General features: G+C 60.3%; 114 protein-coding genes, 2 tRNA genes and 1 riboswitch (2 of these 117 running past the window's edge). Of the genes, 54 read left to right on the top strand and 62 right to left on the bottom strand.

Annotation, left to right across the window (positions count from 1 at the left end; translation table 11 throughout):
• Positions 1–377: the 5' portion of a GNAT family N-acetyltransferase gene (locus I3J13_RS10065; protein ID WP_196378718.1), read on the bottom strand. 106 nt of this gene lie to the left of the window's left edge; only the first 377 of its 483 coding nucleotides appear in the window; the start codon lies at positions 375–377; its stop codon lies off the left edge, out of view.
• A 229-nt stretch (positions 378–606) separates the two neighbouring features.
• Between I3J13_RS10065 and I3J13_RS10060 the strand changes: the two genes are divergently transcribed.
• Positions 607–1608, top strand: a complete 1002-nt coding sequence (locus I3J13_RS10060) for a serine hydrolase domain-containing protein (protein ID WP_196378717.1) — start codon at positions 607–609, stop codon at positions 1606–1608.
• Positions 1609–1629: 21 nt separating this feature from the next.
• On the opposite strand, the gene I3J13_RS10055 is transcribed toward I3J13_RS10060, so the two are convergent.
• From I3J13_RS10055 to I3J13_RS10045, 3 genes are read right to left on the bottom strand one after another with little or no spacing between them, the layout of a single operon-like run.
• Positions 1630–2064: a hypothetical protein gene (locus I3J13_RS10055; protein WP_196378716.1), complete on the bottom strand. Its 435-nt coding sequence runs from the start codon at positions 2062–2064 to the stop codon at positions 1630–1632.
• Between the two features lie 25 nt (positions 2065–2089).
• Complete coding sequence (locus tag I3J13_RS10050) at positions 2090–2545, bottom strand: MarR family winged helix-turn-helix transcriptional regulator (RefSeq protein ID WP_196378715.1); 456 nt, start codon at positions 2543–2545, stop codon at positions 2090–2092.
• A 48-nt stretch (positions 2546–2593) separates the two neighbouring features.
• Positions 2594–2944 (bottom strand): lysozyme inhibitor LprI family protein, encoded by a 351-nt coding sequence (locus tag I3J13_RS10045; RefSeq protein ID WP_196378714.1) that lies wholly within the window; start codon positions 2942–2944, stop codon positions 2594–2596.
• 174 nt (positions 2945–3118) lie between these two features.
• Between I3J13_RS10045 and I3J13_RS10040 the strand changes: the two genes are divergently transcribed.
• Together I3J13_RS10040 and I3J13_RS10035 are read left to right on the top strand one after the other, a co-directional pair.
• Positions 3119–4525 (top strand): DegQ family serine endoprotease, encoded by a 1407-nt coding sequence (locus I3J13_RS10040; RefSeq protein ID WP_065655902.1) that lies wholly within the window; start codon positions 3119–3121, stop codon positions 4523–4525.
• The gene (locus tag I3J13_RS10035; RefSeq protein ID WP_196378713.1) at positions 4522–5838 is read left to right on the top strand and encodes a replication-associated recombination protein A; all 1317 of its coding nucleotides are present in this window, start codon (positions 4522–4524) and stop codon (positions 5836–5838) included. Before I3J13_RS10040 ends, I3J13_RS10035 begins: the two co-directional genes overlap by 4 nt.
• Before the next feature lie 113 nt (positions 5839–5951).
• On the opposite strand, the gene I3J13_RS10030 is transcribed toward I3J13_RS10035, so the two are convergent.
• Positions 5952–6266 (bottom strand): DUF1883 domain-containing protein, encoded by a 315-nt coding sequence (locus I3J13_RS10030; protein WP_003520391.1) that lies wholly within the window; start codon positions 6264–6266, stop codon positions 5952–5954.
• Between the two features lie 242 nt (positions 6267–6508).
• On the opposite strand from I3J13_RS10030, the gene I3J13_RS10025 reads away from it, so the two are divergent.
• The 5 genes from I3J13_RS10025 to I3J13_RS10005 all read left to right on the top strand — a co-directional run bounded on the left by I3J13_RS10025 (position 6509) and on the right by I3J13_RS10005 (position 12956).
• Entirely contained in the window at positions 6509–8323 is a 1815-nt protein-coding gene (locus I3J13_RS10025; RefSeq protein ID WP_196378712.1) for a methyl-accepting chemotaxis protein, read from the top strand.
• Positions 8324–8561: 238 nt separating this feature from the next.
• Positions 8562–9860 carry an extensin-like domain-containing protein gene (locus I3J13_RS10020; RefSeq protein WP_196378711.1) on the top strand — a complete coding sequence of 433 codons (1299 nt, stop codon included), beginning with the start codon at positions 8562–8564 and terminating at the stop codon, positions 9858–9860.
• A 485-nt stretch (positions 9861–10345) separates the two neighbouring features.
• On the top strand, positions 10346–11167 hold the full coding sequence (locus tag I3J13_RS10015) for a sulfite exporter TauE/SafE family protein (protein ID WP_035261319.1): 822 nt from the start codon (positions 10346–10348) through the stop codon (positions 11165–11167).
• A 104-nt stretch (positions 11168–11271) separates the two neighbouring features.
• Positions 11272–12198, top strand: a complete 927-nt coding sequence (locus I3J13_RS10010) for an ABC transporter ATP-binding protein (RefSeq protein ID WP_003520395.1) — start codon at positions 11272–11274, stop codon at positions 12196–12198.
• Positions 12195–12956, top strand: coding sequence for an ABC transporter permease (locus I3J13_RS10005; RefSeq protein WP_003520396.1), 762 nt, complete (start codon positions 12195–12197; stop codon positions 12954–12956). Before I3J13_RS10010 ends, I3J13_RS10005 begins: the two co-directional genes overlap by 4 nt.
• A 171-nt stretch (positions 12957–13127) precedes the next feature.
• Here I3J13_RS10005 and I3J13_RS10000 read toward each other — a convergent pair whose 3' ends face one another.
• The 5 genes from I3J13_RS10000 to I3J13_RS09980 form a co-directional block, all read right to left on the bottom strand.
• Positions 13128–13913, bottom strand: a complete 786-nt coding sequence (locus I3J13_RS10000; protein WP_196378710.1) for an SDR family oxidoreductase — start codon at positions 13911–13913, stop codon at positions 13128–13130.
• Between the two features lie 24 nt (positions 13914–13937).
• Positions 13938–14897: a sugar-binding transcriptional regulator gene (locus I3J13_RS09995; RefSeq protein WP_196378709.1), complete on the bottom strand. Its 960-nt coding sequence runs from the start codon at positions 14895–14897 to the stop codon at positions 13938–13940.
• 20 nt (positions 14898–14917) lie between these two features.
• Complete coding sequence (locus I3J13_RS09990; RefSeq protein WP_196378708.1) at positions 14918–16387, bottom strand: FGGY family carbohydrate kinase; 1470 nt, start codon at positions 16385–16387, stop codon at positions 14918–14920.
• 116 nt (positions 16388–16503) lie between these two features.
• Complete coding sequence (locus tag I3J13_RS09985) at positions 16504–17460, bottom strand: transketolase family protein (RefSeq protein ID WP_196378707.1); 957 nt, start codon at positions 17458–17460, stop codon at positions 16504–16506.
• On the bottom strand, positions 17460–18269 hold the full coding sequence (locus I3J13_RS09980; protein WP_196378706.1) for a transketolase: 810 nt from the start codon (positions 18267–18269) through the stop codon (positions 17460–17462). The genes I3J13_RS09985 and I3J13_RS09980 overlap by 1 nt, the downstream gene beginning before the upstream one ends.
• Positions 18270–18708: 439 nt before the next feature.
• Between I3J13_RS09980 and I3J13_RS09975 the strand changes: the two genes are divergently transcribed.
• From I3J13_RS09975 to I3J13_RS09960, 4 genes are all read left to right on the top strand, one after another.
• Entirely contained in the window at positions 18709–19689 is a 981-nt protein-coding gene (locus tag I3J13_RS09975; RefSeq protein ID WP_065655910.1) for an ABC transporter permease, read from the top strand.
• A gap of 133 nt (positions 19690–19822) precedes the next feature.
• The gene (locus tag I3J13_RS09970; protein WP_035262239.1) at positions 19823–20752 is read left to right on the top strand and encodes a sugar ABC transporter substrate-binding protein; all 930 of its coding nucleotides are present in this window, start codon (positions 19823–19825) and stop codon (positions 20750–20752) included.
• 118 nt (positions 20753–20870) lie between these two features.
• Positions 20871–22349: a sugar ABC transporter ATP-binding protein gene (locus I3J13_RS09965; protein ID WP_196378705.1), complete on the top strand. Its 1479-nt coding sequence runs from the start codon at positions 20871–20873 to the stop codon at positions 22347–22349.
• A gap of 14 nt (positions 22350–22363) precedes the next feature.
• The gene (locus tag I3J13_RS09960; RefSeq protein WP_196378704.1) at positions 22364–23152 is read left to right on the top strand and encodes an SDR family oxidoreductase; all 789 of its coding nucleotides are present in this window, start codon (positions 22364–22366) and stop codon (positions 23150–23152) included.
• A gap of 241 nt (positions 23153–23393) precedes the next feature.
• Here I3J13_RS09960 and ribB read toward each other — a convergent pair whose 3' ends face one another.
• The 4 genes from ribB to I3J13_RS09940 form a co-directional block, all read right to left on the bottom strand.
• Positions 23394–24035 (bottom strand): 3,4-dihydroxy-2-butanone-4-phosphate synthase, encoded by a 642-nt coding sequence (gene ribB / locus I3J13_RS09955; protein ID WP_196378703.1) that lies wholly within the window; start codon positions 24033–24035, stop codon positions 23394–23396.
• Between the two features lie 120 nt (positions 24036–24155).
• Positions 24156–24306: riboswitch (FMN riboswitch) on the bottom strand.
• Positions 24307–24465: 159 nt separating this feature from the next.
• Positions 24466–25173: a TIGR02281 family clan AA aspartic protease gene (locus I3J13_RS09950; RefSeq protein WP_196378702.1), complete on the bottom strand. Its 708-nt coding sequence runs from the start codon at positions 25171–25173 to the stop codon at positions 24466–24468.
• Positions 25170–25361: a DUF1289 domain-containing protein gene (locus tag I3J13_RS09945; RefSeq protein WP_196378701.1), complete on the bottom strand. Its 192-nt coding sequence runs from the start codon at positions 25359–25361 to the stop codon at positions 25170–25172. The genes I3J13_RS09950 and I3J13_RS09945 overlap by 4 nt, the downstream gene beginning before the upstream one ends.
• 19 nt (positions 25362–25380) lie before the next feature.
• A complete protein-coding gene (locus tag I3J13_RS09940) occupies positions 25381–26166 on the bottom strand; it encodes an adenosylcobinamide-GDP ribazoletransferase (RefSeq protein WP_338081636.1) in 786 nt (261 codons plus the stop codon).
• 152 nt (positions 26167–26318) lie between these two features.
• Between I3J13_RS09940 and cobT the strand changes: the two genes are divergently transcribed.
• Both cobT and I3J13_RS09930 read left to right on the top strand, forming a co-directional pair.
• Positions 26319–27353 (top strand): nicotinate-nucleotide--dimethylbenzimidazole phosphoribosyltransferase, encoded by a 1035-nt coding sequence (gene cobT, locus I3J13_RS09935; protein WP_003522166.1) that lies wholly within the window; start codon positions 26319–26321, stop codon positions 27351–27353.
• Positions 27354–27361: 8 nt separating this feature from the next.
• Positions 27362–27766: a diacylglycerol kinase gene (locus I3J13_RS09930; protein ID WP_196378699.1), complete on the top strand. Its 405-nt coding sequence runs from the start codon at positions 27362–27364 to the stop codon at positions 27764–27766.
• A 61-nt stretch (positions 27767–27827) separates the two neighbouring features.
• Here I3J13_RS09930 and pdhS2 read toward each other — a convergent pair whose 3' ends face one another.
• Positions 27828–29363: a two-component system sensor histidine kinase PdhS2 gene (gene pdhS2, locus I3J13_RS09925; RefSeq protein WP_035262217.1), complete on the bottom strand. Its 1536-nt coding sequence runs from the start codon at positions 29361–29363 to the stop codon at positions 27828–27830.
• A gap of 108 nt (positions 29364–29471) precedes the next feature.
• Between pdhS2 and I3J13_RS09920 the strand changes: the two genes are divergently transcribed.
• The 4 genes from I3J13_RS09920 (at position 29472) to I3J13_RS09905 (ending at position 32512) form a co-directional block, all read left to right on the top strand.
• On the top strand, positions 29472–30065 hold the full coding sequence (locus I3J13_RS09920; RefSeq protein WP_196378698.1) for a thermonuclease family protein: 594 nt from the start codon (positions 29472–29474) through the stop codon (positions 30063–30065).
• Positions 30058–30702: a uracil-DNA glycosylase family protein gene (locus I3J13_RS09915; RefSeq protein ID WP_196378697.1), complete on the top strand. Its 645-nt coding sequence runs from the start codon at positions 30058–30060 to the stop codon at positions 30700–30702. The genes I3J13_RS09920 and I3J13_RS09915 overlap by 8 nt, the downstream gene beginning before the upstream one ends.
• 70 nt (positions 30703–30772) lie before the next feature.
• Positions 30773–31261, top strand: a complete 489-nt coding sequence (locus tag I3J13_RS09910) for an Lrp/AsnC family transcriptional regulator (protein ID WP_003507846.1) — start codon at positions 30773–30775, stop codon at positions 31259–31261.
• A 285-nt stretch (positions 31262–31546) separates the two neighbouring features.
• Positions 31547–32512, top strand: a complete 966-nt coding sequence (locus I3J13_RS09905) for an aliphatic sulfonate ABC transporter substrate-binding protein (RefSeq protein WP_196378696.1) — start codon at positions 31547–31549, stop codon at positions 32510–32512.
• Positions 32513–32770: 258 nt separating this feature from the next.
• Here the strand turns inward: I3J13_RS09905 and I3J13_RS09900 are convergent, their stop codons facing one another.
• From I3J13_RS09900 to I3J13_RS09875, 6 genes are all read right to left on the bottom strand, one after another.
• A complete protein-coding gene (locus tag I3J13_RS09900; RefSeq protein ID WP_065655920.1) occupies positions 32771–33595 on the bottom strand; it encodes a class I SAM-dependent methyltransferase in 825 nt (274 codons plus the stop codon).
• Positions 33596–33679: 84 nt separating this feature from the next.
• Complete coding sequence (locus I3J13_RS09895) at positions 33680–33946, bottom strand: usg protein (RefSeq protein ID WP_003522173.1); 267 nt, start codon at positions 33944–33946, stop codon at positions 33680–33682.
• Positions 33947–34114: 168 nt separating this feature from the next.
• Positions 34115–34945: an ABC transporter permease gene (locus I3J13_RS09890; protein WP_196378695.1), complete on the bottom strand. Its 831-nt coding sequence runs from the start codon at positions 34943–34945 to the stop codon at positions 34115–34117.
• Positions 34942–35745: an ABC transporter permease gene (locus I3J13_RS09885; protein WP_059760406.1), complete on the bottom strand. Its 804-nt coding sequence runs from the start codon at positions 35743–35745 to the stop codon at positions 34942–34944. The genes I3J13_RS09890 and I3J13_RS09885 overlap by 4 nt, the downstream gene beginning before the upstream one ends.
• Before the next feature lie 112 nt (positions 35746–35857).
• Positions 35858–36631: an ABC transporter substrate-binding protein gene (locus I3J13_RS09880; RefSeq protein ID WP_003525132.1), complete on the bottom strand. Its 774-nt coding sequence runs from the start codon at positions 36629–36631 to the stop codon at positions 35858–35860.
• 113 nt (positions 36632–36744) lie between these two features.
• Complete coding sequence (locus I3J13_RS09875; protein ID WP_196378694.1) at positions 36745–36984, bottom strand: hypothetical protein; 240 nt, start codon at positions 36982–36984, stop codon at positions 36745–36747.
• Here I3J13_RS09875 and I3J13_RS09870 point away from each other — a divergent pair.
• Positions 36968–39232 carry an OmpA family protein gene (locus I3J13_RS09870; RefSeq protein ID WP_196378693.1) on the top strand — a complete coding sequence of 755 codons (2265 nt, stop codon included), beginning with the start codon at positions 36968–36970 and terminating at the stop codon, positions 39230–39232. The genes I3J13_RS09875 and I3J13_RS09870 overlap by 17 nt on opposite strands.
• A 286-nt stretch (positions 39233–39518) precedes the next feature.
• Here the strand turns inward: I3J13_RS09870 and I3J13_RS09865 are convergent, their stop codons facing one another.
• Positions 39519–40442 (bottom strand): pseudouridine-5'-phosphate glycosidase, encoded by a 924-nt coding sequence (locus I3J13_RS09865; protein ID WP_003525163.1) that lies wholly within the window; start codon positions 40440–40442, stop codon positions 39519–39521.
• 29 nt (positions 40443–40471) lie between these two features.
• Positions 40472–41413, bottom strand: coding sequence for a carbohydrate kinase family protein (locus I3J13_RS09860; protein ID WP_196378692.1), 942 nt, complete (start codon positions 41411–41413; stop codon positions 40472–40474).
• A gap of 246 nt (positions 41414–41659) precedes the next feature.
• On the opposite strand from I3J13_RS09860, the gene recA reads away from it, so the two are divergent.
• The 3 genes from recA to I3J13_RS09845 all read left to right on the top strand — a co-directional run bounded on the left by recA (position 41660) and on the right by I3J13_RS09845 (position 46129).
• Positions 41660–42751: a recombinase RecA gene (gene recA, locus I3J13_RS09855; RefSeq protein WP_059760399.1), complete on the top strand. Its 1092-nt coding sequence runs from the start codon at positions 41660–41662 to the stop codon at positions 42749–42751.
• A 231-nt stretch (positions 42752–42982) separates the two neighbouring features.
• Positions 42983–45646, top strand: a complete 2664-nt coding sequence (gene alaS, locus I3J13_RS09850; protein WP_196378691.1) for an alanine--tRNA ligase — start codon at positions 42983–42985, stop codon at positions 45644–45646.
• A gap of 99 nt (positions 45647–45745) precedes the next feature.
• A complete protein-coding gene (locus I3J13_RS09845; protein WP_174056990.1) occupies positions 45746–46129 on the top strand; it encodes a VOC family protein in 384 nt (127 codons plus the stop codon).
• Positions 46130–46205: 76 nt separating this feature from the next.
• On the opposite strand, the gene I3J13_RS09840 is transcribed toward I3J13_RS09845, so the two are convergent.
• Positions 46206–46832 (bottom strand): glutathione S-transferase family protein, encoded by a 627-nt coding sequence (locus tag I3J13_RS09840; protein WP_059760392.1) that lies wholly within the window; start codon positions 46830–46832, stop codon positions 46206–46208.
• A 371-nt stretch (positions 46833–47203) separates the two neighbouring features.
• Positions 47204–47767, bottom strand: coding sequence for an anthrone oxygenase family protein (locus I3J13_RS09835; protein ID WP_196378690.1), 564 nt, complete (start codon positions 47765–47767; stop codon positions 47204–47206).
• 53 nt (positions 47768–47820) lie between these two features.
• Here I3J13_RS09835 and I3J13_RS09830 point away from each other — a divergent pair, with 53 nt between their 5' ends.
• Positions 47821–48444: a TetR/AcrR family transcriptional regulator gene (locus tag I3J13_RS09830; protein WP_196378689.1), complete on the top strand. Its 624-nt coding sequence runs from the start codon at positions 47821–47823 to the stop codon at positions 48442–48444.
• A 19-nt stretch (positions 48445–48463) separates the two neighbouring features.
• On the opposite strand, the gene I3J13_RS09825 is transcribed toward I3J13_RS09830, so the two are convergent.
• On the bottom strand, positions 48464–49678 hold the full coding sequence (locus I3J13_RS09825) for an NADP-dependent isocitrate dehydrogenase (RefSeq protein ID WP_059760390.1): 1215 nt from the start codon (positions 49676–49678) through the stop codon (positions 48464–48466).
• A 215-nt stretch (positions 49679–49893) separates the two neighbouring features.
• Between I3J13_RS09825 and I3J13_RS09820 the strand changes: the two genes are divergently transcribed.
• The 7 genes from I3J13_RS09820 to I3J13_RS09790 all read left to right on the top strand — a co-directional run bounded on the left by I3J13_RS09820 (position 49894) and on the right by I3J13_RS09790 (position 56213).
• Positions 49894–50427: a hypothetical protein gene (locus I3J13_RS09820; RefSeq protein WP_196378688.1), complete on the top strand. Its 534-nt coding sequence runs from the start codon at positions 49894–49896 to the stop codon at positions 50425–50427.
• 139 nt (positions 50428–50566) lie between these two features.
• Complete coding sequence (locus tag I3J13_RS09815; protein WP_003520414.1) at positions 50567–51400, top strand: RNA methyltransferase; 834 nt, start codon at positions 50567–50569, stop codon at positions 51398–51400.
• On the top strand, positions 51384–52205 hold the full coding sequence (murI, locus tag I3J13_RS09810) for a glutamate racemase (RefSeq protein ID WP_196378687.1): 822 nt from the start codon (positions 51384–51386) through the stop codon (positions 52203–52205). Before I3J13_RS09815 ends, murI begins: the two co-directional genes overlap by 17 nt.
• Before the next feature lie 378 nt (positions 52206–52583).
• Positions 52584–52823 carry a hypothetical protein gene (locus tag I3J13_RS09805; RefSeq protein WP_196378686.1) on the top strand — a complete coding sequence of 80 codons (240 nt, stop codon included), beginning with the start codon at positions 52584–52586 and terminating at the stop codon, positions 52821–52823.
• Between the two features lie 169 nt (positions 52824–52992).
• Complete coding sequence (locus I3J13_RS09800; protein WP_142779394.1) at positions 52993–53631, top strand: LysE family translocator; 639 nt, start codon at positions 52993–52995, stop codon at positions 53629–53631.
• Positions 53632–53682: 51 nt separating this feature from the next.
• Positions 53683–54570, top strand: coding sequence for an EamA family transporter (locus tag I3J13_RS09795; protein ID WP_196378685.1), 888 nt, complete (start codon positions 53683–53685; stop codon positions 54568–54570).
• Positions 54571–54698: 128 nt separating this feature from the next.
• Positions 54699–56213 carry a helicase HerA domain-containing protein gene (locus tag I3J13_RS09790; RefSeq protein ID WP_196378785.1) on the top strand — a complete coding sequence of 505 codons (1515 nt, stop codon included), beginning with the start codon at positions 54699–54701 and terminating at the stop codon, positions 56211–56213.
• A 234-nt stretch (positions 56214–56447) separates the two neighbouring features.
• Here I3J13_RS09790 and I3J13_RS09785 read toward each other — a convergent pair whose 3' ends face one another.
• Positions 56448–57431 carry a TerC family protein gene (locus I3J13_RS09785; protein WP_196378684.1) on the bottom strand — a complete coding sequence of 328 codons (984 nt, stop codon included), beginning with the start codon at positions 57429–57431 and terminating at the stop codon, positions 56448–56450.
• 452 nt (positions 57432–57883) lie between these two features.
• On the opposite strand from I3J13_RS09785, the gene rpsD reads away from it, so the two are divergent.
• The 5 genes from rpsD to I3J13_RS09760 all read left to right on the top strand — a co-directional run bounded on the left by rpsD (position 57884) and on the right by I3J13_RS09760 (position 62200).
• A complete protein-coding gene (gene rpsD, locus I3J13_RS09780) occupies positions 57884–58501 on the top strand; it encodes a 30S ribosomal protein S4 (protein ID WP_003520423.1) in 618 nt (205 codons plus the stop codon).
• 68 nt (positions 58502–58569) lie between these two features.
• Positions 58570–59499 carry a glutaminase gene (locus I3J13_RS09775; RefSeq protein WP_003520424.1) on the top strand — a complete coding sequence of 310 codons (930 nt, stop codon included), beginning with the start codon at positions 58570–58572 and terminating at the stop codon, positions 59497–59499.
• A 61-nt stretch (positions 59500–59560) separates the two neighbouring features.
• Positions 59561–60499: a tRNA 2-thiocytidine(32) synthetase TtcA gene (ttcA, locus tag I3J13_RS09770; protein ID WP_196378683.1), complete on the top strand. Its 939-nt coding sequence runs from the start codon at positions 59561–59563 to the stop codon at positions 60497–60499.
• Positions 60500–60518: 19 nt separating this feature from the next.
• Positions 60519–61346 (top strand): inositol monophosphatase family protein, encoded by an 828-nt coding sequence (locus I3J13_RS09765; protein WP_196378682.1) that lies wholly within the window; start codon positions 60519–60521, stop codon positions 61344–61346.
• 29 nt (positions 61347–61375) lie between these two features.
• Positions 61376–62200, top strand: coding sequence for an inositol monophosphatase family protein (locus I3J13_RS09760; RefSeq protein WP_196378681.1), 825 nt, complete (start codon positions 61376–61378; stop codon positions 62198–62200).
• A gap of 89 nt (positions 62201–62289) precedes the next feature.
• On the opposite strand, the gene I3J13_RS09755 is transcribed toward I3J13_RS09760, so the two are convergent.
• The 4 genes from I3J13_RS09755 to I3J13_RS09740 form a co-directional block, all read right to left on the bottom strand.
• Positions 62290–63498 carry a multidrug effflux MFS transporter gene (locus I3J13_RS09755; protein WP_142780179.1) on the bottom strand — a complete coding sequence of 403 codons (1209 nt, stop codon included), beginning with the start codon at positions 63496–63498 and terminating at the stop codon, positions 62290–62292.
• A 137-nt stretch (positions 63499–63635) separates the two neighbouring features.
• Positions 63636–63971, bottom strand: a complete 336-nt coding sequence (gene grxD / locus I3J13_RS09750; protein ID WP_003520429.1) for a Grx4 family monothiol glutaredoxin — start codon at positions 63969–63971, stop codon at positions 63636–63638.
• Positions 63972–64108: 137 nt separating this feature from the next.
• Positions 64109–64540 (bottom strand): hypothetical protein, encoded by a 432-nt coding sequence (locus I3J13_RS09745; protein ID WP_196378680.1) that lies wholly within the window; start codon positions 64538–64540, stop codon positions 64109–64111.
• On the bottom strand, positions 64537–64785 hold the full coding sequence (locus I3J13_RS09740; RefSeq protein WP_059760363.1) for a hypothetical protein: 249 nt from the start codon (positions 64783–64785) through the stop codon (positions 64537–64539). Before I3J13_RS09740 ends, I3J13_RS09745 begins: the two co-directional genes overlap by 4 nt.
• Positions 64786–64996: 211 nt before the next feature.
• On the opposite strand from I3J13_RS09740, the gene I3J13_RS09735 reads away from it, so the two are divergent.
• Positions 64997–66145, top strand: coding sequence for a hypothetical protein (locus I3J13_RS09735; protein ID WP_196378679.1), 1149 nt, complete (start codon positions 64997–64999; stop codon positions 66143–66145).
• Between the two features lie 140 nt (positions 66146–66285).
• Here I3J13_RS09735 and I3J13_RS09730 read toward each other — a convergent pair whose 3' ends face one another.
• The 3 genes from I3J13_RS09730 to I3J13_RS09720 form a co-directional block, all read right to left on the bottom strand.
• Positions 66286–66519 (bottom strand): BolA/IbaG family iron-sulfur metabolism protein, encoded by a 234-nt coding sequence (locus I3J13_RS09730; protein ID WP_003507909.1) that lies wholly within the window; start codon positions 66517–66519, stop codon positions 66286–66288.
• A 16-nt stretch (positions 66520–66535) separates the two neighbouring features.
• Positions 66536–68770: a phosphoribosylformylglycinamidine synthase subunit PurL gene (gene purL, locus I3J13_RS09725; protein WP_196378678.1), complete on the bottom strand. Its 2235-nt coding sequence runs from the start codon at positions 68768–68770 to the stop codon at positions 66536–66538.
• Positions 68771–68924: 154 nt separating this feature from the next.
• Positions 68925–70343 (bottom strand): aminotransferase-like domain-containing protein, encoded by a 1419-nt coding sequence (locus tag I3J13_RS09720; RefSeq protein WP_196378677.1) that lies wholly within the window; start codon positions 70341–70343, stop codon positions 68925–68927.
• Between the two features lie 93 nt (positions 70344–70436).
• Between I3J13_RS09720 and I3J13_RS09715 the strand changes: the two genes are divergently transcribed.
• Positions 70437–70742: a DUF1127 domain-containing protein gene (locus I3J13_RS09715; protein WP_196378676.1), complete on the top strand. Its 306-nt coding sequence runs from the start codon at positions 70437–70439 to the stop codon at positions 70740–70742.
• A gap of 133 nt (positions 70743–70875) precedes the next feature.
• Here I3J13_RS09715 and I3J13_RS09710 read toward each other — a convergent pair whose 3' ends face one another.
• From I3J13_RS09710 to I3J13_RS09645, 14 genes are all read right to left on the bottom strand, one after another.
• Complete coding sequence (locus tag I3J13_RS09710) at positions 70876–71325, bottom strand: hypothetical protein (protein ID WP_420867941.1); 450 nt, start codon at positions 71323–71325, stop codon at positions 70876–70878.
• Positions 71326–71358: 33 nt separating this feature from the next.
• Positions 71359–72030, bottom strand: a complete 672-nt coding sequence (purQ, locus tag I3J13_RS09705; protein WP_003520438.1) for a phosphoribosylformylglycinamidine synthase subunit PurQ — start codon at positions 72028–72030, stop codon at positions 71359–71361.
• An 18-nt stretch (positions 72031–72048) separates the two neighbouring features.
• Positions 72049–72291 carry a phosphoribosylformylglycinamidine synthase subunit PurS gene (gene purS, locus I3J13_RS09700; RefSeq protein ID WP_003507918.1) on the bottom strand — a complete coding sequence of 81 codons (243 nt, stop codon included), beginning with the start codon at positions 72289–72291 and terminating at the stop codon, positions 72049–72051.
• Positions 72292–72346: 55 nt separating this feature from the next.
• The gene (purC, locus tag I3J13_RS09695; RefSeq protein ID WP_003520440.1) at positions 72347–73111 is read right to left on the bottom strand and encodes a phosphoribosylaminoimidazolesuccinocarboxamide synthase; all 765 of its coding nucleotides are present in this window, start codon (positions 73109–73111) and stop codon (positions 72347–72349) included.
• Positions 73112–73314: 203 nt separating this feature from the next.
• The gene (locus tag I3J13_RS09690) at positions 73315–73878 is read right to left on the bottom strand and encodes an alpha/beta hydrolase (protein ID WP_003520442.1); all 564 of its coding nucleotides are present in this window, start codon (positions 73876–73878) and stop codon (positions 73315–73317) included.
• A gap of 81 nt (positions 73879–73959) precedes the next feature.
• The gene (purB, locus tag I3J13_RS09685) at positions 73960–75267 is read right to left on the bottom strand and encodes an adenylosuccinate lyase (RefSeq protein ID WP_196378675.1); all 1308 of its coding nucleotides are present in this window, start codon (positions 75265–75267) and stop codon (positions 73960–73962) included.
• A gap of 90 nt (positions 75268–75357) precedes the next feature.
• Positions 75358–75855, bottom strand: coding sequence for a hypothetical protein (locus tag I3J13_RS09680; protein WP_196378674.1), 498 nt, complete (start codon positions 75853–75855; stop codon positions 75358–75360).
• Between the two features lie 45 nt (positions 75856–75900).
• Entirely contained in the window at positions 75901–76578 is a 678-nt protein-coding gene (gene rpe / locus I3J13_RS09675) for a ribulose-phosphate 3-epimerase (protein WP_003520447.1), read from the bottom strand.
• Positions 76579–76710: 132 nt separating this feature from the next.
• Complete coding sequence (locus tag I3J13_RS09670) at positions 76711–77892, bottom strand: ABC transporter substrate-binding protein (RefSeq protein WP_059760351.1); 1182 nt, start codon at positions 77890–77892, stop codon at positions 76711–76713.
• Between the two features lie 772 nt (positions 77893–78664).
• Positions 78665–79090, bottom strand: coding sequence for an NUDIX domain-containing protein (locus I3J13_RS09665; protein ID WP_020810923.1), 426 nt, complete (start codon positions 79088–79090; stop codon positions 78665–78667).
• A gap of 8 nt (positions 79091–79098) precedes the next feature.
• Entirely contained in the window at positions 79099–80595 is a 1497-nt protein-coding gene (locus I3J13_RS09660) for a DEAD/DEAH box helicase (RefSeq protein ID WP_003520451.1), read from the bottom strand.
• A gap of 219 nt (positions 80596–80814) precedes the next feature.
• Positions 80815–82113, bottom strand: coding sequence for a peptidoglycan DD-metalloendopeptidase family protein (locus I3J13_RS09655; protein ID WP_196378673.1), 1299 nt, complete (start codon positions 82111–82113; stop codon positions 80815–80817).
• A gap of 92 nt (positions 82114–82205) precedes the next feature.
• Positions 82206–83030 (bottom strand): DUF455 family protein, encoded by an 825-nt coding sequence (locus I3J13_RS09650; protein ID WP_196378672.1) that lies wholly within the window; start codon positions 83028–83030, stop codon positions 82206–82208.
• A 14-nt stretch (positions 83031–83044) separates the two neighbouring features.
• Positions 83045–83512, bottom strand: a complete 468-nt coding sequence (locus tag I3J13_RS09645) for a peroxiredoxin (RefSeq protein WP_020810868.1) — start codon at positions 83510–83512, stop codon at positions 83045–83047.
• Positions 83513–83746: 234 nt separating this feature from the next.
• Here I3J13_RS09645 and I3J13_RS09640 point away from each other — a divergent pair, with 234 nt between their 5' ends.
• Positions 83747–87130 carry a YhdP family protein gene (locus I3J13_RS09640; protein WP_196378671.1) on the top strand — a complete coding sequence of 1128 codons (3384 nt, stop codon included), beginning with the start codon at positions 83747–83749 and terminating at the stop codon, positions 87128–87130.
• A 249-nt stretch (positions 87131–87379) separates the two neighbouring features.
• Here the strand turns inward: I3J13_RS09640 and tyrS are convergent, their stop codons facing one another.
• The gene (tyrS, locus tag I3J13_RS09635) at positions 87380–88633 is read right to left on the bottom strand and encodes a tyrosine--tRNA ligase (protein ID WP_196378670.1); all 1254 of its coding nucleotides are present in this window, start codon (positions 88631–88633) and stop codon (positions 87380–87382) included.
• 148 nt (positions 88634–88781) lie between these two features.
• Between tyrS and I3J13_RS09630 the strand changes: the two genes are divergently transcribed.
• A complete protein-coding gene (locus I3J13_RS09630; RefSeq protein WP_196378669.1) occupies positions 88782–89903 on the top strand; it encodes an anhydro-N-acetylmuramic acid kinase in 1122 nt (373 codons plus the stop codon).
• A gap of 240 nt (positions 89904–90143) precedes the next feature.
• Here the strand turns inward: I3J13_RS09630 and I3J13_RS09625 are convergent, their stop codons facing one another.
• Positions 90144–90821, bottom strand: coding sequence for an alpha/beta hydrolase (locus I3J13_RS09625; protein ID WP_035263309.1), 678 nt, complete (start codon positions 90819–90821; stop codon positions 90144–90146).
• A gap of 211 nt (positions 90822–91032) precedes the next feature.
• Here I3J13_RS09625 and I3J13_RS09620 point away from each other — a divergent pair, with 211 nt between their 5' ends.
• The 7 genes from I3J13_RS09620 (at position 91033) to sufA (ending at position 98152) form a co-directional block, all read left to right on the top strand.
• On the top strand, positions 91033–92202 hold the full coding sequence (locus I3J13_RS09620) for a cysteine desulfurase family protein (RefSeq protein ID WP_196378668.1): 1170 nt from the start codon (positions 91033–91035) through the stop codon (positions 92200–92202).
• A gap of 197 nt (positions 92203–92399) precedes the next feature.
• Positions 92400–93869 carry a Fe-S cluster assembly protein SufB gene (gene sufB, locus I3J13_RS09615; RefSeq protein WP_020809911.1) on the top strand — a complete coding sequence of 490 codons (1470 nt, stop codon included), beginning with the start codon at positions 92400–92402 and terminating at the stop codon, positions 93867–93869.
• A gap of 72 nt (positions 93870–93941) precedes the next feature.
• Complete coding sequence (gene sufC, locus I3J13_RS09610; protein ID WP_003522658.1) at positions 93942–94697, top strand: Fe-S cluster assembly ATPase SufC; 756 nt, start codon at positions 93942–93944, stop codon at positions 94695–94697.
• Between the two features lie 24 nt (positions 94698–94721).
• The gene (gene sufD / locus I3J13_RS09605) at positions 94722–95993 is read left to right on the top strand and encodes a Fe-S cluster assembly protein SufD (RefSeq protein ID WP_196378667.1); all 1272 of its coding nucleotides are present in this window, start codon (positions 94722–94724) and stop codon (positions 95991–95993) included.
• On the top strand, positions 95986–97236 hold the full coding sequence (locus tag I3J13_RS09600; RefSeq protein WP_080834821.1) for a cysteine desulfurase: 1251 nt from the start codon (positions 95986–95988) through the stop codon (positions 97234–97236). Before sufD ends, I3J13_RS09600 begins: the two co-directional genes overlap by 8 nt.
• 36 nt (positions 97237–97272) lie before the next feature.
• On the top strand, positions 97273–97656 hold the full coding sequence (locus I3J13_RS09595) for an SUF system Fe-S cluster assembly protein (protein WP_003522655.1): 384 nt from the start codon (positions 97273–97275) through the stop codon (positions 97654–97656).
• Between the two features lie 106 nt (positions 97657–97762).
• Positions 97763–98152, top strand: coding sequence for a Fe-S cluster assembly scaffold SufA (sufA, locus tag I3J13_RS09590; protein ID WP_196378666.1), 390 nt, complete (start codon positions 97763–97765; stop codon positions 98150–98152).
• Between the two features lie 217 nt (positions 98153–98369).
• Here sufA and I3J13_RS09585 read toward each other — a convergent pair whose 3' ends face one another.
• Complete coding sequence (locus tag I3J13_RS09585) at positions 98370–98645, bottom strand: hypothetical protein (protein WP_196378665.1); 276 nt, start codon at positions 98643–98645, stop codon at positions 98370–98372.
• A gap of 175 nt (positions 98646–98820) precedes the next feature.
• Here I3J13_RS09585 and I3J13_RS09580 point away from each other — a divergent pair, with 175 nt between their 5' ends.
• The gene (locus tag I3J13_RS09580) at positions 98821–99054 is read left to right on the top strand and encodes a hypothetical protein (protein ID WP_020809907.1); all 234 of its coding nucleotides are present in this window, start codon (positions 98821–98823) and stop codon (positions 99052–99054) included.
• A complete protein-coding gene (locus I3J13_RS09575) occupies positions 99023–99550 on the top strand; it encodes a DUF6714 family protein (protein ID WP_236000866.1) in 528 nt (175 codons plus the stop codon). The genes I3J13_RS09580 and I3J13_RS09575 overlap by 32 nt, the downstream gene beginning before the upstream one ends.
• 66 nt (positions 99551–99616) lie before the next feature.
• Here I3J13_RS09575 and I3J13_RS09570 read toward each other — a convergent pair whose 3' ends face one another.
• Genes I3J13_RS09570 through I3J13_RS09560 form a run of 3 tightly spaced genes read right to left on the bottom strand, consistent with a single transcriptional unit; the run spans position 99617 to position 102850 of the window.
• On the bottom strand, positions 99617–100825 hold the full coding sequence (locus I3J13_RS09570; protein ID WP_196378664.1) for an ABC transporter permease: 1209 nt from the start codon (positions 100823–100825) through the stop codon (positions 99617–99619).
• A complete protein-coding gene (locus I3J13_RS09565; protein WP_020809904.1) occupies positions 100815–101534 on the bottom strand; it encodes an ABC transporter ATP-binding protein in 720 nt (239 codons plus the stop codon). Before I3J13_RS09565 ends, I3J13_RS09570 begins: the two co-directional genes overlap by 11 nt.
• Positions 101535–101548: 14 nt before the next feature.
• A complete protein-coding gene (locus I3J13_RS09560) occupies positions 101549–102850 on the bottom strand; it encodes an efflux RND transporter periplasmic adaptor subunit (protein ID WP_196378663.1) in 1302 nt (433 codons plus the stop codon).
• Positions 102851–103087: 237 nt separating this feature from the next.
• Between I3J13_RS09560 and I3J13_RS09555 the strand changes: the two genes are divergently transcribed.
• Positions 103088–103237, top strand: a complete 150-nt coding sequence (locus tag I3J13_RS09555; RefSeq protein ID WP_112952646.1) for a hypothetical protein — start codon at positions 103088–103090, stop codon at positions 103235–103237.
• Positions 103238–103540: 303 nt separating this feature from the next.
• Here I3J13_RS09555 and I3J13_RS09550 read toward each other — a convergent pair whose 3' ends face one another.
• The 3 genes from I3J13_RS09550 to I3J13_RS09540 all read right to left on the bottom strand — a co-directional run bounded on the left by I3J13_RS09550 (position 103541) and on the right by I3J13_RS09540 (position 105094).
• Positions 103541–104425, bottom strand: coding sequence for a hypothetical protein (locus I3J13_RS09550; protein WP_196378662.1), 885 nt, complete (start codon positions 104423–104425; stop codon positions 103541–103543).
• Positions 104426–104663: 238 nt separating this feature from the next.
• Positions 104664–104740 (bottom strand) — tRNA-Arg (locus I3J13_RS09545).
• 48 nt (positions 104741–104788) lie between these two features.
• Entirely contained in the window at positions 104789–105094 is a 306-nt protein-coding gene (locus I3J13_RS09540; protein ID WP_003507982.1) for an ETC complex I subunit, read from the bottom strand.
• A 266-nt stretch (positions 105095–105360) separates the two neighbouring features.
• Here I3J13_RS09540 and I3J13_RS09535 point away from each other — a divergent pair.
• Positions 105361–105437, top strand: a tRNA-Pro gene (locus tag I3J13_RS09535).
• 53 nt (positions 105438–105490) lie between these two features.
• Here the strand turns inward: I3J13_RS09535 and I3J13_RS09530 are convergent.
• Together I3J13_RS09530 and I3J13_RS09525 are read right to left on the bottom strand one after the other, a co-directional pair.
• Entirely contained in the window at positions 105491–106633 is a 1143-nt protein-coding gene (locus tag I3J13_RS09530) for a ceramide glucosyltransferase (RefSeq protein ID WP_196378783.1), read from the bottom strand.
• 213 nt (positions 106634–106846) lie between these two features.
• Entirely contained in the window at positions 106847–107116 is a 270-nt protein-coding gene (locus I3J13_RS09525; RefSeq protein ID WP_003522644.1) for a DUF982 domain-containing protein, read from the bottom strand.
• A 213-nt stretch (positions 107117–107329) separates the two neighbouring features.
• Between I3J13_RS09525 and I3J13_RS09520 the strand changes: the two genes are divergently transcribed.
• On the top strand, positions 107330–107578 hold the full coding sequence (locus I3J13_RS09520; RefSeq protein WP_003522642.1) for a BON domain-containing protein: 249 nt from the start codon (positions 107330–107332) through the stop codon (positions 107576–107578).
• 60 nt (positions 107579–107638) lie between these two features.
• Here I3J13_RS09520 and I3J13_RS09515 read toward each other — a convergent pair whose 3' ends face one another.
• Together I3J13_RS09515 and I3J13_RS09510 are read right to left on the bottom strand one after the other, a co-directional pair.
• Entirely contained in the window at positions 107639–108121 is a 483-nt protein-coding gene (locus I3J13_RS09515; RefSeq protein ID WP_196378661.1) for a DUF192 domain-containing protein, read from the bottom strand.
• A complete protein-coding gene (locus tag I3J13_RS09510) occupies positions 108121–108699 on the bottom strand; it encodes a cold-shock protein (RefSeq protein WP_004442353.1) in 579 nt (192 codons plus the stop codon). Before I3J13_RS09510 ends, I3J13_RS09515 begins: the two co-directional genes overlap by 1 nt.
• Before the next feature lie 192 nt (positions 108700–108891).
• Here I3J13_RS09510 and I3J13_RS09505 point away from each other — a divergent pair, with 192 nt between their 5' ends.
• Both I3J13_RS09505 and I3J13_RS09500 read left to right on the top strand, forming a co-directional pair.
• Positions 108892–109332, top strand: coding sequence for a VOC family protein (locus tag I3J13_RS09505; protein WP_065655178.1), 441 nt, complete (start codon positions 108892–108894; stop codon positions 109330–109332).
• Between the two features lie 156 nt (positions 109333–109488).
• Complete coding sequence (locus I3J13_RS09500) at positions 109489–110763, top strand: YcbK family protein (RefSeq protein WP_196378660.1); 1275 nt, start codon at positions 109489–109491, stop codon at positions 110761–110763.
• A gap of 25 nt (positions 110764–110788) precedes the next feature.
• Here I3J13_RS09500 and I3J13_RS09495 read toward each other — a convergent pair.
• Positions 110789–111555, bottom strand: a protein-coding gene (locus I3J13_RS09495; protein ID WP_196378659.1) for an IS5 family transposase whose coding sequence is annotated in 2 segments (ribosomal slippage) — positions 110789–111048 and positions 111048–111555 — 768 coding nt in all. Because the reading frame shifts where the segments join, the coding sequence is not laid out codon by codon here.
• 53 nt (positions 111556–111608) lie between these two features.
• Here I3J13_RS09495 and I3J13_RS09490 point away from each other — a divergent pair.
• On the top strand, positions 111609–112001 hold the 5' portion of the coding sequence (locus I3J13_RS09490; RefSeq protein WP_196378658.1) for a hypothetical protein. 27 nt of this gene lie beyond the right edge of the window; the window shows 393 of its 420 coding nt (coding positions 1–393); it begins with the start codon at positions 111609–111611; its stop codon lies off the right edge, out of view.

Here is a 112001-nt window from a genome sequence, read left to right as displayed (position 1 = left end):
CGGTGCGACGCCCTGTTGTCAAACAGGGGATTGGCATGCAGGGTTCTGATGCCCAAGTGCTGAAAGGCATAATCGATGACGAGGCGTCCGGCTTCTTCTCCATAGCCCTTTCCCCAGACACGACGATCAAGCCAAAGGCCGAATTCGCCTGAAAGGCCGATGAGACCGACCAGCCTGCCATCATCCACCGCCCACACCGGCAGCCGACGCTCAGCAATGCGCCTGATCAGATGCCGTGCATCATCGGGTTCGAAAGGGTAGGCCGTGCGCAGCAGATTGCGCAAAATGAGCGGGTCGTTCGTCAGCCGGGCGAGTGGCGAGGCGTCCGTCATTTTAAAAGGCCGCAGGACAAGGCGTGATGATTTCAGTTGCGGCATCGTTTCCCGTCTTTTGCATTTGCGGCAGGGCAATAGTCCTCAAGATCAGAAACTGATTCAAGCGCTTTGCATCTCGATTCCGGAATGCAGGCCAACGCCCTGTTTTCATAGAGATTTCGCGAGGCCATCGAATTGGGGTGTGGAAATCCGGTGCTTGAAATCAGGTCACATTGGAGTGATTGGCGGCGTTTCCTCTTTTCATCGCCGTATGGCTTCCTAGCTCAGTGACATGAAAAGACGAACCGCACTCGCCCTTATCGCTTCCCTGCCTTTCGCCCCGCTTGCCCGCGCGCAAAGCACCGGCAATGGCATCCGTTTCGATCCGTTGCTGCGGGAGGCGGATGCGCTTTCCAGCCTCAAGGCGGTCATCGTCAGCATCGATGGCGAAGAGGTCGCGAGCCGCGCCTATCACGGCGCCGGTTTGAACGGCTCCACCAATATCAAGTCGGCCTCGAAATCGATCATCTCGGCGCTGGTGGGCATGGCCATCGATCGCAAGATTCTCGAAGGCGCCGACCAGCCGATCGCGACTGTTCTGCGCGGCGATTTTCCGCAAAATCCCGATCCCCGGCTGGAACGGATCACCGTTGGTAACCTGCTGTCGATGCAATCCGGTCTGGAGCGCATGTCCGGCCCTAATTACGGCCGCTGGGTCGCCAGCCGCAACTGGGTGCGGATGGCGCTGGGTTCCGGTTTTGCTGGGGAGCCGGGCGGCGGTATGCTCTATTCCACCGGCTCCACTCATCTGCTCTCGGCGATCCTGACAAAAGCTTCCGGCCGTTCGACGCTGTCGCTTGCGCGCGACTGGCTCCGTCCGCTCGAGGGATTTTCCATCGGCGGCTGGGAGCGCGATCCGCAGGGCATCTATCTCGGCGGCAACCAGATGGCGATGACGGCGCGGTCGTTGCTGGCCTTCGGTGAGCTTTACCGCCTGGGTGGTGTGACACCTGGTGGTGAGCGGTTGATTTCGCAGGGCTGGATCGAGCAATCGTGGCGGCAGCGCACCAATTCCGTCTTCAACGGCGACGGCTATGGCTATTGCTGGTTCATCAAAGAAATGGCGAGCGAGACGGTCTATTACGCCTGGGGTTATGGCGGGCAGATGCTCTATATCGTACCCGCCAGACGGCTATCGGTCGTGATGACCTCTCGCGAGGACGCACCTTCCGCCCGAACCGGTTATCGCGACCAGTTGCATGGCCTTATGGAGACCATCATCCGGGCGGTATAATCTCATGCGCAAAACGCCGAACTAGGCGGCCAGACGGTGTTTTAGCTGAAGGCCATTGCGGAGGCTTTTTGCGAGAAGGGTGATATTGAGCGCCCCGGCGCAAAGCTCCAACGCCTGAACGGCGTAGAAGACCCGGCCGTAATCGTTTGAGAGGGCGAAATGCCGAAGCACAAGCGCGCAGGGGACGAGGATCAGCAGCCCGTTCAGTGCGATGAGCGGCATACGTTTCTTCTTGGCTGCGACCAGCGGATGTTTCCATTTCGCGCCCATGCGGAAGCCGCTGAAACCCGTGACCGCAAGCGCGGGTGCGAGCACCAGAAACCCCCAGGGAATGGCTAGCTTGACGGTACGGATCGCTTCGCTGGAACCGGAGATTTCGGTGAGCGCGGTGGATAACCAAAAGGCGAGTATGATCGCCAGCGCCAGCGTGCCGGCGACGGGATGAAGGGTTCTCATCGATATAGTCCTTTAGAAGATCGGATCAGCCTTGCGGCGGATCGGCGTCCAGCCCGGCGAAAAGCTGGTTCAGGCAGTCTACGGCGTTACTCAGTTGCTCCGCCTGCATATCCGTGGCTAAACGGCCGGCGAGTTCATTCCATTGCTGCATGGTGGCGGCATAGGCATTCTCGCCCTTTTCGGTAAGGCGAATGAGCTTGGCCCGCTTGTGGTGCGGATTGTTTTCGAAGCAGACAATGTCCTGTCGTTCCATCTCATCGATGAGGCGTTGTACACCCTGCCGGGTCTGGCCCATGTTCCGTGCGATCTGCGCCACGGTCAAAGGCTGGCCGGCAAGCGCCACCGCGCCCAGAACCTGCCAGCGTGCACTGGAGAGACCGAAGGGTGCAGACAGGGCGTCGCCCGCGGCGATCAACGCGCCATTGGTTCGAAAGATGGCCACCGCCAGGGCGGAAAGAATGTGTGTGTTGTCCGTTTTCATGACAACACATTGCCATTTTGACAATATGTTGTCAATATCGGATTTGCGCTACAGCGGCCGGTTGATGCTCTGGAAGGCTTCGCCCAGACGTTTCATGCGTTCTTCATAGGCGCCGGTGAGGCAGGCGACGTCCGCTGCGCATTCCTGGCGTTTCTTCAGCCACTGGCTCTGCTCGTCGCGCAGCGTGTCGCGTGCGCCCATGGCCATCAGCTGGGTGAGGATGTCGAAGGTGGTGGCCATCTTCACATCCTGATCGTTCAGCATGCGGTTGTCGCAGATCGCCTTTTCATCCGCGGCCAGATCGGTCTTTGCGCAATCGAAGCTCGCCGCGCTGGCCAGAGAAATGAAGGAGGGGGCAAGCAGGATGCCGCAGGCAAGGAGGATCGGTTTCAGATGCATGAGTCGTCTCTTTTTAAGGACAGTCAGGTGGCGGTGAAACCGAAAAGGGGCGCTGTTGGTTCCAATGTCGCCCACCGATCCATGCCTGGAAAAGGACGGCCATCATCTTGCCGCTCTTTGCTTTACAGGCTTTGGCGTTATAACTCCATCATACTGATGACGATGAGGAATCACATGCGAAGCGTGTTGAAGTATCTGTCCACCGGCTTTCTCGCCGCACTCATTCTCCTGCCCTTGGGTGCTGCGGCGCAGGATAACAGGACCGTGCCGTCGAGCCACACGGAAATGCAGCTTTCCTTCGCGCCGCTGGTCAAGCGCACCGCGGGCGCGGTGGTGAATGTCTATGCCGAACGCGTCGTGCAGCGGCGTCTGTCGCCCTTTGCCGGTGATCCTTTCTTCGAACAGTTCTTCGGCCAGCAGATGCCGAACCGCACGGAAAAGCAATCGTCGCTCGGCTCTGGCGTCATCGTGACCGCTGGCGGCCTTGTGGTGACCAACAATCACGTCATCGACGGTGCCGATGACATTAAGGTAGCGCTGGCGGATGGGCGTGAATTTTCCTCCAAGGTGTTGCTGAAGGATGACCGCGTCGACCTCGCCATTCTGCAGATCGATGCGAAGGAGCAATTCCCGGTGCTGTCGCTCGGCAATTCCGATGCGATTGAAGTGGGTGATCTGGTGCTGGCCATCGGCAACCCCTTCGGTGTCGGCCAGACGGTGACGAGCGGCATCGTCTCTGGTCTGGCGCGCAACCAGGTGACGCAGGGCGATTTCGGCTTCTTCATCCAGACCGACGCTTCCATCAATCCCGGCAATTCCGGCGGCGCATTGATGAATATGGCGGGTGAGCTGATCGGCATCAATACGGCCATCTTCTCCAAGGGCGGCGGCTCGAACGGTATCGGTTTTGCCATTCCCGCCAATCTGGTCCGGGTTTTCGTCGCTGCCGCCGAACGTGGCGATGCAAGCTTCGAGCGGCCCTATATCGGTGCGACCTTCGATCCGGTGACATCGGATGTCGCCGAGGCGCTTGGTCTGCATCGCGCCCGCGGCGCGCTGGTCGTCAGCGTCGTCAAGGGTGGGCCGGCCGAAAAGGCGGGCATCGAACCCGGACAGGTGGTTACCGCCGTCAATGGCTTCGAGGTGGAGCATCCGGATGCGCTGGGTTATCGCCTGACGACCGCCGGCATCGGCAAATCCGCCGAACTGACCGTCATGGACAAGGGCAAAGAGAAAAAGGTGACCATCGCGCTCGATACCGCGCCGGAAACCGCACCGCGGGATGAACGGCTGATCGAGGGCCGCAATCCCTTCGCCGGCGCGACTGTCGCCAATCTTTCGCCAAAGCTTGCCGATGAACTGCGCATGCCGTCGCAGGTGACCGGCGTTGTCATTACCGATGTGAAGCGCGGTTCGCCGGCCTATCGTGTCGGTTTCCAGCCGAAAGACGTGATCCTGTCGCTGAACGGCGCGGATATCGGCACCACCGCCGCTGTCGAGAAGGCGCTGGACGACAATCCCGGCTTCTGGCGGGTGGAAATCCTGCGTGACGGGCAGCGCATCCGGCAGTTCCTGCGATGAGCGACGATCTCTTCGCCCCGCAAGTGCCCGTGGAGGTCGCCAACCGGCGGCCTCTTGCCGATCGTCTGCGTCCGAAAACGCTGGCGGAGGTGAGCGGGCAGCCGCATCTGACGGGCGAGGAGGGCGTGCTGCGCCGCATGATCGATAGCGGCTCACTGGGGTCGATGATCTTCTGGGGGCCGCCCGGCACCGGCAAGACCACGGTTGCCCGCCTGCTTTCCGGCGAGGCGGGTTTGGCTTTCGAGCAGATATCGGCGATCTTTTCCGGTGTCGCCGATCTCAAGAAGGTTTTCGAGGCGGCGCGCACACGGCGGATGAATGGCCGGCAGACGCTGCTTTTCGTAGACGAGATTCATCGCTTCAACCGCGCCCAGCAGGACAGCTTCCTGCCGGTGATGGAAGACGGCACCATTATTCTGGTGGGCGCCACCACCGAAAACCCGTCCTTTGAACTCAATGCCGCTCTGTTGTCGCGCGCGCGTGTGTTGACATTCCGCTCGCATGACGAGGAGAGCCTGAGCGAGCTTCTGAAGCGTGCCGAGGAGGCGGAGGGCAAGCCCCTGCCGCTGACGGAAGAGGCGCGGGCCAGCCTGATCCGCATGGCCGATGGCGATGGCCGCGCCGTGCTGACCCTTGCCGAGGAAGTCTGGCGTGCGGCGCGCAAGGATGAGACCTTCGATACCGAAGGGCTGACGCGCATCGTGCAGCGCCGTGCGCCCGTCTACGACAAGAGCCAGGACGGCCATTACAATCTCATTTCCGCGCTGCATAAGTCGGTGCGCGGTTCGGATCCGGATGCCGCGCTTTATTATCTTGCCCGCATGTTCGATGCCGGTGAAGACCCGCTCTATATCGGCCGGCGGCTGGTGCGCATGGCGGTGGAGGATATCGGCCTTGCCGATCCGCAGGCGCTCGCCGTCTGCAATGCCGCCAAGGATGCCTATGATTATCTCGGTTCACCCGAGGGGGAGCTGGCGCTGGCGCAGGCCTGCGTCTATCTCGCGACCGCGCCGAAATCGAACGCCGTCTATACGGCCTTCAAGTCGGCGATGCGGGCGGCCAAGGAAAACGGCTCGCTGGTGCCGCCGAAACATATTCTGAATGCGCCGACCAAGCTCATGAAGGGTGAGGGTTATGGCGACGGTTACCGTTACGACCATGACGAGCCGGATGCCTTTTCCGGGCAGGATTATTTCCCGGAGAAAATGGGGCGCACGACCTTTTACGATCCGCCTGATCGGGGGTTCGAAAGGGAAATCCGCAAGCGTCTGGAATGGTGGGCGAAGCTGCGTCGCGAGCGTGGATCGCGCTAGGATTTTACGCGGTTGCGCCGAAAGCCGTATCGCGGCCGATCTTAAGAAAAAGATTCAGGCTGCTGGCAAAAAGAGTCGCGAAACCGCGACAACTCGCTGTTTTTTAAGGAAGATCAGGATGCCTTGCGATGCGGTGCCGCCTGCGGCTGCGCGGGCAGCATCTTGACCGAGGATTCTGCCAGGCCGCTATGGCCTTCGGCATCGATCACCAGATGCCAGTGCAATGTCTCGGGAATGGCGATGCGGATCGGCGATTTTTTCGCGACGCCGCCGAGATATTTGAAATCGAGCAGCTCGGTGAAACGCTGGAAATTCGCGCCCGTCATCAGCCGGACATTGTTGACGGCTGACAGGGATATTTCAAGGGTAGTTCCTGCCCGCAATTCCTTCAGGTCATAATGCGTATAGCGAAAATTCGGCCGGGCCATCCACGCCCTCCCTGTAAAGTAATTTCGGTCAAAGAGGATAGGGGCCGCACGGTTAACGGTGTCTTTAAATGCCGCCGGCCGGTTTGAAAATTCACGCTTGCTGTGCCTGTCTGGCATGGTGGCGCCAAGGAGTATGAGAATATAAGAATAATACCAACGTATAATATGTGTATTTAATAATAATAAATTTTTTGCCTTTAACATCGGCTGGTCGAAGTGCATCAGCGACGTTGAGGGGGAACATGAAAAACGTAACAATATCTACGCGCCTTTATGCGCTCGTCGCATTGTTTCTGGCAATACTGGCCGCGGCCCTGACATTCAGCCTGTTTGAAAGCTACCACGAAATGGAGCGCGAACGGAAAGCCGGGCTTGCGGCAATGAACGAAACCGCTGTTGCCATTCTCGATCAATATTACCGGCTGGAGCAGGGCGGGAGCCTGACGCGGGAGGCGGCGCAACAGCAGGCCAAGACGACCATTGCGGCAATGCGCTACGGCAATGGCAGCGGCTATTTCTGGATCAACGACATGCATCCCAAAATGGTGATGCATCCGATCAAACCCGAAATGAACGGCACGGACCTTACCGCCAACAAGGACCCGAACGGCAAGGCGCTGTTCGTTGAGTTCGTGAATACGGTCAAGGCGGGCGGCAAGGGCTTTGTCGATTATTACTGGCCGAAGCCCGGCGCGCCGGAGCCGGTCGAGAAATTTTCCCATGTCGCCGGCTTCGCCCCCTGGGGCTGGATTGTCGGCACCGGTGTTTATGTTGACGATCTTGAAGCGGTATTCTGGCGCGACGTTTATTTTAATGGCGGTCTCTGCATCGCCGCCGGTCTTCTGGTTGTCGGCGTGGCCGCAGCCGTCGTGCGCAGCGTGACGCGGCCGATCGATCTTATCCGCCAGAGCATGCGGCGGATTGCCGACGGTGACGGCGCGGCAGATATACAGTTCGCCGAGCGTCGCAATGAAATCGGCGCGATTGCCAAGACGCTGCTGGTACTGCGCGACAGCGTCAATGAGCGCAGCGCGCTGCAGGCCCGCGAGGCGGATCAGCAGCGGGTACTGGAGCAGGAGCGGCACGGTAACGAGATGGTTCTGCGTTCCGCATCCGAGCGGCAGGCCCATGCCATGGAGCGCCTTGGCAATGCGCTTGAGGCGCTTGCCAATGGCGACCTGACCGTTTCGCTTGCGGATATCGGCGCGGACTATGAAAAGCTGCGCATGGACTTCAACCGTGCCGTCGGCGCCTTGCACGGCGCGATCGAGGCGATTGCCAGAACCGGCCATGTGGTCAATGACAGCGCCTCCGACATCAGCGGTGCTACCGGCAATCTTTCCCGCCGGACCGAACAGCAGGCAGCGGCGCTGGAGGAGACGGCGGCGGCTCTGGACGAGATCACCGCCACGGTGCGCACCGCTTCCGAGCGTGCCAACGAGGCCCGGCAGATGGTGCAGGACACGAAAACCAGCGCCGGCCGCTCGGGCGAGATCGTGCGCAATGCCGTCGACGCCATGGGCCGCATCGAGGAGTCGTCGAAGCGCATCGGCCAGATCATCTCGGTCATCGACGAAATCGCCTTCCAGACCAATCTTCTGGCGCTGAATGCCGGTGTTGAGGCGGCGCGTGCGGGCGAAGCCGGGCGTGGTTTTGCCGTGGTGGCGCAGGAGGTTCGCGAACTGGCGCAACGTTCCGCCAATGCGGCCAAGGAAATCAAGACCCTCATCAACCGTTCGGCCGAAGAAGTCGGCGGCGGCGTCGCACTGGTGCGTTCGACGGGCGATGCGCTGGAGGAGATCGTGGCGCTGGTCAATCGTGTCGATGGGCATGTGAACTCCATCGCCACGGCGGCGCGCGAGCAGGCGACCGGCCTGCAGGAGATCAACACCTCCGTCAACCACATGGACCAGATGACACAACAGAACGCCGCCATGGTGGAAGAAACGACGGCGGCAAGCCAGACGCTCGCCGAGGAAAGCCGCCAGCTGCGCTCGCTGCTGTCGCGTTTCGAGCTTGGACATGGTGCCGGGCGCGAGGTTTCGCGGGCTGCTTGATTTCAGGTGTTTCAGGAAAGTTAAAGGGCGCGGCTTTGGCCGCGCCCTTTTGTTATGGGCAGGACTTTATCCGCCGGCGTCGTCATCGGACGCGATTGTCGCGGTCTTGTGTGGATGGGACTGCGCCAAACACATCATTCGTTATTTCCCGCAACCAATAAGGTTTCGTTTACCTCATTTCTTTAAAATTTATCCTGTATTGCCGCGAATAGCGGCCGCTGAAGGTACAGGTTCTCGTATGGCGTATGTTTCCCTTCCGCGTCGTCTTGTGACGTTGCTGATGATTTCCACGGTCATGGTGTCGTGTTCGGCGGAGGGCCTCGTGCCACCGGCGGAGGTGGACGGCACCACACGCGTCAGCGCCATCCGCTCCTCGCGGCAGCAGGGTTACAGCGCGCCGGCGGGTGCGGTGTATCAGGCCGAGCAGGCCGGGCAGGGCGCCGATTATCCGGCAGCCGTTTCACAGCCGATGCCGGAGCCTTACGCCTCGCAGGATCCCCTGCTGCAATCGCCGCAGGGCGGACAGGGTTATTCGACACTCGATTCCCAGCATCAGGCGCGCATGGCGGCAAGCGGCCATAGCAATATGCCGGCACAGACAATGCAGGGCCAGACGATGCAGGGGCAGACCATGCCCGCGCAGCAGATGACCAGCAACCAGATCGCCGAAGGCGAAGGCGGCGTGAACATGGATTCCATGCTGGGCGTGGAGCCGGTTCGCGGACTTGCCGAAGAACAGGATGCGGATATTGCCGAAGGTGCTTCGGCGCAGCCGGTGGTGGATGGTATCGGCACCGATAATCCCGTGGCCCTTCCTCCGGCCCGCCAGCCGCAACGGGCCAGCCAATCGCGGCTCATCCCGCCGCCGCCGCTCGGCGCCTCCTCCCGTCGTCAGCCGGTGGAAGAGGTGGCGATGGTGATGCCGAACGATCCGATGGCTGGCGGCGGGCTGCAAAGCAACCGCTCGATGCCGCCCGGCGTCATGCCATCTTCCGAAGTTGCCTGCCGCTCCGAACTTCGCCGCCTTGGCGTCGCTTTCCGGGATGTCGCGCGTATTGCCGACGGTCCGACCTGCGGTATCGACTATCCGATCGAGCTCAGCGGTCTCGCCAGCGGCGTCGCCATCCGGCCGGCGGTGAAGCTCAATTGCCAGGTCACGCTTGCCTTCGCCAAATGGGTGAAGTTCGAGCTCGTGCCATCCTCGCGCTTCCGTTATCTCTCCGGCGTCGGCCGCATCACGCCGATGGGCGGTTATTCCTGCCGCAAGATGAATTCACGCTCCAGCAATCCGTGGTCCGAACATGCACGCGGCAACGCCATCGATATCGGCACCATCACGCTGAAGAACGGCAAGGAAATCGACGTGCGCAGCAAGAGCTTCTTCGCCTTCCGCGAAAAAGCGCTGCTGAAGGCGGTGAGGTCCGACAGCTGCAAATATTTCTCCACCGTTCTCGGACCGGGCAGCGATCCCAATCACTGGAACCATTTTCACTTCGACCTGCGCACCCGCAAGTCAGGTTACAGGCATTGTGACTAGGGGGATTGAGACGCGAACGGCGTGATTGGGCAGGGCTATAGTCGGGCGGCGTTTTAGACGCTCGCTGTAATGCGTCATGTTTGCAACTTCCGTCATTCCGGCCTTGAGCCGGAATCCAGCCGACGCGCGTCAGCGCGACGGGAAGACTCCTTTCAGCTCAAGGACTTGAGCTGGCTGGATTCCGGCTCAAGGCCGGAATGACGGAAGTGCGGATTCACTTGTCGGAATTCCAACTCCTCTGTCACACCCCACAAAAAAAGACCGGCCCGAAGGCCGGTTGAAGAAGACAGCCTTATCGGGGGGATATCGGCGTCTTTGCAAGGGCATGCAATGGGAAACGATCCCATGGAGTGGTCCATCCGGCGCGGATGTGCGGCAAAAGACATCGCGCCGTACTGACCTGCGGCCAACATGGCTTGCCGCGTTCTTCTGATACGCTATGAGGGTCACATGTTTGTGACAACGGCCCTCGGGAGCCTGCCTTTATGCCCCCAGTTTCAGAGCTGATGGTCTTTGCTGCGGCGCTTGCGGCAGCGGGTGTGGTCGCCGGTCTTCTGGCGGGGTTGTTCGGCATCGGTGGCGGTGCTGTGCTGGTGCCCGTCTTCTACCAGGTCTTCGGGCTGCTGGATGTGCCGGAGGCGGTGCGCATGCATCTTTCGCTCGGCACGTCGCTCGCCATTATCGTGCCCACTTCCATCCGCTCGTTCCTGACGCATCGTCAGAAGGGTGCGGTCGATATCGATCTGCTGAAGGGCTGGATCGTCGCCGTGCCGCTCGGCACCATCCTCGCATCCGTGGTTGCAGCCCATGCCTCGAGCGTTGCGCTGCGGCTGATCTTCGCCTTCATCGCGCTGGCGCTTGCCTTCCGGATGATCTTCAACCGGGCAAGCTGGCATCTCGGTTCCGACCTGCCGCAAAACCCGGGCCGTTTTCTGGTGGGCACCGGCATCGGGCTTTTTTCGGGCCTGATGGGCGTGGGCGGCGGGGTGATGAACAACACCTTCATGACGCTTTACGGGCGCACCATTCATCAGGCGGTCGCCACGTCTTCCGGCGTCGGTGTGCTGATTTCGCTGCCGGGGCTCCTCGGATATATCTGGGCCGGCTGGGGCGATGCGGGCCTGCCGCCATTTTCCACCGGCTTCATCAACTGGATCGCCGTGGTGCTGCTGATCCCCATCACGCTTGTCGTTGCGCCCTATGGCGCGCGACTGGCGCACGCGCTCAGCAAGAAGCAGCTGGAGCGCGCCTTCGGACTGTTTCTGGTCTTCGTTGCGGCGCAGTTTTTCTATAGCGTTTACGGCTGATTTTCCCTCTTCGCCGAACGCAGTGTTCAGCCCGTCGGACTGGCATTTGCGCCTTTCCCGGCCTATATGGCGTGCATCTTACTCGGTTTTTCGAAAGATTCGCCATGAATGCCATTGTTTCGATACGGAATCTGACAAAATCCTACGCAAACGGCTTTCAGGCGCTCAAAGGTGTCAGCCTCGATATCAAAGAGGGGGAAATCCTTGCTCTTCTCGGTCCGAACGGTGCTGGCAAGACGACGCTGATCTCGATTGTCTGCGGTCTCGTCAATCCGGGTGAAGGTTCGGTGCTTGTCGGCGGGCACGATGTGGTGAAGGATTTTCGCCAGACCCGCGCCCTGATCGGCCTCGTGCCGCAGGAACTGACCACAGACCAGTTCGAGACGGTGTGGAACACCGTCAGCTTCTCGCGCGGCCTGCACGGGCAAAAGAAGAACCCGGAACTGATCGAGCGCATCCTGAAATCCCTGTCGCTCTGGAACAAGAAGGACAATATGCTGCGGGAGCTTTCCGGCGGCATGAAACGGCGTGTGCTGATCGCCAAGGCGCTGGCGCATGAGCCGAAGGTTCTGTTCCTTGACGAGCCGACGGCCGGCGTGGATGTGGCGCTGCGCCGAGACATGTGGAATGTGGTTTCCGAGCTGCGCGCCAAGGGCGTCACCATCATCCTCACCACGCATTACATCGAAGAGGCGGAAGAGATTGCCGACCGTGTGGGCGTCATCAATGGCGGCGAATTGCTGCTGGTGGAGGAAAAGACGGCGTTGATGAAGAAACTCGGCCGCAAGCAGCTTTTCCTGGAGCTTGCCCAGCCCGTGGAGCAATTGCCCGACAGTCTTGCGCCCTTCGGTCTGACGCTTTCCGATGACCGCTGCACCGTTACCTATGAAATTGAGGACAATGGCGAGCAGGGTCGCATTGCCGATGTTCTGAGCGCTCTTTTCGCCGCCAACATCCATTTCAAGGATATTTCAACGCGGCAGAGTTCGCTTGAGGATATCTTCGTTTCGCTGGTGGGAGGCCAGAAATGAATTTCGAAGCCATAAAGGCCATCTATCTGTTCGAAATGGCGCGCACGCGTCGCACCCTGCTGCAGAGCGTGGTCTCGCCGGTCATTTCCACCTCGCTCTATTTCATCGTATTCGGAACCGCGATCGGTTCGAGGATTCAGGAGGTTGGCGGTGTTTCCTACGGCGCGTTCATAACGCCCGGCCTTATCATGCTGACGCTTCTGACGCAATGTATCGGCAACGGCTCCTTCGGCATCTATTTCCCGAAATTCACCGGTACGGTCTATGAAATCCTCTCCGCTCCGGTGGCGATGACGGAAATTCTGGCCGGTTATGTCGGGGCGGCGGCGACCAAGGGGCTGATGATCGGCACGATCATCCTGATAACGGCTTCCTTCTTCGTGGATATCACCATCGCCCATCCGTTCATGATGATCCTGTTCTTCGTGCTGACGGCGGTGAGCTTCAGCCTGTTCGGCTTCATCATCGGCATCTGGGCGACGAATTTCGAGCAGCTGAACCTCATACCCATGCTGGTGGTGCCGCCGCTGACCTTCCTTGGCGGCAGCTTCTATTCCATCGACATGCTGCCGCCCTTCTGGCAGACGGTCAGCCACTTCAATCCGGTGCTTTATCTCATCAGCGGTTTCCGCTGGAGTTTCTATGAGATCGCCGACGTCAATCCTGCCATCAGCCTTGCGATGATCACGCTGTTTCTGGCGCTCTGCCTCGGTGTTGTCGGCTGGATGTTCAAGACGGGGTATAGGCTGCGCAACTGACGGTACGGCCTACCTCCTCATTCCTGTGCTCGTCACAGGAATCCAGCCGACGCGCGTCTGCGCGGCGGGAAGAGTCTCTCCAGCCCAAGGACTTGGGCTGGCTGGATCTCTGTGACAAGCACAGAGATGAGGGAGATTGGGGCAGCGTGTTGCCCAGTTCCCAAACGAGCCTCAAGACATAATCAACCCACCATCGACATTGATCGTCTGACCGGTGATATAGGCCGCGTCGTCGGAAGCCAGAAACGCCACCAGTGCGGCCACTTCGGCGGGCGTTCCGGCGCGGCGCATGGGAATGTTGCGCACCCATTCGGCCATCAGTTCGCCGGGCTTGTACTCACCCAGCATCTGGCCCCAGACGCGGTCGTTATAGTCCCACATTTCGGTGTGGATGATGCCGGGGCAAATGGCGTTGACGGTGATGCCCTCAGGCGCGAGTTCCTTGGCAAGGCTTTGCGTCAGGCCGACGACGCCGAACTTCGAGGCGGCGTAATGCGGGGTGTAGATGAAACCCTGCCGCGCCTGACCGGAAGCGGTGTTGACGAGGCGGCCCTTGGTGCCGCTTTCGCGGAAGCGGCGGATCGCCTCCTGGCAGCAGAGGAAGGCGCCCTTGGTATTGACGTCGAGGTTGAAATCCCACTGTTCCTGCGTCAGTTCCTCGATCTTGGAAATGGTGATGACGCCGGCATTCTGGACGGAGATGGAAAGCGGGCCGATCGCCTCTTCGGCGGCGCCATAGGCCTCGCGCACCGCTGCCGCATCCCGAACGTCGAGGATGAGGCCATGGGTGGTGGCGCCGGTTTCGTCCGCGAGTTTTTTGGCGGCATCCTGCGTGTCTTTGTCGACAGAGGCGATGGCGACTTTCGCACCTTCCTCGGCAAAACGGCGGGCGATGCCGTAACCGATGCCCTTGTTGCCTCCGGTCACGAATACGGATTGACCTTCAAAGCGCCTCATGTCTCCTCCTTTATGGGATTTTGGCTATGTTTCCTTGCCGACCAGTCGTTCGGCGGTGAATTTGTCAGTGACAAGCACGTCGATCACACCGGTTCTGAGCGCACCGGCAATCGCCTCGGTCTTTTTCGAACCGCCGGCCAGCGCAATGACGCGGTCGACATTGGAGAGGTTTTCCAGCGGCAGGCCGATGACCCGGTCGTCGAGCGGCGTCTTCACCGGCTTGCCTTGCCTGTCGAAGAACCGGAGCGATATGTCGCCCACCGCACCCGCCTGCGCGAGATCGGCGAGTTCCTTGGCGGAAAAGATGTTGCCGGAGCGGGCGAGAAGCTCCGACGGCTCGACCGCACCGATGCCGACGACGGCGAGGGTGATCGACCCGAAGAGATCGATGGTTTCGCGCACGAAGGGATCGGCGAGCATCAAAAGCTTCGCCTCGCGGGATGTGGCGACGCCCGGCACCGGCAGCAGTTTCGGTTCTGCCTCCGTCAGTCGCGCCAGACGCGTGGTGATCTGGGTCGCATGCGTTTGTACCGATGGGTCGCCCATGCCGCCCAGCGTCTGGACGATATAGCGGGCCTTGGCGCCTTTGAGCGGGTGGATGTTTTCCACCATCTTGAAGATCGTCTGGCTCCAGCTGGAAACGCCGATGATCTCGTTCTGCGACAGTGTCACTTCGAGAAAATGCGCCGCCGCTTCGCCGATGCGGGCCATGATCGCGCCATCGCGATCCTCGCTGCAATCGACAACGATGGCCTCCGGCAGGTCGAAACGTTCGCGTAGCTGCGCTTCGAGATCGCTATAGGTGCCGGGCGGCGGAATGATGCTGGTGCGGACGATGCCTTCCGCCTCGGCGCGCTTCAACATGCGCGAGACGGTGGCTTGCGAGAGATTGAGATGCTGGGCGATTTCCGCCTGTCGCTTGTGCTCGCTGAAATACATCTGCGCCACGCGGGAAATCATTCGAAGTTCGTTTAGCCTGCCCATAAGCCCTCCAGGGTGAATTTTTATTCACCATTACCCGAGGTTACAGGCAAGGTCGAGCGGGCAATCGCGTCGCGCCAGATGCCGAGCCGCTGCCGGCTTTCGCTGTTGGCGGGCGCGATGGTGTTGCCCTGGCTTGCAAGGGCGGCGATGGCCGTAAGATCGCTCCAGAAACCGAGGGCGAGGCCGGCGAGATAGGCAGCACCCAGCGCGGAGGCTTCCGGCGCATCGCGCTGGATGACGGGATGCTCCAGCATATCGGCGACGCATTGCATGAGGAAACGGTTCTGGCTCGGCCCGCCATCCACAAACAGCCGCCCGAAACCGGCGGGCGACTGCGCGCGCATGGCGGCAAAGACGTCATGGACCTGAAAGGCGATGGAATCGGTGACAGCGCGGGCCATCTGGGCACGGCTGGTGCTGAAATTGATCTGGGAGAAAAGCGCACGCGCATTCGTATCCCAATAGGGTGCGCCAAGACCGACGAAGGCCGGCACGAAGCCGGGGCCGTTTGGCTCGGCGGTGGCGGCCAACTCGACGAGGGCGGCGACATCGGGCAGGCCGAGAATCTCCGTCATCCAGGGCAGGGAGGCGGCGGAAACGAGAATATTGCCCTCGAAGGCGAAGGTGGGTTTGCCGCCGAGCCGCCATGCAACGGTGGTGGTGATGCCGCGTTCGGGCGCGATGAAATGCGGCAGGGTCGTCATGACAGAGGAGCCGGTGCCGAAGGTTACCTTGCCATCGCCCGGATTGAAGGCGCCATGGCCGAAGAGGGCGGCGTGGCTGTCGCCGATGGCGGCGAGGATCGGCGTGCCATCCTTGATGCCGGGAACGCCTGATGTGACGCCAAAATCGCCGCTGCTGTCGCGCAGATCGGGCAGGGTGTCGATATCGATGCCGAAAAGGCCGCAAAGCTCATCGCTCCAGACCTGCCGGTTGAGATCGAGCACCTGGCTGCGGGCGGCGTTGGAGGCGTCGCAGGCATGGACCTTGCCGCCGGTGAAGCAATGGATGAGCCAGCTATCGATGGTGCCGAGGCGGAGCCTGCGCCCCTTCGGCGCGCGCTCCAGCAGCCAGCGCATTTTTGCACCGGGAAACATCGGGTCGATCGGCAGGCCGGTCAGCGCCATGACGCGCTCGGAATGGCCCTTTTCGATCAGTTCGGCGCAATCCTGCGCCGTGCGGCGGCATTGCCAGCTGAGCACCGGGCCGAGCGGCTCGCCGGTTTCGCCGTCCCAGATGGTCACGGATTCGCGCTGGTTGGAGATGGCGATGGCTGCGATATCGACGTTAGAGGGCGCGGCGGCAAGGCAGGCGGAGATCGCTTCGCAGACCGAGGCCCAGATGCGCTGCGGCTCCTGTTCCACCCAGCCGGGCTGCGGATAGGCGATGCCGACCGGTGATGAGCCGCGCGCCAGCAACTCTCCGCTTTCCGAGACGAGAATGGCCTTGGAATTGGTGGTGCCCTGATCGATGGACAGAATGGCGCGCATTACGTGAGTCTTTCGTCGGCAGTTTTTCGTTTCCGCCTTGCGGCGATTAAACGACGATATTGCAGAAAGGGTGTCGCCGCGCATCCGAAGACACGCGACGACTCTGGGAGGAGACTTTATTTTCTCTTGATCAGCGCTTCGGCCGCATCCGCAATGGCCGCCGGAGCCATGCCGAATTCATCAAGCAACCATTCGGCGGAACCGGTGTGAGCAAAGACGCCGGGAACGCCGAGGCGCTTCATCGGCACGGGGGCCTGATCGACCACAACTTCGGCAATGGCGGAGCCGAGGCCGCCGAAGATCGAATGTTCCTCTGCCGTCAGGATCGCGCCGGTTTCCTTTGCTGCGGCGACGATGGCCGCCTCATCGATGGGTCGCACGGTCGCCATGTTCAGCACGCGGGCCTTGATGCCGCGGCTTGCCAGAATGTCGGCGGCCTTGACGATGCGGTGCGTCAGCGTGCCGTTGGCGATCAGCGTCACATCGGAGCCTTCGCGCAGCAGGTTGGCGCGGCCGAGTTCGAAGACATGGCCTTCCGGCAGCAGATCCGGCACGCCGACGCGCGACAGGCGCAGGAAGCAGGGGCCGGCATAGTCCGCCGCCCATTTGACGGCTGCCGCCGTCTCGATGCGGTCGCAGGGGGCGATGACCGGCAGGTTCGGCAGAACGCGGGTCCAGGCGAAGTCCTCGATGGAGTGGTGCGTCGGGCCGAGTTCGCCATAGGCCATGCCCGAGGAGATGCCGATCAGTTTCACATTGGCGTTCGAGTAAGCGAGGTCGGCCTTAATCTGCTCCAGCGCGCGACCGGTGAGGAAGCAGGATGCGCCGCAGACGAAGGGCAATTGGCCGCCATTGGCGAGACCCGCGCCGACGCCGACCATATTCTGTTCGGCAATGCCGACATTCACGAGGCGCTCGGGGAATTTCGACTTGAAGCCGCCGAGTTTCGAGGAGCCGACCGAATCGTTGCAGACGGCGACGACCTTGTCATTGCCGGCGGCCAGCGCTTCCAGCGTTTCGGCGAAGGCGTCGCGGCAGTCATAAAGCTTGGCGGCGGTTACGGGCGCGTTCATCACAATGCCTCCGAAAGTTCTTTGACGGCGATTTCATATTGTTCCCTGCTCGGAACCTTATGGTGCCAGTCGACGCGGTCCTGCATGAAGGAAATGCCATGACCCTTGTTGGTGTGGGCGACAACGCAATGCGGGCGGTCGCCGCGATGCTCCAGCGCCGGCACGACTTCCGCCATGGCGTTGCCGTTGATTTCGCTGACTTCCCAGCCGAAAGCCTCGAGCTTCGGGCGAAGCGGTGCGACATCGTTGGTTTCCGAAAGCGCCGCACCCTGCTGGAAGCGATTGTGATCGACGATCAGCGTCAGGTTGTTCAGGCCGAACTGTGCGGCGGACATGATGGCTTCCCAGTTGGAGCCTTCCTGCATCTCGCCGTCACCGGTCATCACATAGGTGTGGTAGTCCGCGCCGGAAAGCTTGGCCGCCTTCGCCATGCCGACGGCGACGGGCAATCCATGGCCGAGCGGGCCGGTATTTGTTTCGACGCCCGGCACCTTGTTACAGTTCGGGTGGCCGTTGAGGCGCGAATTCGGCTGCAGGAAGGTCGAGATTTCCTCTTCCGGGATGAAACCGCGCTTGGCGAGCGTCACATACAGCGCGCAGGCCGTATGGCCCTTGGAAAGCACGAAACGGTCGCGGGCAGGGTTCTTCGGATCATCCGGCCAGATGCGCAGGACGCGGAAATAAAGGGCCGTCATGATGTCGATAGCAGACATTTCGCCGCCGACATGGCCCGCACCCGCTTCGAAAACGGCTTGTACGTCGCGAAGGCGAATCTGGCGCGCAATGCGCTCTAGCTCCTGGGACTGCATGGAATCCTCTTCAAAACATGCGTGTGAATATTTATACAGCTATTTATATAATTGCAGAGATGGCGTTTCTGTCAAGCCGGAATTGCGGATTCTCTTGTTTCAATCCGTGCTGGTTATTTCTGCCGCTACATTCGCATTCATGGTGAAGAGCATCTCCACCGCCCTCATTCCTGTGCTTGTCGCAGGAATTCAGTGAGCCCAAGTCGTTGGGCTGAAGGGTTTTTCTCGCCGCGTAGACGCGCGTCGGCTGGATTCCTGTGACGAGCACAGGAATGAGGGTGGGAACGTAAGTCGCCAGCCATCCCATCCTCCGCAGGGTCCGTCCCGCCATTAACGCCCTATTGACAAGCTTCTCGAAACTGGCTTATGCATGTTTCACCGATTATGAATAATTATTCTAATCGGTTTAAAAAATGCAAGACAGTCACCGGGAGGAGCCATGTCCGCGATTGAACGCAATGAGGGGGTCACGCACACCAGGAGCCCGCTTGCCTGGTTGAGCGGTGCGACCGGACCTCTTTTGGGCCTGCTGCTGCTCTGCGTGTTTCTGACCTTCGCCAGCGAGAATTTCCTGTCGCTGCGCAATGGGCTCAACATTCTCGACCAGATCACCGTGCTCGGCATCATGGCCGTCGGCATGACCTTCGTGATCCTGCTTGGTGGTATCGATCTGTCTGTCGGCTCGGTTCTGGCGCTGTCGATGATGATCATGGGCTGGACGGCCAATGTGGCGGGCATGCCGATGGGCATGGCCATCGTGCTGGCGCTGATCGCGTCCGCCGCCTGCGGCCTCGTGGTCGGTATTCTGGTTACGGCTTTTCGGGTGCCGGCCTTCATCGCCACGCTGGCCATGATGTCGGTGGCGCGCGGTCTCGCCAACATGATCACCGATGGACAGCAGATTGTCGGTTTCCCTGACTGGTTCATGATGCTGGCAATCGACCGCCATTTCGGCGTGCTGACAGCGACCGTGCTTCTGATGCTCGTCGTCGTTCTGGTTTCCTGGCTGTTCCTGCGCTTCCGTTCGGAAGGCCGCACGGTCTATGCGGTGGGCGGTAACCCGGAAGTGGCGCGCCTTGCCGGTATCAATGTGCCGCTGGTGACGATCTGCGTTTATGTCGCCTGCGCGGTTCTTGCCGGTCTTGCCGGCATCGTTCTCGCCGCACGTCTCGACTCGGTGCAGCCCTCCAGCGGCTTCGGTTACGAGCTGGATACGATTGCGGCCGTTGTCATCGGCGGAACCTCGCTTTCGGGCGGTGCGGGCGGCATCGGCGGAACGCTGATCGGCGTGCTGATCATCGGCGTGCTGCGCAACGGCCTCAACCTGCTCAACGTCTCTCCCTTTCTCCAGCAGGTCATCATCGGTGTCGTCATCGTGCTGGCCGTTGGCGCTGAAACATTGCGCCGCCGCAGAAGCTGAATTTGCCTGCGGAGGGTGCTGAGCCGTCCGCGCAATAAACGACCCTCCTTATGGGGAGGCGTGAAATAAACGGCCGGAGGGGAGGAGGTTCGATCTGCCCGAAGGTCAACAATCAACAAATGGAGGAATAATCATGAAATTTTCACGCATTCTGCTGACATCCGCCGCCCTTCTCGCCCTGTCGCTCGGCTCTGCCAATGCCGCCGAAGTCAAGAAGATCGGCCTTGCCGTCGCCAATCTGCAGGCGAACTTCTTCAACCAGATCAAGCAGGCCGTCGAAGCTGAAGCCAAGACGCGCGGCATTGCCGTCGTCACCGTCGATGCCAAGGGCGACGGCCCGACACAGGTGAACCAGATCCAGGATCTGCTGACCCAGAATATCGATGCGCTGATCTATATTCCGGCCGGCGCCGCTGCCGCGACCGTTCCGGTGAAGCTTGCCAAGGCCGCCGGCGTTCCGGTCATCAACATCGACCGCAATGCCGATGGCGCGCCGGGCGATACCTTCCTCGCCACCGATTCCGTCGCTTCCGCCAAGGCGGTTTGCGATTACATCATCAAGCAGGCCGGCGGTTCGGGCAAGATGGTCATCATCCACGGCCAGAAGGGCACGACGCCGGAAGTGGACCGCACCAAGGGCTGCATGGAATCGGTGAAGGCCAATTCCGGCGTGAAGATCGTTGCCGAACAGTGGTCCAACATGTGGAGCCAGGACGAAGGCTTCCAGATCATGCAGAACATGCTGCAGGCCAATCCGGATGTTTCCATCGTCTTTGCGCAGGCCGACGGTCTGGCGCTTGGCGCGGCGCAGGCGATCAAGGTCGCCAATCCCTCGCAGAAGATCGTCGTTGGCGGCTTCGATGGCGATACGGCGGCGCTTGAGGCGCTGAAGAACGGCGTCTTCGACGTGACCGCAACACAGCAGACCCAGAAGATGGGCCGCACGGCTGTCGAGATGGCCGTCAAGATCGTCGGCGGCGAGAAGGTTCCGGCCGTGCAGCTTTCCGATGCGACGCTGACCACCAAGGAAAATGTCGAAGGCTTCATCGCCAACCATCCCTGATGCATCCGCCCCGCGCCTCCGATGGGATGCGCGGGGCATTCATTGGTTTGTCTTTATGCAATTTGGACACAAGGCTGTGGCGTATCTCCGCCGCGATCCTGTCCTGGGAGGTCCCGTCATGCGCGAGCCGGTTCTTTCGCTCCGTGGCATCAGCAAACGTTACGGCCCGCTCGAGGTTCTGAAGAACGTCGATCTCGATGTTTATCCCGGCGAAGTGGTGGCCCTGCTGGGTGAAAACGGCGCGGGCAAATCCACGCTGTCAGGCATCATCGCCGGTTCGCGTGAACCGTCCGAAGGCTCGATGACATGGCTCGGGCAGCCCTATGCGCCGTCTTCGCCGCGAGAGGCGATCGACAAGGGCATCGTGCTCATCCATCAGGAATTGAAGCTTCTGCCGGAGCTTTCCATCGCCGAAAACGTCTTCATTGGCCGCTGGCCGATGAAGAACGGCGTTGTCGACCGCGCCGAGATGGTGCGCAGAGCCCAGCAGCAATTGGCGCGTCTCAACCTTCACATTCCCGCAACCCGCAAGGTGGCCGGCCTTTCGACCGCCAATCAGCAGTTGATCGAAATCGCCAAGGCGCTGGCGCTGGACGCCAAACTTCTGATCCTCGACGAGCCGACGGCGGCACTTGGCGGCGCGGAAACGCAGGCGCTGTTCGAGCAGGTGCGCAAGCTGCGCGCCGAGGGCGTGGGCATCATCTATATTTCCCACCGCATGGAAGAGATCAAACAGATCACCGACCGCATCGTCGTATTGCGCGATGGCGAGCGGGTGCATGAATTCGCCGATAGCGCGACGCCGGTGCGCACCATTGTCGAAAGCATGGTCGGCCGCTCGCTGGAGCGCCTGTTTCCGACACTGCCGGAGCCGCAGGACAAGATGGTGCTGGAAGTGCAAGGGCTGACGGGCGTGAACAATGCTTTCCGCGACATCAGCTTCGGCGTCCGCGCCGGTGAAATTCTCGGCATTGCCGGTCTGATCGGTGCGGGACGCACCGAACTGGTGCGGGCCATTTCCGGCGCCGATCCGACGAGTGCGGGTGAGGTGTTGCTGGATGGCAAGGTGCTGACGCTGAAAAGCCCGGCGGATGCGATTGCCAAGGGCATCGTCATGGTGCCGGAAGACCGCAAATTGCAGGGGCTGGTGGTCGAGCACGAGATCGGTGAAAACCTGATCTATGCCAATCTCGACCGCGTCGGTACCGGCTGGATCACGCCGCGCATCAAGCGCGCCTTTACCAGGGAAGCGATCGCCAAATTCGGCGTCAAAGGCCGCAGCGAACAGCCGGCATCCGATCTTTCCGGCGGCAACCAGCAGAAGGTGGTGATTGCCAAATGGCTTGCCCGCAATCCGCGCGTTGTGGTGCTGGACGAGCCGACCCGCGGCATCGATGTCGGCGCGAGGGCGGGCATTTACGATATTATCGTCGGTCTGGCGAAAGACGGCGTCGCCGTCATTGTCGTCAGCTCCGATCTGGAGGAGGTGCTGGGCGTTTCGAACCGCATCCTCGTGCTTGCGCAGGGAAAACAGGCCGGCATCCTCAACCGCGACGAAGCAAACGACGTCTCGGTCATGGAACTGGCAACCATCTGAAGAAGGAAACAGAGATGTCCACCATCACGCTCAACGCGCCGAAACTGTTCGATCTTTCCGGCCAGGTGGCGCTTGTCACCGGCGCCGGTTCCGGCATCGGCCAGCGGATCGCCATGGGGCTTGCCCAGTCGGGCGCCGATGTCGCGCTGCTTGACCGCCGCACCGATGACGGTCTGGCGCAGACGGCCGATTTCATCGCCAAGGCCGGCCGCAAATCGATCCAGATCGCAGCTGACGTCACCAGCAAAGAGGCGCTGACCGATGCGGTCGCCCGCACTGAGGCCGAACTGGGGGCGCTGTCGCTCGCCGTCAATGCCGCCGGCATCGCCAATGCCAATCCGGCGGAGGAGATGGAGGAAAGCCAGTTCCAGACGATGATGGACATCAACCTGAAGGGCGTTTTCCTCTCCTGCCAGGCGGAAGCCAACGCCATGCTGAAGAACGGGCGCGGTGCAATCGTCAACATCGCCTCCATGTCCGGTGTCATCGTCAATCGCGGGCTGATGCAGTGCCACTACAATGCCTCGAAGGCGGGTGTCATCCACATGTCGAAATCCATGGCGATGGAGTGGGTGGGGCGTGGCATCCGCGTCAACACCATCTCGCCAGGTTACACGGCGACGCCGATGAATACGCGGCCGGAAATGGTGCACCAGACGAAGCTGTTCGAAGAGCAGACGCCGATGCAGCGCATGGCCGGTGTGGATGAAATGGTCGGCCCGGCGATCTTCCTGCTCTCCGATGCGGCGAGCTTCGTGACGGGCGTGGACCTGCTGGTGGATGGCGGTTTCTGCTGCTGGTAGGGTTTGGTGCGGAAGTGCTGAGGTTCTTTGTCCAATAGACATAGACGACCGCTTCAATCGGCGGTTCACCACACTGCACGTCATCCTCGGGCTTGACCCGAGGATCCATGGGCGGCTGGGTTGTGGATCCTCGGGTCAAGCCCGAGGATGACGCAGGAGAGAGGTTTTAGCGCCTCAATCAAGAATTTCACGCCCGGCTCCTGCCGGGCGTTTTCGTATTCACAACGCAGGCACGTGCGGATCAGGCAACCTGCTTCTGCGATACTTCCTCAATAACCTCGCCCTTTAGATAAGAAACGAGGTCCTTGATCGTCACGACCAGCAGGCCGTGACGTTCGGCGAAGACTTCGAGCTGGGGCAGGCGGGCCATGGTGCCGTCGTCATTGGCGACTTCGCAGATGGTGCCGCATGGGAATTTTCCGGCGAGGCGGCAAAGGTCCACGGCCGCTTCGGTGTGGCCGGTGCGGCCGAGAACGCCCTGCGGGTTGGCGCGCAGCGGGAAGATGTGGCCGGGGCGGGCGAAATCTTCCGGGCGCGATTCTTCCGATACCAGCGCGCGCACGGTCTTTGCGCGGTCGGCGGCGGAAATGCCGGTGGTCGTGCCCGGAATATAGTCCACCGAGACGGTGAAGGCCGTCTTGAGGGATTCGGTGTTGCGCGACACCATCAGCGGAATGTCGAGCGCATCGAGACGCTCGCCCGGCATGGCGACGCAGATCAGCCCGCGCGCATGGTTCATCATGAAGGCGATCTGCTGTGGGGTGATGCTGTCGGAGGCGGCGATGATATCGCCTTCATTTTCGCGGTCTTCGTCGTCAACCACAATCACCATCTCACCACGGGAAATGGCTTCGATGGCGTCTTCAATTTTAGCAATGGTCATTTTCTTTCAAGCCTTTCAAGGGTTATGCCGTTTGGCGGCATTTTCGCGCTTCAAGAAGCGCCAAATATCCCTTGGGCGAACAATGCAATGCGAAGCCCGCTCACGCGCGGGCGTCCTATGCCTTGTCCTCTTCCATCCGGACTATACCGTCGGCTCCGGCCTCTCACCGGATCTGCTGACCTTCCGGCTTTGGAGACCGGAAGCGCTCGCGGGCTCCGGGAAAAATCCCGATACCGCCGGTGGGGAGTTGCACCCCGCCCTGAGAACGGAACCAACATAAATTATCAAATGGGAAGGAATCAAGGGGCAATGGCCTGCCGTTATCCCTATGCGCGAAAAGAATATCCCGATTGCTGTCGCAATGGGGTATTTCCTTTCCGGGGCCGACAGCTCGTGTGAACCCGGAAAGTGAATCGCAACAGGCTGAGGTTTATCGATCCCGCAATCGTAATTCATCGGTCTGCATCTGCAGCGAACCGAGCGTCGACAGGAAGCTCATGCCGAGCAGGCTCTGGCCCAATTGGCCATCCTGCGCGACGAGGGCGGAGATGTTGCGTCGCATGATCGGGCCAATGCTGATTTCCGACAGGGTGACGGGGGCTGCCGCCGTGCGGCCATTCGCGGTCATCACCGGTACGGTATAGCGGAGATTTGTGGTGTCGATGCCGATTGCGGTCGCATCCGCATTGGCGAGCACCACCGAGCTTGCACCGGTATCGACCAGCATGTGGATCGTCTTGCCCTCGACGCCGACATTCGCCTCGAAATGGCCGCTCATCGATTTATGCAGGACGATTTCCTGTTCGCCGCCAGCCGTCGTCACCACCACGGCGCGGCCGGGCATCAGGCCGCCCAGCAGCCGGTCGCCGAAGGATTGCAGGTCGTAGCGATAGAGATAGAGCGAGACGAGGCCGAGAATGATGACGAGCCAGACGGCGAGCTGGCGGATGACGGTACTGAGGCTGCCGCGTCTTCCCGCCAGAATGCCGGCCGATAATAGGCCCGCAATGGGCAGAAGATAAAGCACGTGGGCGAATTGATCGTTATCGATGCCGAGCGTTCGGCCGCCGTCGTGATTGATGAGAAGCAGGCCAAGGCCGACGGCCAGCAGGAGGAGAACGATGGTCAGCCTGTTCATGCGGTATGCGTCTCCTTGGCGGTCTCGGGCAGGTTTGCCAGTCTTTGCGGCAGCAACCGCATGATTTCGCGGCGCTTCTCGTCGCTATACCCCGCCCAGCCGCCGATTTCATCCAGCGTCCGCCCGCAGCCGATGCAGAGGCTGCTGGTTGCGTCGAGGCGGCAGATATGGATGCAGGGTGTTTCCATGATGATTTATATCAGGCCGTCACGCCGCAAGGGCAAGGGCGATGAGAATCACGATCTCCGTGATCTGCTGGCACGCACCGATGGTGTCGCCGGTATGGCCGCCGATCTTCCTGTCGCAGAGCCTGCCGAAAAGGACGGCTGCCAGAAAGGCTGCCGCCAGCACGAGGGCAATCGACAGAAGCGGCAGCGCGTGCAGCGTGAAGAGTGTGAAAAGCAGTAGCCCGATCACCAGCGCGATGTTGCGCTCGCTTGTGCCCGGCTGACCGGCGCCGGCGGCGATGCCGGAGGTTTTGGCGGCGGGCAGGGACTGCCAGTGCCACACCATCAGGGCGCGGCTCAGGACAAGCGCGGCGATCAGGGTGGCGGCGGCGGTCTTTGCCGGCAGCGTCTCAATGAGCGAGGCGAGTGCGGTGGCGCGAAGCGCAAAGGACAGGATCATGGCAATCGTGCCATAGCTGCCGATGCGGCTGTCCTTCATGATCTCAAGCATGCGGGCCTTCTCCTTGCCGCTGCCGAAACCGTCGGCCATGTCGGCCAGGCCGTCTTCGTGCAGAGCCCCCGTGATGAGCACGATCAGGCCGATGGCGAGCCAGCCGGTGAGCTGCGGAGAGGCGTCTAAGGCTGCGAAAACCACAATAAGGAAAGCGGCGGGCAGGGCGATCAGCAGGCCGGCGGCGGGAAAGGCGCGGGCGGTGCGGCGCATCGACACGCCGTCGGCATCATCGAAAAACCGCGAGGGAACGGGCAGGCGGCTCAGAAAGGCGAGGGAATGCATGACATCTGTTATAAAATCCCCGGCCTTCATGCTCTCTCCGTTGCAGTCGCTGCATTTCCGGTTGTTCCGCGGCGCATCCGCGATTATGAGAGGCGCAACAAAGACCGATTTGCCGGAAAACACAAGTTCCGGACGCATGAGCCGATGCGACAGCCAACCCGACGACGAGAGAGACAGATATCATGAGCATGAGCGGATTGCCCTTCGACGATTTCCGCGCGCTGCTGCGCGAGCTTCCCGGCCCGGATACGCACGCGCTTGTGGCCGCCAAGGAGCGCAATGCGCAGCTGACCAAGCCCGCCGGTTCGCTCGGACGTCTCGAAGAAATCGCCATGTGGCTGGCTGCCTGGTCCGGCCGTTCTCCGGCCGTCACCCGCCCGCTGGTGGCGATCTTCGCCGGCAATCATGGCGTCACCCGGCACGGCGTTACGCCCTATCCGACATCCGTGACCCAGCAGATGGTGGAAAATTTCGCGGCAGGCGGTGCGGCGATCAACCAGATCTGCGTTGCAAACGATCTTGGCCTGAAGATCTTCGATCTGGCGCTCGATTACCCGACCGGCGACATCACCTGCGAGCCGGCGCTTTCTGAGCGCGACTGCGCCGCCACCATGGCCTTCGGCATGGAGGCGATTGCCGGCGGCACCGATCTTCTCTGCGTCGGCGAAATGGGCATCGGCAACACCACGATCGCGGCGGCGATCAATCTCGCGCTTTATGGCGGCACGGCGGAAGAATGGACCGGTCCGGGCACCGGCTCGGAAGGGGAGGTCATGGCCCGCAAGATCGCGGCGGTGAAGGCTGCGGTGGAGTTCCACAAGGATCATCTGTCCGATCCGCTGGAGATCATGCGCCGTCTCGGCGGACGCGAAATCGCAGCGATTGCCGGCGCCATCCTTGCCGCCCGTGTGCAGCGCATTCCCGTGCTGATCGACGGTTATGTGGCGACGGCTGCCGCCGCTCTCCTCAAGGCTGCCAATCCTGCGGCGCTCGACCATTGCCTGATCGGCCATGTCTCGGGTGAGCCGGGCCATCTGGCCGCCATCGAAAAGCTCGGCAAGACGCCGCTTCTGGCGCTTGGCATGCGTCTCGGCGAAGGCACGGGGGCAGCGCTTGCCGCCGGCATCGTCAAGGCCGCCGCTGCCTGCCATTCCGGCATGGCGACATTCGAAGCGGCGGGTGTGGACACCCGCATCAGCTCCCGCACCGACCATTGAGGCCGAAGATGGACGTGACGCCGCAAAAGAAGCAACCGGAACCCGCCTTCCGCAAGGAAACAGGCTGGCGGCATCTTTTTGCCGCCGCGCGCTATTCCGTGCAGGGGCTTGGACGGCTGTGGCAGGAAGCGGCGTTCCGGCATGAGGTTCTCGCCTTCGGCGTCGGGCTTGCCCTGCTTCTGCTCGTCAGCGCACCCTTTGCCCATCTTCTCGTCTTTACGGTGCTGATGCTGTTGCTGTTTTCGGTGGAAGCGCTCAATACCGCCATCGAAGAGTTGGTGGATCGCATTTCACCGGAAATCTCCTCGGTCGGGCGGCACGCCAAGGACCTCGGCTCTTTCGCCGTCTTCTGCCTGTTGATGGCGAACGGATTTTTCGTGCTGTATTCGCTGGTAACGACGCTGTTCTTCTGAAGTTGTTAGCCTCAAGGCATTTCCGGACGGAAAACCGGGGGCCACTTTTCCTGGAAATGCCCTAAGCGAAGGACCGGCGGCGCGGCTGGATGGCGTGGGTTTCTTCCACGGCCGGCAGGCTTTGCAGCACGCGTTTGGCTGGCAGGATGGCGATGCCTTCGGTGCCCTCGCGCAATTTCGATTTCAGGATAAACTGGCCGTCATGCTTGGCGAGAATGGCCTGAACGATGGGCAGGCCAAGGCCGGTTCCCTGTTCGGCGCTCTTGATCGCGATCGATCCCTGACCGAAGGCGGACAGCACCACGGGAATTTCATCTTCCGGAATGCCGGGACCGTTATCCCTGATCGAGACATATTGGCCGCCGCCTGCCGTCCAGCCGGCTTTCACGAGGATTTCGCCGCCCTGCGGCGTGAATTTCACGGCGTTGGACAGCAGGTTGAGGATGACCTGGCGGATGGATTTCTCATCGGCCCAGACCTGCGGCAGGCTGTTTTCGAACTGCTGGGAGATTTTGATGTTCTTGGCGCGGGCGCGAAGCTGGATCATGCCGATGCAGTCCTCGGCGATTTCCAGCATCGAGATCGCTTCTTCGTTCAGGTCGTAGCGGCCGGCCTCGATGCGCGACAGGTCGAGGATTTCGTTGATGAGATCAAGCAGATGCTGGCCGGAGCGATGGATATCGCCGGAATATTCCTTGTAGAGCGGATTGTTGAGCGGGCCGAGCACCTCTGATGACATGACCTCGGAGAAACCGAGAATGGCGTTGAGTGGCGTTCTGAGCTCGTGCGACATGGAGGCGAGAAAGCGTGATTTCGCCAGATTGGCTTCTTCCGCGCGGCGCCGCGCCTCGTCCGAAACCGAGTTCGCGACTTCGAGTTCGGCGATCAGGTCGTCCTTTTCCGTCTGCGAGGAGAGGAGCTTGATGCTGGTCTGGTAAAGGCGGCTGGTGATGCGATGACAGAAGAGGATGGCCATGCCGAACATCAGCGCGAGACCGACATCGAAAGGATTGCGCGAAATGGCCGAGGTCATGCAGAGAGCCGCCAGCACCGGCAAAAAGGTCATGAAGGTCGCGCGCCGCAGCATGAAATTGGCCATGGCGGTGAGCGAAAGCGCGATCAGCAGCGTCGAGCCCTTGAAGAAAAGCACGAGCGTCGGGTCGTTGCGCACCGGTTCGGCCAGCGCAAACATTGCCCAGGCGCAGCCGATGAGGATCTGCATGCCGAGGAAGAGACTTTTCCAGTGCTGAAGATTGTCGGCCGTGATTTCCTGTTTTGCCGCCCGCTTGGCCAAGAGCAGGGAAAAGGCGTGGAAGCTCAGCGCAATCAGCGACCAGATGATCAGGCTGATGTCGCGGGTGATATAAAGGCCGATGATGGAGGCGAGCAGGATGAAAAGCGGCATGATCATCGCGCCCTGCAGGGTTTCGGCAATGTGCATGGTCAGCATTTCGCGTTCATAGGCGTCGCTTGCGCCGGCCCCCTGCTGCAGGCGTTCACGCGTCGTCTTCACCGTGTCGAAGACCGCCTTGTTGCGGTGCTTTTTCGACCGGTCGACGATGATCTTGTCGGTGGACGTGCTGACGCTTTTACTCATTGTTACAACGCAGGGTGACATGAACCCTTGCAGACTACGCGCAAAATCTTAAGAAGATGCTGCCGTGAAAGGATTTGTTTGCCATTTCTGACAAGGGTTTGTTGTTACATGAGACGAAATGGAGGCAAGGGCAGGCGGTTTTCGGCATTTCGCGATGGCGGGCTTTTTCTCGCCACGGTTTTTCTCGGTATTCTGATCGCGGCCAAGCTCGACCAGATCAACAGCGAAACCTATAGCGGCCGCTTCTTCGTGATCGATGGCGATACGCTGTCGAAGGGTGAGGAACGTTTCCGGCTGCTTGGCATCGATGCGCCGGAGCTTGCGCAGACATGTCTGCGCGGCAGCGAAAGCTGGCCGTGCGGCGAGGAAGCGCGTCGTGTTCTGCAAAGGCTGGCCGGGGCTGAGGAGTTCTCCTGTTCCGGCAGTTCCAGAGACCGTTACGGGCGGCTGCTGGTTTATTGTTCCGCCGGCGGCAGGGATGTCTCATCGGAAATGGTGTCGGCGGGTTTTGCCGTCGCATCCGGTTATTTCCAGTTCTCCAGCGAGCAGGCGGCGGCGCGCAGGCAGGCACTGGGCATCTGGGCGGGAGAATTCGAGAAACCGTCGCAATGGCGGCGGGAACACCGTGCCGCGGATCTGGAAACGCCGGCTGCGGGTTTCCTCACCATTGTCCGTCATCTTCTGGGGTGGGATCATGGTTGAGTTAGCGCCGGTGCATGATGACGGGCTGGACGGGTTGCGCGGCGAAATCGCCGGCTGTCGTCTCTGTCGCGACAAGCCGCTCAGGGGAATGGCCGATCGCCTGCCGCACGAACCCCGGCCGGTGGTCGTCATGTCGACCAAGGCGCGCATCCTGATTGCCGGGCAGGCCCCGGGGCTTCGCGTGCATGAAACGGGGCTGCCGTTCAACGATGCCTCGGGCGACCGGCTGCGGCAATGGCTGAACGTCGACCGACAAACATTCTACGATCCGGATCGTTTCGCCATCGTGCCCATGGGTTTCTGTTTTCCCGGTTATGACGACAAGGGCAGCGACCTGCCGCCTCGGCGCGAATGCGCGCCGCAATGGCGTGAGCGGGTAATAATGGCGATGCCGCAGGTGGAGCTGATCCTCGCCATCGGCCAATATGCACAGGCTTTTCACCTGGGTGAAAGGCGGCGCAAGACGATGACGGAAACGGTGCAGGACTGGCGCGGCTTTCTCCATGCCAATTCCGGCCCCGGCATTTTTCCCCTGCCGCATCCAAGCTGGCGCAATACCGGCTGGCTGAAAAAGAACCCATGGTTCGCGGAGGAACTGCTGCCGGTTCTGCGACAACATGTGGAAATGCGACTTTAGTGAAACAATTTTCTGTTTTTCTGCAAAAATTAGTGTATTGAAAGGAAATTAATTCAGGAGGATAGACGCATTGGATCGCCTAGACCGTAAGATTTTGCGCATTCTGCAAGAGGATTCCACGCTGGCCGTTGCCGATCTGGCGAAAAAGGTCGGCCTTTCCACGACGCCCTGTTGGCGGCGTATCCAGAAGATGGAGGAAGACGGCGTTATTCGCCGGCGCGTGGCGCTGCTCGATCCGGTCAAGGTCAACACCAAGGTCACGGTTTTCGTCTCCATCCGCACCGCCTCCCATTCCATCGAATGGCTGAAGCGTTTCTCCGAGGTGGTTTCCGAGTTTCCGGAAGTCGTCGAATTTTACCGCATGAGCGGCGATGTCGATTATCTGCTGCGCGTCGTCGTGCCCGATATTGCGGCCTATGACGCCTTCTACAAGCGCATGATCGCCAAGATCGAAATTCGCGACGTGTCCTCCGCCTTCGCGATGGAGCAGATCAAATATACGACCGAGCTGCCGCTCGACTACATGCTGCTGGACAATCCGAAATCCGGCGAGGAGTGATCCGCCGCCGGTCAGTTTTTCGACCAATGCCCTTTCCGGTTGCCGGGGAGGGCATTTTTATTTGCGGGCTGTTTTTCCCGTCGATCTGGCCGGCCAAGGGCTGACCCAGCCGGAAGGTCCATCCGGTAGCCGCCGCCTGGGCACGACAATTCTATTCCGCCCATCGTGGCAAATTCGCACATTCAATTCTCCCGGCGCTGTCTCTGCGCAAACTGCGATTTTGATAAAATCTCTCGAATATCTACGCTTTTGCTGTCGAAGGATGGAATAGCGAGGGATATCCATATGCTTACACGACGCGGAACATTGGGACTGATTGCAGGTGCGACCGGGGCGGTGTTTCTGCCGCATATCCGGCGGGCAAGTGCCGCAACCGCCACATTGCGGATTGGCTGGCAGAAGAATGGCGTGATAGCGCTCGCGAAAAGCCAGGGCGCGCTCGAAGCGTTGCTGAAGGATCGCGGCATCGAGGTCAAATGGTCGGAATTCTCCTCCGGGCCGCCGCTTCTCGAAGCGCTGGGTGCTGGTGCGCTGGATATCGGCCCGACCGGCGATGTGCCACCGCTTTTCGCGCAGGCTGCGGGTGGCAATCTGCGTTATGTGGGCACTTACAAAGCGGCGGCCGGCGGATCGGCCATCCTTGTGCAGAAGGATTCGCCGCTGAAGACGCTGGAAGACCTGAAAGGCAGGAAGGTCGCCTTCAAGCGCGGCTCCAGCGCCCATAATGTCACCGTCAAGGCGTTGCGAAAGGCTGGTTTGACCTTGAACGACATTACGCCGGTCGATCTTGCCCCGCCGGATGCGGCCGCCGCCTTCCGCAGCGGCAGCATCGATGCCTGGTCGATCTGGGATCCTTATTTCGCCGTGGCGGAAAAAGAGCCGACGACGCGGGTTCTCTCGACCACCGAAGGCATCGTCGATCCGTGGAGCTATTTCCTTGCCAATGGCGATTTCGTGGAGACCAATCCCGATCTAGTACCGCTGATCCTCAAGGAACTGGCGAATGTGGGTGCGAAGGCGCAGGCCAATATCGATGCAACGGCAAAGTCGCTGGCGTCGATCACCGGCGTTCCCGAGGATGTCACCAAGGTCTCGCTGACGCGGCCGGGCGCCGATCTCGGGCGGGTTTCGCTGGTTCCGGATGAGGCCATCGCCTATCAGCAGGCGCTTGCGGATGAGTTCTACGATCTGAAGATCGTGCCGAAGAAACTCAACGTGGCGGATATCGTCTGGCGGCCGAAGGCGAGCTGAGCGGGCCGGAAAGGTGAGTCTCTTCAACCCGCTGGCGGGTGTTGCTGAGAGGTTGATTCAGCAATGTTCCTTAAACGTAGGGCGAGCATGTCCCGCTTGTTTCTTTTCCCCGCCGGGGAGAAGTCCGCGGCAGCGGGATGAGGGGGCTACGGTAGAGATAGACCGAGAGCTTGCCCCCTCATCCGACCCTTTGGGCCACCTTCTCCCCGGCGGGGAGAAGAAATCTGCGGCAACGTCTGCGACAATGCCGAAGCGGCATCAGCCCTTGAGCTTGGCAATCACCAGATGGCCGGGCGTCGGATTGCCGTCCTGCATGCGCACGTTGATGTCGGTCACCTCGAGAACCTCGAAACCGGTCGCGGCCAGTCTTTCGCGGACATAGGTTTCCGCATGGGCGAAACGCTGATGCGGGCCGACCATATAGGGACGTCCGGCCAGGGTTTCTTCGGGCAGGGTTTCCGACGAGAAGATCAGCAGGCCGCCGGCATTGAGGTTTTCGGCGGCGCCGAAAAACAGCGGCTCCAGCGCGCCGAGATAGGGCAGCACATCGGTGGCGGTGATGATGTCGAAAGGCTCGTCGTCATTATCCTCGAGAAAATCCTCGGCTTCGGCGACGTAGAGCGTCTCGTAGAGGTCCTTCTCATGGGCGATTTCGACCATGTTTTCGGAAATGTCGATGCCGGTAATATCGTCGGCCATGTCGCGCAGCGCCTCGCCGGTGAGGCCGGTGCCGCAGCCGAGATCGAGCAGGCGCTTGAAGGGGCCGAGGTTCAGCGTCTGCAACCGCTGGCGCACCATCATCGGTACGGCGTAACCGAGCTGTTCGACAAGAATATCCTCGAAAGCTTCGGCATGCTGGTCGAACAGGGTTTCGACATAGGCGTCGGGCGCCTTCGGCGGGGTTTCGCCCCGGCCCATGGCGGCGATGCGAACGGCCGCTCCGCCGTGATCGTCCGGATCGATGGCCAGAACCTCTTCATAGGCCTTCACCGCCGCGTCCACATCGCCGGCTTTTTCAAGCGCGAGCGCGCGGTTATAGGCCTCGGCAAGCGCCTCTTCGTCGATTTTCTGGTTCTTGGTCATCGTGCCTTATCCGTCAGCATCTTCAGTTGAGGTTTGCTGTAAGCCGCATCGGGGACGGGCGCAATGTTTATGTGGCGCGATGGCTCAGTGGATGATGAACTCCCCCTTGAGCGCGCGCCATTCCTGCGCCGAGATTACCTGCCGGTGCACGTAGCGGACGGAATGCAGCGGTCCGTCGAGCTTTTCCTTCCAGAATTTGAGGAAGCCATGCATCTCAGGGAAATCCGGGGCAAGATCATAGTCCTGCCAGACATAGGTCTGGAGAACCAGCGGATGATCCGGCAGGCGATAAAATATCTGGGCGGTGGTGAGGCCGTAGCCTCTCAGCATCATTTCCATGTCCTTGTTCATGACGGCGGTTCCCGTTTCCATGATTGCCGATCACAGCGTTACCGCTGTATCGAATATGGGAACACGTCATGGTTAATCCAAGCTTGCCAAAGACATGGGTTGTCACAAAATATTTATATTTTTCAAAATGTTGGCAGCCTTCATTGATGAGTGCTGCCAACGTTGCGACTAGCGCTTGAGATGGTGGGTCAGGCGGGCTTCCAGCCATGCCCAGACATGCCGCAGCGTTTCGACGATCGTCAGGTAGAAGATCGCGGCCCAGAGATAGGCCTGATAGTCGAAGGTGCGGGAAAAGGCGTAGCGGGTCTGGCCCATCAGGTCGAAGACCGTGACGATGGAGACCACCGCCGAACCCTTGATCATCAGGATGATTTCGTTGCCATAGGGACGCAGCGCCACGATGAGCGCCTGGGGCAGGATGATCTTGCGGAAGGTGACGAGTTTCGACAGGCCGAGCGAGGCGGCGCCCTCATGCTGGCCGCGCGGCACGCTGCGGATCGCGCCGCGCAGGATTTCGGCCTGATAGGCGGCAGTGTTGAGGGTGAGCGACAACAGGCCGCAATACCAGGCCTCGCGGAAGAACCACCACAGGCCGACGGTTTCCAGCCCCTGGCGGAAACTGCCGAGGCCGTAATAGATCAGGAAAAGCTGCGCCAGAAGCGGCGTGCTGCGGAAGACGTAGACATAGGCATAGGCCAGCGCGCCGACGATGCGGTTTTCCGACATGCGGCCGAAGGCGATCGGCACGGAAAGAATGGCGCCGAGAATGATCGAACTGCCGACGAGGGTGATGGTGGTGATGAGACCGTCGATATAGCGCGGCCCGTAACGCTGGAATTTGTCCCAGTCCCAGCCTTCGATCATGGCGAAGATCAGCGCAGCGGCGAGCAGCAGCCAGAGCGTGATGACGGCGATGCCGACGATGCGCGAAATATTGAGCGGCTTGTCCGCAACGGCCGGGGCGGGGCGGGGTGGAATGAGTTCCTGAATATGGCTCATCGGCTCACCTCCGATTTGCGCGACCAGCGATCGATGAAGCCGATGCCGATGGACGAAAGCAGCGCGAGGATGAGGTAGAGCAGGCAGGCGATGCTGTAGAAGAAGAAGGCTTCCTTGCTGACGCGGGCGGCGATGCCGGTCTGGCGAACGATATCGGCAAGGCCGATGATCGAGACGTAGGACGTGTCTTTGAGCAGGATGACCCAGAGATTGGTCATGCCGGGAAGGGCGATCCTGACCAGCTGCGGAATGATGATGAGCACCATGGTGCGGCCCCGCGAAAGCCCCAGTGCCGCGCCGGCCTCATATTGCCCCTTCGGTATGGCCTTGAAGGCGGAGAGCAGCACTTCGGACGCATAGGACGAAAACACCACGGACAGCGCCACCATGCCCGCCACGAATGCGTTGATCTCGACCGGACCGGTGATGCCGACATAACCGGCCACCGATTGCAGCAGCATCTGAATGCCGTAATAGACGATGAAGAGCGTCAGCAGTTCCGGCAGGCCGCGGAAGATGGTGGTGTAGATGCCGGTGGCCAGCCGCAGCGATTTTTCTTCCGATTGTGCGGCGAGCGCGATGAGGAAACCGATCAGCAGCCCGACGGGCAGGGTGGCAAGCGCCAGCGAGATGGTGACCTTGACGCCGAAGGCGATTTCATCGCCCCAGCCCGCATCGCCGCAGGCGACCAGGGTGCCGTTTCCGAAAAGCGAGAAGAGACCGACCGGCCCGCAAAAGGGATCGAGAAGTGTCGAGACATAGGTCCAGAACGCACCTATGGCGGAAAATGCTCCGCTCATGCCAATTTTCCCCTGCGGTCTTAAGCCGCCGTGATTGTTATCGTGACGTTTTCAAACAAAAATGGCGGAAGGGCAAGCCTTCCGCCACGAGATTTCAACAGATCGAACGGGCTTACTCGCCGTAAACGTCGAAATCGAAGTATTTTTTGTTGATCTCCTGATACTTGCCGCTGGCGCGAATGCCGGCGATGGCGGCGGTGAACTTGTCGGCAAGCGCCGTGTCACCCTTGCGGACGGCGACGCCCGCGCCATTGCCGTTGATCTCGACATCGACCGGAAGCGGCGTCAGGATCTTGCAGCAGGCGCCAGCATCCGTCTTCAGCCATTCCGACAGAACGACGATATCGTCGATGACGGCGTCGATACGGCCATTGGCGATGTCGAGCTTATATTCGTCGGCGGTCGGATACATCTTCACGTCGGCATCCGGGAAATGCTTTTCGGCATAGTTGGAATGGGTGGTGGAACCCTGCGCGCCGAGCGACTTGCCCTTCAGATCGTCGACGGACTTGATCGGCGAATCCTTCGGCACGGCGATGGCCGGCGGGGTGTTGTAATATTTCTTGGAGAAGTCGACCTTCTCGAGACGCTCGGGCGTGATCGACATGGACGCGATGATGGCGTCAAACTTCTTGGCCTGAAGGGCGGGAATGATGCCGTCCCAGTCATTGGTAACGAAGGTGCACTCGGCCTTCATTTGTTCGCACAGCGCCTTGGCGATGTCGATGTCGAAGCCGGTCAGCGTGCCGTCGGCTTCGAGATTGTTGAAGGGCGGATAGGCGCCTTCGGTGCCGATGACGATCTTGTCCTGCGCGAGGGCTGCGCCGGAAAACAGCGAGATGGCGGCAATCGATACGGCTGCGAGCAGACGGGTGGAAATAGGCATTTCGATCCTCTCTTTTGGTCGTTCATCCGCGGTCTGTTGTTGTTTTCAGTGCGGACGCCATGGGCGCAGGGCGCAGCGGATGATACCGCCTGTAGCCTTCAGCGCGGATGCGATTATTCATCCGGTTGGTCAAAAAATGCAACTGCAATATTAGTGACCGCGATTGTGCCGCAGAGCTTCCACGAAAACGCCTTGATCTGTTCATTTCCGGTACAGAAGGCTTTGTCCATCATGGGAACCGAAGCCTGTGCGAGGCGTTGACCAGCGCCTGCACGCGCAGCCGGAATCACGATGTCGCAAGACTGGCGACCAATAATGGCAGATGAGGAAACACCGATGCTGAAGAAGAACACATTGCTGACGGGGGTGGTTTTCCCCCTCATGTCGCTGGCGATTGCTGTGGAGCCGGCCGCGGCCGGTTTTGCCGGTGCTGCGCGGGCGCAGACGCCCGTGTCGCAGGCGCTTCCCGGCGATGCTGCGACCGGCCGGGTGATTTTGGCGCAGGCACAGCCGGAAGAGCCGAACCCGGAAGAGGAACTGCGCAAGCGTCGCAAGCAGGCCGAAGAGGCGCAGCCGCAGGCCGAGCCGCAACGACAGGAGCGTGCGCCGGAGCCGCAGCGTGAACCGGAGCCCAAGCGCGAAGCCGCGCCTGCCGAACCGCGCCCTGAGCCGCAGCGGGAACCGCAGCCCGAACCCCAGCGGGAACCGCAGCAGCGTGAGGCTCGCCCGGAGCCTGCGCCGGCCGAGCAGCCGCAGGAGCGTCCCCGCAAACCCGAACGCGCACAGGAGCCGCAGGGCGAGGGCGAACAGCGCCCCGCACGCCAGCGCGAGGCCGCGCCCGAAGCCGCACCTGCCGAAGAGCAGCCGAAGGAACGTCCGCGCAAGCCGGAACGGGCCGAGCAGCCCGCAGGTGAGGGCGAGCAGCGTCCCGAGCGTCCCCGCAAGGAGCGCGCGAAGGAACCCGCTGCCGAACAGGAGCCCGCAGCACGCCCTGAAAATGCCGGCGAGCCGGCCAAGCCCCGCGAACCGGCACCCGCCAAAAAGCCACCGGTAGAGGAAAAGGCCCCGGAACAGAAAGCCGAACCGGCCGAAAAAGCCGTTCCGGAGAAAAAGCCGGCCGCCCCCGAGCCCGCTGCGAAGGAAGCACCGGTTCCGACCGAAGCGCCGACGCCCGCGCGTCCGCCGGCACCTGAAGCCCAGCCAAACCCCGCACCGGGCCGTCAGCCTTCGGAACAGCCGCCGGTAGAGGGTCAGGGCAGAACCGAACCCGCAGCCCCGCTGCCAGGCGCGCCGACGCCGCCGCCGAGCGGTACGACAACGGGACAGGCGCCGGCCGGCGAACCCGTTCCCAATCAGGTTGCTGTTCCGCAGACGGAAGCGCCGCCGATGACGAAGGAAGAGCTGGACAAGGCCAAGGCCATCGCCAAGGACCCGTCCAAGACCGCCGATACCGTCATTCTGCCGGTCGACAAGGGCGCCGCCGTTCTCGACAGCGACAAGGAGGTGGAACGTTCCGGCAACCGCCAGACCCGCGAAGAGCGCCGTCGCGAACGCGAACAGGCGGGTGACGTGAAGGTTCCGACCTCGGACGCCGAAGCGCAGCGCGCCGGCGCCGCCGAAGGCAAGGCCCCGCCGCCGCCCGTCAAGATGGAAGCTATTACCTCGCAGCAGGGCGAGCGTGTCGACCGTCGCCCGCAATATGAGCGGCCGGAAGGCGTGCGCGAATGGCAGCCGCGCGAAGGCCGTCCGCGTGACCGTGACCGCGATGCGCCGATCATCCTGCAATTCGGCGACCGCGTCGTGGTGCGCGGCGACGACAACCAGCGCTTCATCCGCGATGGCGGCGAGCCCTATTACGAGCGTCTGCCCGGCGGCCGTGTCCGCGAAACCGTGGAGCGCCGTGACGGAACGCAGGTGGTGACCATCCGCAACCGTTATGGCGACGTGATCCAGCGCTCGCGCATCGACGATCGCGGCCGCGAATATGTGCTGTTCTATGCGCCGGAGCTGATGGAAGATCCCGACCGCGATTACGTCTATCGCGATCCGGGCCTCGACCTGCCGCCGATGCGCCTGCGCATTCCCGTGACGGACTACATCATCGACACCTCGAGCGATCCGGACCGCGATTATTACCGCTTCCTGGAACAGCCGCCGGTCGAGCCGGTGGAGCGTGTTTATTCGCTGGATGAAGTGCGTTATTCGGCCCGTATCCGCGACAAGGTGCGCCGTATCGACCTCGATACGATTACCTTCGCCACCGGCAGCGCGGAAATTCCGATGGCGCAGGCGCGCTCGCTGCGCAAGGTGGCGGATGCAATCAACAAGGCGCTGGACAAGAACCCGGGTGAAACCTTCCTGATCGAAGGCCATACCGACGCCGTCGGCTCGGATGAAAGCAACCTCGTTCTTTCCGACGAGCGCGCCGCTTCCGTCGCCAACGTCTTGACCGATGTTTACGGCATTCCGCCGGAAAACCTCGCGACGCAAGGTTATGGCGAGCGTTATCTGAAGGTCCAGACGCTCGGCCCGGAACAGCAGAACCGCCGCGTCACCATCCGCCGCGTGACGCCGCTGGTGAAGCCGGTCGCCCAGAAGTGACTAGGTTCTGATGAAAAACAAAGGCCCGGAAAGCGCAGGCTCTCCGGGCCTTTTTGTTGCTTACGATGTCCCCAGCGCCGAGGCGTTTGGCAAAGCTTGATCATCCGCAATCTGCCACCCCGGACCAGATCCGGGGTCCAGCGTGATCAAGTCCTTGATCACGAAAGACTCTTTCACGGCGCAGACACGCCGTGGCTGGATGCCGGATCTAGTCCGGCATGACGGAGGAGAGGTTTTCGAACCCTGCCGTCACCCGCAAACTTGAGGATGATCCCAAACCCGGCGGTTAGTTCAGCGCCACCGCGATTTCCGCAGCCAGCTGCGCATTGTTGCGCACCAGCGCGATATTGGTTTCCAGGCTGCGGCCATCCGTCAGGCGGAAGATGTCGCCGAGCAGGTAGGGGGTGACTTCCTTGCCGGTGATATCGTCGCGTTCGGCGTGGGAGATGGCGCGGTTGATGTAGATTTCCATCTCCTCGCGCGGAATTTCGTCCTCTTCCGGCACGGGATTGGCCACCAGCATACCGCCCTCGATACCCAGCTGTTCGCGGGTTGTCTGGAAATTGGCGATTGCCGCCGGGCTGTTGAGCGAGAGCGGGCTCGGCAGGCCGGAGGAGCGCGACCAGAAAGCCGGGAATTCTTCCGAGCCGAAAGTGACGACCGGCACGCCATTGGTTTCGAGAACCTCGAGCGTCTTCGGAATATCGAGAATGGCCTTGGCGCCGGCGCAGACGACGATCACACCGGTCTTCGCAAGCTCGGTCAGATCGGCGGAGATGTCGAAGGTCTCTTCCGCGCCCTTGTGCACGCCGCCGATGCCGCCGGTGGCGAAAACGCGGATGCCGGCGCGGGCGGCGGCGATCATGGTGGCGGCCACCGTGGTGGCGCCGGTGCGGCGCTCGGCGATCGCAAAGGCGATATCGGCGCGCGAGACCTTCATGGCGTCAGTGGTCTGGGCAAGCGCTTCGAGCTGGTCTTTCTCAAGGCCGATATGCAGGGTGCCGTGAATGACTGCGATGGTGGCCGGAACCGCACCCTGATCGCGGATGATCTGTTCGACGCTTTCCGCCATCTCGATATTGCCGGGATAGGGCATGCCGTGGGTGATGATGGTCGATTCAAGTGCCACGATAGGCGCACCGCGCTGCTTGGCGGCGGCGACTTCCTGAGAATAGACGATGGGCAGGAGCGGGGAGATAGGGCGGGTCATTTCATCTGTTCCAGTTTTTAAAAGCGGGTTCATGCCAGCATTTCAGCCTGGGGAACAAGCCCCAACATCGCTTCGACACTGTCTTTTGATAGGTCCTGGGAGGTGGCGAAGGGCGATTGCACGGTGATGGCTGCCGCCGCCGCGCCTTGCCTCAACGCTTCCGCAATCGTCTTTCCCTCGGCGATGGCGGCGAGATAACCCGACGCCATGGCGTCGCCCGCGCCGGTCACGTCCTTCACCTCGCGGATGAGGGGCGGGTGGAGGATCGCCGTTTCCGTCCTGCTGAAGGCCACCACCTCGCTTGCGCCGCGGGTAACGACGCCGCCGGCAAGCCCGGCCTTGCGCAGGATGTCGGGCCAGTCGCGAACATTGGCCGTCGTCTCGCCGGTCAGCGCGCGGGCTTCCGCCTCGTTCATGAAGAGGATGTCGATATCGCCGAGCGCCGCTTTAAGCTTCACCGCCTTGGCGGGGGATATGGCGATGGCCGCCAGCGGTTTCTCGCAGGCGCGGGCGACGAGGCCGAGTGCGGTCAGCGTGTCTTCCGGCAGATTGGCGTCGCAGAGCAGGATATCGCTCGCCGTGATCGCCTCGCGCACGGCGCGTATCTTGAGGCGGCGCGGGGTGAAGAGCTTATAGAGGTCCATATCGGCAAGCGCGATGACGAGATTGCCGTCACGCTCCAGAATGGCGGTGTAGCTTGGGGTGCGGCGGTCCAGGAAGGTGAAGGGTGTGTCTTCCACGCCCGCCTGCCGTGCGGCCTCCGCCACCGCCTCGCCGGTCACGTCGCCGCCGCGCGGGGCGATGATGCGGACCTGAAAACCGAGGCGGGAAAGATTGCGCGCGGCGTTGAAACCGCCGCCGCCGGCCTCTTCCATCCAGGAGCCGGGGTTGCTCGCGCCGGGCGCCGTCTCAGTCTCGATCATGCCGCGCCTGTCGATATGCGCGCCGCCCAGAACGAGTATTTTCTTCACGCTTGCGTTTCCCTCTTTGGCGGATGGAAAGACCGGACGATTCGGCCTAAACTGACGTCTTCCTGACCTCGCATCCGGTTTGCGGCCATGGGCCGGGCACGGAAAAACGAAAGCAGAACAAACGACTTATCGCTATTTGTTTTCAATATGCTGGCTCAGTCTTGCGAAATGAGAACAAATAGAGTACATACCGTTTCCATACTGCTTCATTGCCTGTGCGGCTTCAATAACCTAAAGGTGGTTCGGATGGCACAAAATTCTTTGCGTCTCGTAGAGGATAAATCGGTGGATAAAAGCAAGGCACTGGAAGCGGCGCTCTCCCAGATCGAACGGTCGTTCGGCAAGGGATCGATCATGAAGCTCGGTTCCAATGAAAACGTGGTTGAAGTGGAGACCGTTTCGACGGGTTCGCTCAGCCTGGATATCGCGCTCGGCATCGGCGGTCTGCCGAAGGGGCGCATCATTGAAATTTATGGTCCGGAAAGCTCGGGCAAGACGACGCTGGCATTGCAGACCATTGCCGAAGCCCAGAAGAAGGGCGGCATCTGCGCCTTCGTGGATGCTGAACATGCGCTCGATCCGGTCTATGCCCGCAAGCTCGGTGTGGATTTGCAGGGCCTTTTGATCTCGCAGCCCGACACGGGCGAACAGGCGCTGGAAATCACCGATACGCTGGTGCGTTCCGGCGCGGTTGACGTGCTGGTCGTCGACTCCGTTGCGGCGTTGACGCCGCGGGCGGAAATCGAAGGTGAAATGGGCGACAGCCTGCCGGGTCTTCAAGCGCGTTTGATGAGCCAGGCGTTGCGCAAGCTGACCGCGTCGATCTCCAAGTCCAAGTGCATGGTGATCTTCATCAACCAGATCCGCATGAAGATCGGCGTCATGTTCGGTTCGCCGGAAACGACGACGGGCGGTAACGCGCTGAAGTTCTATGCGTCCGTTCGTCTCGACATCCGCCGTATCGGCGCCGTCAAGGAGCGCGAAGAGGTTGTCGGCAACCAGACGCGTGTCAAGGTCGTCAAGAACAAGATGGCGCCGCCCTTCAAGCAGGTGGAATTCGACATCATGTATGGCGAAGGCGTTTCCAAGACCGGTGAGCTTGTCGATCTCGGCGTGAAGGCCGGTATCGTCGAGAAGTCCGGTGCATGGTTCTCCTATAACAGCCAGCGTCTGGGGCAGGGGCGTGAAAACGCCAAGATATTCCTGCGCGACAATCCGGAAACGGCCAATGAAATCGAACTGGCGCTGCGCCAGAATGCGGGCCTGATCGCCGACCGCTTCCTGCAGAATGGCGGGCCGGACGCCGGCGAAGGCGACGACGGCTCCGACGAAGGCTGACACCTTCCGTGAAGGCTCGGGCATTGCCGCCCGCAGACTTTGCCGAACTGGTATAGATCAAAAAGGGTCGTGCGATTTTTCTTCGCGTGGCCCTTTTTATTTGCCTATATGTCTTGCTTCGCCTCCATGGCTGGACAGGGCCGGGTGCGGACGATAAAAGCCAGTGATTTTGCAATATAGCCATCCTTCGGGGTGGAAGTGATGGACTCCAGCTGTGAGCGGTGTGTGGGCATGAGCGGTGTGAATGAAATTCGGTCGACCTTTCTCGACTACTTCAAGAAGAACGGACACGAGATCGTGCCCTCCAGCCCGCTGGTGCCGCGCAACGATCCGACACTGATGTTCACCAATGCCGGCATGGTGCAGTTCAAGAACGTCTTCACCGGTCTTGAAAGCCGTCCCTATTCCACGGCCGCTTCGGCGCAGAAATGCGTGCGCGCCGGCGGCAAGCATAACGACCTCGACAATGTCGGTTATACCGCCCGTCACCACACCTTTTTCGAAATGCTCGGCAATTTCTCCTTCGGCGATTACTTCAAGGAAGAAGCGATCACCCATGCCTGGAACCTGATCACCAAGGAATTCGGCATCGACCGCAATCGTCTGCTGGTCACCGTCTACCACACTGACGACGAGGCGTTTGATCTCTGGAAGAAGATTGCCGGTTTCTCCGACGACCGTATCATCCGCATTCCGACTAGCGACAATTTCTGGGCGATGGGCGATACCGGCCCCTGCGGTCCCTGTTCTGAAATCTTCTACGATCATGGCGATCATATCTGGGGCGGCCCGCCCGGCTCGCCGGAAGAAGATGGCGACCGTTTCATCGAAATCTGGAACCTCGTCTTCATGCAATATGAGCAGTTGACGAAGGAAGAGCGCATCGACCTGCCGCGCCCGTCGATCGATACCGGCATGGGCCTTGAGCGTATTTCGGCGCTGTTGCAGGGCAAGCACGACAATTACGATACGGACCTGTTCCGCGCGCTGATCGCGGCTTCCGTGGAAGCGACCGGCGTTCCGGCCGAAGGCGAAAAGCGCGCCAGCCACCGCGTCATCGCCGACCATCTCCGTTCGTCCGCCTTCCTGATCGCCGATGGCGTTCTGCCGTCGAACGAAGGTCGCGGTTATGTTCTGCGCCGCATCATGCGCCGCGCCATGCGCCATGCCGAACTTCTCGGCGCGCGCGAGCCGCTGATCTACAAGCTGCTGCCGGCGCTGGTGCAGCAGATGGGCCGCGCCTATCCGGAACTGGTCCGTGCCGAGGCGCTGATTTCCGAGACTCTGAAGCTTGAGGAAACCCGTTTCCGCAAGACGCTGGAACGCGGTCTGTCGCTGCTCTCCGACGCCACCTCGACGCTGCACAAGGGCGACATGCTGGATGGCGAAACCGCCTTCAAGCTCTACGATACCTATGGTTTCCCGCTGGACCTGACGCAGGATGCGCTGCGCGCCCGCGAAATCGGTGTCGATATTTCCGGCTTCACCGATGCGATGGAGCGCCAGAAGGCCGAAGCCCGTTCGCACTGGGCCGGTTCCGGCGACAAGGCGACGGAGACCGTCTGGTTCGAGCTCAAGGAAAAGCTCGGCGCCAGCGAATTCCTCGGTTACGACACCGAAACCGCCGAAGGCGTCATCCAGGCGATCGTCAAGGACGGTAAGTCGGTGGAGAGCGCTGCCGATGGCGAGACGGTGCAGGTCGTCGTCAACCAGACGCCGTTTTATGGCGAGTCCGGCGGCCAGATGGGCGATACCGGCGTGATCTCCGGCGACAATGGCGCCTTTGCCGTTTCCGATACCCAGAAGAAGGGCGAAGGCCTCTTCGTGCATTTGGGCACGGTCTCCAAGGGCGGCCTCAAGGTGGGCGATGCCGTTCAGCTGACGGTCGATCATGACCGCCGCTCGCGCCTGCGCGCCAACCATTCCGCCACCCACCTGTTGCACGAGGCGCTACGCGAAGTGCTCGGCACCCATGTCGCCCAGAAGGGTTCGCTGGTTGCGCCCGAGCGCTTGCGTTTCGACGTTTCGCATCCGAAGCCGATGTCGGCCGAGGAACTAAAGATCGTCGAAGAAATGGCGAACGAAATCGTGTTGCAGAACTCGCCGGTCGTGACCCGCCTGATGAGCGTCGACGACGCCATTGCCGAGGGCGCCATGGCGCTGTTCGGTGAAAAATACGGCGACGAAGTTCGCGTCGTCTCCATGGGCACCGGCCTGCATGGCGCAAAAGCCAACCGTCCCTATTCCGTCGAGCTTTGCGGCGGCACGCATGTGGCGGCCACCGGCCAGATCGGCCTCATCCGCATTCTCGGTGAAAGCGCCGTCGGTGCGGGCGTGCGTCGTCTCGAAGCCGTGACCGGGCAGGGCGCGCTTGCCTATCTGGCCGAACAGGATGAGCGGGTTAAGGCGCTTGCTTCTTCGCTGAAGGTTCAGCCGGGCGATGTGCTGTCGCGTGTCGAAGGTCTGCTCGATGAGCGCAAGAAGCTGGAACGCGAACTTGCCGATGCCCGCCGGAAGCTTGCCATGGGCGGCGGTTCGGCGGATGCCGGCGCAAGCGACGTCAAGCAGGTTGCCGGCGTCAACTTCCTGGCAAAATCCATGTCCGGCATCGATGCCAAGGATCTCAAGGGGCTTGCCGATGAGGCCAAGGCCAATCTCGGCTCGGGCGTCGTGCTGTTGATCGCCGTTTCCGAAGACGGCAAGGCAAGCGCTGTCGCTGCCGTGACCGAAGATCTGACGGCCCGTTTCAGCGCTGTCGATATCGTCCGCACTGCTTCCGCCGCACTTGGCGGCAAGGGCGGCGGCGGCCGACCGGATATGGCGCAGGCCGGCGGCCCGGATGGCGCCAAGGCGCAGGATGCCATCGAAGCGGTGGCGGCGGCGCTGGCTGCCTGATCTGCGTGAATTGAAGAGGGCGGGGTTTTACCCCGCCTTTTTTGTTTCCGCCTTCAAAGACAAGATGGTTGCGCGCCGAGGACGCGACGGAGGGAAGCGATGCGCTTTGTAAATCCTATTCCTTTCGTGCGCGATATCGGCCGTTCGAAGGCGTTTTATAGTGACAGGCTCGGCCTGAAGATTGTCGAGGATTTCGGAAACTTCGTCCTCTTTGAAACTGGCTTTGCAATTCATGAGGGGCGGTCGCTCGCGGAGACGGTCTGGGGCACATCGTCGGGCGCGGAAGAACCCTATGGCAGACGGAATATGCTGCTTTATTTCGAACATGCAGATGTCGATGCGGCTTTTCGAAATATCGCGCCGCATGTGGAGCTTATCCATCCACTCGAGCGACAGGCCTGGGGGCAGAGGGTGTTTCGTTTTTACGATCCGGACGGGCACGCGATAGAGGTCGGGGAGCCGCTCGGCCAGTCCGGTACATAACCCGCCGCGATGATCGATCGGATATTCGATTTTCGGGCGGGCTATTGTTTATCGGTAGCGGCGTGGCTGGCCGGTCTTATCCGGTTGCCTGCAAGTCCTTCGCCGCTTCCTCGTCGAGCTGGGCGGCCCGCTTGTAGGCCGGGCGGTCGGTGAGGTGGGCCATGTAGTCGAGAAAGGCCGGGCGTTTTTCGATAGTGCCGAAATGCAGGCCCCAGCCGATATGGGCGCCGACATAGACATCCGCCGCCGTGAAGAGATCGCCGGCGATGAAGCGGTTTTCGCTGACGGCCCGCTCAAGCGTATTCATCACATCCGCATAGCTGCCGCAGCCGGCCATGCGCAGCTTTTCCTTGGGCACTTCGAAACCCATCGCCTTCATGCTCGCCGCCATTTCGAGCGGGCCTGCGGCGAAGAACATCCAGCGATAATAAAGCCCGCGCGCCTTGGGTGTGGGCGCAAGGTTCGCGCCGGGAAAGGCATCGGCGAGATAGGCGCAGATCGCCGCCGCCTCGGTGACGATGGTATCGCCGTGCTTGATGGCGGGCACCTTCGCCATTGGATTTATCAGCCGGTAGGCGGGCGATTTCATCGAGGTCTCGAAGCCCAGTATTTCCGTTCGGTAAGGAACGCCCACTTCCTCAAGCATCCATCGCGCGATGCGTCCGCGCGACATGGGGTTGGTGTAGAAGATCAATTCACTCATGCTTTTGCCTCCCCAAGCAAAATCGTCGAAGCATCATGGGAAAACCGATGCGGATTTCGCGCCTGCGCTTCGCATTTTTAAAGTTCGCAACATCCTTCGCGTGTTCCCTAAGATCGCGCCGATGCTCCGATGAACGTTTGACTGTGCCGGGCAAGTTATGTGCAAGTAGATGCTGTTTAAGCTTTGTCTTATTGTTGTACTGGCCGCAGCACGCGGAATCGAAGTCTGCGCCTAGTACAACGGCTAATCAAGATACTGTGAACAAAAAAGAAAACCCGGCATCGCGCCGGGTCCGCGTTCGCCCCTATAGCCGTCCGTCAGCCATCAATGACATTGGCGGCCGGGGCTTTGGAAAGAGAAGCCATTGCAGTTTAGTGGGCTGGTTTTCTTCCCGCATGCCTCGTTGCCGCGAGCAGCGCCAGAAAAAATGCGACCGTGGTGAGCACGGTGCGGAGAAGGTTGGAAAGTGCCCAGCGGTCCAGCAGTTCCTGCCAGTTGGCTGGTACGTCGGCGGTAACAGTTTTGAAAAACTCGTTGATCGGAACATTGACCATTCGCGTCTGAATGACGACGGCGGTGTAAATTATCAAGGCCGACAACCATAGCAGCCTGTTGTTGCGATCAACGACCACGGCGGCGAGAAGGGCCGCCAGCGGCGCAAAGAAGGCGGTGAAGAAGACGCCGTTGCGGACGCTGATATTGATGCCGTTGAATGCCGGAATGAAGATATCGGCCTCCAGTTGCTGGAAAGCCATCATCACGGGGTTGCTGAAGGCGAAAAAGAACCCTGCCATCACGCCAAGGCTCAGCGGAGCAACGATGCGCAAGACCGATATTGCCGGTTCTCTTGCGATGGCGAGCGCGGGAAAATGCCTTGTTCTGATCTCGTGCAGAAATGAGCTGGACATCAAAACCTCCGTCAAATAACCGTACATGTATGTACGGCATATCCGTACGCATATGTACGGTCGTTGTCAAGGAAGTGCGAATGCGAAACGAAAGCAGGGAATTGCGCCGGCGCGAGATTGTCGAACATGCCTTCGCCATGCTCGCCAGGGATGGATATGCCGCCTTTTCCATGCAGGCGCTGGCGAAGGTGAGCAGGTCCTCCAAGGAAACGCTCTATGGCTGGTTCGGCGGCAAGGCCGGGCTTTACGAAGCCATGGTCGAAGAAAATGCCGCAAGGCTGATATTGCCATCGGCGGAAGCGGCCGATGGCGTGAGGGAGCTTTCCCGTTTCGGGGCTGAACTATTGTCGATGCTTCTCGGGGAGCGGGCGGTGCTGCTCAATCGGGTTGCGGCGGCGGAAGCCGGCGGTGACGCCACGCTCGGCGCATTTCTGGCGGAAAAGGGTCGTGACCACGTCATGCCGAAGCTTGCGGCGTATTTTCAGGCGCTGGCAAAACAGGGCGTCATGGGTATTGCGGCAGCGGAAGAGCCTGCGGAGATCTGGCTGTCGCTTCTGGCAGGGGATTTACAGATAAGGCGTGCGACGGGGGCAATTGGCCTGCCGACGCAAGAGGAGATAGACGCTCGCTCGGCCCGCGCCGCGCAGCTGACGTTTCAGCTCTACGGTACAAATGAAAAACCCGGCGCTGAGGCCGGGTTTTGAAGTCGCTGGGAAGGCCGGCTTAAGCCGCCATTGCCTTCTTGAGGTTTTCGTCGATCTTGTCGAGGAAGGCGGTGGTGGAGAGCCAGGGCTGGTCCGGTCCGATGAGGAGCGCCAGATCCTTGGTCATGTAGCCGCTTTCGACGGTGTCGACGCAGACGGTTTCGAGCGTTGCCGCGAACTTTGCCAGTTCCGCATTGTCGTCCAGCTTGGCGCGGTGGGCGAGGCCACGGGTCCAGGCGAAGATCGAGGCGATCGAGTTGGTCGAGGTTTCCTGACCCTTCTGGTGCTGGCGGTAGTGGCGCGTGACCGTACCGTGTGCGGCTTCGGCTTCGACCGTGCGGCCATCGGGAGACAGGAGAACCGAGGTCATCAGGCCGAGCGAGCCGAACCCTTGAGCAACCGTGTCGGACTGCACGTCGCCGTCGTAGTTCTTGCAGGCCCAGATGTAGCCGCCGGACCACTTCAGCGCGGAAGCGACCATGTCGTCGATCAGGCGGTGCTCATAGGTGATGCCGATTTCGTCGAACTGCTTCTTGAATTCGGTCTGGTAGACTTCTTCGAAGATATCCTTGAAGCGGCCGTCATAGGCCTTGAGGATGGTGTTCTTCGTGGAGAGGTAAACCGGCCACTTGCGCATCAGGCCATAGTTCATGGAGGCGCGGGCGAATTCGCGGATGGATTCGTCGAGGTTGTACATGGCAAGCGCCACGCCGGCGCTCGGGGCGTCGAAGACGTCCTTTTCGATGACCTGGCCGTCTTCACCGACGAACTTGATGGTCAGCTTGCCCTTACCGGGGAACTTGAAATCGGTTGCCTTGTACTGGTCGCCGAAAGCGTGACGGCCGACGACGATCGGCTTGGTCCAGCCGGGAACGAGGCGCGGAACGTTCTTGCAGATGATCGGCTCGCGGAAGATGACGCCGCCCAGAATGTTGCGGATCGTGCCGTTCGGGCTCTTCCACATCTGCTTCAGGCCGAATTCCTCGACGCGGGCTTCATCCGGGGTGATGGTTGCGCACTTGATGCCGACGCCATGCTTCTTGATGGCGTGCGCCGCATCGACCGTGACCTGGTCGTTGGTGGCGTCGCGGTTTTCAACCGAGAGGTCGTAATATTCGATGTCGAGATCGAGGTATGGCAGGATCAGCTTGTCCTTGATGAGCTGCCAGATGATACGGGTCATTTCGTCGCCGTCGAGATCGACGACCGGATTGGCTACCTTGATCTTTGCCATGAATTCCTCACCTTCGAAGCTGTGGCGCCGGATGGCGCCGGTATCCGGAAAAATATCCGGTGGGGCTATAGCATCGCGCGCGCCTGAGGCAAAGCCATGGGGGGCGCTTTTTTGGCGCAGCGCAATAACGCTTTGCGCATTGCCAAACCATAATGCCGGAATACAGTCAGGCGAATCGCTTCGCCCGCCTGTCGGGCCTATCCCGGGATCACATCATGCGGAATTTTCTGCTTCTGACTGCCGCCGTCCTCTTTTCGCATAGCGCGCTCGCCGCCGGGCCTGCCGATCCCGTCCAGAAGGTGATGGATATCACCGTCAAGAACTGGTCGGGCGAGGCGGAAAACTGGAAATACGTTTTCGACGAGGACATGCTGACCAGCCTGTTCAGCAAGGATTTCGTCGCGCAATATCGCGAAGCCTCCAAGAAGCCGGCTTACGAGGCCGAAAGCGGCGAGACCGGCGATCCCTTCGGTTACGATGTCGTGACGAACTCGCAGGATGGCTGCCCGCTGGCCGATGTTTCCGTGACGCCGGGCGCGGTGAAGGACGGCGTGACGGACGTGACCGCAAAGTTCAAGCTCTGGGCCTGCATGGACGAGGCGGAGATGAAGGCGACGGTTGACGAAGTGCATTTCGACGTCGTCGAGGAAGACGGCCGGCCGGTCATCAGCGATATTCACCGGGTCGGCGATGAGGGCAGGGATTCGCTGCGCGAAGAGATGGCGACGATCATCAAGGGAGAGCAATAAAGGGGCGTCTCGCCAGCGGGATAGCTCCAGGCTTTCTCCGCGCCGGCTTTGATTTTGGCGGCGATCTGTGCCAGTGAAGCGCGCTTTAGCGCGTCGGGCTGAAAATCGATGCGACGCTTCAACACACGGACAAAAGACGATGGCAGGCACAAACAGCGATCTCGAACTTGTGGCGGAAGGCCCCGCGATCATTCTCGTCGAACCGCAGCTCGGTGAAAATATCGGCATGGTGGCGCGGGCCATGGCCAATTTCGGCCTGGCCGAATTGCGTCTGGTCAATCCGCGTGACGGCTGGCCGAGCGAGAAGGCGCGCGCCGCAGCCTCCAAGGCCGATCACGTCATTGACGCCACGAAGGTATTCGAGACGCTGGAAGAGGCGATCAAGGACCTTAATTTCGTTTATGCGACGACCGCGCGCGAGCGTTACGGTTTCAAGCCGGTGCGTGCGCCCGTCACCGCCGCCGATACGCTCAGGGCAAAATTCAAGGCTGGCGAAAAGACCGGTATCCTCTTCGGGCGAGAGCGCTGGGGGCTGACCAATGAGGAAGTGGCGCTGGCCGACGAGATCGTGACATTTCCGGTCAACCCCGCTTTTGCCTCGCTCAATATCGCGCAGGCCGTGCTTCTGATGTCCTATGAATGGATGAAATCCGGCATGGACGATCTGGGAGAGACGCTTTTCCAGTCCGTCGAGCAGCGTCCTTCGACCAAGGAACAGGTTTTCGGCCTGTTCGAACATATCGAGGAAGCGCTGGATGCGCGGGGTTATTTTCATCCCGCTGAAAAAAAGCCGAAAATGGTCGACAATCTGCGCGCCGTGCTGTCGCGACGCGGGTTTTCCGAGCAGGAAATCAGCGTTTTCCGTGGCGTAATCAATTCGCTCGACCGCTTTCCACGGCAGTGGCCGAAGCAGGCGGGAAGGGCAGCGGGGCCGTCGGCCGAGGGAGCAGGGGAGAATGCTGAAGACGAGTGAGGCCGCAGCCGATGTGCTGAAACCGGTGCTGGTGTTTGATTCCGGCATTGGCGGGCTGACCGTGCTGCGCGAGGCGCGCGTGCTGATGCCCGAGCGCGGCTTCATCTATGTGGCCGACGATGCGGGTTTTCCCTATGGCGGCTGGGAGGAGGAAGCGCTGAAGGCGCGCATTCTCTCGCTCTTCGATAAGCTGCTGGACGACTATAGCCCGGAAGTCTGCATCATCGCCTGCAACACCGCCTTCACGCTTGCTGGCGCAGATCTTCGCGCCCGCTTTCCGCAGATGACCTTCGTTGGCACTGTGCCTGCCATCAAGCCGGCGGCGGAGCGTACTCGCTCGGGCCTCGTTTCCGTGCTGGCGACACCGGGCACCGTCAAGCGCGCCTATACGCGCGATCTCATCCAGTCCTTCGCCAGCCAATGTCATGTCCGCCTCGTCGGCTCTGAAAACCTGGCGCGCATGGCGGAAAGCTGGATCAGGGGCGAGCCGGTTTCGGATGAGGCTGTGCTTGCCGAAATCGACCCCTGCTTCATCGACAGCGAGGGAAAACGCACGGATATCGTCGTTCTTGCCTGCACCCATTACCCCTTCATGGCAAATCTGTTTCGCAGGCTGGCGCCATGGCCGGTGGATTGGCTCGACCCCGCCGAGGCGATTGCTCGGCGCGCGCGCCACCTCGTGCCGCTGCCGCAGGATGCGGAGCATCCGGATGGTTTTGATTTTGCCGTCTTCACCTCCGGCAAGCCGGATTTCGCCACCCGGCGGCTGATGCAGGGTTTCGGTCTCAGCGTTTCGGTGGCCTGAACGCCTGTTGTATTTTTGCATCTGTTTTATCCGTCTTTTGCAATTCGAGATTGCGACCACTTGTCGCGCCGGATTTCTTGTGTAAGATGCATCTTGTCTGTAACTGCTATAAATGGAGGCGTGGAATGACCAATGACATCAATATGCGCCTTAACGGCATGTCAGGCCTTTCCGGCATGATGTCCTGCGGTTACGTGACCCGAGGCATCTCCCTCCGATAAGGCTTATGGCCTGATTTCCTTGCCGTTTGGCATTTTCACTTCGTCCGACATGTGACTTGCGCGTTTGCGTGGCATGAGTGCTGCGCGCACCGTTTCGGCATGTCGTTTTCCATCGATAAAGGACCTAGCCGCTTTGCCGCGCCGGGATGGATTTCCCATGCAGAAAAATCAACCATTGGTAGCATATGCGCTGCCGGATGCGGTCGATCGCTTGTTCGTCACATTCGGTGTCTGGAAAACCCTGAAGGCGGTTCTCGTTGCCGCGGTGGTGCCGCGTGCACCGCCGACTGATCCTGCCGATCTGCCAGAGCGCCTTCTGGTCGATATTGGCCTTGACCCGTCGCGGGTGAAGCGGCGGCGGGATTGGGAGGTTCCTTACTGGGCGCCCCGGTTTTGATTGGCAAAGGCCTCTCCGGCAAAGAAATGTCGGGGAGGCTTCGTCGTCGAGTTACGCCCGCTGACAAACCACGAAATGCAGGCGGCCGCGGCGCGATCTGCGAAAAATCCGGCTTGATGCGGAGCGTTTTCCGTGGCTTGCTCGAGACTAGGGACAAAGGAGATTCATCATGCCGCTGGAAAACTGGCTGGCCTTCGTGGCCGCATCCGCCATCATGCTCGCCATTCCGGGACCGACGATCCTGCTGGTGATTTCTTATGCGCTGGGCCATGGCCGCAAGGCCAGCACGGCGACGGTGACGGGTGTGGCGCTTGGTGATTTCACCGCAATGACGGCTTCCATGCTCGGTCTCGGCGCGCTGCTTGCCACATCGGCGGCGCTTTTCACCGGGCTTAAATGGATCGGTGCGGCTTACCTCATCTATCTCGGCATCAAGCTGTGGCGTTCGCCGGTCAGCGGCGAGGGTGCGGAAGGGACGGGCGTGACCGGCCGCGAAAGGCCGCTCAAAATCTTCCTGCATGCCTATATCGTCACCGCGCTGAACCCGAAGAGCATCGTGTTCTTCGTGGCTTTCCTGCCGCAGTTTCTGGTGCCGACATTGCCCTTCTGGCCGCAGGTGCTGATTTTTGAAGCGACATTCCTGGTGCTTGCCACGGTGAATGCGGCGCTTTATGGACTTCTGGCGAGTGCCGCCCGCAATACGATCCGCAAGCCGAAGGTTCAGCGCATCGTCAACCGCACGGGCGGCGGTCTCCTGATCGGCGCCGGTCTCGTTGCCTTCGGCTGGAAGAGGGCGGTTTCGGCGTAAAGCCCCTCAAACACCTGGGGTGTCGGTCGCCTGAAATTCGGACATAACAAAATGGCATTGCCGCATATATCTCTCGCCCTGATCACCGTGTTTTTGTGGGGCTTCAACTTCGTTGCCATCAAGATCGGGGTCGCGGACATGCCGCCCCTGTTCCTGACGGCGCTGCGTTATCTCTGTGCAGCCGTGCCTCTGGTATTCTTCCTGCCGAAACCGAATGTGCCGTGGCGGCACATGATCGTATACGGCATGGCCATGGGTTTCGTTCAGTTCGGCCTGCTTTATCCGGCCATCAAGCTCGGTCTGCCCGCCGGGCTTGCGTCGCTGGTCATGCAGTCGCAGGCCTTTTTCACGCTGGCGCTTGCCGTGCTGTTTCTCGGCGAGCGGCCTTTGCCTTCGCAGGTCGTCGGCGCGGTCATCGCTTTCAGCGGGCTTGCGGTGATCGGCGTGGAGCGCATGACGGCTGCGGCTCTCGTGCCGCTTCTGATGGGCATCGGTTCGGCGATTGCCTGGGCTTGTGGCAATATCGTCAACAGGCGTATCGGCCAGGTGAACGCCGTTTCCTTTGTTGCCTGGACTAGCTTGGTGCCGGTCCTGCCGCTGGCGGCGCTTTCGCTGGTGGTGGAAGGGCCGGGTGCGATTGCCGAGGGCCTTGCCAACGCAACGGCAATGACGGCTTTCGTGGTGGTCTATATGGCCTATGGCGCTACCATTGTGGGCGCGGGCATCTGGAGTTATTTGCTTCTGCGTTATCCGGCCGGAACAGTGGCGCCCTTTTCGCTGCTGGTGCCGGTGGTCGGTTTCGTCAGCGCCTATTTCGCTTTTGCGGAGCACATCACCGTCTTCGAGGTGGTGGGCGCGGCGCTGGTGATTCTGGGGTTGATGCTCAACGTCTTCGGGCGGCGTATCGCCTTTTCCTGGTTTCGGGGTCGGCCCGCATAGGCTGAATATTGAATTGCCTGTGCATTATCGGGATGCGGCAGACGCAACCGGCGATTTTTTGGTAAAGAGCATGTTCGGCCGCCGCCACGGGAATCGGCCGGATGACATGCAGCACGAGGAACGAAACATTGCAGGTCGGCATCGACATGGGAACCCTATCGGGCGGGCAGCAGGCCAAGCTCGATATCGAGGAATTGCTTGCAACGCGTTTGCTGGTGCAGGGCAATTCCGGTTCCGGCAAGTCGCATTTGCTGCGTCGGCTGCTCGAGCAATCGGCGCAATGGGTGCAGCAGGTCATCATCGATCCCGAAGGCGATTTCGTCACGCTTTCCGACAAGTTCGGTCATGTGGTGGTGGATGGCGAGCGTACCGAAGCGGAGCTTGCCGGCATTGCCAACCGCATTCGCCAGCACCGCGTCTCCTGCGTGCTGACGCTGGAAGGCCTCGATATCGAACAGCAGATGCGGGCCGCCGCCGCGTTCCTCAACGGCATGTTCGATGCGGATCGTGAATTCTGGTATCCGGTGCTTGTCGTGGTGGATGAGGCGCAGATGTTTGCGCCCTCCGTCGGCGGCGAGGTGACCGAGGATGCCCGCAAGGCCTCGCTCGGCGCCATGACCAATCTGATGTGCCGTGGGCGTAAGCGCGGGCTGGCCGGCGTCATCGCCACGCAGCGTCTTGCGAAGCTTGCCAAGAATGTCGCGGCGGAAGCCTCGAACTTCCTGATGGGCCGCACCTTCCTCGATATCGACATGGCGCGCGCGGCCGACCTGCTCGGCATGGACCGGCGGCAGGCGGAAATGTTCCGCGATCTGCAGCGCGGCAATTTCGTGGCGCTCGGCCCGGCGCTGTCGCGCCGGCCGCTGCCCATCGTCATCGGCCCGGTGGAAACCTCGGCGCGTTCCTCTTCGCCGAAGCTGATGCCGCTGCCGGATGCCCTGCCAGATGTCGAAGACCTGATTTTCACGCCGGATCCGGAAGAGTTTACCCGGCCTGCCGTGCGCCGCACACCGCCAGCACCACGCCCGACCACGGATATTCTGGCCGAACTCTCCCGTTCCACGCCTGCCGCCGTCGGTCCTTCACCCGAGCAGCCGCGAAGCGGCCAGGCGGAGATGACGCCGGAGGAGCGTGAGGAGAAAATCGCGACGGTTCTCGTCGAAATTCTCGACGATCCGCAATCGGCCTATCGGACCGATGCCGTGCTTTATCAGGATTTTCTGGTGCGCGCTCGCATGCGCCGTATTCCCGGCACGCCGATGACGCTGCCGGAATTCCGCCGACAGGTGGCGATTGCCCGCTCCGGCGTGGATGCGGCGATGGCGGCCAGCGAAGGCTGGGAAAAGGCGCTGGAACTGTCGACGTCGGTTTCCGATGACCTTCAGGGCGTTTTCCTGCTGCTGGTCAAGGCCGCTCTTGGGGAGGAGCCTTGTCCGTCGGATGCCCGCATCGCCCGCGCTTATGGCACCCATTCCGCCCGCCGTGCCCGCCGTCTGCTTGGTTATTTCGAGGAGAAGGAGCTTGTGGTGGTGCATGCCGATTTCTCCGGCAAGCGTATCGTGGCGTTTCCCGATCTCGACGCGAAAACCGCACCCGGCGATGCGGATGCGGGGGAGGATGATGCCAGACTTGCGGCGGAGTGAAGTTGGCAAGCTGCCTGTTGGACATACCTCCCGTCATGCCGGACTTGATCCGGCATCCGGCCACGGCGCGTCTGCGCCGTGAGACGAGTCTATTGCGATCAAGGACTTGATCGCGCTGGACCCCGGATCAGGTCCGGGGTGACGGCGTGTATATTATGTGGCGGTGGCAACCTCATTCGTCAGCGGAATTCTGAAAGAGACTGAGGAGGCGTTTCCGCCTCCTCGATAAAGGCCTTACTCGATGGCCTTTGCTTCCTTGCGCGTCGCGATCAGCGAACCGATGATGCCGGTTGCGAGGATGGCGACGGTGACGCCGAGCGAGACGGCGGGCGGGATCTTGGCGATGCCCAGCATATCGGCGACGAAAATCTTCGAACCGACGAAGACCAGAACCGCAGCCAGCGCATATTTCAGATAAGCGAAGCGGTGGATGAGGGCGGCGAGCGCAAAGTAGAGGGCGCGCAGGCCGAGGATCGCAAAGATGTTCGAGGTGTAGACGATAAACGGATCGGTGGTGATCGCGAAGATCGCCGGGATCGAATCGACTGCGAAGATCAGGTCGGCGATTTCGACCATGATGAGCGCCAGGAAGAGCGGCGTCACGAAGGTCTTGAGTTTGCCGGTGGCCTCATCGGTTTCCTTGACGAAGAATTTTTCGCCATGCAGCCTGCTTGTCACCGGAAGGTGACTGCGCAGGAACTTCAGGATGCGGTTATTGCCGATATCCGATTCGTCATGGTCGGACGAGAACAGCATTTTGAGGCCGGTGAAGACGAGGAAGGCCGCGAAGAGATAAAGCACCCAGTGGAAGTTTTCGACGATGGCCGCGCCGCCGGCGATCATGATGCCGCGCAGGACGATGACGCCCAGGATGCCCCAGAGCAGCACGCGGTGCTGATATTGGCGGGGAATGGCGAAATAGGAGAAGATCATGGCGATGATGAAGATATTATCCATCGCCAGGCTTTTTTCGACCACGAAGCCGGTGACATATTCCATCGCCGACTGTTCGCCGGACTGGTACCAGATCCAGCCGCCGAAGGCCAAGCCGATGGCGATATAAAAGCCCGACATCAGCAGGCTTTCACGAACGCCGATTTCCTTGGAGTTCTTGTGCAGCACGCCGAGATCGAGCGCGAGCAGGCCAAGGACGAGAGAAATGAAGACAGCCCACATCCATGTGGGGGTGCCGAGAAAATCCGTCAGGAGAAATTCCATCAGTCAACCTTTAGCCGGACGAGGTTGGCTTTGCGGATGGGGAACGTGCGTGAAGAATATACGTGGGCCCCAACCTAAAGAAACTCGACATCACGTGTTGTCCGGTAACACGCCAGAGGGGCCCGAGTTCTGATCACGATGGAGAGATGGGTGGGCGCTCAGGCTTTTCAAGGGCAGGATCGAGAAAAAAAGCGGCAGGCGCTGTTTGACAAATTTGTAAAACGACTATAGAAGCCGCCCCAACGCCGGGCAGTGATGTCCGGTGTGTTTTGTTGACTGCCTTGCAGTTTAAAGGCTGACGTTCGGCGGTCAATATCACCGACATGTCCCGTGGTTTCTCCATTTGCATGTGAGAAGCCTGTCAGAGGCCCTGAAACGGGCTTCAGAGGAGGGCGTGTTTCCTTGAACCGGTTTGGCAACAAACCGGCATAACCTTTTGAGAAGGAAATACGATGAGCAAGCGCGAATCGGCTAAGTACAAAATCGACCGCCGCATGGGCGAAAACATCTGGGGCCGTCCGAAGTCCCCGGTTAACCGCCGCGAATACGGCCCGGGCCAGCACGGCCAGCGCCGCAAGGGCAAGATGAGCGACTTCGGCACGCAGCTGCGCGCCAAGCAGAAGCTCAAGGGCTACTACGGCGAACTGCGCGAAAAGCAGTTCCGCGCCACTTTCGACGAAGCAAACCGTCGCAAGGGTGACACCTCCGAGAACCTGATCGGCCTGCTCGAGTCGCGTCTGGACGCTATCGTCTACCGCGCCAAGTTCGTTCCGACCGTTTTCGCATCGCGCCAGTTCATCAACCATGGCCACGTCACGGTTAACGGCGTTCGCGTCAACATCGGTTCTTACCGCTGCAAGCCGGGCGACGTTATCGAAGTTCGCCAGAAGTCCAAGCAGCTCGTAACCGTTCTGGAAGCCGTTCAGCTCGCTGAGCGCGACGTTCCGGACTACATCGAAGTTGACCACAACAAGATGGTTGCGACCTACGCCCGCGTTCCGGCTCTCTCCGACGTGCCGTACCCGGTCGTCATGGAACCGCATCTGGTCGTCGAATTCTACTCGCGTTAATCGACGCGTTTCAGTATTCAGGAAGCCGCCCTTCGGGGCGGCTTTTTTGTTTGTGGGGAAGGCTTTGCATGCAGGACATTCAGGCGATCGTCGATTCCATTTACGACAGCATGGCGCCGAGGCTCGGCGAGGGGAAGGTTGCGGATTACATTCCTGAACTTGCCAAGGTCGATCCCAACCAGTTCGGCATCGCCATCACCACTGTCGATGGAACCACCTATACGGCCGGCAATGCGCTGACGCCGTTTTCGATCCAGAGCATCTCCAAGGTCTTCATGCTGACGCTGGCGCTCGGCAAGGCGGGGGAAACGGTGTGGAACCGGGTGGGGCGCGAGCCTTCAGGCTCTTCCTTCAATTCCATCGTCCAGCTGGAGCACGAGCACGGCATCCCACGCAATCCCTTCGTCAATGCCGGTGCTATCGTGGTCACCGATATCGTGCTTGCCGGCCACCAGCCGCGTGAGGCTATCGGCGAGCTTTTGCGCTTCGTTCGGTATCTCGCGGACGATGACACGATCAGCATTGACGATACGGTGGCGAAATCCGAGCAGGCGACGGGGTTCCGCAATTTCGCGCTCGCCAATTTCATGCGCTCCTTCGGTAATCTGCACCATCCCGTGGAATATACGCTCGGCGTTTATTTCCATCAGTGCGCGCTGTCCATGACCTGCGCGCAGCTTTCGCGCGCCGGTCTCTTCCTGGCCAATCGCGGTCGCAATCCATTGACGGGGCATACGGTCGTGTCGGACCGGCGAGCGCGGCGCATCAATGCGCTGATGCTGACCTGCGGCCATTATGACGGATCGGGCGATTTCGCCTATCATGTCGGCCTGCCGGGCAAGAGCGGTGTCGGCGGCGGCATCATGGCGGTGGCGCCAGGCAACGCGTCGATTGCGGTCTGGTCGCCGGGTCTCAACAAGGTCGGCAATTCGGCGCTCGGGTCACAGGCGCTGGAAATGCTGGCGACGAAAACAGGCTGGTCGGTATTCGGGGCTTGATATTGCCGGCGGATGGGGGCATTGCCTGCATGAAGAACGGCAGTCGTGCCGGAGCGAGCTGATGATGAACATTCTCACCAAGATCGATGACTTTGTAGATCAGGCCGGGGCCGACCAGATCGAGGCAGATCAGGAACCGTCCGAAGAAAACGGCAGCTCGCATCCCCTGTTCGACAATGCACCGCGGTCGGTTTCCTTCAACAAGCTGCGCAAGCGGCTGTTGCGCAACGTTCGCCAGGCCTTTGAAGATTTCGGTATGCTGAACGGCCAGAAGCGATGGCTGGTCGGCCTTTCCGGCGGCAAGGACAGCTATGGGCTGCTGGCGCTGCTGCTCGATCTGAAATGGCGCGGCCTTTTGCCAGTCGAACTTGTTGCCTGCAATCTCGATCAGGGCCAGCCGAATTTTCCCAAACACGTGTTGCCGGACTATCTGGCGAAGATTGGTGTGCCCCATCGCATCGAATATCGCGACACCTATTCCGTGGTGAAGGAAAAGGTGCCGTCCGGCGGCACTTACTGTTCGCTCTGTTCGCGGCTCAGGCGCGGCAATCTCTACCGCATTGCACGGGAGGAGGGCTGCGACGCGCTGCTGCTCGGCCATCATCGGGAGGATATTCTCGAAACCTTCTTCATGAACTTCTTCCACGGCGGCCGGCTGGCCGGAATGCCGGCGAAGCTTTTGAATGACGAGGGCGACCTGATGGTCATGCGCCCGCTTGCCTATTGCGCCGAAGAGGATATGGCGAAATTTGCGGCGGCGATGGAATTCCCGATCATTCCCTGCGACCTCTGCGGCTCGCAGGACGGGCTTCAGCGCAATGCCATGAAAGAGATGCTGGCGGATATCGAACGGCGCATGCCAGGCCGCAAGGATGTGATGCTGCGGGCGCTTGCCCACGTCAATCCGTCGCATCTGCTTGATCCCGGGCTTTTTGATTTTTCGGCGCTTGCTGTCACCGGGGCGTCACCTGAAGAGCGTAGGGAGGCCAGCCCTCCCTGATGAAGAAGTGCCCCGCGCCATGAGCCTTTCCGATAAAGACATCGAATTCCTCGTTTCCACCGTCGCCGCTGCCGGCGCCCAGGAAATTCTGCCACGCTTCCGCAACTTGAACGCAGACGCTATTTCCGAAAAGACGTCCGCCGTCGATCTCGTTACCGAGGCTGATATTCTGGCGGAAAAGGCGATTACTGCTGCTTTATTACAGCGGTTTCCGAAGGCCCACATCGTCGGCGAAGAGACCTATGAGGCGGACCCATCAGTCATTCCCGCCCTTGCCGATGCGCCGCTTGCCTTCGTGATCGATCCGATCGATGGCACGTTCAATTACGCTTCCGGCTTTCCCGCTTTCGGCACGCTGCTTGCGGTCACCGTCAAGGGTGAGACGGTGGCGGGCATCATCCACGATCCGGTGATGGGCGATACCATCGTTGCCCTGAAAGGCGAGGGTGCGTTTCTCAACCGCAGGAACGGTTCGCAGGCGAAGCTCAGGGTTGCCGATCCCGCGCCATTATCCGATATGGTCGGCATCTTTTCCTGGGGCCACAGCCATCAGGATCGCCGGCCGGTGATTGCCGCCAATATGGCGAAGATCAAGATGGCGCTGTCGCTCAACTGCTCGGCACATGAATATTGGCTCGCCTCGGCCGGCAAGCTGCATTTCATCGGCCATGAAAAGCTGATGCCGTGGGATCATCTCGCCGGCGTGCTCATTCATCAGGAGGCGGGCGGTTACACGGCCCGTTTCGACAATACGCCCTATCGGCCGGGGCAAACGGAGGGCGGCATTTTGTCCGCTCCCGACAAGGAAAGCTGGAAGATGCTGCGACGGGAAATCGTCGCCTTATAAGATCGCGCTCAGAAAGAAGGATATCGCCCATGGCTCTCGAACTCGACATCGCCTCTCTTGCCAATGCGCTTCAGGAGGCGGCGGCAGTGGAAATCCTGCCGCGGTTCCGCAATCTGGGCGAGGGCGATGTGCGGATCAAGACCGAGGCGATCGACCTCGTCACCGAAGCCGACGAGGCCGCCGAGCGGCTGATCCGTGCGCGTGTGCAGGACATTATGCCGGATGCACTGTTCATCGGCGAAGAGGCGGTGGCGGCGGATGCCTCGCTGCTCGGCAAGCTTGCCGATGCCGATCTCGCCGTGGTGGTCGATCCCATCGACGGCACCTATAATTTCGCTTCTGGCCTGCCGCTTTTCGGCGTGATGATGAGCGTCATCTCCAAGGGCGAGACCGTTGCCGGCCTCATCTTCGATCCGATGGGCAATGACTGGGCGATTGCCGAAAAGGGTTCCGGCGCGTGGCTTTGCAGCGCCGACGGTTCGCAGACCGAGATGTCGGTCGTGCCGGCGCCGGAATTGTCGCAGATGGTCGGCATCGCCAATACCGGCTATTTCGACGTGGAGACACGGCGCAAGATCCTGACGAACCTCGCCGATGTGCGGCTCTTCACCAGTTATCGCTGCGCGGCGCATGAGTATCGCCTGTTCTGCGGCGGCCACATGCATTTCCTGATGTATAACAAGCTGATGCCCTGGGACCATCTGGCCGGCACGCTGCTGTCGCAGGAGGCGGGCGCCTATGCGGCGCGTCTCGACGGCTCGCCCTATCTGCCGCATCATGTGGATGGCGGGCTGCTGCTCGCGCCGGATCAGGAGACGTGGGAACTGCTGCGGGAGAAGATTTTTACGGTTTGAGTCCGGAGTGACATTGGATGAATTGAACCGTCAATCAATAAAAAGGGCGCGGAACAGAATTCCGCGCCCTTTCATTTTTCCATCGTCCCTCAGCGGGTCGGCTTGTTATGTGCCTGAAACAGCACGCCCTTTTCGCCGATCAGCACGAAGATGAGGCCGACGATGGAGACGGCGAAGAAGCCCGCCACCATGGGCAGCGCCGTGCCGTCGAAAGACTGGCCGATGGCCGCGCCGATCAGCGAGCCGCCGACGGTTCCCATGAAGCCCATGACGGACGATGCGGTGCCGGCGACGTGGCCGAGCGGCTCCATGGCGAGCGAGTTGAAGTTCGAGCCGATCCAGCCGAACTGGAACATGGCCAGCGCAAAGAACACGATGAAGATGGCGAAAGGCATCGGTTCCGGCCCCAGCACCTGCACCAGCAGCCAGACGAAGGTGATGGCGATGAAGCCGAGCAGCGAGCCGTGCGACAGCTTGCGCATGCCGAACCGGCCGACCAGCCTTGCATTGACGAAGGAGGAGAAGGCCATGAACAGCGCCACGCCCGCAAAGGCCGCCGCAAACCATGCGCCAAGCCCGTAAATGCCCTTATAGACCTGTTCGACCGAGTTGATGAAGCCGAACAGCGCCCCGAAGATGAAGGTGCTGGAGAGCGTATAGCAGAGCGCGATACGGTTGGTGAGCACGATCTTGAAACCGCCGAGGATCGAGCTTGCGGTCAGGGGGCGGATATCGTCCGGATGCAGGGTTTCCGGCAGGCGGAAATACATCCAGGCCGTCACCACGGCGGCAATGGCCGCCATGAAAGCGAAGATCAGGTGCCAGTCACCGAAAAACAGCACGATCTGGCCGGTGCCGGGCGCAATGACCGGCACGACCATGAAGACCATCATGATCAGCGACATGACTTCCGCCATCTGCCGTCCGCCATAAATATCGCGCACGATGGAGACCGTGATGACACGCGTTGCCGCCGAACCGATGCCCTGAATGAAGCGCAGCGCCAGCAGCCCTGAGAAGGACGGTACGAAGACCACGGCGATGGCTGAAACGATGTAGATGGCAAGCCCGACGAACATCGGCTTGCGGCGTCCGAAACGGTCCGAAATCGGTCCGTACAGAAGCTGGGCGATGCCGAAGCCGAGAAGATAGGCGGAAATCACATATTGGCGGTGGTTTTCGTTCTCGACGCCCAGCGAAGCGCCGATTTCCTGAAGACCGGGCAGCATGATGTCGATAGCAAGCGCGTTCAGCGCCATCAGCATCGCGGCAAGCGCGATGAATTCCGTGCGCCCCATCGAGCCTGCGCGCGAAGCGGTGGATTGTGAAAGATTTGTCACAGGATTGCCCCAAAAAGAACGGCAAAGGCGTTGCATGAAGCAACGCCTGGCATAAATTTCTGACAATCAGGGTGGGCCGGATGAACCGGCCGAAATCAGGCCGCGCCGCGGACGCTGATACCCTGTTCTTGGAAGTGGTTTTGAAGTTCGCCGGACTGGAACATCTCTCTTACGATGTCACAGCCGCCGACGAATTCGCCCTTGACGTAGAGCTGCGGGATGGTCGGCCAGTTGGAATAGTCCTTGATGCCCTGGCGGATATCTGCATCGGCAAGCACGTTGATGCCCTTGTAGTCGACGCCGAGATAATCGAGGATCTGTACCACCTGGCCGGAAAAACCGCACTGCGGAAATTGTGGGGTGCCCTTCATGAAAAGAACGATGTCGTTGCTCTTCACTTCGCTGTCGATCATGTCGTGAATGCCGCTCATAGGCCTATTCCTTTCACATGCGGTTCAAGGCCGCTGCTTTCTGTTTGTTCCTAGATAACATGTCGCGGCGCGATTTCCACCCGGAAAGCGTAAAAAACTGCGGGTGTGGCATCGCTGATTGCGGGTCGAAACTCCGGCTACCAGCGCGTCGTTCTCTTCGGGTAAGAAAAGTCGAGAACGATTTTTCCTATCCGCTCCCACCGTCTGAAGACTGATTGTATCAATACACCTGTTTCGCCTTCCCAAATATCGAATTCGCGAGTGTTATCGAACGTTATGGCTCGCCTGCCGCTCGGCAACGAGCAATCGTCCTCACAGTCAATCTCCATTTCGCTATAGAAACTGTTCACTTCAATATCGAGAATTAACTTTGGACTTTTCTGGTCTACCAGGCGGCAGGTGTTGCCGGTTTTGCAGAAGGCTGTGCCGGATATCCGATCAGTACCATCAAGCTCCACGACGAAGCCGATCTTGATCTCTTTGCTGCTCTTAACCTCTGCGGCACCTTGTAACGGCCCCGAAATCGCCAGTAGTAAAAAGGCGGGAAGCAGGGGGAGGCGATACATCATCGATATCGTTGTCTGCTGCGGGCAGCGGCTGTGCGCCTTTTGCTCACCTGCTTCTTGGCCGGCTTGGGTTTGACGGCGGCATTGAGCGCGGCTTCCAGAACCGAGCCGACGATACCGCCGGCGAGCGAGCCGGTGCTTTTCGTCCGGCGCGCGCGGCGCGTCTTGCGGATACCGGTCTTGGTGAGGATTTCAGACAGCGCGCCCTTGACGACGCCGTTGAGTACTTGATCGACGATGCCAGACAAATTTCCCTCACCGATAAATAAATCACATTTCCGTCGCGATTTTTACTATACGTGCATCGCCCGCTGTATCAAGCGATCCTTTCGGGTGTCTCTAGCGCGCTTTTGCTTTTCTCCGAAACGCAAAAGCGCACTATCTCTTTGTTTTTACGCATTGTCTTAACGTAAAAGCGATTGCGCTTTTACTGGAAATGCTCCGGCCGAAGGTTCATGCATGCCAGCCGTCAAGTCACGACTTGTTCTTTATTTCCCCGGTTTCGATCCGCTCGATGCGGCCGCCCATCATCTGCGTTACCAGCGGGCGGCGGCGCTGGCCGGCAAGACATGGGATGTCGATTATGCCGTGGGGCCGCTGGAGAATGCGCCCGGGGGCGAAACATTCACGGTTGAGGCCTCGGCGGGTGACTGGCGGACGCGCTCCGACATTTTCGTTTACGACCATAATGCGGTGATATCGCAATTGCGGGATGCGCCCGTCTGGCGGCAGATCTGGCTCGGTTTCAAGGCAGGTGCCGGCATCATCGCCGAGGGCGGCGCGGCGCGTTACTTCCGCCACGCCTGGCGTTTTGGCCTGTTCTTCATCTTTCCGTTCCTGCTGATGCTTGTCGGCGGTGCGCTTGCGGCGGCGATTGCCCTGTCGCCCTTAATTTTCGCCTTACCTCTCTGGCTCTTGGCGATCAGCCTTCCCGTCGCCGCCCTGTTTTTCGTGAAGGCTTTCCTGCCGTTTGCGGAGCGGTTTCATACCCTGCATCTTTATGCGGACTGGCGGTTCGCGCTCGCGGTCGGCCGCGATGAGCCGATTGCCCGTGACTGGATCGAGGAGAGGGCAGCGCTCGTTCTGACGGCGCTGGAGCAGCCTTCGGACGAGGTTCTGGTGGTTTCCCACAGCATGGGCGCCAGCCTTGCGCTCGCCGTGATCGGCCGTGTGCTGGAGCTGAAGCCGGATGCGCTGGATGGCCGGAAACTGTCCTTTGCGACCTTGGGCGGGGCGGCGCTGCAATGTGCGTTCCTGTCGAGCGCCGACCGGCTTCGCCAAAGCGTCGGCACGATCGCTCGTCACCCGGAGGTGACATGGTTCGATATCCAGTGCCTGACCGATCCGATTCATCTCTACCGGTGCAATACCGTGGGCCTGACCGGTCACAGGGATGCGCCGCAGCCGAAGATCGTACCGATCCGTTTCAAGCATTCGCTCTCGCCGGATCGTTATAAGAAGAACAAGCGCAACTTCCTGCGTATGCACCGGCAATATGTGCTGGGGCCGGATCGCAGATCCGGTTACGATTTTACCCTGCTGACAGCGGGCCCCTTGCCGGCCGCCTCCTTCGCCGCTCTGGATTCGCAGACGCCGCCCGCCTTGTAAGCGGCGACGACCCATTCGGCCGGACATGAAAAGGCCCGCGTGAGAGTATCACGCGGGCCTTGATTTATTCCGCAGGTTTCACGCTCTGCCGCAGGCGGGACAGAGACGGTCTGTTGCCGAAACCGCTTTCACGGGCGCAATCATTCGGGAGCCGAGGTCTGCAGGGCAAGGGCATGCAGAACGCCGCCCATATTGCCCTTCAGCGCGTCATAGACCATCTGGTGCTGCTGCACACGGGTCTTGCCCTTGAATGCTTCCGCAACGACTTCCGCCGCGTAATGATCGCCATCACCGGCCAGATCGCGGATCGTGACCTTTGCCCCGGGAATTCCCGCCTTAATCATGTCTTCAATGTCGCCGGGTTTCATGGGCATGGTGTTTCTCCTTAATTCATTCTGCGGCGAGCAAAGTTTCGCCGTCCATGAATTGAGGGAACCACGATTCATAGGCCAAGTGCAATTCTTTAATCTCGACGGCGCGTGCCGTGCCCAGCTTTACGCTTTCGCCGCCGGTGCGGCCGATCCAGGGGCAGAACAGGCCTGCAGCCTTTGCCTTGGCGAGAACGGCATCCACATCGGCTTCCCGCACCGTCAGCACATAACGGCCCTGATCCTCGCCGAAGAAGACGGGGATCGGATCATGGCCTTCGAGCGCATTGATCGTTGCGCCGATGCCCGATGCAATGGCCATTTCGGCAACGGCGAGCGCCAGACCGCCCGAAGAGCAATCGTGAACGGCGGTCGCAAGACCGGTCTCGATCAGGCCGCGCACGAAATCGCCAACGCGCTTTTCATGGACGAGATCGACATGCGGTGCAGGGCCGTCGGTACGGCCGTGAATGTCGCGCAGATAGACCGACTGGCCGATATGCGTGCCCCAGCTGGCCGGCGCTCCGGCAAGCAGGATCGCCTCACCCTCGGCTGCAAAGCGGATGCGGGCCATCTTCGACCAGTCCTTGATAAGGCCGACGCCGCCGATGGTGGGGGTGGGCAGGATCGCCTGGCCGTTGGTCTCGTTGTAGAGCGAGACGTTGCCGGAAACGATCGGGAATTCCAGCACGCGGCAGGCTTCGCCGATGCCCTTGATGGCATGGACGAGCTGGCTCATGATTTCCGGCTTTTCCGGATTGCCGAAATTGAGGTTGTCGGTTGCCGCCAGCGGCAGAGCGCCGGTTGCGGTGATGTTACGCCAGCATTCGGCCACGGCCTGCTTGCCGCCTTCGAAGGGATCGGCCTCGACATAACGCGGTGTGACGTCGGAGGAGAAGGCGAGCGCCTTCGTGTCATGGCCTTCGACGCGCACCACGCCGGCATCGCCGCCAGGAAGCTGGAGCGAATTGCCCTGGATCAGCGTGTCATACTGTTCGTAGACCCAGCGGCGCGAGGAGTTGTTGGCCGAACCGACCAGCGATACCAGCGCATCGGCGATATCGGCGGCGGGGACGTCGTTTTCTGCCAGCGGCGCGGGCACCTTGGCGGGCGTCCACGGGCGGTCATATTCCGGGGCCTGATCGCCCAGTTCCTTGATTGGCAGGTTGGCGACTTCCTCGCCATTGTGCAGCACGCGGAAACGCAGATCATCGGTGGTCTTGCCGACGATGGCGAAGTCCAGACCCCACTTGACGAAGATCGCCTTGGCGACTTCTTCCTTGGAGGGTTCGAGAACCATGAGCATGCGCTCCTGGCTTTCCGAGAGCATCATTTCATAAGCCGTCATGCGCTCTTCGCGCACCGGTACGGCGTTCAAGTCAAGCTCGATGCCGAGATCGCCCTTGGCGCCCATTTCGACAGCCGAGCAGGTGAGGCCGGCCGCACCCATGTCCTGAATGGCGATGACCGCACCGGTCTTCATCAGCTCGAGGCAGGCTTCCAGCAGGCACTTTTCGGTGAAGGGGTCGCCGACCTGAACGGTCGGGCGCTTTTCCTCGATGGATTCGTCGAATTCGGCGGATGCCATGGTCGCACCGCCGACGCCGTCGCGGCCGGTCTTCGCACCGAGATAAACGACCGGCAGGCCGACGCCCTTGGCTTCCGAGAGGAAGATCGCGTTGGACTTGGCAAGCCCGGCGGCAAAGGCGTTAACGAGGATGTTGCCGTTATAACGCGGATCGAATTCCACTTCGCCGCCGACGGTCGGCACGCCGAAGGAATTGCCGTAACCGCCGACACCGGCGACGACGCCGGCCACGAGGTGGCGGGTCTTCGGGTGGTCAGGCGCGCCGAAGCGCAGGGCGTTCATGGCGGCGATCGGGCGTGCGCCCATGGTGAAGACGTCACGCAGGATGCCGCCCACACCGGTCGCAGCACCCTGATAGGGCTCGATATAGGACGGGTGGTTGTGGCTTTCCATCTTGAAGACGACGCAGTCGCCATCGTCGATATCGACCACGCCGGCGTTCTCGCCGGGGCCCTGAATGACGCGCGGTCCCTTCGTCGGCAGGGTCTTCAGCCACTTCTTGGAGGATTTGTAGGAGCAGTGCTCGTTCCACATGGCCGAGAAAATGCCAAGCTCGGTAAAGCTCGGCTCTCGTCCGATCAGGTCGAGGATACGCTGGTATTCGTCGGGCTTCAGCCCGTGGGATGCAACGAGTTCCGGGGTGATCTTGATGGAGTTTGGAATCGACATAGGTCTCACGCGGTTCGAGCCGAGGAAAGTTTCCGGTTCTTTAGCGCAAGAGGCTCCATGGCGCGACAGGAAAATGCGCCGCTTTGCCGGCTAATTGGCGGTTTATGCGGTTATTCACCCGTTGCGGGCGGTGCCCGCAACGCTGCGACCCGTATCACGCCACGCTTTCATAGCCGGCGGAGCCGTTATCCAGCAGGTGGCGGAGGATGCCGAAGGCATGGGTCAGCTCCTCGCGGGTGGAAGGCCCGGAAAAGCTGATGCGGACGCGGTGGAAAACCTTGTCCGTCCGTCCGGCCTTGAACTCGTCCTCGTCGTCGATCAGCACGCCTTCCTTCATCGCCGCATTGCGGAAGGTGCCGGAAAGCCATGGTTCGGGCAGCCTCAGCCACAGGAAGGCGATATCGGGCAGCGAATTGAAGTCCAGCCCGGTAAAGACGCGCCGGGCAATCGCCTCGCGCTCATTCAGTTCGGCGATGCAATCCTTGCGGATATCGTGGGCGTCGCCGCTATTGACGAGGCGCGCATTCAGTTCGGCCAGCATGAAGGGCAGGCCGCCCGTCATCATCGAGTGGGAAATACGGATGCGCGAGGAATATTGCGCGGGACAGGCGACCCAGCCGCCGCGCACGCCGGCGGCGACGGATTTCGACAGGCCGCCCACGACGAAGGTAATGTCGGGCGCGAATTCGGCAATCAGCGGGATCGCATCGCGCGTCATCGCGCCATAAAGATTGTCCTCGACGATCCACACGCCGTAACGGCGGGCGATATCGGCAATCGCACGGCGGCGCTCTTCCGGCAGGGTGGCGCAGGTCGGGTTCTGGCCGGCCGACATCAGGAAGATCATCTTGGGATGCTGCTGGGCGCAGACGCGTTCGAAATCGTCAGGGACAATGCCGTTCTCATCCGCCTCCACCAGCGTCACCCGCCGGCCGGCAAGGGCGGCGCTGCGGCTGATGTGGGAATAGGTGACGGGTTCGAAGACAATGCGGTCGCCCGGCGCGGTCATCGCGGACATCACGCTCATCACCGCCGCATGGGCGCCAAGCGTCGAAACGATGTTTTCCGGCTTCGGCGACCAGCCGTCCTGGGAAAGCCAGCGAACGCCAGCCATACACCAGTTGTCGGGAAAAGAGCGGGCATAATTGGTAATGTCGTGGGGATGCTCTCTGGTCACCGCCTCGATGTGCCTGGCGATCAGCACGCTTTGCCCGACATCCGGCGCAGCGGTGGTGTTCAACCGGAATTCGGCGCTGGTATCGACGGCGTGGCGCGTGCTGCCGAAGGCGGCCGTTGCCGGCTCCATGGGCAATGACGGGGCAGGGGTCTTGCGCTCATTGACATAGGTGCCGCGTCCGACCTCACCGCTAACGAGGCCGCGCTCATGGATCAGCGCGTAGGCCCGGCTGATTGTGCCGATTGTCACACCGAGATCGTAAGCAAGATTGCGCTGCGGCGGCAGTTTCGAGCCGGCCTGCAGGATGCCGTCGGAAATCGCGCCTTCGATACTGTCGGCGAGGCGCAGGTAAATCGGGCCGTCGCCCTCGGTAATGTCGGGAAGCCAATTTGTCATGGTGACAATTTATGCATTGTATCTATCCCCAAGTCAATTGTATTTATTGTCTGCATTGAATGAGGCTAAACGCACGGAGACAATAGGTGCAATATGCGCAAGATGGATCAATACCTTTCGACAGCGGATACACTCTATCCTGATGGCTACGAACGGGAACGCGTGTTCCGCGATGCCGGCGACATGGTCGCACCGGCGCCCTTTCCGGCCAGGATCGCCCGCACGCTTATTGGTCGCCTGATTGCGGGCGTATCCTCATGGCAGCGGAAACGTCAGGGACGTTTCGCCCTGCGGGAACTTTCGGACGATCTGCTGGACGATATCGGCGTTACGCGGGATGAAGCCTTGAAGGAGGCGGCGAAATCCCGGCTGTTTTCCTGGCCGCCGCGGCCGCTTTGATTTTTTGTCGGAGAGCGGCGCCATCTTTCCCCGGCGCCAAGCAGCCATTCGGCAACCCGCCACGCCAATCCCAACCGGCGCTGGCGGGTTTTTTTATGTCGACCGCGTTCTCACGGGTGCCGGTGCCTGTCGATCAGCAGCCCTTGCCGCCGTTCGCCCAGCGCTTGACGTCGGTGGCGATGCGGCCGGAAAGGGCTTCGTTCATCACGGGTCCGAAAGCGTCGAGCTTTGCCGGGTTGCCTTCGGCCTGAACCACCAGCATGGGGCGTGATTCCGGGCTGTTGCGCGGCACGAGCAGGATGCGCGGACGGCCGGAGAAGGAGTTGAGTTCCGGCGCCAGGCGATAGGCCTTGAACGCCGCGTCGCCCGATTTGAACCAGCAGGCATTCGCGCCAAGCGCGATCCGTTCCATGGTCGGCAGGGCCGCGCGGGAGACGGAGGAGGAAGGCTGCGGTTTCGGCTGGCAGGCGGCAAGCGCCGCCGCCGCGAGGATCAGTCCGGCGGCCTTGTAGGCATTGTGTCGAAGAAGACGGGGCATCAGGTCATCCAGAAGAGAAGCCGAAACGGCGCCGAAAGCCGGCATTAAAAAAGGCGGGCTCGAAGCCCGCCCGGTCTATCAGGCTGCGACGACGCCGAGCGCCGAAGCGAAGAGGCCGCGACCGTCATTGCCGCCATGGGCGGCTTCGATCAGGTTTTCCGGATGCGGCATCATGCCGAGGACATTGCCCCTGGCGTTGATGACGCCGGCGATGTCGTTCAGCGAACCGTTGGGGTTGGTGCCGTCGGCATAACGGAACACCACCTGGCCGTTGTCTTCCATCGCCTTCAGCTCGTCGGCTTCGACGAAGTAGTTGCCGTCGTGATGGGCGACGGGGCAGCGCAGAATCTGGCCCTTGTCGTAAGCGCGGGTGAAATCCGTGTCGTTGTTGGCGACTTCGAGCTTCACTTCGCGGCAGACGAATTTCAGCGAAGCGTTGCGCATCAGCGCGCCCGGCAGCATGCCCGCCTCGACCAGAATCTGGAAGCCGTTGCAGACGCCGAGAACCTTGACGCCCTTTTCGGCCTTTTCGCGAATGGCCTGCATGACCGGCATGCGGGCGGCGATGGCGCCGCAACGCAGATAGTCACCATAGGAGAAGCCGCCCGGGATGACGATCAGGTCGACGTCGGGAATATCCGTTTCCGTCTGCCAGATGGTGACGGGCGCGCTTCCAGAGATTTTCGTCAGCGCCGCGATCATGTCGCGGTCGCGGTTGAGGCCGGGAAGTTGGACGACAGCGGATTTCATCGGAGCGGCTCCTGGGCTTCAGAGGATGGCGATGGCGTAGTTTTCGATGACCGTATTGGCCAGAAGCTTTTCGCACATTGCCTTCAGGTCGGTCTCGGCCTTGGCCTTGTCGGCGCCTTCCAGCTCCAGGTCGAAGACCTTGCCCTGACGGACATGGCCGACGCCACCGAAACCGAGGCTGCCGAGCGCGCCTTCGATTGCCTTGCCCTGCGGATCGAGAACGCCGTTCTTCAGCGTAACAGTCACCCGTGCCTTGATCACCTGATCTTCTCCTGATTTTACCTTGTTAGGCCAATATTACTTCACGAGGCCGATATTACTTTACCAGGACTGGACCGGTGCCGCGGATCGGTTCGTTTTCATTGATGATGCCGAGACGGCGCGCGACTTCGGAATAGGCTTCGAGAAGCCCGCCCATGTCGCGGCGGAACAGGTCCTTGTCCATCTTTTTCTGGGTTTCGATGTCCCAGAGGCGGCAGCTATCGGGCGAAATCTCGTCGGCGAGGATGATGCGCATCATGTCGCCTTCGAAAAGACGGCCGCATTCGATCTTGAAATCGACGAGCTGGATGCCGACGCCGAGGAACAGGCCGGACAGGAAGTCGTTGACGCGGATGGCGAGCGCCATGATGTCGTCGAGCTCGGCGGGGTTGGCCCAGCCGAAAGCCGTGATGTGCTCTTCGGAGACCATCGGGTCTTCCAGCTCGTCGGACTTGTAATAGAACTCGATGATGGAGCGCGGCAGAACCACGCCTTCCTCGATGCCGAGGCGCTTCGACAGCGAGCCGGCAGCGACATTGCGCACGACGACTTCGAGCGGGATCATCTCCACTTCCTTGATCAACTGCTCGCGCATGTTGAGGCGGCGGATGAAGTGCGTGGGAATGCCGATCTTGTTCAGATGCGTGAAGACGTATTCGCAGATACGGTTGTTCAGCACGCCCTTGCCGTCAATGACTTCATGCTTCTTCTTGTTGAAGGCGGTCGCATCGTCCTTGAAGAACTGGATAAGCGTGCCTGGCTCCGGACCCTCGTAGAGGATCTTGGCCTTGCCTTCGTAAATACGGCGGCGACGGTTCATAATTGCAGGTCTCTTGGTTGACGCCGATTCTGGTGGCGTTGCGTTTGGTCTTTGAAGCGGTCCCATAAAGGAAAAGAGTGCATTCTACAATGCGGCTCGCATATTTCCCTTCAATTCTTGTGACAGGCCGGGGAAACCGCTGCGCCTTGAAATGAGGCTTCCGGGGCTGATCGAAGGGGAGGCGGTCCGCACGGACGACGCCGTCAGGGCTCGACAGCCTTCAGCCGGCTCAAAAACTGCGCGAAGACCATACCGCCTTCCGGCCACGGACCATGGCCTGACTCGGTGTTGATATGGCCGGACATCCCGGCGTCGATCAAAAGCGAGCCCCAGGCGGCGGCGATGTCATCGGCATGTTCATAGGAGCCGAAAGGATCGTTGCGGCTGGCGATGGTGATCGCCGGGAAAGGCAGCGGATCGCGCGGGTACGGCCCGAAGGTCATCAGGTGTTTCGGCCGGATATCGGGATTGGCGACATCGGGCGGCGCGACGAACAGCGCGCCGGACACCTTCTTGCCGATTTCCGGCAGGGCATGGATGACGGTCGGCACACCGAGCGAATGGGCGACGAGGACGATGGGCCTGGTGGAGGCATTGACCTCTTCCACCAGCCGGGCGACCCAGTCTTCCTTGACGGGTTTGGACCATTCGGCCTGCTCGACGCGGCGGGCGGTGGAGAGCTTGCGCTCCCAGCGGCTCTGCCAGTGGTCGGGGCCGGAATTGGTATAACCGGGGACGATCAGGATATCTGCTTCTGAAACTTTCATGCGCCCATATCTGTGTTGTGATGCCGCCGCGATCAAGGCCGCGGCGGCATTAACTTCAAGGTCTCAAACTCAGCTCAAGTCTCAGGCGTTGCCGAAGACGCGGGTGAAGATCGTGTCGACATGCTTGGTGTGGTAGCCGAGGTCGAACTTTTCGCGGATCACCTCTTCGGGAAGTGCGGCGCGTACTTCCTCGTCGCCCAGCAGTTCCTCAAGGAAGTCGGCGCCCTGTTCCCAGACCTTCATGGCGTTGCGCTGTACCAGACGGTAAGCGTCTTCACGCGATACGCCGGCCTGCGTCAGCGCCAGGAGAACGCGCTGCGAATGCACGAGGCCGCGGAACTTGTTCATGTTCTTCAGCATGTTGTCCGGATAGATTACCAGCTTCTCGATGACGCCGGCCAGGCGGTTCAGCGCGAAATCGAGAGTGACAGTGGTGTCGGGGCCGATGGCGCGCTCGACGGAGGAGTGGCTGATATCGCGCTCGTGCCAGAGCGCAACGTTTTCCATGGCCGGAACCACCGACATGCGCACGAGACGGGCAAGGCCGGTCAGGTTTTCGGTCAGAACCGGGTTGCGCTTGTGCGGCATGGCGGACGAGCCCTTCTGGCCCGGCGAGAAGAATTCTTCCGCTTCCAGGACCTCGGTGCGCTGCATGTGGCGGATTTCGATGGCGACGTTTTCAATCGACGAAGCGATGACGCCGAGCGTCGCAAAGAACATGGCGTGACGGTCGCGCGGGATGACCTGCGTGGAGACCGGCTCGGGGATGAGACCGAGCTTGGCGCAGACATGTTCTTCGACGCGCGGGTCGATATTGGCGAAGGTGCCGACGGCGCCGGAGATCGCGCCCGTGGCGATTTCGGCGCGGGCATTGACGAGACGCTCGCGGTTGCGGTGCATCTCGGCATAGAAGCGGGCGAAGGTTAGGCCCATGGTGGTCGGCTCGGCATGGATGCCGTGGCTGCGGCCGATGCGCACCGTGTTCTTGTGTTCGAAAGCGCGGGTCTTCAGCGCCACCAGCACCCGGTCCATATCGGCGAGCAGTAGATCGGCGGCGCGCACGAGCTGGATGTTGAGCGTGGTGTCGAGCACGTCCGACGAGGTCATGCCCTGATGCACGAAACGGCTGTCGGGACCGACAAATTCGGCAAGATGGGTGAGGAAGGCGATGACGTCATGCTTGGTGACGGCCTCGATCTCATCGATGCGGGCGACGTCGAAGGTGGCGCTGCCGCCCTTTTCCCAGATGGTCTGGGCAGCGGACTTCGGGATAACGCCGAGTTCGGCAAGTGCGTCACAGGCATATGCCTCGATCTCGAACCAGATGCGGAACTTTGTTTCCGGCGACCAGATGGCGACCATTTCCGGCCGGGAGTAACGAGGGATCATGGCAATGACTTTCTTTGTGGAGGAATTTTGCTGCCCGTTTAGCAAAGTGTTCCGGTAATCTCAATCTATCAAGCTACATGCCTCTGTTGCTCATTGTGCACGTCGGCAGAGGATGGCGCCCGCAGGCAGGAGCGGAACGATGGCAAAGGGAAAATATAAGCCAAGGCCGAGAATGCAGAACTGGTAAATCGCGCCGAGCGATGTGAAGAGCTGCTGGAAAAACCAGATGCGGGAGAATGCCGGCGCGTGCCATTGCGCATAGAAAATACGGTATTCGAAAGCGAAAAACGCCGCCGCAACTGCCAGCGTGAAAGAAGCGATGGCAAGACAGGCCGCCGCAAAACGCAGCGGCAGGGCGGTGGAAGCAGGGAGGAAGTGCAGCGCCGCCATGGCCAGCAGCCAGCCGAAAAGGCCGCCTGCGAAGAAAAGCATGATGATGTCGGCGGCATGGTCGGTTTCCAGCCGGTTCCTGACATAGAGGCCGATAGCGGCGGCGGCGCTGGAACAGACGGCCCAGACAAGCGCGCCGAGCAGCGGAAACAGCGCTGCCGAAGCCGTGTCACGGAAACCCCGCCTGTCGCTTTCCATGCCGACCCCCCCAACGCCTTGCCGTGCCCCCTTCGGCGGCGGCGATTATGTCCGCGCGGCTTCCGCTGCGTGGCGCAGTTGCGCGACCGTCTTGCGGTAGTCGGCAACGCCGTCGCCCTTGAAGATGGCGGAGCCGGCCACCAGCGCATTCGCACCGGCGGCAACGATCGCGCCTGCGGTTTCCGCCGTCACGCCGCCATCCACTTCGAGTTCTATCGGCCGGTCGCCGATCATGGCCTTTGCCGCGCGGATCTTGTCCAGCATGGCCGGAATGAACTTCTGCCCGCCGAAACCGGGGTTGACGCTCATGATCAGGACCAGATCGACGTCATCAAGCACGTTTTCGATGACCGAAAGCGGTGTTGCGGGGTTAAGCGTCACGCCGGCCTTTCTGCCCAGCCCGCGGATCGTCTGCAGCGAGCGGTGCAGGTGAGGCCCGGCTTCGGCATGCACGGTGATGCTGTCGCAGCCCGCCTTGGCGAAGGCTTCGAGATAGGGATCGACGGGGGCGATCATCAGATGGCAGTCGAAGAAGGCCATGCTGTGCGGCCGCAGCGCCTTGATGACATCCGGCCCGAAGGAGATGTTGGGGACGAAATGGCCATCCATCACATCGAGATGAATCCAGTCCGCGCCCGCTTCCGTGACATCGGCGACTTCCTGTCCGAGCTTGGCGAAATCGGCAGCCAGAATGGACGGGGCTATGCGGATGGGCAGGGACATGGGGCAAACTCCTCTCGACGCGTTGCGTAAGCTGCCTTTAACACCAAGTATCGGGGTTTGAAACGGCTGGCGGCGCGGTTGCGGACGGTTTTCAGCTGCGTTTCCTCGAATTTTCGGCGGCGCGGGTTTCGCCTATTGTCTTTCGGCCTTGTCCGCCGGTTCGAAGCGCTGCCCGTTCCATCGCTGCAGGCGATAGGGATTGTCCGAAAGGTCATGCGACGGGCTGAAGCCGAGATCGCCGAGCACGGTTTTAAAAAGGGTACCGCCCGCCAGTATCTCCGGCGCGGGTTTCGACTGCGCCTGCGTGGCTTCCGCAAGGGCGGCGGTGAGTTCCGCTGCCGCATAGGCCGGCAGGACGTAACCTTCCGGCTCGATACCGGCGCCGCGCAGTTCGCCGGCAACCGCCTGGGCCGATGGCAGGGTATCATAGGCCGGGCGGGTGACCGCCAGCACATTCGCGGCCAAGGGGACCGGATTGTTGGCCGCATTCATGGCATCGCCGCCCATGACGGTGAGGGGAATGTTCTCCGACCCGGCATCCCTGGCGATGATGGCGACGTCGTTGCGTTCCGCGCCGACGAAGACATGGGAAATGCCGGTGCGCGCCAGCCGGCGCACCAGCGCCACCTGCTGTTCCTGGTTGGGGCGCATCGTATCGGCAAGGGTGGGCTTCAGACCGTTTTCCTCGAGCGACGAGCGGATGCGGTCGACCAGCTCGCGGCTGTAGATCGTGCCGTCATCCACAAGTCCGATGGAGTGTCCCTTCCAGTCACGCAGGATGATCTCCGCAATCCTGTCCGATTCGGCCCTGTCGGACGGGGCGAGGCGAAAGAGCGGCCAGCCGTATTTCAGCGCGTCTTCCATCAGGATCGGCGCGCGGCTGGAAAGCGTGATGGCGGGAATGGCGGCCGCTTTCAGCGGCGGCAGAACATCCTGAAGCGTTTCGGTGCACAAGAAACCGATTGCGGCGCTGACCTTGGCGGCCACGAGGCCATCGGCAATGGCGCCGCCGCTGCCATCTTCGCAGCTTTCATGGATTTCGACGACATCCAGCCCGAGCTTCGCCGCCGCCGCCTTCGCACCCTGCCGTACCTGCTGCCCCAGAAGTTCGTAAGGACCGCTCTGGGGCGCAACGATGCCAATCGATGCCGCGCTTGCTGAGCCCGCAAGGGCAAAACCGGCGATGATCGTTAGCAGGCGAAGTGAAAGCATGACGTGATAGAAATCCTGTTGTCCCGGCTTGATGTTTATCGGCAACAACCGGTTTTCCAAAGGAAAAATCGCCGATGTTCCATCATATTCGCATATCGCCATCTGCGGGACGGCGGATTTGCTCTGAAGTTGTCCGATTCGGGAGGGTGGGTCGCTGTCGCAGCTTGTAGTTGTTGCTGTTCGATATAATTGCGCACCATGTTTTTATTGAAGGATTATTTTTGCCGACGAGCAATTCGCTCCCGCGCCGGATGGGTGGGGAAGTATTTCACATCATTGTCGCGGCGGGCGTTACTTCATAAATCCATTACATGTGGCGCGTATAAGCACAGTTTAGAAAAAGCTGGTCCGCGATTCTGCTTTTTAAAGTGCAGCACAAAAAGATGCACATTTTATTTTCATATTTGTAATTTATTGATATATAACGTAAATATATAAACCTTCACATCGTTCACCTCTTTTCCGCCATGTTTTTTTCGCATTTGCGAGAAGATTTGCTTGACGGAAAGTAAATGATTAGCTTAGATGTAACTGTTTCAGGGGACGACTGAAATTGGCTGTAACAGGCCTCGGAAAGTGTTCCGGTTATAAGCACTGCCAGACTATATTGCATTTCATATTCTATTTTTTTCATTACGTATAAACCGCTTCGGGAAACTGGGGCGGTTTTTTACATGGAGCTAATTTAAGCAATTTAAAATTGAATTAGAAAAGTCCTGCGCAAAGACGTTCTTTCATTTTCGAATTTATGGAAAAGATATCGCGCGGAGAGGGTGAAGCCGGCTCCGACGTACAGATCAACATGACTGCTTGAAAATGCCCCGTTGACGGCCATTATCGCCCGCGAGCGAGTTCGGCCAGTCGCTTGTGCGGTTTATTTCAGGGCGGCCAGGGCGTCCCTGGCAAAGGCGGAGATGGGTTCGGGAAGCTTATCCGGATCGAACCAGCCGATGGCGGAAAGCTTGTCGGGTTCGGTCAGTGCCGGCTCACCCTGCGCATCGCGTGTCACGAAGATCAGCGAAACCCAATGGTGGCGATCTTCCGTATCGATGAATTCGCTATGGCAGAGAAATTCGACGGTGCCGATCTTGAGCCCGGTTTCCTCTTCGGCCTCGCGGCGTGCTGCGGCGAGGGAAGTTTCAAGGTGATCGACCTTGCCGCCCGGAATGCTCCAGTATCCGGCTTCCGGCGCCTTCAAGCGCCGGCATAAAAGCACGCGGCCGTCACGCATGATGGCGAGGCCGACGCCGACACCCGGAAAATCGAGACCTGGCCTGGCGGTCGGCGTCATGCTGTCCATTCCCGCGGTCAGGCCTTGGCGTTGGCCACGATCAGCATGAAAGCGGGGATGTCGTCGCCGAAACCAACCGGTGTCGGGCCATCGTCATGGTCGCGATAATGGCGGCGGCGGTCGCGGTTGTCGTCATTGGCGTGCAACGGATTGCGGCTGTTGCGGTCGGAATTGCGCGGGGTCTTTTCCTGCTTGCGTTCTGCTTTCACCTTGTCGTCTCCATGAGCCGCGATGTCCGTATCCGCAGCGGATTGTGCACCCTGATTGATGTTTTCGACCGGCGCTGCGTCGCGACGGTTGCGGTCGCGGCCCCGGCCGCCCCGTTCCTTGCCCCGGCGGCCGGAATTGCTTTCAAAGCTTTCCATCGGCGCGGGAAGGGTGGAGAGGTCACCGTTCTGCCACTCGATCTTTTCGCCGATCAGCTTTTCGATCGCGTCGAGATACTTCGTGTCGCTCCTGGTGACGATGGTGAAGGCCTTGCCCGAGCGGCCGGCACGACCGGTACGGCCGATGCGGTGGACATAGTCTTCCGAATGAATGGGAATATCGAAGTTGAAGACGTGGCTGACATCGGGGATGTCCAAGCCGCGTGCGGCAACGTCGGAGGCGACGAGCAGCTTCAGATTGCCGTCCTTGAAGTTCTGCAGCATCGTGGTGCGCGAACGCTGGTCCATGTCGCCATGCAGCGCGCCAACGGAAAAACCGTGACGGTCGAGCGAGCGGAACAGGTCGGCCACATCCTTCTTGCGGTTGCAGAAGATGATGGCGTTCTTCAGTTCGGCTTCTTCGGCGCGGACGAGATCGCGCAGTACCGCGCGCTTTTCATAGTCCTTGTTGTGCGCGGCGACGATGCGCTGGGCAACGGTCTTTGCCGTGGAGGAGGGCTTGGCGACCTCGACACGGACGGGGTTCTGCAGGAACCGGTCGGCCAGCTTCTGGATTTCCGGCGGCATGGTGGCCGAGAAGAACAGCGTCTGCCGGGTAAACGGGATCATCTTGGCGATGCGCTCGATATCGGGAATGAAGCCCATATCCAGCATACGGTCGGCTTCGTCGATGACGAGGATTTCCACGCCGGTCATCAAAAGCTTGCCGCGCTCGCAATGGTCGAGAAGGCGGCCGGGGGTGCAGATCAGCACATCGGCGCCGCGCTCAAGCTTGCGGTCCTGGTCTTCGAAGGAAACGCCGCCGATGAGCAGGGCGACGTTCAGCTTGTGATTCTTGCCGTATTTCTCGAAGTTCTCCGCCACCTGCGCTGCCAGCTCACGGGTCGGCTCGAGGATCAGCGTGCGCGGCATTCTGGCGCGGGCGCGGCCCTTTTCGAGCAGGGTGAGCATCGGCAGAACGAAGGACGCGGTTTTGCCCGTGCCGGTCTGTGCGATACCGCAGATATCACGCTTTTCCAGCGCCGGCGGAATGGCGCCAGCCTGAATGGGTGTCGGCGTCGTGTAGCCGGCATCTGCAATAGCGGAAAGAACTTTTTGGCTCAGGCCAAGATCAGAGAATGTTGTCAAAGGAAGAACTTTTTCCGTTCTGGTTCGGTAAGAACACCTGCGTGCCGCGACAGCACTTGCAAAGACTTGGCGCGGGGATATGCCCAAATTGCCGGAAAGTCAAGGAAACAACGGGAAAAGCGCGCGAAACAGCGGGGTTCGGGCGGGGCTTCTGGGCCTTTGGTGCAGATTTCAGCGATTTATCGTAAAAAGCGCAAAAAAAGCATTAAAATCGGGCTGCTATTTTAAATAGGTTTTGAGTTCCGTTCCGGCGATCAGGAACCGCATCGGATCGACCGGCGTATCGTTGCGGCGCACCTCGTAATGCACATGCGGACCGGTGGAGCGACCGGTGCTGCCGGCGCGGCCGATGACGTCGCCGGCCTCGACCCTGTCGCCGGCTTTCACCAGAATGGCGGAGAGATGGCCGAATCGCGTCGAGACGCCCTGGCCGTGATCGATCTCGACCATATTGCCGTAGCCGCCGGAATTTTCCGCCACCGTCACCTTGCCCGCGCCGGTGGATTTGACGTCAGCACCGGTTTCGGCGCGAAAATCGATGCCGGTATGAAGGGCCGGGCGGCCGAGGAACGGATCCATCCGGTTGCCGAATCGGCTGGTGATCGCCCGACCGGGGGCCGGGTTGCCGAAGGGCAGGTTGGTCGCGGTTTCCTTGACGATGTCGAGCCGGTTCAGCGCATTGTCGAGATTGGTGAGCGACAGGTTGAAAGGATCGGTGTCACCGCGCTCGGGATCGGCATAGGGGCCGCCTATGTCGTCGTTGCCGTTCTCTTCGATTTTCAGGCCCGCCTGCCGGATGATGTCCTGCATCGCATTCGCCTTGTCCTCGGCGTCGCTGGTCAGTCTGGCGATGCGCGATATCTGCTGGCGTTCGATATCCTTCAGCGACAGTGTCACCTTGGAAAACACCCGGTCGGCCCGGTCGGATGGCGTTTCGCCGGCTTCGGGTACATAGGCGGCGCGTCTGTCCGATGTGGCGGGCTTTTCCGCCTGCGGCTTGCGTGGCGTCATCAGCTTTTCAATGGCCGAAAGGCCGCCGGAGAGGTCGGCGCGTTTTTCCGGCGCCATGGCGTTCGAAAGAGACGAGGGCGCGGCCGGGGAGGCGGCGATGCCGGAATTTTCGGCGCGCTCCAGCAATTCGCTCATACGGCCGTGCCGCGAGGTCAGCGCCGCCTGCTGCTCCAGCAGCTTTTCTACTTTCTTTTCAACGACTTGCTGATCGAGCAATTGCCGGGAAGTGACGCGGTCCACCTGGGCTCTCAGCGCTGCGATGCGGTCTTCATAGTCGTTCTGCATGCGGGTCTGGCGGGCCATGGTCGCGCCGATCAGGTCGTCGCGCAAAATGAGATAGCCTGTGGCGCCGAGATAACCGAGCGAGAAAAGGCCGATCGTGCAGCCGGCAAGCGCCGCCATCCACGGACGGATGGTCATGTGCCGCACCCTGTCGCCGCGCGCGAGAATGAGCACGTGCGGCTCACGCTTTTTGCCGAATACCCGGTTTTCCGCCGTATCAGTCACAATCTCTCTCCGGACTGGCCGATTTCTTAAGGGAAATCATAATTCGTTAAGGTTAACGAAGTTTTGCCGGAGAAGCCTTTCGGCGATGTCGGCTATTGGCTGACGGATGTGAGCGAGCGATAAAAGGAAGGTGTCAGGCCGGCTTCGGCGCGGGCAATGTCGTTGAAGGGAGGTTTCAAAGGGCCGCGGAAATTGGCGCGCACCAGCTGCCTGAAGGTTGCGGCCGGGTCCTTCTTTTCACGCGCGCACAGGAACCGGAACCATTTCGCGCCGATGGCGACATGGCCCTTTTCGTCATTATAGATGATGTCGAGAACGGCAGCGCTTTCGAGATCGCCGGTCTCACGCATCTTCGCCTGCAGGGAAGGGGTGACGTCCAGTCCGCGCGCTTCAAGGATGAGCGGCACGACGGCGAGCCGTGCGGTGAGATCGTTGCGGGTGGAATGCGCGGCCTGCCAGAGCCCGTCATGGGCCGGCAGATCGCCATAGTCCGCGCCGAGGCTTCTCAGCCTGTCCCGCACCAGCCGGAAATGTTTCGCCTCCTCGAAGGCGACCTGCATCCAGCCATCGAAAAAGGAATGCGGCACCGGCTCGCTGGCATAACGGGCGACGATATCGAGCGCGAGATCGACGGCGTTGAGTTCGATATGGGCGATGGCGTGCAGCAGCGCGATGCGGCCCCTGAGGCTGTGTAGGGAGCGGCGTTCCACGGCGGTTGGCGGCACGAGTTCCGGCTTCTCGGGCCTTCCCGGCCGCTCAGGCAGCGGCGGGTCGAGAGGGGAGCGCAGCGACAGGCGGCGCTCGAACCAGCGTGTCGCCGTTTCCTGCGCGAGCGCGGTCTTTCTGTCGAGATCGGCGCTCACGATGGCATCCGTCGCGCCGCCTCGCAGCGAGATGATTTTGAACGGGGGCGTCACGACGGGTTGGTCCCTCAGAGCTTCTTCACAGCCTCGAGAACGGCCTGGGCGTGGCCCGCGACCTTCACCTTGTTCCAGATTTCCGCGATTTTTCCATCCGGAGCAACGAGGACGGTCGTGCGTTCGACGCCCATGTATTTTTTCCCATACATGCTTTTTTCCTTCCAGACGCCATAAGCCTCCAGAACCTTCCTCTCCTCGTCGGAAGCGAGCATGACTGAAAGGGAATGTTTTGCCGCAAACTTGTCGTGGCTTTTGACGCTGTCGGGCGAAATGCCGATGACGACGGCGTTGGCTGCCTCGAATTCGCCGCCCAGCGCGCTGAAGTCGATGGCTTCTGCGGTGCAGCCGGAAGTATCGTCCTTCGGGTAGAAATAGAGGATGACGGCCTTGCCTTGCAGTTTGGACAATGTCACCGTCCCTTCACCGTTGCGGGGCAAAGTAAAATCGGGAGCCGGGCCGCCAATCGTCAAGTCTGTCATAATCTACCTTTCTTTCGCCGGGATGTTGAGGGAAAGTCGCCACATTCGATATATAGCGAAACCGCGCGTCGTCCAGATCACGATTGAGATTTCAGATGGTTTCGACCTTAAATCTCAATCGTGATCTGGATTAAAGAATCAGAGCGGCATTCCGGATGAAAACCGCTTACACTTTTCGCCATCCGCTCCGGTGTTGCGGCGAAACAAAAGCTATTCAGGGGCAAACACGGGCGTATGGCTGAAGTAAGGGGTGAAAAGGTCAAGTTCGGCAGACGCGATATCATTGCGCTGCACGATCTTCCTTCGGCGCAGGCCGAAGATCCCATCATCGTGCATTGCCCGGCGCCGCGCTCCATGGTGCGCGCCTTCATCAAGATTTTCGCAGCGCTTTTCGTGCTGGCCTTCCTGTCCATCGGCGGCATCATTCTTTCCGTCGAGACGGGATCGATCGATGCGACGCTTTCCAGCCAGGCGCAGCAGGCGCTGGAAAGGGCGCTCGGCCCCCATTACAGCGCGCGGATCGGTTCTTCGGCGATCAGGTTTTCCACCGGGCTGCGCCTTGCGCTGGTGGCGGAGGACGTGGACATCATCGAGAAGGAATCCGGCCAGCATATGAGCCGGGCCCGGGCAATCGGCATGGCGCTCGATCCGCTTGCGCTTCTTACCGGCCGCGTCTCGGTGGAGAGCCTCGAGGCCGACGGGATGGAGCTCGATACGGCGCTTTTGCCCAAGGGTAACGGGTTCGATCTCGCCAGCGTCAAGCTCGACGCCGTGCCGCAGCAATTGCAGGAGGCCTTTGGGCAGCTCGACAAGCTCGCTCAGGCTTTTCTGAGCAGCGGAACCGAGGAAATCGATATTTCCAGCGTTTCGGTTCACCTGCCGCCCGGAGAGTTGGGCAAGCCGCGCACCGTCGAAGTGCGCGAATTGTCGCTGACGCCCGATCAAGAGGGCGGATATTCGCTCGATGGAGAAACGCTGTTTAACGGTGAAATTGCCAGCGTGTCGCTGCAGACTTCCGGATCGGGTGGCCGGATAGATGGTTTTGAAGCCCGCATCGACGGTTTCGATATCGGCCCGTTTCTTGAGAAATACGATCCCGACGGAAATCTCCATGAAGGCCTGAACGTCAAGACGGGTATCAATATTGTCGCTCGGCGCGCCATGGAAGGGCAGGAGCCACGGCTGGAGATTTCGCTCGGCCTCGGCAATGGAACGCTGATGATCGGCGGTGAGTCCCAGACCTTTACGGCTGGCAATGTCCATGCGCGTTATGACTTTGCCAAAAGCACCCTTGTCATCGACAATTCGCGGCTGGAGCTCGGGCGGACAATTCTTCCGGTCGCCGGTGAATTCAGCGATACGGAAGACGGTTTCGGCCTTTCGCTGCGGATCGACAATGCCGTTGCTTCGTCCGAAGCTTCGGGCGAGGCCCCGGTTCCTTTCAGCCTGAAGGCGGACGGGCATTTTACGGCGGCGACGAAGCAGCTCGACGTTCCCTCGCTTTATGTGACAGGCCCGCTTGGAGACATGGCGGGATCGCTGAAAATCCGGTTCGGCCAGGGGTCGCCGGAAATCAGTTTCGGCGGGCAGATTCCGAAGATGGAGGCCACGGCGGTCAAGCAGCTCTGGCCGTTCTGGATGGCGCACAAGCCGCGTGACTGGGTGGTGTCCAATCTCTACGGCGGCACCGTCACCAATGGTTCAATCGCGATCTTCATCCCGCAGGGACGGATGTGCGGCCCCGGCTGCCCGCTGGTGCTCGGCGAAAGCGAAATGCAGATTCGTTTCGATATTGACGATACGCGTCTCAATACCACCGGCGACATTCCGCCGTTGCGCGATGTCGACGCGCATTTCGACCTCGTCGGCGGCAAGATGGCCGTCGATATCAAGCGGGGGACATCCTATTTCCCGTCGAACCGGTCGCTCGCGCTGGAAAACAGCCGTTTTCTCATTTCCGCTGTTTACGACAAGCCGCTGCTTGGAAATCTCGAACTGAACGTTTCGGGCTCGGCCGATGCCGTGGCCGAGCTTGCGGCGCTCAAACCCATCAATGCGCTCAAGGATACGCAGTTCAAGCCCGAGGATTTCACCGGCGATGTCAAAGCCCATGCCAACCTGACCGTTGGCCTGCTTTCCAGCCATAATCCGCCTCCGCCGGTGTGGACGGCCGATCTCGATCTGAAGAACCTGTCGCTGACCAAGCCCTTTGCGGGCCACAAGGTGACTGCGCTCGACGGTTTCATGACGCTGGACGACCGCCAGCTCAAACTGGAGGGCAGGGGCCGCGTGGACGACGTGCCGATGGACATCGTGATGACGGAGCCGGTGCGCAAGAACAGCGATATCGCGCCGACGCTGTCGTTGAAGGCGAGCCTGAACGAAACGCAGGTTGCCAAGCTCGCTCCGGAACTCTCCACGGTCCTCGGCGGCACGACGGCGATTGAAATCGACGGCGCCGACCCGAAACGCCAGGATATCCGGCTCGATCTGACCAAGGCGTCGATCATTCTGCCGGGGCTCGGCTGGAGCAAGGGCATCGGCATTCCCGCCAGCGCCACCTTCACCATGGAAATGGGAGACGGGCGCACGACGATCAGCGACTTCTCGCTCGACGGCGACGGCTTCGGCGCGGCCGGCGATATCGCCTTCAGCAAGAACGGGCTGATTTCAGCCGATCTCAGCCGCGTGCAGCTCTCGCCCTCCGATAATTACGCCGTTTCGGTCGCCGCTTCGAAGAACGGCTATATCATCAACGCATCGGGGAAATCCGCCGATGTCAGGCCTTTCCTCTCAAAGCTTCGCAGCTCTTCCGGCAGCGGCGACGGGACGTCGCGTTCGCAGCCATCCCTTGCCATCAAGACGCAATTCGACAAGGTCTACGGGTTTAACGATGAAATCCTTGCCAATGTCAGTTCCGATGTCAGCGTGCGGGACGGCAAGGTCCGCTCCATCGATTTCCGTGGCGTCACCGGCAACGGCCAGGCGGTGGTGGCGCAGACCGTCAATCGCGGGGCGACGGGAACCGTGACGCTGACCAGCAGCGATGCGGGGTCGCTCGCCCGTTTCGCCAATATCTACAGCCGCATTCGCGGCGGCCTTCTTAACCTTGCGCTGACGACCTCCAATGGCAGCGACTGGAGCGGATCGCTCGACCTGCGCAATTTTGCCGTCGTCAACGAAGCCAAGCTTCAGGATATCGTCGCCACGCCGACGGGCGAGGACGGCAGGAGCCTCAACAATGCGGTGCGCCGCAATATCGATGTCAGCTCGGAAAAATTCCAGCGCGGCTTTGCCCGGCTGGTTTATGTCAACGGTTCGGTGGCGGTGGAAAACGGCGTCGTGCGCGGCGAGCAGATCGGCGCGACCTTCCAGGGGCTGCTGAAGGACCAGAGCGGCCGCATGGATATGACCGGCACCTTCATGCCCGCCTATGGGTTGAACCGGCTGTTCGGCGAGCTGCCCTTCATCGGCATCTTCCTCGGCAATGGCCGCGACCGGGGGTTGCTCGGCATCACCTTCAAGCTCTCCGGCCAGACGGACCAGCCGAAGCTGACGATCAATCCGCTGTCGCTGATCGCGCCGGGCGTCTTCCGGCAGATTTTCGAATTTCAGTGAATGGAGCGTCGCAAAGCTTGGCGCAAGCGGCTGTTTGGCGAGAACGGGTGCACCCGCACTCCGTCACTGATCCGGGGTCCAGTGCGATCAAGTCCTTGATCGCGCGAGAGCCCTTTCACGGCGCAGACGCGCCGTGGCTGGATGCCGGATCATCCTCGGGCTTGTTCCGGGGACCGGCATGACGGAAGTGGGGGTATCGGCGCATCGAGGACCGCTTTCGCAGTCCTCGACACGATGTTTTTGTAAGTCTTACGCCGGGCGAACCAGAACGTGTTTCTTCTTGCCGACCGACAGCTTGATGACGCCGTCGCCGGTCACTTCACCGGAACCGACCGTCTGGCGCTCATCCGAAACGCCAATGTCGTTGATCTTCACCGCACCGCCCTGAACGTGGCGGCGGGCCTCGCCGTTCGAGCCGGCGAGACCGGCACGGACGATGAGCGAGAGAACGCCGAGGCCGGCATCGAGTTCGGATGTCGGAACCTCGATAGAGGGCAGGTTTTCAGCGAGTGCACCTTCCTCGAAGGTCTTGCGCGCCGTCTCGGCCGCTTCTTCCGCAGCCGCGCGGCCATGCAGGATCGCGGTCACTTCGGTCGCGAGGATTTTCTTCGCCTCGTTGATCTCCGATCCGCCAAGGGCGGCAATACGGGCGATCTCATCCATCGGCAGCGTGGTGAAGAGTTTCGCAAAACGAACGACGTCCGCATCTTCCGTGTTGCGCCAGTATTGCCAGAAATCATAGACCGGCAGCAGGTCCTTGTTCAGCCATACCGCGCCGGAAGCGGACTTGCCCATTTTCGCACCGGAAGAGGTGGTGAGCAGCGGCGAGGTCAGCGCGTAGAGCTGCGGCGTCCCCATGCGGTGACCGAGATCGATGCCGTTGATGATATTGCCCCACTGGTCCGAGCCGCCCATCTGCAGCCGGCAGCCGGTGCGCTGGTTCAGCTCCACGAAATCGTAGGCCTGCAGGATCATGTAGTTGAATTCGAGGAAGGACAGCGATTGTTCGCGGTCGAGGCGCGTCTTCACGCTGTCGAAGGACAGCATGCGGTTGACCGAGAAATGGCGGCCGACATCGCGCAGGAATTCGAGGTAGTTCAGACCGCGCAGCCAGTCGGCATTGTTGATCATCAGCGCCGGATTTTCCGTGCGGTCGTAGTCGAGGTAGTTGGCGAAGACATGCTTGAGCGAGGTGATATTGTCCTCGATCATGTCGATCGTCATCAGCTTGCGGGCCTCTTCCTTGAAGGAGGGATCGCCCACCATGCCGGTGCCGCCACCCATCAGCGAGATCGGCTGGTGGCCGGTCTTCTGCATCCAGTGCAGCATCATGATCTGGGTGAGGTGGCCGACATGCAAACTCGAAGCCGTCGGGTCATAGCCGATATAGGCGGTCACGGTTTCCTTGGCGAACAGTTCGTCGAGACCTGCCTCATCGGAGATCTGGTGAATGAAGCCGCGCTCATCGAGCGTGCGGAGGAAATCGGACTTGAACCTGGACATAACCTTTTACTTTCTGGTTTGATCTTTGCGGCCATCGAAAACCAATGACCGTCGCGGCTTTATCATTGTTTTTTGAAATGTGCACCCGTTTCGGCCATGAATGTCGGGATTCACTCCATGATGATTCGTGATTGCAGGGGAGCGGCAGGTGGGCGAGGTCAAAACGGCAATCGGGCTGATGAGCGGCACATCGATGGACGGCATCGATATCGCCCTTTTGCGCACGGATGGCGAAAGCGTGGTGCGGCATGGGCCGAGTGGGTATTTCCCCTATGATCCGGGCCTGCGCGCCATCTGGCAAAAGGCATTGGTCACGGCCAAAGCCATTCGTGAACGGCGCGAACGTCCCGGCGATCTGGGTGAGGCCGAGCGCAAGCTGACGCTTGCCCATGCGGCGGCGGTCAAATCCTTCCTCCATCGTCACCGGCTCCAGCCCGGCGATATCGATGTGATCGGTTTTCATGGCCAGACGGTGCTGCACCGCCCGGATGAGGCGCTGACCGTGCAGATCGGCGACGGACCGCTGCTGGCCTCCGAAACCGGCATCGATGTGGTTTACGACATGCGCGCCAACGACATGGTGCATGGCGGGCAGGGGGCGCCGCTGATCCCGGCCTATCACATGGCGCTTTCCGCAAATCTGCCTGATGGGTTCGAAACGCCGGCCGTCTTCGTCAATATCGGCGGCATTTCCAATCTCACCTACATCGGTGAGGGCGGACGGCTCGCGGCTTTCGATAGCGGGCCGGGCAATATGCTGATCGACCAGTGGATCGAAGCCCATACAGGCAAGGCCTTCGACAAGGGCGGGAAGACGGCGGCGGGCGGCAGCGTCGTCGCGTCGCTGGTGGCGCGTTATATGGAAAGCCCGTTTTTTTCAGCCAATATCCGCCGGTCGCTGGACCGCAGCGATTTCGTGCCGCCGAAAAAAGGGGAAGTCTCGCTGGCGGATGGGGCGCGGACGCTGGCGCATCTGACGGGGGCGGCGATTCTGAAGTCGGCGAGCTATCTGCCGGAGGCTGCGAAAACCTATGTGGTCTGTGGCGGCGGGCGGCTCAATCCGGTGATCATGGCGGAGTTTGCAGACCTTGCCGCAAAGTCCGGAGCGCGGGTGATCGCGGCGGAAGAGGCGGGTTTCGATGGTGGGGCGATGGAGGCGGAGGCCTGGGCGTATCTGGCGGTGCGATCGCTGAAGGGTTTGCCGCTGACCTATCCCGGGACGACGGGGGTGAAGGAGCCGGTGACGGGTGGGGTTTTGGTGCGGGGGTAGTTGAGGACGGTGGGCTTGGCTTACCCCCCTCTGCCCTGCCGGGCATCTCCCCCACAAGGAGGGAGATCGGCCAGACGCCTGCTCCTCGTCTGAGTCGCTAGGTCAGTGAGGGCCGGGAGGTAACCACGATTCGATCTCCCCACCTGTGGGGGAGATGCCCGGCAGGGCAGAGGGGGGTAAACCGCACCCGCCGGCGATCATTGTAGAAAAATCGAGCCGCCCGCCAAGAGGCGCAGCCAATCACCGAATGCGCTTGGCCGCCGGTTCCGGCACCAGTTCGCCGTTGAGGCGGCGGTCGAGATAGTCCTCGCATTCACCCATCAGGTCGTCCACCTTGCCGTTGAAGAAGTGGTTGGCGCCGGGAACGGTGCGGTGGGTGATGAGGATGCCCTTCTGGGTCTTCAGCTTCTCCACCAGGCCGTTCACATCCTTCTCAGGCGCGACCTTGTCGGAATCGCCGTTGATGATGAGGCCCGACGACGGGCAGGGGGCGAGGAAGGAGAAGTCGTAGGTATTCGGCTGCGGCGCAATCGACATGAAACCTTCGATTTCCGGGCGGCGCATCAGGAGCTGCATGCCGATCCAGGCGCCGAAGGAGTAACCCGCGACCCAGCAGCTCTTCGAATCGGGATGCAGGCTCTGCACCCAGTCGAGCGCGGAGGCGGCGTCGGAAAGCTCGCCGGCGCCATGGTCGAATTCGCCCTGGCTGCGGCCGATGGAGCGGAAGTTGAACCGGAGCGTCGTGAAGCCGCGCTTCTGGAAAAGATAGAAGAGCTGATAGACGATCTGGTTGTTCATCGTGCCGCCAAACTGCGGGTGCGGATGAAGGATGATCGCTATCGGCGCGCTCTTTTCCTTGGAGGGTTGATAACGGCCTTCGAGGCGACCCGCAGGGCCGTTAAAGATGACTTCGGGCATTGGTACTCCGGTCGTGTTTTTTCATTCTCCAACCGCATTCTTCCGATGAGAAGACTTGACGAACTGTGTCATCTTTTCTAGAACGCAGTTTAGAATAATTCGAAACTTTGCGTGTGCTTAAGCACTCGGGTGGTGTCATAAGACAAGCGCAACTGTAATTTCAAGAAAAATGCGTTTTTGCGCATTGAAGATTGGATAAAGCCTCATCGCCATGACGGGTTTGACGCGCACATATATGGACTGGAACGCCACGGCGCCGCTTCTGCCCGCCGTGCGTGATGTCCTTGTGTCGGCGCTCGATCTTTCCGGCAACCCGTCTTCGGTTCACCGGGAAGGGCGCGCGGCGCGCGCTGCCGTCGAGGCCGCCCGCCGCGAGGTTGCAGCGCTTGCCGGTGCGCAGGCCGCCCATGTCACCTTCACCAGCGGTGCGACGGAAGCCGCCAATCTGGTGCTGACGCCCGAATTCAAGATGGGGCGCGCTCCCGTGCGCTATGGTCGTCTTTATGTCTCCGCCATCGAGCATCCTGCCTTTCGCGAAGGCGGCCGGTTCGGCAAGGCTGACGTTACGGAAATTCCCGTTACGTCAGCGGGCGTCATCGATCTTGCGGCACTTCAGGCGCTGCTGTCTTCGCACGATGCTTCCGCCGGTCTTCCGATAGTTGCCTGCATGATGGTGAATAACGAAACCGGCATCCTCCAGCCGGTGGCGGAAGCGGCGCGGCTGGTGCATGCGGCGGGTGGATTGATGGTCGTCGACGCCGTGCAGGCGGCAGGCCGGGTTCCGCTCGATATCAATGCGCTCGATGCCGATTTCCTGGTCATCTCGTCCCACAAGCTCGGTGGCCCCAAGGGTGCTGGCGCGCTGGTCTCGCGCGGCGAGGTGATGATGCCGAAGCCGCTGATCCATGGCGGCGGGCAGGAAAAGGGGCATCGTTCCGGTACGGAAAATACGCTGTCGGTTATCGGTTTCGGTGCCGCTGCCGCTGTTGCTGCCAAGAATCTCGAGATTGAAGCGGTGCGTCTTGCCGCTCTGCGCACACGGCTGGAAGACGGCATGCGGGTGAGTGCGCCTGACGTGATCATCCACGGTGAGGACGTTGCCCGCGTCGGTAATACCACGTTTTTCACCCTGCCGGGCCTGAAGGCGGAAACGGGGCAGATCGCTTTCGATATCGAAGGCATTGCGCTCTCTGCTGGTTCGGCCTGCTCATCCGGCAAGGTGGGGGAAAGCCATGTGCTGACGGCGATGGGGCGTGATCCCAAGCTCGGCGCGCTCCGGATTTCCCTTGGCCATGCGACGGACGAGGCGGACATCGAACGGACGCTTGCGGCGTTTGCGAAAATTGCCGGGCGGCGCAGGCTTTCCGGTCAGGCCGCTTAAAATGCGGCAAAGAATTGCGGAATAGCAATTTTCCGCTTGCCGGGATGTGTGAAAAGCGCCATCCCGCACTTACATGGGTATAAGCTCCGCCCCGCTTAACGGCGCGGTGACATTGCCCGAAGATGGATAAGGCGGCTTTCCGCCTTGATACGTTGACAAGCCACCGGACCTTGGCTCCGGCGAGATTGGAGAACGACATGGCAGCGGTTCAGGAAACGATCGATCAGGTCCGCCAGATCGATGTGGACCAGTATAAATACGGTTTCGAGACAAACATCGAAGTCGACAAGGCCCCGAAGGGCCTTTCGGAAGAGGTGATCCGTTTCATCTCGGCCAAGAAGCAGGAGCCGGAATGGATGCTGGAATGGCGTCTTGAGGCTTACAAGCGCTGGCTTACGATGGAAGAGCCGACCTGGGCGCGCGTCAGCTACCCCAAGATCGACTTCAACGACCTCTATTATTATGCCGCGCCGAAGACCGCGCCCGGCCCGAAGTCGCTCGATGAAGTCGACCCGGAGCTTTTGAAGGTCTATGAGAAGCTCGGCATTCCGCTGAAGGAACAGGAAATCCTCGCCGGCGTCGAAAAGCGCCCGGTCGCCGTGGATGCCGTGTTCGACAGCGTCTCGGTCGTCACCACCTTCAAGGCGGAACTGGCGAAAGCCGGCGTCATCTTCATGTCGATTTCGGAAGCCGTGCGCGAGCATCCGGAACTGGTGAAGAAATATCTCGGCTCTGTCGTTCCGACGACGGACAATTTCTACGCGACGCTGAACTCGGCCGTCTTCACCGACGGTTCCTTCGTCTTCGTGCCGAAGGGCGTGCGGTGCCCGATGGAGCTTTCCACCTATTTCCGCATCAACGAGAAGAACACCGGCCAGTTCGAGCGCACGCTGATCATCGCCGAAGAGGGTGCTTACGTCTCCTATCTGGAAGGCTGTACGGCGCCGCAGCGCGACGAGAACCAGCTTCACGCCGCCGTGGTCGAGCTTGTGGCGCTCGACGATGCCGAAATCAAATATTCCACCGTCCAGAACTGGTATCCGGGCGACAAGGAAGGCAAGGGCGGCATCTACAACTTCGTGACCAAGCGCGGCGATTGCCGCGGCGACCGTTCGAAGATTTCGTGGACGCAGGTGGAAACCGGCTCGGCGATTACCTGGAAATACCCGTCCTGCATCCTGCGCGGCGATGACAGCCGTGGCGAGTTCTATTCGATCGCGGTCTCCAATGGCCATCAGCAGATCGACTCTGGCACCAAGATGATCCATCTCGGCAAGAACACGTCGAGCCGCATCATCGCCAAGGGCATCGCCGCCGGTTTCTCGGAAAACGTCTATCGCGGCCAGGTCTCGGCCCACCGCAAGGCGACCAACACGCGCAACTTCACGCAGTGCGACTCGCTTCTGATCGGCGACAAGTGCGGCGCGCATACCGTGCCCTATATCGAGGCGAAGAACTCCTCTGCGCATTTCGAGCACGAGGCGACGACGTCGAAGATTTCCGAAGACCAGCTGTTCTATTGCCTGCAGCGCGGCATTCCCGAAGAAGCGGCGATCGCGCTGATCGTCAACGGTTTCGTGAAGGAAGTCATTCAGGAGCTGCCGATGGAATTTGCCGTGGAAGCGCAGAAGCTGATCGGCATTTCGCTGGAAGGTTCGGTCGGCTGATCGTCACCCAAACACGCATTTGAGTGCGCGATGTTCGCGCACCTTCGCTCACACAATTCTTAGGATACATCCATGCTTGAAATCATCGACCTGCACGCAAAGATCGCCGATACCGAAACCGAAATCATCAAGGGTCTCAACCTGAAGGTTGCCGCTGGTGAAGTCGCCGCCATCATGGGCCCGAACGGTTCCGGCAAGTCGACGCTGTCCTACATCCTGTCGGGCCGCGAAGATTATGAAGTCACCTCCGGTGACATTCTTTACAACGGCGAAAGCATTCTGGAACTGGACGCCGCCGAGCGCGCCGCCAAGGGCATCTTCCTTGCCTTCCAGTATCCGGTCGAAATTCCCGGCGTCGCCACCATGCAGTTCCTGAAGGTCGCGATGAACGAGCAGCGCAAGGCGCGCGGCGAGTCCGAACTGACGACGCCGGACTTCATCCGTCGCGTCAAGGAAGCCGCCGGCGATCTGAAGATCGACATGGAGATGCTGAAGCGTCCGCTGAACGTCGGCTTCTCCGGCGGTGAGAAGAAGCGCGCCGAAATCCTGCAGATGGCGCTCTTGGAGCCGAAGCTCTGCGTTCTCGACGAAACCGATAGCGGCCTCGACATCGACGCGCTGAAGATCGTGGCTGACGGCGTCAACGCGCTGAAGTCGCCGGATCGTGCCACCGTCGTCATCACCCACTATCAGCGCCTGCTCGACTACATCGTGCCTGACAGCGTTCACGTTCTCTACAAGGGCAAGATCATCCGCTCGGGCGACAAGGCTCTGGCGCTGGAACTGGAAAACAACGGTTACGCCGACATCATCGGTGAAGCGGCCTAAGTCAAAGGCCAGGAGGTGATGTCCATGAACATTCAAGCTACCAACCGGCTGACGCCAGCGGAAACCGCGCTGGTCGACGCTTACACCGCCAAGTTCAGCGAATTGCCGGGCGACGGTGCTGTTGTTGCCGCGCGTGACGTGCTGTTCGACGATCTGAAGACCGGCGGTCTTCCGACGCGACGCATCGAGGCGTGGCACTATACCGATCTGAAAAGCCTGCTGCGCGCCGTTCCGGAAGACCGGCCCGCGCCTGTTATCGAGAAGCTGGCGCCGACGGTTGCCGGCTCGCTGGTTGCCTATCTGCAGCATGGCACGGCCGATATCGGCAAGATCGAGGACGTCCGTGTTTCGCGCTTTGCCGAAAGCCTGCTCGATGGTTCCGCCGCCGCTGGTCTTGCTGAAGCCAGCAAGGATGACGCGATTGGCCGCATCAATGGCAGCTTCGTGCGCGATGGCCTGGTGCTCGAGATCCCGGCCGATGCCGAGATCGAGAAGCCGATCGAATTGCAGGCGGTCCATGGCGCAGGCCAGGTTCACAGCCGCTTCCCGGTCCGTTTCGGCAAGGGCTCCAAGGCGACCGTCATCGAGCGTCACCTTTCGGTGACTTCGGATGCGGCTTTCGTTTCCTCCGTCAGCGACATCGTTGTCGAGGATGGCGCGGAAGTGACCTGGATCATCCTGCAGCAACAGGGTGCGGCCGATATCCATCTTGGCCAGCTGCGCATGAAAATCGGCGCGGACGCCAAGATTCGCCTGTTCATTGTCAATGCCGGCGGCAAGCTGGTGCGGCAGGAACTGCGCATGGACGTGGAAGGCGAGGGCACTGACCTCATCGTTCGCGGCGTTAACCTTCTGGGCGGCGAAACCCATACCGACGTGACGATGGTTCTCGGTCACAACGTGCCGAACACGACCTCGACGGAAGTATTCCGCAACGTGGTGTTCGACCGTGCCAAGGGCATTTTCCAGGGCATGATCCGGGTAGCGCCCGATGCCCAGAAGACCGATGCGAAGATGGCGTGCAATACGCTTCTGATGTCCGACGATGGCGAGTTCTCGGCCAAGCCCGAACTGGAAATCTTCGCCGATGACGTTCAGTGCGGCCATGGCGCGACGGTTGCCGATATCAGCGACAATCATCTCTATTACCTGATGGCGCGCGGCGTGCCGCGGGCAAAGGCGCGGGCGATGCTCGTCAACGCCTTCGTCGCCGAGATCGTCGAGGAACTGGAAGAAGAAAATCTGGTAGAGGCGCTGGAGACGATCATCTCCGGCTGGCTGGAACATCATGCCTGAGAGCGAACGCGCCGCATTGGCGGCCCCTTATGACATCGAAGCCGTGCGGAAGGATTTCCCGATCCTGTCGCGTGAGGTCTATGGCAAGCCGCTGGTCTATCTCGACAACGGCGCGTCCGCTCAAAAACCGCAGGTGGTGATCGACGCCGTTTCGCATGCTTATGCCAATGAATATGCGAATGTGCATCGCGGCCTGCATTTCCTCTCCAATGCCGCAACCGACGCCTATGAGGCGGCGCGCGAAAAGGTGCGTCGTTTCCTGAATGCCGGTTCGGTGGACGAAATCGTCTTCACCAAATCCTCAACGGAAGCGATCAATACGGTCGCTTACGGTTACGGCATGCCGAAGATCGGCGAGGGCGACGAGATCGTCATTTCGATCATGGAGCATCATTCCAACATCGTGCCGTGGCACTTCATTCGTGAGCGGCAGGGTGCGAAGCTCGTCTGGGTGCCTGTGGACGATGACGGCGCGTTTCATATCGAGGCTTTCGAAAAGAGCCTGACGGAGCGCACCAAGCTCGTTGCCATCACCCATATGTCGAATGCGCTCGGCACCATCGTGCCGGTCAAGGAAATCTGCCGCATCGCCCATGAGCGTGGCATTCCGGTGTTGATCGATGGTTCGCAGGGCGCGGTTCACATGCCGGTCGATGTGCGCGATATCGATTGCGACTGGTATGTGATGACCGGCCACAAGCTTTACGGTCCCTCGGGCATCGGCGTGCTTTACGGCAAGGCCGACCGGCTGCGCGAGATGCGGCCGTTCCAGGGCGGCGGGGAGATGATCCTCGACGTTACCGAAGACAATGTGACCTATAACGAGCCGCCGCACCGTTTCGAAGCCGGCACGCCGCCCATCGTGCAGGCCATCGGTCTCGGTTATGCGCTGGATTACATGGACAATCTCGGCCGCGCCGCGATTGCAGCGCATGAGGCCGATCTTGCCGCTTACGCTGCCGAGCGTCTGCGAGAGATCAATTCGCTGCGCATCATCGGCAATGCGCCTGACAAGGGCGGCATCTTCTCCTTCGAGCTTGAGGGCATTCACGCCCATGATGTCTCGATGGTGATCGACCGGCGCGGCGTTGCGGTACGTGCGGGCACCCATTGCGCCATGCCGCTCTTGAAACGCTTCGGCGTCACCTCCACATGCCGGGCATCGTTCGGCCTTTACAATACCCGCGCCGAAGTAGACTCTCTTGTTGAGGCGCTGGAATATGCGCGCAAATTTTTCGCCTGATATCGGAATAAGAGATCAGGATTGAGGTTTAAGACCATGACTGCCGAAGCCACTGCAAAGACCCAGGATGCGACCGAAGCTCAGGAAAAGGTTTCGACCATTCCGCCGGATGAGCTGGCACGCCTCAGCGACGACGTGATTGCGGCGCTGAAGACCGTCTACGATCCGGAAATTCCGGCCGATATCTTCGAACTCGGCCTCGTCTACAAGATCGACATCGAAGACGACCGGATGGTCAAGATCGTCATGACGCTGACGGCGCCCGGTTGCCCGGTGGCCGGTGAAATGCCGGGCTGGGTGGAAAATGCCGTGGGCGCCGTCGAGGGTGTTTCCGGTGTCGTGGTCGAAATGACGTTCGATCCGCCATGGACGCCGGACCGCATGTCGGAAGAAGCACAGGTCGCTGTCGGCTGGTATTGATGTGATTTTGACGGGTGTCATCCCTTGATGACACTGTCGAGCGCACTTAAATTGAAATCCATAAGCATCGAGCCTTGAACTCGATTGTCGAAGGAGAATTAAGCCCATGGGCTTTGCGATCATGACCATGACCGGGGCTGCTGCCTCGCGCGTTAAAGCAATCGTCGAAAATTCCGGACCGGATGCCAAGGGCGTGCGCGTCGGCATCAAGAAGGGCGGCTGCGCGGGCATGGAATATACCATCGACCTTGTGACCGAACCGGATGCGAAGGACGATCTGGTTGAATTCGAAGGGGCGAAGGTCTGGGTTCAGCCTTCCGCCGTGCTTTATCTGCTCGGCACCCAGATGGATTTCGAAGTGACCAAGATGCGCTCCGGTTTCACCTTTAATAATCCGAACCAGACATCCGCCTGCGGCTGCGGTGAATCGGTTGAGCTGAAGCCCGCCGATCTGGCGGCGCTGGCGAAGCAGCGTGAGGCAGAGGCCAACGTTTGATTGGTTACGCTATCGCTGTGATGGAGAGACAGACCTTTCTTATGCAGACAGCGCTCCCACAAACGCGACGTCATCCTCGGGCTTGACCCGAGGATCCATCCCCGTCAAATCCCTTGAGACGTTTGTAGATCCTCGGGTCAAGCCCGAGGATGACGGATGAGAGGTTTCAGATTCTTTTTCCGCAGACTGCGCCCCGCGCAAATCAGCTTTCGAAGGATTATGACTGCTGTTTCAGCGTATCGATAAAATCCGCCAGCGGATGAATCGATGGTGTCGTTATCAACAGCGGCTCGAGAGCCGCCGCGATCCTTGCGCAATCCTCCTCGGCAAGCGGCCGAAGGCTCGAGCTGACTTTGTTATAGTCGGGCGTTCCGCGTGACGCGAGGGAACGATTGATCACAAACACCTCCGTCTGTCCGTCAATCCGTTCGACGAAGAGGGCGAGCGAACCGCCGTCTGCGGCAGCGGCGCTATCCGATACCGATTTGAACATCCAAACTCCATCCGGTAAACTTGAGGGCGAGCCTATCCGATTGACGCCCCGACGCAAGATCAGCAAGGATATCGGATATTCCGCGAGGTTTGGCGGGAGGGGCGGAACCGCCTGCCGCCCATGCTGGAAGGCGTTTCGGACCGCCGGCGGGATTGATCGTGGGGAGTGAAGCGGGATGGACATCAGTAGCGCCTCGATTGATATCTGGACGATAGGGCTGATCGTCGCCAGCGTCGTGGCTGGCCTGACGCTGATTGCCGGTATTGTTTGCCTTGCGTTTTACTGGGAAGAGATAAAGGGATCTGCGGCATCCAGGGGTGACGCGTTGAATAGTCCCGCGCTCGAACGGACCGAGGGTGGAGACTGGCCGACAGTGCATGGTGACGGGAGTGGGGGAGCCCATCATTGAACAGGCAGACGATTTGATGAGGTCGCAACCCGATAATATTGCGAATGCGAAAGCCGCGGTGCGAGAGGCATTCACGGGTGTTACCCTGGGTGGCGGCGTCGGCCTCTCCGAGGCGCAGGCGCTTGACGACTATGCGAGCAATGAGGCTCGCGCCGCATGTCGTGCTGGCGATGAGAAGAATGATTGGGCCGCAATCCCGCTGAAGGACCTCAACAGACATTCCGGCAGCCCCGCCTTCCTTGATGCTGAGGGAATGCGATTTCATCTGCCCGCCTATATGATCGCCGATCTCGATGGCGACTACAGGCACGAATTCGTACCCTATTTGCGCGGACGCCAGGAGACGTTTTCCTTGCTGACCCCTTTGCAACGGAATGCCGTGGAAATGTATCTCCGCGCCATCAGTGAGAAGGAAAACCTGCCGTCCTATCAGGACGACATAGAGCGCGCGCTCGAAGAGTGGGTGGATAGTGCACGCTCCCCGGTGAGCGACTGAAGCGGATCGGGTCAATCCTCGGGAAGAGGTTGTTACATAAGCCGGTTGCGGTTTGAACGCCGGCTTTCATTCATGCCGCAAGGCTTCTATCGGGCTCAGGCTCGCCGCCCGCCGTGCCGGGAAATAGCCGAAAATCACCCCGATGGCCGCCGAAAAGGCGAAGGCGAGGAAGATGATCGACGGACTGGTGACGAAGGGCACGTTGAGATACCCGACGACGGCATAGGCAAGGCCGAGGCCGGTGAGGATGCCGACAAGGCCGCCAAAGGCCGACAGCATGACGGCTTCCACCAGAAACTGCGTCAGTACCTGTTTTTCCAGTGCGCCGATGGCAAGGCGAATGCCGATCTCGCGGGTGCGTTCCGTCACCGAAACCAGCATGATGTTCATGATGCCGATACCGCCAACTAGCAGGCTGACGGCGGCGACTGCGCCCAAAAGCCCGGTCAGCAGCGTCGTCGTGCCGGTCATGGCCGAGGCGATCTGTGTCATGTCGTTGACGGTGAAATCGTCCTCTCGGCCGATGCCGATGCGGCGGCGTTCGCGCAGCAGGTTCTGCAGGTCGCTCTGTACCTTGGCAGTCGAAACGCCGTCCTGCGCAGAAACCATGATCGAGGAAATGGTGGTGGTACCGCCGATGCGTCGCTGATGGATTTTCAGCGGCATGATGACCGTGTCGTCCTGATCGTCGCCGAGGCCTGACTGGCCTTTCCTGCCCAGCACACCGATGACGGGGCAGGAGATGTTGCTGACGCGGATCGTCTGCCCCACCGGGTTTTCCGCGCCGAACAGTTCCTGCCGCACCGTTTCGCCGATGATGCAGCCGATCTGGCCGCCGCGATCTTCGGCGGGCTGGAAGTCTCGCCCGAGCGCAATGGTCCAGTCCTGTGCCACCAGATAATCGTTGGTGGTGCCGATCACGCTTGTCTGGTGGTTCTTGCCGCCGAAAATGACGGTTGCGGCGGAGCTGCGGTTCTGCGGTGCCACGGCACGGATGCCTGATATCTGGTTGCGGATGGCCTCGACATCGCGGTCATCGAAGCGCTTGGCTTCGGTGCTGGCCCTTCCGGGGCCGAACTGGCCGGGGCGAACGAACAGCATGTTGGTGCCGAGCCGCGAAAGCTCCGATTTCACCTGTTCGGTCGTGCCGTTGCCGATGGTGACCATGGCGATGACGGCGGCCACGCCGATGACGACGCCGAGCACGGTGAGGAAGGAGCGCAGGAGGTTGCGGCTGATGGCGCGCAGCGCAAGACGCGACGTTTCAAAGAACATCGGCGGTCTCCTTTTTGTCCGTCGCGCTGTCGGAGGCGAGGTGGCCGTCGACGAAACGCAGGAGGCGTCCGGCATGGGCGGCGATATCTTCTTCATGGGTGACCATGACCACCGTTATACCCCTGTCGCGGTTGAGCGCGGTAATCAGTTCCATGATTTCGATGCTGGTCTTCGTATCGAGATTGCCGGTCGGCTCGTCGGCCAGAAGCAAAGCGGGGCGGGTGACGATGGCGCGGGCAATGGCCACGCGCTGCTGCTGGCCGCCGGAAAGCTCCTGCGTGGTGTGGTCCTCGCGGCCTTTCAGGCCCACCTGCGCCAGCGCCTCCATGGCGCGCGCGCGCCGCTCCGAGGCCTTCATGCCGCGATAGATCAACGGCAGTTCGACATTCTCCACCGCCGAGGTGCGCGACAGCAGATTGAAGCCCTGAAACACGAAACCCAGCATGTGCCGGCGCAGCAGCGTCAGATGTTCATTGTCGAAGCCGCTGGTCGGCACGCCCTGGAACAGGTATTCGCCTGATGTCGGCACATCCAGACAGCCGATGATATTCATCGAGGTGGATTTGCCGGAGCCCGACGGTCCCATGATGGCGACGAATTCCTTCTCATGAATGGAGAGGCTGACGCCATCGAGCGCGCGGATGGTCGCTTCGCCGCGGCCATATTGCTTGACGACATCGCGGAATTCGATGAGCGGCGGCTGTTGCATGGGCTTGTCCTCCGTCAGCCGGCGTTGCGGGCCGTGGCGTCGGTAATCACCTGGTCATCGGCTTTCAGATCGCCCGATTTTACCACGGTATGCTGGCCGTCGGTGGAGCCGGTTTCGATGGCGACTGAGACTGGCGTGTTGTTGCGCAGCACCCAGACCGTTCTTTTGCCGGCCGCAGCCGCCTGACCGGCATCGCGGTTCTGCGAGCGGCCCATGCGCGGCGGGCGGAACAGGCTCATCAGCCCGCCGCCACGGGAGGCGGATTCGCGCGGCGGCGTATAACGAAGCGCGGAATTCGGCACCAGCAGCGTATCCTTGATCTCTTCGACGATGATATTGGCGGTCGCCGTCATGCCGGGGCGCAGCAGCAGTTCCTCATTGTCGACGGTCAATATGCCCTTGTAGGTCACGACGTTGGATACGGTTTCGGAGGCGAAGCGCACGGTCTCGATCTCGGCCGGAAAGCTGCGGTCGGGATAGGCATCGACGTTAAAATTGGCCTTCTGACCGGTCTCGACCTTGCCGACATCGGCCTCATCCACCGAGACCTGCAATTCCATGTGGCGCAGATCGCCGGCTATGGTGAACAGCACCGGGGCATTGAGCGAGGAGGCGACGGTGGCGCCGGGATCGACGCTGCGGGTGAGGATGACGCCATCGATGGGCGAGACGATCTTTGCCTTGCCGAGATTGACCTCGGCGAGCCTTAGATCCGCTTCCGCCGAAAGCACGGTCGCCTCGTTGACTTCGAGCGTCGCGGCAGCCGCATCATGGGTGAACTGCGCGGCGTCCAGATCCTGCTGGCTGGAGACCCGGTTCTGCACCAGCGATTTCAGGCGCTCCATGGAGGTTTTGGCCGAGCCGAGATCGGCGTGCGCCTTCAGCACATTGGCCTTGGCGGAGGCAAGCTTGGCGCGGGCGCTCTGCACATCGGCTTCGAGCTTGTTGGTATCCAGTTCGGCCAATACGTCCCCGGCCTTGACCGGGCTGTTATAGGTGACGTTGACCTTGCGCACGGTGCCGGACAGTTCGCTCGATATATCGACCTGATCCGTCGGCTGAACCGAGCCGGTGGAGGTGACGATGACCGAGAGATCGCCCTGACGCGCAGCTTCCGTAGTGTAGCTATAAGCAACGCCTGCCGCACGTGACTGGTAATAATAACCAAGGCCCCCGCCAATCAGCACAAGGGCTGCTGCGGCATAAAGATACCGACGCGACTTTTTCTTGCGGCCGTTTCTGTTCGTTCCCAGAATCTCGCGCAGATCGGGCTGGCTGTTTTCGGTATCGCTGCCACTCGTATTGGCGTCATTCATTCTCGTCACCCGCAAAGTTCAAAATACCACAGAGGGTTGTCACCGCTCTCCGGTTTGTCCGTCCATCTGTCGCCGTTGTATTCCTCTGATTGTGGGAAGTGACATAGCTTGCCCCAAGGGTGAAGTGAAAACTTGGTAATATTTATGATAGTTCTGGTCTGCTAGAGATAAATCCTGGAAGATCGATGCCATAAACGGGGCTGAGCTTTCAGCAGCGATAGTCAGGACGAAGATAGAATGAACGACAATGTGGTGAAGTTCCGCAAACCGGTGCCGCCGAAGAAGCCACGCGAACCGCTGGGACCGAAAGCCAGGAAGGCTTTGACGATTGCGGCTGTCATCGCGTTTTTCGTGGCGGTGTGGGGGTATTTCACGTTGTTCGGGTAATGGCCGCGTTGTCGTTGACGACCGTCGGTTTCCCCATAAGGCCGCATAAGTACGACGGCTTCATGGCATTGTATGGACGCTTGTCGGTCGCCGGGAATCGCTGCTGCCCATGAGATCGAGGCGGAATGCGGGGAGCCGAATCTTATCATCGCGAATGACAAGTCACCAAATGCCCTCTACCACAAAGTGGCACGCCATTGTCGTGGCACGGGGGCAAAAGGACCAAAGTTCGGGCCGATCCTTAAATGATTTGTGTGTAGTGCCTCAAACACCATCCTTCAATCAAGTAGAAGAGTTCCAAGGTTACGGGAAAACCAAATAGCGTGATTGGCTACTAATTTTGCTGTCAGGTAACTGCCAGAGGGGAGATAGACTGGCGCTTCTAGACTCGATTAAGCGAACGGGAATCTCAATGATGCGTGATTTATCTTCGCTCATCATAATGACCATCTGATCATTTTGAATCAAAAGGTATCCCTTCACCATAGTTGGCGTGGAACCTTTGGCGACTATAACTTCGTATTCTATGCCGCCACCATATCGAATTACCCTCAGAAAGCTCCCATAGAGACCGGTGTTAAATAGACAAGTCGCCGAGGCAACTATCACAGCGGCTGATAGCCAAATCTGAAATTGAAAAAAGGATGTCAAGTTTGAGATGACTGCCAGCGATATCATCGCGAGCAAGTTCACGAATATAAGAATTAAAAATAGGATCACATAATTCGATCCGACGTTTAAGTTGAAATGATAGAGAATCAACAATTCCAATAAAGTCACAACGGTCACGGAGAGAATAAGGACTGCCCAAGTTTGCCGTCTGCTTAATACACTTTCCAGCGGAACCGTTAGACCGGAAGGTAGCCATGCTAGCTTTGCGATTAAGTAGTTCGTAAATTTGACTATGAAGTTGGTATGCCTCAATGTAACGACAAACGAGAACATGCACGCTCCCGTTAACAGAAATCCTAAAAATGCCAACGTCGCCATCGCTGCTGATACGTACGGAACACCCTCAATAGGCACTCGGAAACCAAAAGTCATCGCATAATATGCTGTGGCTACCGGCGTCAGTTCACCGAGCACGAAAGATGCAAAAAGAGACTTTATTATCAATAAGATCAATGATCTAGAAAAAATAGTAAGTTTTAACCAAGCGCGATGCGCGCGGCGCTTGGCACGTTTCAACGTTACATTGCAGCTTCGTAAGTTCATAACCACCCCTCTGATCCTGCGGGCTGGATTGCGCTTTTTAAGCGATGAAACAAGTCTTTCAGAACATTACGATTAACGGACCCTTAGGAAACTCATTGCGGTGGCTAAGAGTGCTGGATGTCTCGACCGTGGAATAATTTTCCGCCACTGCATCCAAACGTGGTGGCTGGTGTCACATGAATCGTGAAAGCAAGCTAAGCGCTTGAAAAGATGGCGACCCCTGCAGGACTCGAACCTGCGACCTACTGCTTAGAAGGCAGTTGCTCTATCCAGTTGAGCTAAGGGGCCGTCATGCCGGGCAATCGATACTCCGGCAAAAACTTTGATCGTCGCGTTTCAGTGCGTCCAGGGCTGGGTGCGGTTGAAACGGAAATTGTCGGTGTAGGAAACCACCTTGCGGGTTGCTTCCTTCGGCTGGATGACGCGGTATTCGATACCCTTGCGCTGGGCATAGGCTTCGGCCTGTTCCTGTGTCTCGAATGTCAGCTTGAGCTGCTGCTTCATGTCGGAACTGGAGGTGTAGCCCATGATCGGATCGATCTTGCGCGGAACCTCGGCGTCGAATTCCAGAACCCAGACATTGGTTTTCGCCTTGCCGGATTGCATGGCGGTTTTTGCAGGGCGGTAAATCTTCGCAGACATGTCGAAACTGCTCCGGTTGGACAGTGGGGCGAAACGCCCCGAATTATTCATCACGTACCTGAATAGAATAACCAAATCGTGTCAGGAACGTTGAATTTGAAATGGACTGACTTCAGGTGAGAGTCAAGACGATTATCCCCTTGCCGTCCGATCCTGCGCCGTCGTTTCGAGGTTACGTTTTGCTCATCGGGGCCGTGGCTGAACAAAGATGAATTTCCCTGTTGCGGACTGCGGGTGAACCGTGTATTCCCCAGCCATCGCCTCGGCGGAGTGTAGCGCAGTCTGGTAGCGCATCTGGTTTGGGACCAGAGGGTCGGGAGTTCGAATCTCTCCACTCCGACCATTTTAAAGCAGAACATCAGCTTTCCGGCGTAACTTCTTCCAAATAGCAGTGATTTATTCCGCGGACGGACCGGCCAGAGTGCTCTCTGCCGTGCCGATCGTCATGACATTGCCGCGCCATGCCACCGCGCTGCCGATCCAGCTTCGCGCCCAGACGACGGGCATGATCATGTCGCGGGCGATCATCGCCGGCAGCGTATGGAGCGATATCGGCCAGCGGTTGAGGGCCGCGAGCGCAAGTTCCGGCACGTACATGAGGGCGAGGACGGCAAAGGCGGTTGCGGCGAGGTTTATATCCATCATCGCAGCGGCAGCGAGCGCGAAGAGAAGCGGGGGAAGCGCGCCGGTGAGGATTTCCGGCGCGAAATATTGCGGGAAGGTCACGCGTCGCAGCCGCGCCCAGCGGGTCTGGCGCGACCAGATCTCGCCGGCATGGCGCTGGCCGAGAGGCTGTTCGAAGGGAGCGCAGACCAGATGCACCTTGCGGCCGGCACTTCGCACCAGCTTCGTCGAGGCGGCGTCTTCGGCGATTTCAGCGGCCAGCGCGCGAATGCCGCCATTGTCTTCCAGAAACGGCTTGTTCCACAACATCGACTTGCCCTGCGCGAAGCCCATGCCGATGGCTTCCGCCGCATATTGCCAGCGGCCCTGCGAGCCGTTGAGGAAGGCGCATTCCACATGCGCCCAGAACCCCGCAGGCCTTGAGCCGAGCGGCGGCGAGCAGACGAGCCCGCTATCCTGCCGCCAGGCCGACATCATGGTCGCAATATAGGATTTCGGCATCAACACGTTCGAATCGGCCAGAATCACCCATTCATGCCGGGCGGCCCGCCAGCCCTTGACGCAATTGTTCAGTTTCGGATTGGCGCTGATGCGGTCATCGCCAATGAGCAATTGCATGGAAACCGAGGGGAAGGCGGCTTGCGCTTTGCGAACTTCCTCGATCACCGGATCGAATTCATCGGCGACGCAGAACAGCAACTCATAATCGGGCCAGTTGAGTTCGAAGGCGCGCGACAGCGTCAGGGGCGTGAAGTTCTCCACACCACGCAGCGGGACCACGAGCGAGACAGGCGGCTTTTGCCGGACGAGATCGTTTTCCGTGTCCCGCCTCGTCAGTCGCCAGCCGGCCAGAACGATGCCGAGAAGATTGAAGCCGAGGAGCAGAATTGCGCAAAGGGCAAAGACAGTTTCCATGCTGGCCAGTTCCACTCCCAAGCTTTTGGCGGTCTGCGCGCCAATCGATTCCATGGAATTCGTCTCTGCCGATTATAACGTTTGCGTGACAGTTACATGTCATCATCGGCCGGTGTGCAGGCTGCGCCGTGCATGGAAGCGTCGCAGAAGCCACGCGCAAAAGAAAAAGCCCTCCGCATAGAAGGGCCCAATCGTCATGACGGTCGATGAATTTTAGTGGACGTTCAGGATATGGGCATGACTGCTTGCGATGAGAAACGATTCCCGTGCTTTCTCGATGTCGCATCTGCCAGCGATGGCATCGAGGCAGTTCCTGCGCGCCTCTTCATATTCCGGCCCGTGTTCCTCGGGCCAACGATACATCAGCATGTCCAGCGCCACCAGCGGGCTGTAGATTTCCACGGCGACGCACAGCGGCAGGTGGATCGCCACCGGCTTCATCCACGAGGCGTGGTGACACGGCTCCGTTCTGTTAATCAGCATGTCATTCTCCTCCCTGTTTTACCTGCCTTGAAGGTCTTTCATTCTCCCATGCGCGAAATGCCCGCCTCACGAAATGGTTCCCGATCACCTAAAATGTGATCGATCAGGGGGTTCCAATTTTCCAAGATGAATGGAAGATGAACAAATAGATGAACCGGAGATGAACAAAACCGCCCTCGGGGCGTTGTTATGTCCATAAGAAGGAGAACGCATATGTTCAATTTGTCAGGCATTCAGGAAAGCTTCTTCGGAGACCGCATGGCCGGCGTATGCCAGGCAATCACGTCGGCTCTGGCCTTCGAATCGGGTCTCGAGAAGTCGCGCATTTCGGCAACTGTCGAAAATGATGTGATCTATCTGGAAGGCACGGCCGATTCGGTAGAGGCGATCGACATCGCCATCAACCTTGCCGCTTCCATTTCCAATTGCCGGATTCTGAGCCATATCGAGCCGGTCTACTGAATATTGCGCCAGCCGGGCGAAAGCTCGTCCGGCTCATTCAGACGCAATAACGCGGCAACGTCATTTCCGGTTGCCGATTTGCGCGCTGCGAACCATATCGCCCGGCTTGATGCCATAGCGCTTCGCAGTGCCGCCATTCAGTTCAAGCACAAATTTTACTGGCCCGCGGGAGCTGATGATCGCTTCCGAATGCGGAACCGCGTTTTCGTGAATATGGGTAATGTGGCCGTCACGGCCAATGAAAAGCATGTCGAGCGGAATAAGCGTATTCCGCATCCACATGGCGACGTCACGCGGCTCACCGAAATCGAACAGCATGCCGTTTTCAAGCGGCATGTTCTTGCGGAACATCAGGCCCTGTTCGCGCTGGGCGTTGTTCAGCGCCAGTTCGGCGGTGAAATCGTGGTTCTTTCCCCCGGCGGTTTCAATCTGCAGCGGTTCGGAGGTGAAAGTCTGCTGTTGCTGAGCCTGGGCAGCGGCGGCCAGCGTGAAAAAAAGAAGCGCCATAACGGCGCTTTTCACCATATGGGGCAGGGCGGACATCAATGCGACATCCCGATGGAAACCGGATTGTCGGGGTGGATTTCCGCCGCCATCAGGCCCTTGTCGCCATCGCCATAACGCACCAGAACCACCTGGCCGGGGCGAAGCTCCGTCAGGCCGAAACGGCGCAGGGTTTCCATATGCACGAAAATATCTTCCGTTCCTTCGCCGCGCGTCAGGAAGCCGAAACCCTTGGTGCGGTTGAACCACTTGACGATGGCGCGCTCAAGCCCGCTCGAAGGCGTTACCTGCACATGGGTGCGCACCGGCGGCAGTTGCGAGGGGTGAACGGCGGTCGACTGGTCCATGGACAGGATGCGGAATGCCTGGAAACCGCGGTCGCGCCGCTGGATGAGGGCGACGATGCGCGTGCCTTCAAGAATTGTTTGGTAACCGTCGCGGCGCAGGCAGGAGACGTGCAGCAGCACATCCTGCGTGCCGTTGTCGGGGACGATAAAGCCGAAACCCTTGGCGACATCGAACCACTTCACGACGCCGGTAATTTCGGTCAGGTCCACGGCATCGCCCGAAAGGTCCTCGACATCGACTATCGTTTTCGATGACATCCTATCAGCCATATCCTGCCAACCCCTCGATTACGCGCCATACACCGGTCAACTGATTCCTGTGCGCCAGATTAACATCTTGGTAACGGTTTCACGCAAGCCCTAGTTTTTGATTTACGCAGCTGCTTTTATGTCGCCGTCCTTGTCCGGGGCTTGCCATCATGCGTTTAACGGCTCCGGACCCGTGTAATGGAGAGGAAGAAAATGCGGTATCTGCACACAATGGTTCGCGTCAAAGACCTTGGCGAATCACTGAAATTCTATAGCGACCTGCTGGGTCTTGAGGAAATACGCCGAATCGAGAACGAAAAAGGCCGATTCACTCTGGTGTTTCTTGCGGCGCGTGATGACATTGCTGCGGCGAAGGAAAACAAGGCGCCGTGCCTCGAACTCACCTATAATTGGGATACCGAGGATTATACCGGCGGCCGCAACTTCGGCCATCTGGCTTACGAGGTCGACAATATCTACGATTTCTGCGCCCGGCTTCAGCAGAACGGCATCGTCATCAACCGGCCCCCGCGTGACGGACACATGGCCTTCGTGCGCTCGCCGGATGGTATTTCCTTCGAAATTCTGCAGAAGGGCGAAAGCCTCGCACCAGCCGAACCGTGGATATCTATGCAGAATACCGGTTCCTGGTAGGGATTTTCCGGTGAGCAGCGGCGTTTTCGGGTGCTCTTGCCTTGTTCCGAGGGGATGAGGCATAGTCCGCGAATCGAAACGGCCAGTCCCGTTTTGGGGAAGCACACGCGCCCGTTCCCGTGCTGCTGTTGGAAATGCAAGATACGGAGGCCACCCATGACAACTGTCGAGAGCGCGAAAGGACGTCTGGTCCGTCAGCGTCTCGTCATCGCGGTTTCGCTGCTCGGGCTTTCCGGATGCGTTTCGGCGGTGACCGACGACGAGATGGCGGCGGCGACCAAAAAGCCGGAAATTTCCGCACAACAGAAGCCGCAGACCGCCGCTTCAACTGCTGCGGCCGGCGCGCAACAGGGACATTATGTGGATCCGGCCGTGGCGTCGGCGGCCGGAGCGGCCGCACCAGCCCAGCCGCAGGCATCGGGCGGCCCGGCGCAGGCCTATGGCGCCGCCCCCGATATCGGCGGATTGACGACGCAGCCAACGGCGATCTCCGCAGGGACGACAAGCATTTATTCCACCGCATCCGCAGCAGCAGCGCCCGCCGGTGCCGCAGGGGCGCCGGGCATGGCCACTGCTGCGGGCGCTTCTTCCCAGAAAATCGTTCCCGCCGTCAGCAGCGTCTATTCGGCGCCGGTGCAGGCGGCGCAGCCGCAACCGGTGACAGCGCCGGCTCAGGTCCCGCCAGCCGCACAGGCGCCGGCGGAACAGCACAGCGAAAATCGTCAGCCGACATCCGTACCCGTGCCGCAGTCGGCATCGGAACAGCTCGCGGCCGTTGCCGCGCAACCAGCCAAGGACGCCAGGGCGGCGGGCGAGGGGCAGGAAAGCGAGGGTAAGGGCGTGACGCTTGCGGCATTTTTCGCCGGTGCGGCCAAAAAGCGCCTGCCGAAAATGATTGAAAGCGGCACGGCCGGCAATACGCAGGTCGCGGCATTGCCCGGCGTTTCGGACGGGACGATGGGCATTGCCCTTTCCGGCCGCTCAATGATGTCCGACGAATTCGACGACGCCCATCTCGATGAAGAGGATGACCAGCCGACCGGTCTGATGAAGCTAGCCTCGCTCTCCGGTCTCACCCGCGTCGCCCCGAACGGGCTTTTCCTGCAGACGGACCGTGTCGAAGTCGGCTGTTTCAAGCCGGAACTGGTGCGGATGATCAAGGATGTGGAGCGCCACTACAACAGCCCGGCGATCGTCACCTCGGGCTATCGTCCGCCGAAGGGCATAAGGCAGGGCTCAAAGCACTATACCTGCGATGCCGCCGACATCCAGATCAAGGGCGTCTCCAAATGGGAGCTTGCCACCTATCTGCGTTCCCTGCCGGAACGCGGCGGTGTCGGCACCTATTGCCACACCGAATCGGTCCATATGGACACGGGTGAGCCAAGAGACTGGAACTGGCGCTGCCGCCGTACTGCTGCGCGCAAATGATTTCCTGATTGGATTTACGGGAATACTAGGCCGTGGACTCGTTATGACGGAGCACAACGCGAATGCAAGCTAGCTTCGTCATGGCGAGAAACGTCATTCCCAGCTTGTCGTATCGGGTTGCAACCCTTCTGTAGTATTTGAGCTTGTTAAAGAACCGCTCAATGAGATTGCGCTTTTTGTAGAGCCAAGGACTGAAGACGATTGGCTCCTTTCGGTTAGATTTTGGCGGAATGTTTGCCCATGAGCGTTCCGCGCTCAACCTTGAGCGTAGCCAGTCGGCATCATGGCTTTGTCCGCAAGAAGCATCGCCCCCGACGGAAGATTATCGAGTAGTTCGCTCGCTGCCGTTAGGTCATGGGCATTGCCAGGTGTAACGGCAATCTTGATTGGCAAGCCTTTTCCATCGGTTAAAGCATGGATTTTAGTTGTGAGGCCGCCTCGACTTCTTCCAAGGCAGCGATCTGGATGATCCGCCCTCAATGTTGCCGCTGAATGATGAGCGCGAATTGAAGTGCCATCGATCATCGTGATTCGATCATGCGATGCGCTGGTGATGGCCTCCAACAACCCGTCCCAGATTCCGGCTTTTATCCAGCGTCGGAAGCGATTGTAGCAGGTGGTGTAGGGGCCATATCGCTGTGGCACATCACGCCAAGGAGCACCTGATCGCAGAACCCAGAAAATACCGTTCAGGACGCGGCGGTCATCAACACGCGGCACGCCTCGCGGCTTGTTGGGTAACAACGGCTTAATCGCACGCCACTCGGGGTCAGTCAAATCGTATCGGCTCATGCCGACACTGAATCAGAGGTTGACCCATTATGGAAGACGTATAGCCTTGCCGCATGAAAGACGACCCTGAGATGCTGCTCCCAGACACGCTGCGATCTGCTGCTTGCCGCAGCGGCAATGAGTGGGGTTGGCAACCTGAAACAATACCTCTGGTGATTGATGAAGCCAAGAAATTGGGCCTTCTCAATGTTGGCGGGCAACTGCAATTCCTGATGCCGGAAGGCACCTGCGAATGTTATTGGATAGAAGTAAATGCGTTGGTGGGCGAGCCAGACGGCTTAACGTGGGCCGAGCGCGTCGCACGATCTGCAAGAGCCGCACGACAGCAAATGGTTGATATCGGCCTTCGTTACGACTTTATCGAAGAAGGGCGAAAAGCATTTCCCGCCCCTTTTGCAGCTCACGAAGCTACCGGTGGCAACATCCGCGACCGCATGTGCTTTATT

Origin of the sequence: Agrobacterium leguminum (assembly GCF_015704895.1) — a bacterium.
Classification (GTDB): Bacteria; Pseudomonadota; Alphaproteobacteria; order Rhizobiales; family Rhizobiaceae; genus Agrobacterium; species Agrobacterium leguminum.
The sequence above is the reverse complement of the archived record's forward strand: the minus strand, read 5'-3'. Positions and strand labels throughout refer to the sequence as shown.

Bases quoted from the DNA above. Each gene is read 5' to 3' on its own strand.
- I3J13_RS09555 (WP_112952646.1), top strand. From the start codon at position 103,088: ATGAACGACAATGTGGTGAAGTTCCGCAAACCGGTGCCGCCGAAGAAG.
- I3J13_RS09980 (WP_196378706.1), bottom strand. From the start codon at position 18,269: ATGCAGTCCCAGGAGCTAGAGCGCATTGCGCGCCAGATTCGCCTTCGC.
- I3J13_RS09885 (WP_059760406.1), bottom strand. From the start codon at position 35,745: ATGAGCGGAGCATTTTCCGCCATAGGTGCGTTCTGGACCTATGTCTCG.
- I3J13_RS09995 (WP_196378709.1), bottom strand. From the start codon at position 14,897: ATGGGCAGGCTAAACGAACTTCGAATGATTTCCCGCGTGGCGCAGATG.
- I3J13_RS09815 (WP_003520414.1), top strand. From the start codon at position 50,567: ATGGCAGGCACAAACAGCGATCTCGAACTTGTGGCGGAAGGCCCCGCG.
- I3J13_RS09990 (WP_196378708.1), bottom strand. From the start codon at position 16,387: ATGCGCGCCATTCTGTCCATCGATCAGGGCACCACCAATTCCAAGGCC.
- I3J13_RS09755 (WP_142780179.1), bottom strand. From the start codon at position 63,498: ATGGGGCGCACGGAATTCATCGCGCTTGCCGCGATGCTGATGGCGCTG.
- I3J13_RS09970 (WP_035262239.1), top strand. From the start codon at position 19,823: ATGAAATTTTCACGCATTCTGCTGACATCCGCCGCCCTTCTCGCCCTG.
- sufA (WP_196378666.1), top strand. From the start codon at position 97,763: ATGGGCTTTGCGATCATGACCATGACCGGGGCTGCTGCCTCGCGCGTT.
- I3J13_RS09890 (WP_196378695.1), bottom strand. From the start codon at position 34,945: ATGAGCCATATTCAGGAACTCATTCCACCCCGCCCCGCCCCGGCCGTT.
- ribB (WP_196378703.1), bottom strand. From the start codon at position 24,035: ATGACCATTGCTAAAATTGAAGACGCCATCGAAGCCATTTCCCGTGGT.
- I3J13_RS09915 (WP_196378697.1), top strand. From the start codon at position 30,058: ATGGTTGAGTTAGCGCCGGTGCATGATGACGGGCTGGACGGGTTGCGC.
- I3J13_RS10045 (WP_196378714.1), bottom strand. From the start codon at position 2,944: ATGCATCTGAAACCGATCCTCCTTGCCTGCGGCATCCTGCTTGCCCCC.
- I3J13_RS09765 (WP_196378682.1), top strand. From the start codon at position 60,519: ATGAGCCTTTCCGATAAAGACATCGAATTCCTCGTTTCCACCGTCGCC.
- I3J13_RS09825 (WP_059760390.1), bottom strand. From the start codon at position 49,678: ATGGCAAAGATCAAGGTAGCCAATCCGGTCGTCGATCTCGACGGCGAC.
- I3J13_RS09565 (WP_020809904.1), bottom strand. From the start codon at position 101,534: ATGCAACAGCCGCCGCTCATCGAATTCCGCGATGTCGTCAAGCAATAT.
- I3J13_RS09905 (WP_196378696.1), top strand. From the start codon at position 31,547: ATGCTTACACGACGCGGAACATTGGGACTGATTGCAGGTGCGACCGGG.
- pdhS2 (WP_035262217.1), bottom strand. From the start codon at position 29,363: ATGAGTAAAAGCGTCAGCACGTCCACCGACAAGATCATCGTCGACCGG.
- I3J13_RS09530 (WP_196378783.1), bottom strand. From the start codon at position 106,633: ATGGAAACTGTCTTTGCCCTTTGCGCAATTCTGCTCCTCGGCTTCAAT.
- recA (WP_059760399.1), top strand. From the start codon at position 41,660: ATGGCACAAAATTCTTTGCGTCTCGTAGAGGATAAATCGGTGGATAAA.
- purL (WP_196378678.1), bottom strand. From the start codon at position 68,770: ATGTCGATTCCAAACTCCATCAAGATCACCCCGGAACTCGTTGCATCC.
- I3J13_RS09820 (WP_196378688.1), top strand. From the start codon at position 49,894: ATGCGGAATTTTCTGCTTCTGACTGCCGCCGTCCTCTTTTCGCATAGC.
- rpsD (WP_003520423.1), top strand. From the start codon at position 57,884: ATGAGCAAGCGCGAATCGGCTAAGTACAAAATCGACCGCCGCATGGGC.
- I3J13_RS09680 (WP_196378674.1), bottom strand. From the start codon at position 75,855: ATGGAAAGCGACAGGCGGGGTTTCCGTGACACGGCTTCGGCAGCGCTG.
- purQ (WP_003520438.1), bottom strand. From the start codon at position 72,030: ATGAAATCCGCTGTCGTCCAACTTCCCGGCCTCAACCGCGACCGCGAC.
- I3J13_RS09500 (WP_196378660.1), top strand. From the start codon at position 109,489: ATGACAACTGTCGAGAGCGCGAAAGGACGTCTGGTCCGTCAGCGTCTC.
- ttcA (WP_196378683.1), top strand. From the start codon at position 59,561: ATGATGAACATTCTCACCAAGATCGATGACTTTGTAGATCAGGCCGGG.
- I3J13_RS10005 (WP_003520396.1), top strand. From the start codon at position 12,195: ATGAATTTCGAAGCCATAAAGGCCATCTATCTGTTCGAAATGGCGCGC.
- I3J13_RS09540 (WP_003507982.1), bottom strand. From the start codon at position 105,094: ATGTCTGCGAAGATTTACCGCCCTGCAAAAACCGCCATGCAATCCGGC.
- I3J13_RS09985 (WP_196378707.1), bottom strand. From the start codon at position 17,460: ATGAACGCGCCCGTAACCGCCGCCAAGCTTTATGACTGCCGCGACGCC.
- I3J13_RS09620 (WP_196378668.1), top strand. From the start codon at position 91,033: ATGACGGGTTTGACGCGCACATATATGGACTGGAACGCCACGGCGCCG.
- I3J13_RS10000 (WP_196378710.1), bottom strand. From the start codon at position 13,913: ATGAGGCGCTTTGAAGGTCAATCCGTATTCGTGACCGGAGGCAACAAG.
- I3J13_RS09960 (WP_196378704.1), top strand. From the start codon at position 22,364: ATGTCCACCATCACGCTCAACGCGCCGAAACTGTTCGATCTTTCCGGC.
- sufC (WP_003522658.1), top strand. From the start codon at position 93,942: ATGCTTGAAATCATCGACCTGCACGCAAAGATCGCCGATACCGAAACC.
- I3J13_RS09715 (WP_196378676.1), top strand. From the start codon at position 70,437: ATGCGCAAGATGGATCAATACCTTTCGACAGCGGATACACTCTATCCT.
- I3J13_RS10030 (WP_003520391.1), bottom strand. From the start codon at position 6,266: ATGGCCCGGCCGAATTTTCGCTATACGCATTATGACCTGAAGGAATTG.
- grxD (WP_003520429.1), bottom strand. From the start codon at position 63,971: ATGAGCGGCATTCACGACATGATCGACAGCGAAGTGAAGAGCAACGAC.
- I3J13_RS09625 (WP_035263309.1), bottom strand. From the start codon at position 90,821: ATGCCCGAAGTCATCTTTAACGGCCCTGCGGGTCGCCTCGAAGGCCGT.
- I3J13_RS09785 (WP_196378684.1), bottom strand. From the start codon at position 57,431: ATGGAATTTCTCCTGACGGATTTTCTCGGCACCCCCACATGGATGTGG.
- I3J13_RS09920 (WP_196378698.1), top strand. From the start codon at position 29,472: ATGAGACGAAATGGAGGCAAGGGCAGGCGGTTTTCGGCATTTCGCGAT.
- I3J13_RS09560 (WP_196378663.1), bottom strand. From the start codon at position 102,850: ATGAATGACGCCAATACGAGTGGCAGCGATACCGAAAACAGCCAGCCC.
- I3J13_RS09940 (WP_338081636.1), bottom strand. From the start codon at position 26,166: ATGAAGGCCGGGGATTTTATAACAGATGTCATGCATTCCCTCGCCTTT.
- I3J13_RS09525 (WP_003522644.1), bottom strand. From the start codon at position 107,116: ATGCTGATTAACAGAACGGAGCCGTGTCACCACGCCTCGTGGATGAAG.
- I3J13_RS10050 (WP_196378715.1), bottom strand. From the start codon at position 2,545: ATGAAAACGGACAACACACACATTCTTTCCGCCCTGGCGGTGGCCATC.
- I3J13_RS09730 (WP_003507909.1), bottom strand. From the start codon at position 66,519: ATGCCCATGAAACCCGGCGACATTGAAGACATGATTAAGGCGGGAATT.
- I3J13_RS09720 (WP_196378677.1), bottom strand. From the start codon at position 70,343: ATGACAAATTGGCTTCCCGACATTACCGAGGGCGACGGCCCGATTTAC.
- murI (WP_196378687.1), top strand. From the start codon at position 51,384: ATGCTGAAGACGAGTGAGGCCGCAGCCGATGTGCTGAAACCGGTGCTG.
- I3J13_RS09880 (WP_003525132.1), bottom strand. From the start codon at position 36,631: ATGCCTATTTCCACCCGTCTGCTCGCAGCCGTATCGATTGCCGCCATC.
- I3J13_RS09900 (WP_065655920.1), bottom strand. From the start codon at position 33,595: ATGACCAAGAACCAGAAAATCGACGAAGAGGCGCTTGCCGAGGCCTAT.
- I3J13_RS09595 (WP_003522655.1), top strand. From the start codon at position 97,273: ATGACTGCCGAAGCCACTGCAAAGACCCAGGATGCGACCGAAGCTCAG.
- tyrS (WP_196378670.1), bottom strand. From the start codon at position 88,633: ATGTCCAGGTTCAAGTCCGATTTCCTCCGCACGCTCGATGAGCGCGGC.
- I3J13_RS09670 (WP_059760351.1), bottom strand. From the start codon at position 77,892: ATGGCGATATGCGAATATGATGGAACATCGGCGATTTTTCCTTTGGAA.
- I3J13_RS09735 (WP_196378679.1), top strand. From the start codon at position 64,997: ATGCCAGCCGTCAAGTCACGACTTGTTCTTTATTTCCCCGGTTTCGAT.
- I3J13_RS09510 (WP_004442353.1), bottom strand. From the start codon at position 108,699: ATGGCTGATAGGATGTCATCGAAAACGATAGTCGATGTCGAGGACCTT.
- I3J13_RS09870 (WP_196378693.1), top strand. From the start codon at position 36,968: ATGCTGAAGAAGAACACATTGCTGACGGGGGTGGTTTTCCCCCTCATG.
- sufB (WP_020809911.1), top strand. From the start codon at position 92,400: ATGGCAGCGGTTCAGGAAACGATCGATCAGGTCCGCCAGATCGATGTG.
- rpe (WP_003520447.1), bottom strand. From the start codon at position 76,578: ATGTCCCTGCCCATCCGCATAGCCCCGTCCATTCTGGCTGCCGATTTC.
- I3J13_RS09800 (WP_142779394.1), top strand. From the start codon at position 52,993: ATGCCGCTGGAAAACTGGCTGGCCTTCGTGGCCGCATCCGCCATCATG.
- I3J13_RS09965 (WP_196378705.1), top strand. From the start codon at position 20,871: ATGCGCGAGCCGGTTCTTTCGCTCCGTGGCATCAGCAAACGTTACGGC.
- I3J13_RS09600 (WP_080834821.1), top strand. From the start codon at position 95,986: ATGCCTGAGAGCGAACGCGCCGCATTGGCGGCCCCTTATGACATCGAA.
- I3J13_RS10040 (WP_065655902.1), top strand. From the start codon at position 3,119: ATGCGAAGCGTGTTGAAGTATCTGTCCACCGGCTTTCTCGCCGCACTC.
- I3J13_RS10025 (WP_196378712.1), top strand. From the start codon at position 6,509: ATGAAAAACGTAACAATATCTACGCGCCTTTATGCGCTCGTCGCATTG.
- I3J13_RS10020 (WP_196378711.1), top strand. From the start codon at position 8,562: ATGGCGTATGTTTCCCTTCCGCGTCGTCTTGTGACGTTGCTGATGATT.
- I3J13_RS09690 (WP_003520442.1), bottom strand. From the start codon at position 73,878: ATGAAAGTTTCAGAAGCAGATATCCTGATCGTCCCCGGTTATACCAAT.
- I3J13_RS09515 (WP_196378661.1), bottom strand. From the start codon at position 108,121: ATGTCCGCCCTGCCCCATATGGTGAAAAGCGCCGTTATGGCGCTTCTT.
- I3J13_RS09505 (WP_065655178.1), top strand. From the start codon at position 108,892: ATGCGGTATCTGCACACAATGGTTCGCGTCAAAGACCTTGGCGAATCA.
- purB (WP_196378675.1), bottom strand. From the start codon at position 75,267: ATGATCCCTCGTTACTCCCGGCCGGAAATGGTCGCCATCTGGTCGCCG.
- I3J13_RS09640 (WP_196378671.1), top strand. From the start codon at position 83,747: ATGGCTGAAGTAAGGGGTGAAAAGGTCAAGTTCGGCAGACGCGATATC.
- I3J13_RS09835 (WP_196378690.1), bottom strand. From the start codon at position 47,767: ATGTACGGTTATTTGACGGAGGTTTTGATGTCCAGCTCATTTCTGCAC.
- I3J13_RS09520 (WP_003522642.1), top strand. From the start codon at position 107,330: ATGTTCAATTTGTCAGGCATTCAGGAAAGCTTCTTCGGAGACCGCATG.
- I3J13_RS09665 (WP_020810923.1), bottom strand. From the start codon at position 79,090: ATGGACAGCATGACGCCGACCGCCAGGCCAGGTCTCGATTTTCCGGGT.
- I3J13_RS09895 (WP_003522173.1), bottom strand. From the start codon at position 33,946: ATGAACAAGGACATGGAAATGATGCTGAGAGGCTACGGCCTCACCACC.
- I3J13_RS09775 (WP_003520424.1), top strand. From the start codon at position 58,570: ATGCAGGACATTCAGGCGATCGTCGATTCCATTTACGACAGCATGGCG.
- I3J13_RS09845 (WP_174056990.1), top strand. From the start codon at position 45,746: ATGCGCTTTGTAAATCCTATTCCTTTCGTGCGCGATATCGGCCGTTCG.
- I3J13_RS09585 (WP_196378665.1), bottom strand. From the start codon at position 98,645: ATGTTCAAATCGGTATCGGATAGCGCCGCTGCCGCAGACGGCGGTTCG.
- I3J13_RS09570 (WP_196378664.1), bottom strand. From the start codon at position 100,825: ATGTTCTTTGAAACGTCGCGTCTTGCGCTGCGCGCCATCAGCCGCAAC.
- I3J13_RS09830 (WP_196378689.1), top strand. From the start codon at position 47,821: ATGCGAAACGAAAGCAGGGAATTGCGCCGGCGCGAGATTGTCGAACAT.
- I3J13_RS09710 (WP_420867941.1), bottom strand. From the start codon at position 71,325: ATGCCGGCTTTCGGCGCCGTTTCGGCTTCTCTTCTGGATGACCTGATG.
- I3J13_RS09865 (WP_003525163.1), bottom strand. From the start codon at position 40,442: ATGACCCGCCCTATCTCCCCGCTCCTGCCCATCGTCTATTCTCAGGAA.
- I3J13_RS09950 (WP_196378702.1), bottom strand. From the start codon at position 25,173: ATGAACAGGCTGACCATCGTTCTCCTCCTGCTGGCCGTCGGCCTTGGC.
- I3J13_RS09745 (WP_196378680.1), bottom strand. From the start codon at position 64,540: ATGATGTATCGCCTCCCCCTGCTTCCCGCCTTTTTACTACTGGCGATT.
- I3J13_RS09645 (WP_020810868.1), bottom strand. From the start codon at position 83,512: ATGACAGACTTGACGATTGGCGGCCCGGCTCCCGATTTTACTTTGCCC.
- I3J13_RS09930 (WP_196378699.1), top strand. From the start codon at position 27,362: ATGGACGTGACGCCGCAAAAGAAGCAACCGGAACCCGCCTTCCGCAAG.
- I3J13_RS09580 (WP_020809907.1), top strand. From the start codon at position 98,821: ATGGACATCAGTAGCGCCTCGATTGATATCTGGACGATAGGGCTGATC.
- I3J13_RS09945 (WP_196378701.1), bottom strand. From the start codon at position 25,361: ATGGAAACACCCTGCATCCATATCTGCCGCCTCGACGCAACCAGCAGC.
- I3J13_RS09975 (WP_065655910.1), top strand. From the start codon at position 18,709: ATGTCCGCGATTGAACGCAATGAGGGGGTCACGCACACCAGGAGCCCG.
- I3J13_RS10060 (WP_196378717.1), top strand. From the start codon at position 607: ATGAAAAGACGAACCGCACTCGCCCTTATCGCTTCCCTGCCTTTCGCC.
- cobT (WP_003522166.1), top strand. From the start codon at position 26,319: ATGAGCATGAGCGGATTGCCCTTCGACGATTTCCGCGCGCTGCTGCGC.
- alaS (WP_196378691.1), top strand. From the start codon at position 42,983: ATGAGCGGTGTGAATGAAATTCGGTCGACCTTTCTCGACTACTTCAAG.
- I3J13_RS09760 (WP_196378681.1), top strand. From the start codon at position 61,376: ATGGCTCTCGAACTCGACATCGCCTCTCTTGCCAATGCGCTTCAGGAG.
- purC (WP_003520440.1), bottom strand. From the start codon at position 73,111: ATGAACCGTCGCCGCCGTATTTACGAAGGCAAGGCCAAGATCCTCTAC.
- I3J13_RS10035 (WP_196378713.1), top strand. From the start codon at position 4,522: ATGAGCGACGATCTCTTCGCCCCGCAAGTGCCCGTGGAGGTCGCCAAC.
- I3J13_RS09795 (WP_196378685.1), top strand. From the start codon at position 53,683: ATGGCATTGCCGCATATATCTCTCGCCCTGATCACCGTGTTTTTGTGG.
- I3J13_RS10055 (WP_196378716.1), bottom strand. From the start codon at position 2,064: ATGAGAACCCTTCATCCCGTCGCCGGCACGCTGGCGCTGGCGATCATA.
- I3J13_RS09840 (WP_059760392.1), bottom strand. From the start codon at position 46,832: ATGAGTGAATTGATCTTCTACACCAACCCCATGTCGCGCGGACGCATC.
- I3J13_RS09575 (WP_236000866.1), top strand. From the start codon at position 99,023: ATGGTGACGGGAGTGGGGGAGCCCATCATTGAACAGGCAGACGATTTG.
- sufD (WP_196378667.1), top strand. From the start codon at position 94,722: ATGAACATTCAAGCTACCAACCGGCTGACGCCAGCGGAAACCGCGCTG.
- I3J13_RS10010 (WP_003520395.1), top strand. From the start codon at position 11,272: ATGAATGCCATTGTTTCGATACGGAATCTGACAAAATCCTACGCAAAC.
- I3J13_RS10015 (WP_035261319.1), top strand. From the start codon at position 10,346: ATGCCCCCAGTTTCAGAGCTGATGGTCTTTGCTGCGGCGCTTGCGGCA.
- I3J13_RS09805 (WP_196378686.1), top strand. From the start codon at position 52,584: ATGCAGAAAAATCAACCATTGGTAGCATATGCGCTGCCGGATGCGGTC.